Origin of the sequence: Streptomyces sp. BBFR25 (genome assembly GCF_044590125.1) — a bacterium.
Classification (GTDB): Bacteria; Actinomycetota; Actinomycetes; order Streptomycetales; family Streptomycetaceae; genus Streptomyces; species Streptomyces canus_D.
In genome coordinates this window covers 2,282,740-2,396,549 of record NZ_CP172447.1, presented here as the reverse complement: position 1 = coordinate 2,396,549, position 113,810 = coordinate 2,282,740, and the positions used below count along the sequence as shown (strand labels likewise).

100 protein-coding genes, 1 tRNA gene and 3 pseudogenes (2 of these 104 only partly in view) are annotated in these 113,810 nt (G+C 72.5%); 61 read left to right on the top strand and 43 right to left on the bottom strand.

The annotated features are described in order from the left end of the window. Positions 1–765 carry the 3' portion of an apical growth/hyphal branching protein DivIVA gene (gene divIVA, locus ACGH52_RS10885; protein ID WP_076973901.1) on the top strand. 426 nt of this gene lie to the left of the window's left edge, so only the last 765 of its 1,191 coding nucleotides appear in the window; its start codon lies beyond the left edge, outside the window; the stop codon is at positions 763–765. Between the two features lie 161 nt (positions 766–926). Here divIVA and ileS read toward each other — a convergent pair whose 3' ends face one another. Then, positions 927–4,073, bottom strand: a complete 3,147-nt coding sequence (ileS, locus tag ACGH52_RS10880) for an isoleucine--tRNA ligase (RefSeq protein WP_399938768.1) — start codon at positions 4,071–4,073, stop codon at positions 927–929. 549 nt (positions 4,074–4,622) lie between these two features. Here ileS and ACGH52_RS10875 point away from each other — a divergent pair. From ACGH52_RS10875 to ACGH52_RS10855, 5 genes are all read left to right on the top strand, one after another. Further along, a complete protein-coding gene (locus tag ACGH52_RS10875; RefSeq protein WP_210975532.1) occupies positions 4,623–5,333 on the top strand; it encodes a TraR/DksA family transcriptional regulator in 711 nt (236 codons plus the stop codon). 69 nt (positions 5,334–5,402) lie between these two features. After that, on the top strand, positions 5,403–6,029 hold the full coding sequence (gene lspA / locus ACGH52_RS10870) for a signal peptidase II (protein WP_399938766.1): 627 nt from the start codon (positions 5,403–5,405) through the stop codon (positions 6,027–6,029). A 76-nt stretch (positions 6,030–6,105) separates the two neighbouring features. Then, a complete protein-coding gene (locus ACGH52_RS10865) occupies positions 6,106–7,050 on the top strand; it encodes an RluA family pseudouridine synthase (RefSeq protein WP_059299082.1) in 945 nt (314 codons plus the stop codon). Next, positions 7,047–7,535 carry a GNAT family N-acetyltransferase gene (locus ACGH52_RS10860; RefSeq protein WP_121703439.1) on the top strand — a complete coding sequence of 163 codons (489 nt, stop codon included), beginning with the start codon at positions 7,047–7,049 and terminating at the stop codon, positions 7,533–7,535. Before ACGH52_RS10865 ends, ACGH52_RS10860 begins: the two co-directional genes overlap by 4 nt. Positions 7,536–7,638: 103 nt before the next feature. After that, positions 7,639–9,225: a Na+/H+ antiporter gene (locus ACGH52_RS10855; protein ID WP_076973967.1), complete on the top strand. Its 1,587-nt coding sequence runs from the start codon at positions 7,639–7,641 to the stop codon at positions 9,223–9,225. 67 nt (positions 9,226–9,292) lie between these two features. Here the strand turns inward: ACGH52_RS10855 and ACGH52_RS10850 are convergent, their stop codons facing one another. Next, complete coding sequence (locus tag ACGH52_RS10850) at positions 9,293–10,441, bottom strand: mechanosensitive ion channel family protein (RefSeq protein WP_076973896.1); 1,149 nt, start codon at positions 10,439–10,441, stop codon at positions 9,293–9,295. Positions 10,442–10,546: 105 nt separating this feature from the next. Here ACGH52_RS10850 and ACGH52_RS10845 point away from each other — a divergent pair, with 105 nt between their 5' ends. Further along, entirely contained in the window at positions 10,547–11,137 is a 591-nt protein-coding gene (locus tag ACGH52_RS10845) for a dienelactone hydrolase family protein (protein ID WP_076973895.1), read from the top strand. On the opposite strand, the gene ACGH52_RS10840 is transcribed toward ACGH52_RS10845, so the two are convergent. The 4 genes from ACGH52_RS10840 to ACGH52_RS10825 all read right to left on the bottom strand — a co-directional run bounded on the left by ACGH52_RS10840 (position 11,122) and on the right by ACGH52_RS10825 (position 15,925). After that, on the bottom strand, positions 11,122–12,804 hold the full coding sequence (locus ACGH52_RS10840; protein WP_399938763.1) for an alkaline phosphatase D family protein: 1,683 nt from the start codon (positions 12,802–12,804) through the stop codon (positions 11,122–11,124). The genes ACGH52_RS10845 and ACGH52_RS10840 overlap by 16 nt on opposite strands. An 83-nt stretch (positions 12,805–12,887) precedes the next feature. Further along, entirely contained in the window at positions 12,888–13,688 is an 801-nt protein-coding gene (locus ACGH52_RS10835) for a DsbA family protein (RefSeq protein WP_059299087.1), read from the bottom strand. 99 nt (positions 13,689–13,787) lie between these two features. Continuing rightward, positions 13,788–14,498, bottom strand: coding sequence for a hypothetical protein (locus ACGH52_RS10830; RefSeq protein WP_076973893.1), 711 nt, complete (start codon positions 14,496–14,498; stop codon positions 13,788–13,790). Between the two features lie 86 nt (positions 14,499–14,584). Further along, positions 14,585–15,925, bottom strand: a complete 1,341-nt coding sequence (locus tag ACGH52_RS10825; protein ID WP_076973892.1) for a DUF2252 domain-containing protein — start codon at positions 15,923–15,925, stop codon at positions 14,585–14,587. A 256-nt stretch (positions 15,926–16,181) separates the two neighbouring features. On the opposite strand from ACGH52_RS10825, the gene dnaE reads away from it, so the two are divergent. Continuing rightward, positions 16,182–19,721, top strand: coding sequence for a DNA polymerase III subunit alpha (dnaE, locus tag ACGH52_RS10820; protein ID WP_121703436.1), 3,540 nt, complete (start codon positions 16,182–16,184; stop codon positions 19,719–19,721). A gap of 89 nt (positions 19,722–19,810) precedes the next feature. Here dnaE and ACGH52_RS10815 read toward each other — a convergent pair whose 3' ends face one another. Continuing rightward, positions 19,811–19,978: a hypothetical protein gene (locus tag ACGH52_RS10815; protein WP_063124353.1), complete on the bottom strand. Its 168-nt coding sequence runs from the start codon at positions 19,976–19,978 to the stop codon at positions 19,811–19,813. Between the two features lie 224 nt (positions 19,979–20,202). Here ACGH52_RS10815 and ACGH52_RS10810 point away from each other — a divergent pair, with 224 nt between their 5' ends. The 4 genes from ACGH52_RS10810 (at position 20,203) to ACGH52_RS10795 (ending at position 24,218) form a co-directional block, all read left to right on the top strand. Then, a complete protein-coding gene (locus tag ACGH52_RS10810; protein WP_059299090.1) occupies positions 20,203–21,417 on the top strand; it encodes an NYN domain-containing protein in 1,215 nt (404 codons plus the stop codon). Positions 21,418–21,560: 143 nt separating this feature from the next. Next, on the top strand, positions 21,561–22,535 hold the full coding sequence (locus tag ACGH52_RS10805) for an ABC transporter ATP-binding protein (RefSeq protein ID WP_076973890.1): 975 nt from the start codon (positions 21,561–21,563) through the stop codon (positions 22,533–22,535). Between the two features lie 107 nt (positions 22,536–22,642). After that, the gene (locus tag ACGH52_RS10800) at positions 22,643–23,467 is read left to right on the top strand and encodes an ABC transporter permease (RefSeq protein WP_121702860.1); all 825 of its coding nucleotides are present in this window, start codon (positions 22,643–22,645) and stop codon (positions 23,465–23,467) included. 34 nt (positions 23,468–23,501) lie between these two features. Next, positions 23,502–24,218: a hypothetical protein gene (locus ACGH52_RS10795; protein ID WP_059299092.1), complete on the top strand. Its 717-nt coding sequence runs from the start codon at positions 23,502–23,504 to the stop codon at positions 24,216–24,218. Between the two features lie 69 nt (positions 24,219–24,287). Here ACGH52_RS10795 and ybaK read toward each other — a convergent pair whose 3' ends face one another. The 4 genes and pseudogenes from ybaK to ACGH52_RS10775 all read right to left on the bottom strand — a co-directional run bounded on the left by ybaK (position 24,288) and on the right by ACGH52_RS10775 (position 28,512). Continuing rightward, positions 24,288–24,806 carry a Cys-tRNA(Pro) deacylase gene (ybaK, locus tag ACGH52_RS10790; protein ID WP_121702857.1) on the bottom strand — a complete coding sequence of 173 codons (519 nt, stop codon included), beginning with the start codon at positions 24,804–24,806 and terminating at the stop codon, positions 24,288–24,290. Positions 24,807–24,819: 13 nt separating this feature from the next. Beyond that, positions 24,820–25,560 (bottom strand): LON peptidase substrate-binding domain-containing protein, encoded by a 741-nt coding sequence (locus ACGH52_RS10785; protein ID WP_121702856.1) that lies wholly within the window; start codon positions 25,558–25,560, stop codon positions 24,820–24,822. Positions 25,561–25,571: 11 nt separating this feature from the next. Then, positions 25,572–26,600 (bottom strand): annotated as a pseudogene (locus ACGH52_RS10780) (hypothetical protein). A gap of 334 nt (positions 26,601–26,934) precedes the next feature. Beyond that, positions 26,935–28,512: an oxidoreductase gene (locus ACGH52_RS10775; RefSeq protein ID WP_399938759.1), complete on the bottom strand. Its 1,578-nt coding sequence runs from the start codon at positions 28,510–28,512 to the stop codon at positions 26,935–26,937. Between the two features lie 199 nt (positions 28,513–28,711). Here ACGH52_RS10775 and hisD point away from each other — a divergent pair, with 199 nt between their 5' ends. The 10 genes from hisD to ACGH52_RS10725 all read left to right on the top strand — a co-directional run bounded on the left by hisD (position 28,712) and on the right by ACGH52_RS10725 (position 36,454). Beyond that, the gene (hisD, locus tag ACGH52_RS10770; protein WP_399938757.1) at positions 28,712–30,037 is read left to right on the top strand and encodes a histidinol dehydrogenase; all 1,326 of its coding nucleotides are present in this window, start codon (positions 28,712–28,714) and stop codon (positions 30,035–30,037) included. Next, entirely contained in the window at positions 30,034–31,143 is a 1,110-nt protein-coding gene (locus ACGH52_RS10765; protein ID WP_399938755.1) for a histidinol-phosphate transaminase, read from the top strand. The genes hisD and ACGH52_RS10765 overlap by 4 nt, the downstream gene beginning before the upstream one ends. Further along, the gene (gene hisB / locus ACGH52_RS10760) at positions 31,140–31,733 is read left to right on the top strand and encodes an imidazoleglycerol-phosphate dehydratase HisB (RefSeq protein WP_030186039.1); all 594 of its coding nucleotides are present in this window, start codon (positions 31,140–31,142) and stop codon (positions 31,731–31,733) included. Before ACGH52_RS10765 ends, hisB begins: the two co-directional genes overlap by 4 nt. Positions 31,734–31,736: 3 nt before the next feature. Next, entirely contained in the window at positions 31,737–31,901 is a 165-nt protein-coding gene (locus ACGH52_RS10755; protein WP_003976764.1) for a hypothetical protein, read from the top strand. Next, on the top strand, positions 31,892–32,542 hold the full coding sequence (gene hisH / locus ACGH52_RS10750) for an imidazole glycerol phosphate synthase subunit HisH (RefSeq protein WP_076973964.1): 651 nt from the start codon (positions 31,892–31,894) through the stop codon (positions 32,540–32,542). The genes ACGH52_RS10755 and hisH overlap by 10 nt, the downstream gene beginning before the upstream one ends. A 17-nt stretch (positions 32,543–32,559) precedes the next feature. Next, positions 32,560–33,285, top strand: coding sequence for a bifunctional 1-(5-phosphoribosyl)-5-((5-phosphoribosylamino)methylideneamino)imidazole-4-carboxamide isomerase/phosphoribosylanthranilate isomerase PriA (gene priA / locus ACGH52_RS10745; protein WP_399946715.1), 726 nt, complete (start codon positions 32,560–32,562; stop codon positions 33,283–33,285). Further along, positions 33,282–33,686, top strand: coding sequence for a RidA family protein (locus ACGH52_RS10740; RefSeq protein WP_052841504.1), 405 nt, complete (start codon positions 33,282–33,284; stop codon positions 33,684–33,686). The genes priA and ACGH52_RS10740 overlap by 4 nt, the downstream gene beginning before the upstream one ends. After that, entirely contained in the window at positions 33,683–34,438 is a 756-nt protein-coding gene (gene hisF / locus ACGH52_RS10735) for an imidazole glycerol phosphate synthase subunit HisF (protein WP_059299099.1), read from the top strand. Before ACGH52_RS10740 ends, hisF begins: the two co-directional genes overlap by 4 nt. Before the next feature lie 77 nt (positions 34,439–34,515). Next, a complete protein-coding gene (locus ACGH52_RS10730) occupies positions 34,516–35,103 on the top strand; it encodes a transcriptional regulator (RefSeq protein WP_076973886.1) in 588 nt (195 codons plus the stop codon). Positions 35,104–35,206: 103 nt separating this feature from the next. Next, entirely contained in the window at positions 35,207–36,454 is a 1,248-nt protein-coding gene (locus ACGH52_RS10725) for an MFS transporter (protein WP_399946712.1), read from the top strand. A 23-nt stretch (positions 36,455–36,477) separates the two neighbouring features. On the opposite strand, the gene ACGH52_RS10720 is transcribed toward ACGH52_RS10725, so the two are convergent. Beyond that, a complete protein-coding gene (locus ACGH52_RS10720) occupies positions 36,478–37,113 on the bottom strand; it encodes a TIGR03085 family metal-binding protein (protein ID WP_121702852.1) in 636 nt (211 codons plus the stop codon). An 81-nt stretch (positions 37,114–37,194) separates the two neighbouring features. On the opposite strand from ACGH52_RS10720, the gene hisI reads away from it, so the two are divergent. The 11 genes from hisI to lgt all read left to right on the top strand — a co-directional run bounded on the left by hisI (position 37,195) and on the right by lgt (position 46,351). Continuing rightward, on the top strand, positions 37,195–37,632 hold the full coding sequence (gene hisI, locus ACGH52_RS10715) for a phosphoribosyl-AMP cyclohydrolase (protein ID WP_121702851.1): 438 nt from the start codon (positions 37,195–37,197) through the stop codon (positions 37,630–37,632). A 20-nt stretch (positions 37,633–37,652) separates the two neighbouring features. Next, a complete protein-coding gene (locus ACGH52_RS10710) occupies positions 37,653–39,143 on the top strand; it encodes an anthranilate synthase component I (protein ID WP_193777722.1) in 1,491 nt (496 codons plus the stop codon). Positions 39,144–39,227: 84 nt separating this feature from the next. Continuing rightward, positions 39,228–39,869 carry a TIGR02234 family membrane protein gene (locus tag ACGH52_RS10705; RefSeq protein ID WP_059299103.1) on the top strand — a complete coding sequence of 214 codons (642 nt, stop codon included), beginning with the start codon at positions 39,228–39,230 and terminating at the stop codon, positions 39,867–39,869. Between the two features lie 119 nt (positions 39,870–39,988). Further along, positions 39,989–40,240: an HGxxPAAW family protein gene (locus ACGH52_RS10700; RefSeq protein WP_076973882.1), complete on the top strand. Its 252-nt coding sequence runs from the start codon at positions 39,989–39,991 to the stop codon at positions 40,238–40,240. 316 nt (positions 40,241–40,556) lie between these two features. Next, the gene (locus tag ACGH52_RS10695; RefSeq protein WP_399946709.1) at positions 40,557–40,979 is read left to right on the top strand and encodes a DUF2752 domain-containing protein; all 423 of its coding nucleotides are present in this window, start codon (positions 40,557–40,559) and stop codon (positions 40,977–40,979) included. Between the two features lie 117 nt (positions 40,980–41,096). Next, positions 41,097–41,906 carry an indole-3-glycerol phosphate synthase TrpC gene (trpC, locus tag ACGH52_RS10690; RefSeq protein ID WP_059299106.1) on the top strand — a complete coding sequence of 270 codons (810 nt, stop codon included), beginning with the start codon at positions 41,097–41,099 and terminating at the stop codon, positions 41,904–41,906. 20 nt (positions 41,907–41,926) lie between these two features. Then, positions 41,927–42,085, top strand: a complete 159-nt coding sequence (trpM, locus tag ACGH52_RS10685; RefSeq protein WP_063124354.1) for a tryptophan biosynthesis modulator TrpM — start codon at positions 41,927–41,929, stop codon at positions 42,083–42,085. Between the two features lie 151 nt (positions 42,086–42,236). Continuing rightward, complete coding sequence (gene trpB, locus ACGH52_RS10680) at positions 42,237–43,520, top strand: tryptophan synthase subunit beta (RefSeq protein ID WP_121702848.1); 1,284 nt, start codon at positions 42,237–42,239, stop codon at positions 43,518–43,520. Beyond that, positions 43,517–44,332, top strand: a complete 816-nt coding sequence (gene trpA, locus ACGH52_RS10675) for a tryptophan synthase subunit alpha (protein ID WP_399938750.1) — start codon at positions 43,517–43,519, stop codon at positions 44,330–44,332. The genes trpB and trpA overlap by 4 nt, the downstream gene beginning before the upstream one ends. 101 nt (positions 44,333–44,433) lie before the next feature. Then, a complete protein-coding gene (locus tag ACGH52_RS10670; protein ID WP_399938749.1) occupies positions 44,434–45,207 on the top strand; it encodes a DsbA family protein in 774 nt (257 codons plus the stop codon). A gap of 76 nt (positions 45,208–45,283) precedes the next feature. Next, entirely contained in the window at positions 45,284–46,351 is a 1,068-nt protein-coding gene (gene lgt / locus ACGH52_RS10665; RefSeq protein ID WP_399938747.1) for a prolipoprotein diacylglyceryl transferase, read from the top strand. Between the two features lie 72 nt (positions 46,352–46,423). Here lgt and ACGH52_RS10660 read toward each other — a convergent pair whose 3' ends face one another. Genes ACGH52_RS10660 through ACGH52_RS10635 form a run of 6 tightly spaced genes read right to left on the bottom strand, consistent with a single transcriptional unit; the run spans position 46,424 to position 53,378 of the window. Next, positions 46,424–47,248: an HpcH/HpaI aldolase/citrate lyase family protein gene (locus tag ACGH52_RS10660; protein WP_399938745.1), complete on the bottom strand. Its 825-nt coding sequence runs from the start codon at positions 47,246–47,248 to the stop codon at positions 46,424–46,426. Beyond that, a complete protein-coding gene (locus tag ACGH52_RS10655; protein ID WP_210975538.1) occupies positions 47,245–48,459 on the bottom strand; it encodes a CaiB/BaiF CoA-transferase family protein in 1,215 nt (404 codons plus the stop codon). Before ACGH52_RS10655 ends, ACGH52_RS10660 begins: the two co-directional genes overlap by 4 nt. Beyond that, positions 48,417–49,823 (bottom strand): ADP-ribosylglycohydrolase family protein, encoded by a 1,407-nt coding sequence (locus tag ACGH52_RS10650; RefSeq protein WP_399938743.1) that lies wholly within the window; start codon positions 49,821–49,823, stop codon positions 48,417–48,419. The genes ACGH52_RS10655 and ACGH52_RS10650 overlap by 43 nt, the downstream gene beginning before the upstream one ends. Beyond that, on the bottom strand, positions 49,811–50,989 hold the full coding sequence (locus tag ACGH52_RS10645; protein WP_121702335.1) for an ADP-ribosylglycohydrolase family protein: 1,179 nt from the start codon (positions 50,987–50,989) through the stop codon (positions 49,811–49,813). Before ACGH52_RS10645 ends, ACGH52_RS10650 begins: the two co-directional genes overlap by 13 nt. After that, positions 50,986–52,263, bottom strand: a complete 1,278-nt coding sequence (locus ACGH52_RS10640) for an ADP-ribosylglycohydrolase family protein (RefSeq protein ID WP_121702334.1) — start codon at positions 52,261–52,263, stop codon at positions 50,986–50,988. The genes ACGH52_RS10645 and ACGH52_RS10640 overlap by 4 nt, the downstream gene beginning before the upstream one ends. Further along, positions 52,260–53,378, bottom strand: coding sequence for an ADP-ribosylglycohydrolase family protein (locus ACGH52_RS10635; RefSeq protein ID WP_238696790.1), 1,119 nt, complete (start codon positions 53,376–53,378; stop codon positions 52,260–52,262). The genes ACGH52_RS10640 and ACGH52_RS10635 overlap by 4 nt, the downstream gene beginning before the upstream one ends. 232 nt (positions 53,379–53,610) lie before the next feature. Here ACGH52_RS10635 and ACGH52_RS10630 point away from each other — a divergent pair, with 232 nt between their 5' ends. The 3 genes from ACGH52_RS10630 to ACGH52_RS10620 all read left to right on the top strand — a co-directional run bounded on the left by ACGH52_RS10630 (position 53,611) and on the right by ACGH52_RS10620 (position 60,765). Then, positions 53,611–54,342 (top strand): VIT1/CCC1 transporter family protein, encoded by a 732-nt coding sequence (locus tag ACGH52_RS10630; protein WP_210975542.1) that lies wholly within the window; start codon positions 53,611–53,613, stop codon positions 54,340–54,342. A gap of 428 nt (positions 54,343–54,770) precedes the next feature. Continuing rightward, positions 54,771–59,309: a glutamate synthase large subunit gene (gene gltB / locus ACGH52_RS10625; protein WP_399946707.1), complete on the top strand. Its 4,539-nt coding sequence runs from the start codon at positions 54,771–54,773 to the stop codon at positions 59,307–59,309. After that, a complete protein-coding gene (locus tag ACGH52_RS10620) occupies positions 59,302–60,765 on the top strand; it encodes a glutamate synthase subunit beta (protein WP_121702333.1) in 1,464 nt (487 codons plus the stop codon). The genes gltB and ACGH52_RS10620 overlap by 8 nt, the downstream gene beginning before the upstream one ends. Before the next feature lie 100 nt (positions 60,766–60,865). Here ACGH52_RS10620 and ACGH52_RS10615 read toward each other — a convergent pair whose 3' ends face one another. Together ACGH52_RS10615 and ACGH52_RS10610 are read right to left on the bottom strand one after the other, a co-directional pair. Then, entirely contained in the window at positions 60,866–61,795 is a 930-nt protein-coding gene (locus ACGH52_RS10615) for a chitosanase (RefSeq protein WP_399938741.1), read from the bottom strand. Continuing rightward, complete coding sequence (locus tag ACGH52_RS10610; RefSeq protein WP_399938739.1) at positions 61,792–62,724, bottom strand: rhomboid family intramembrane serine protease; 933 nt, start codon at positions 62,722–62,724, stop codon at positions 61,792–61,794. The genes ACGH52_RS10615 and ACGH52_RS10610 overlap by 4 nt, the downstream gene beginning before the upstream one ends. 153 nt (positions 62,725–62,877) lie before the next feature. Here ACGH52_RS10610 and ACGH52_RS10605 point away from each other — a divergent pair, with 153 nt between their 5' ends. Further along, complete coding sequence (locus tag ACGH52_RS10605) at positions 62,878–63,603, top strand: VWA domain-containing protein (protein WP_210975546.1); 726 nt, start codon at positions 62,878–62,880, stop codon at positions 63,601–63,603. 9 nt (positions 63,604–63,612) lie between these two features. On the opposite strand, the gene ACGH52_RS10600 is transcribed toward ACGH52_RS10605, so the two are convergent. Together ACGH52_RS10600 and ACGH52_RS10595 are read right to left on the bottom strand one after the other, a co-directional pair. Beyond that, entirely contained in the window at positions 63,613–64,242 is a 630-nt protein-coding gene (locus ACGH52_RS10600) for an SIMPL domain-containing protein (protein ID WP_059299123.1), read from the bottom strand. Between the two features lie 40 nt (positions 64,243–64,282). Then, a complete protein-coding gene (locus ACGH52_RS10595; protein WP_210975548.1) occupies positions 64,283–65,182 on the bottom strand; it encodes a hypothetical protein in 900 nt (299 codons plus the stop codon). A 125-nt stretch (positions 65,183–65,307) separates the two neighbouring features. On the opposite strand from ACGH52_RS10595, the gene ACGH52_RS10590 reads away from it, so the two are divergent. The 4 genes and pseudogenes from ACGH52_RS10590 (at position 65,308) to ACGH52_RS10575 (ending at position 71,226) form a co-directional block, all read left to right on the top strand. Continuing rightward, positions 65,308–65,655: a chorismate mutase gene (locus ACGH52_RS10590; RefSeq protein WP_399938737.1), complete on the top strand. Its 348-nt coding sequence runs from the start codon at positions 65,308–65,310 to the stop codon at positions 65,653–65,655. A gap of 132 nt (positions 65,656–65,787) precedes the next feature. Then, positions 65,788–68,286 carry an aminopeptidase N gene (pepN, locus tag ACGH52_RS10585; protein WP_399938735.1) on the top strand — a complete coding sequence of 833 codons (2,499 nt, stop codon included), beginning with the start codon at positions 65,788–65,790 and terminating at the stop codon, positions 68,284–68,286. A 172-nt stretch (positions 68,287–68,458) separates the two neighbouring features. Beyond that, positions 68,459–69,817: pseudogene (locus tag ACGH52_RS10580) on the top strand (pyridoxal phosphate-dependent decarboxylase family protein). Beyond that, a complete protein-coding gene (locus ACGH52_RS10575; protein WP_210975551.1) occupies positions 69,814–71,226 on the top strand; it encodes a lysine N(6)-hydroxylase/L-ornithine N(5)-oxygenase family protein in 1,413 nt (470 codons plus the stop codon). The pseudogene ACGH52_RS10580 and the gene ACGH52_RS10575 overlap by 4 nt, the downstream one beginning before the upstream one ends. Before the next feature lie 26 nt (positions 71,227–71,252). Here the strand turns inward: ACGH52_RS10575 and ACGH52_RS10570 are convergent, their stop codons facing one another. Beyond that, the gene (locus tag ACGH52_RS10570) at positions 71,253–73,061 is read right to left on the bottom strand and encodes a bifunctional UDP-sugar hydrolase/5'-nucleotidase (RefSeq protein WP_121701513.1); all 1,809 of its coding nucleotides are present in this window, start codon (positions 73,059–73,061) and stop codon (positions 71,253–71,255) included. Positions 73,062–73,276: 215 nt separating this feature from the next. On the opposite strand from ACGH52_RS10570, the gene pyk reads away from it, so the two are divergent. After that, the gene (gene pyk, locus ACGH52_RS10565) at positions 73,277–74,707 is read left to right on the top strand and encodes a pyruvate kinase (RefSeq protein WP_059299130.1); all 1,431 of its coding nucleotides are present in this window, start codon (positions 73,277–73,279) and stop codon (positions 74,705–74,707) included. A gap of 49 nt (positions 74,708–74,756) precedes the next feature. Here the strand turns inward: pyk and ACGH52_RS10560 are convergent. Then, positions 74,757–74,830, bottom strand: a tRNA-Leu gene (locus ACGH52_RS10560). Between the two features lie 101 nt (positions 74,831–74,931). On the opposite strand from ACGH52_RS10560, the gene ACGH52_RS10555 reads away from it, so the two are divergent. Next, a complete protein-coding gene (locus ACGH52_RS10555) occupies positions 74,932–75,591 on the top strand; it encodes an ANTAR domain-containing response regulator (RefSeq protein ID WP_059299131.1) in 660 nt (219 codons plus the stop codon). Positions 75,592–75,662: 71 nt separating this feature from the next. Here the strand turns inward: ACGH52_RS10555 and ACGH52_RS10550 are convergent, their stop codons facing one another. The 9 genes from ACGH52_RS10550 to ACGH52_RS10510 form a co-directional block, all read right to left on the bottom strand. Then, complete coding sequence (locus ACGH52_RS10550; RefSeq protein WP_011028095.1) at positions 75,663–76,379, bottom strand: ABC transporter ATP-binding protein; 717 nt, start codon at positions 76,377–76,379, stop codon at positions 75,663–75,665. After that, the gene (locus tag ACGH52_RS10545) at positions 76,376–77,308 is read right to left on the bottom strand and encodes an ABC transporter ATP-binding protein (RefSeq protein WP_360840788.1); all 933 of its coding nucleotides are present in this window, start codon (positions 77,306–77,308) and stop codon (positions 76,376–76,378) included. Before ACGH52_RS10545 ends, ACGH52_RS10550 begins: the two co-directional genes overlap by 4 nt. 5 nt (positions 77,309–77,313) lie before the next feature. Next, positions 77,314–79,140 (bottom strand): branched-chain amino acid ABC transporter permease, encoded by a 1,827-nt coding sequence (locus ACGH52_RS10540; protein WP_121701510.1) that lies wholly within the window; start codon positions 79,138–79,140, stop codon positions 77,314–77,316. A gap of 5 nt (positions 79,141–79,145) precedes the next feature. Next, positions 79,146–80,078, bottom strand: a complete 933-nt coding sequence (locus ACGH52_RS10535) for a branched-chain amino acid ABC transporter permease (protein ID WP_059299134.1) — start codon at positions 80,076–80,078, stop codon at positions 79,146–79,148. 113 nt (positions 80,079–80,191) lie between these two features. Continuing rightward, complete coding sequence (locus ACGH52_RS10530; RefSeq protein WP_171987110.1) at positions 80,192–81,427, bottom strand: branched-chain amino acid ABC transporter substrate-binding protein; 1,236 nt, start codon at positions 81,425–81,427, stop codon at positions 80,192–80,194. A 287-nt stretch (positions 81,428–81,714) separates the two neighbouring features. After that, positions 81,715–82,311 (bottom strand): Tat pathway signal sequence domain protein, encoded by a 597-nt coding sequence (locus ACGH52_RS10525; RefSeq protein WP_399946704.1) that lies wholly within the window; start codon positions 82,309–82,311, stop codon positions 81,715–81,717. After that, on the bottom strand, positions 82,308–82,736 hold the full coding sequence (locus tag ACGH52_RS10520; RefSeq protein ID WP_076973859.1) for a hypothetical protein: 429 nt from the start codon (positions 82,734–82,736) through the stop codon (positions 82,308–82,310). The genes ACGH52_RS10525 and ACGH52_RS10520 overlap by 4 nt, the downstream gene beginning before the upstream one ends. 88 nt (positions 82,737–82,824) lie before the next feature. Further along, positions 82,825–83,304, bottom strand: coding sequence for a PaaI family thioesterase (locus tag ACGH52_RS10515; RefSeq protein ID WP_059299136.1), 480 nt, complete (start codon positions 83,302–83,304; stop codon positions 82,825–82,827). A 94-nt stretch (positions 83,305–83,398) separates the two neighbouring features. Next, positions 83,399–85,678, bottom strand: a complete 2,280-nt coding sequence (locus ACGH52_RS10510; protein WP_399938730.1) for an FdhF/YdeP family oxidoreductase — start codon at positions 85,676–85,678, stop codon at positions 83,399–83,401. Positions 85,679–85,910: 232 nt separating this feature from the next. Between ACGH52_RS10510 and polA the strand changes: the two genes are divergently transcribed. The 3 genes from polA to ACGH52_RS10495 all read left to right on the top strand — a co-directional run bounded on the left by polA (position 85,911) and on the right by ACGH52_RS10495 (position 91,200). Then, positions 85,911–88,634 carry a DNA polymerase I gene (polA, locus tag ACGH52_RS10505; protein WP_076973857.1) on the top strand — a complete coding sequence of 908 codons (2,724 nt, stop codon included), beginning with the start codon at positions 85,911–85,913 and terminating at the stop codon, positions 88,632–88,634. A 161-nt stretch (positions 88,635–88,795) separates the two neighbouring features. Then, positions 88,796–89,164, top strand: a complete 369-nt coding sequence (locus ACGH52_RS10500) for a hypothetical protein (protein WP_198538627.1) — start codon at positions 88,796–88,798, stop codon at positions 89,162–89,164. Positions 89,165–89,421: 257 nt separating this feature from the next. Beyond that, positions 89,422–91,200 (top strand): lytic transglycosylase domain-containing protein, encoded by a 1,779-nt coding sequence (locus ACGH52_RS10495; RefSeq protein ID WP_399938728.1) that lies wholly within the window; start codon positions 89,422–89,424, stop codon positions 91,198–91,200. A 56-nt stretch (positions 91,201–91,256) separates the two neighbouring features. Here the strand turns inward: ACGH52_RS10495 and ACGH52_RS10490 are convergent, their stop codons facing one another. Continuing rightward, positions 91,257–93,911, bottom strand: a complete 2,655-nt coding sequence (locus ACGH52_RS10490) for an ATP-dependent RNA helicase (RefSeq protein ID WP_399938726.1) — start codon at positions 93,909–93,911, stop codon at positions 91,257–91,259. Positions 93,912–93,963: 52 nt separating this feature from the next. Continuing rightward, positions 93,964–94,797 (bottom strand): class I SAM-dependent methyltransferase, encoded by an 834-nt coding sequence (locus tag ACGH52_RS10485; protein WP_059299142.1) that lies wholly within the window; start codon positions 94,795–94,797, stop codon positions 93,964–93,966. Positions 94,798–95,171: 374 nt separating this feature from the next. Here ACGH52_RS10485 and rpsA point away from each other — a divergent pair, with 374 nt between their 5' ends. From rpsA to ACGH52_RS10465, 4 genes are all read left to right on the top strand, one after another. Beyond that, complete coding sequence (gene rpsA, locus ACGH52_RS10480) at positions 95,172–96,680, top strand: 30S ribosomal protein S1 (protein ID WP_059299143.1); 1,509 nt, start codon at positions 95,172–95,174, stop codon at positions 96,678–96,680. Between the two features lie 157 nt (positions 96,681–96,837). Further along, positions 96,838–97,776, top strand: a complete 939-nt coding sequence (locus tag ACGH52_RS10475) for a PAC2 family protein (RefSeq protein ID WP_076973852.1) — start codon at positions 96,838–96,840, stop codon at positions 97,774–97,776. Positions 97,777–97,808: 32 nt separating this feature from the next. Continuing rightward, positions 97,809–98,411, top strand: a complete 603-nt coding sequence (gene coaE, locus ACGH52_RS10470) for a dephospho-CoA kinase (RefSeq protein ID WP_399938724.1) — start codon at positions 97,809–97,811, stop codon at positions 98,409–98,411. A gap of 49 nt (positions 98,412–98,460) precedes the next feature. Further along, entirely contained in the window at positions 98,461–98,841 is a 381-nt protein-coding gene (locus ACGH52_RS10465) for a M48 family metallopeptidase (protein WP_076973850.1), read from the top strand. A 3-nt stretch (positions 98,842–98,844) separates the two neighbouring features. Here ACGH52_RS10465 and ACGH52_RS10460 read toward each other — a convergent pair whose 3' ends face one another. Then, positions 98,845–99,102 carry a DUF6343 family protein gene (locus tag ACGH52_RS10460; protein WP_059299147.1) on the bottom strand — a complete coding sequence of 86 codons (258 nt, stop codon included), beginning with the start codon at positions 99,100–99,102 and terminating at the stop codon, positions 98,845–98,847. A gap of 183 nt (positions 99,103–99,285) precedes the next feature. Between ACGH52_RS10460 and ACGH52_RS10455 the strand changes: the two genes are divergently transcribed. After that, positions 99,286–99,975, top strand: a complete 690-nt coding sequence (locus tag ACGH52_RS10455; RefSeq protein ID WP_121702361.1) for a bifunctional 2-polyprenyl-6-hydroxyphenol methylase/3-demethylubiquinol 3-O-methyltransferase UbiG — start codon at positions 99,286–99,288, stop codon at positions 99,973–99,975. A 63-nt stretch (positions 99,976–100,038) separates the two neighbouring features. Next, positions 100,039–100,544 (top strand): annotated as a pseudogene (locus ACGH52_RS10450) (DoxX family protein). 25 nt (positions 100,545–100,569) lie between these two features. Here ACGH52_RS10450 and ACGH52_RS10445 read toward each other — a convergent pair. Further along, positions 100,570–101,109, bottom strand: coding sequence for an RNA-binding S4 domain-containing protein (locus ACGH52_RS10445; protein ID WP_121702362.1), 540 nt, complete (start codon positions 101,107–101,109; stop codon positions 100,570–100,572). Positions 101,110–101,236: 127 nt separating this feature from the next. On the opposite strand from ACGH52_RS10445, the gene ACGH52_RS10440 reads away from it, so the two are divergent. After that, complete coding sequence (locus ACGH52_RS10440) at positions 101,237–101,950, top strand: uracil-DNA glycosylase (protein ID WP_121702363.1); 714 nt, start codon at positions 101,237–101,239, stop codon at positions 101,948–101,950. A gap of 69 nt (positions 101,951–102,019) precedes the next feature. Further along, positions 102,020–102,991: a prolyl aminopeptidase gene (gene pip, locus ACGH52_RS10435; RefSeq protein ID WP_121702364.1), complete on the top strand. Its 972-nt coding sequence runs from the start codon at positions 102,020–102,022 to the stop codon at positions 102,989–102,991. Positions 102,992–103,000: 9 nt separating this feature from the next. Here pip and ACGH52_RS10430 read toward each other — a convergent pair whose 3' ends face one another. Together ACGH52_RS10430 and ACGH52_RS10425 are read right to left on the bottom strand one after the other, a co-directional pair. After that, entirely contained in the window at positions 103,001–103,492 is a 492-nt protein-coding gene (locus tag ACGH52_RS10430) for a GNAT family N-acetyltransferase (RefSeq protein ID WP_076973843.1), read from the bottom strand. Beyond that, complete coding sequence (locus ACGH52_RS10425) at positions 103,489–103,902, bottom strand: RidA family protein (protein ID WP_121702365.1); 414 nt, start codon at positions 103,900–103,902, stop codon at positions 103,489–103,491. Before ACGH52_RS10425 ends, ACGH52_RS10430 begins: the two co-directional genes overlap by 4 nt. Before the next feature lie 149 nt (positions 103,903–104,051). Between ACGH52_RS10425 and ACGH52_RS10420 the strand changes: the two genes are divergently transcribed. From ACGH52_RS10420 to ACGH52_RS10400, 5 genes are all read left to right on the top strand, one after another. Further along, a complete protein-coding gene (locus ACGH52_RS10420) occupies positions 104,052–104,834 on the top strand; it encodes a nucleotidyltransferase domain-containing protein (RefSeq protein ID WP_399938720.1) in 783 nt (260 codons plus the stop codon). 173 nt (positions 104,835–105,007) lie between these two features. Continuing rightward, on the top strand, positions 105,008–106,864 hold the full coding sequence (locus ACGH52_RS10415; RefSeq protein WP_399938718.1) for an FUSC family protein: 1,857 nt from the start codon (positions 105,008–105,010) through the stop codon (positions 106,862–106,864). Continuing rightward, entirely contained in the window at positions 106,864–108,261 is a 1,398-nt protein-coding gene (locus tag ACGH52_RS10410) for an amidohydrolase (RefSeq protein ID WP_399938717.1), read from the top strand. Before ACGH52_RS10415 ends, ACGH52_RS10410 begins: the two co-directional genes overlap by 1 nt. A 161-nt stretch (positions 108,262–108,422) precedes the next feature. After that, positions 108,423–109,112, top strand: a complete 690-nt coding sequence (locus ACGH52_RS10405; protein WP_399938715.1) for a DUF899 domain-containing protein — start codon at positions 108,423–108,425, stop codon at positions 109,110–109,112. A 154-nt stretch (positions 109,113–109,266) separates the two neighbouring features. Beyond that, entirely contained in the window at positions 109,267–109,452 is a 186-nt protein-coding gene (locus ACGH52_RS10400; RefSeq protein WP_121702369.1) for a hypothetical protein, read from the top strand. Positions 109,453–109,469: 17 nt separating this feature from the next. Here the strand turns inward: ACGH52_RS10400 and ACGH52_RS10395 are convergent, their stop codons facing one another. Further along, the gene (locus ACGH52_RS10395; RefSeq protein ID WP_171987108.1) at positions 109,470–109,910 is read right to left on the bottom strand and encodes a hypothetical protein; all 441 of its coding nucleotides are present in this window, start codon (positions 109,908–109,910) and stop codon (positions 109,470–109,472) included. Then, positions 109,901–110,560 carry an ATP-binding protein gene (locus tag ACGH52_RS10390; protein ID WP_399938713.1) on the bottom strand — a complete coding sequence of 220 codons (660 nt, stop codon included), beginning with the start codon at positions 110,558–110,560 and terminating at the stop codon, positions 109,901–109,903. Before ACGH52_RS10390 ends, ACGH52_RS10395 begins: the two co-directional genes overlap by 10 nt. A gap of 267 nt (positions 110,561–110,827) precedes the next feature. Here ACGH52_RS10390 and ACGH52_RS10385 point away from each other — a divergent pair, with 267 nt between their 5' ends. Next, complete coding sequence (locus tag ACGH52_RS10385; RefSeq protein WP_059300260.1) at positions 110,828–111,688, top strand: helix-turn-helix transcriptional regulator; 861 nt, start codon at positions 110,828–110,830, stop codon at positions 111,686–111,688. Next, entirely contained in the window at positions 111,689–111,964 is a 276-nt protein-coding gene (locus ACGH52_RS10380; protein ID WP_059300259.1) for a DUF397 domain-containing protein, read from the top strand. A gap of 129 nt (positions 111,965–112,093) precedes the next feature. On the opposite strand, the gene ACGH52_RS10375 is transcribed toward ACGH52_RS10380, so the two are convergent. Next, on the bottom strand, positions 112,094–113,584 hold the full coding sequence (locus ACGH52_RS10375; RefSeq protein WP_399938711.1) for a glutamate synthase subunit beta: 1,491 nt from the start codon (positions 113,582–113,584) through the stop codon (positions 112,094–112,096). 119 nt (positions 113,585–113,703) lie between these two features. Next, positions 113,704–113,810: the 3' end of a DUF1772 domain-containing protein gene (locus tag ACGH52_RS10370; protein WP_399938709.1), read on the bottom strand. It continues 373 nt past the right edge of the window; 107 of the gene's 480 nt are visible here — the last part of the coding sequence; the start codon falls outside the window, past its right edge — the gene reads right to left on this strand; the stop codon is at positions 113,704–113,706.

Genomic DNA, 113,810 nt, shown 5'->3' with positions numbered 1-113,810 from the left:
CCGCAGGGTCCCGGCCCGATGGGCCAGGGTCCGGGGCCGATGGGCCAGGGCCCGGGTCCGATGCAGGGCCAGATGGGTCCCGGTCCGATGGGCGGCCCCATGGGCGGCCCGCAGGGTCACGGCGGCCCCGGTGGCCCCGGCGGCATGCCCGGTCAGGGTGGCCCCGGCGGCGACAGCGCCGCCCGCGTGCTCTCGCTGGCCCAGCAGACCGCCGACCAGGCGATCGCCGAGGCCCGTTCCGAGGCCAACAAGATCGTCGGTGAGGCGCGTTCGCGTGCCGAGGGTCTGGAGCGGGACGCCCGTGCCAAGGCGGACGCCCTGGAGCGGGACGCGCAGGAGAAGCACCGCGTCGCGATGGGCTCCCTGGAGTCCGCCCGCGCCACGCTGGAGCGCAAGGTCGAGGACCTGCGCGGCTTCGAGCGCGAGTACCGCACGCGGCTGAAGTCCTACCTGGAGTCGCAGCTGCGCCAGCTGGAGACCCAGGCGGACGACTCGCTCGCCCCGCCGCGTACGCCCGCCACGGCCTCCCTGCCGCCGTCCCCGGCGCCCTCGATGGCACCGGCCGGCGCCAGCGCGCCGTCCTACGGTGGCAACCAGTCGATGGGCAGCGGTCCGAGCCAGTCCGGTCCGTCCTACGGCGGCCAGCAGCAGATGTCGCCGGCGATGACCCAGCCGATGGCACCGGTGCGGCCCCAGGGGCCGTCGCCGATGGGGCAGGCGCCTTCGCCGATGCGCGGGTTCCTGATCGACGAGGACGACAACTGATCTGTAGTACGGCGTAGCCTTCGGCAACGTTCAGGGCGGGCCCCGGGTTTCGAACCCGGGGCCCGCCCTTGTGTTGTGTGCACCGGGGGAGACACGACTGCCCGCGGCTACGGCAGAGGGCCCGCATCCCCCGGATGCGGGCCCTCGTTGACTTCCCTCGGCTACTGCTTGCGCAGGCGGAACGAGAGGGACAGGCCCTCGTCCGTGAACGGGGTGCCGTACGTGTCGTCCGCCTCGCCCTGGGCGAAGTCCGTCGCCAGGACCTCGTCGGAGATCAGGCCGGAGTGGTCGGTCAGGGCGGCGATCGTCGCCGGGTCCGTGGCCGTCCAGCGCAGGGCGATCCGGTCGGCGACGTCCAGGCCGCTGTTCTTGCGGGCCTCCTGGATCAGGCGGATGGCGTCCCGGGCGAGGCCCGCGCGGCGCAGCTCCTCCGTGATCTCCAGGTCGAGCGCCACCGTCGCGCCCGAGTCGGAGGCGACCGACCAGCCCTCGCGCGGCGTCTCGGTGATGATCACCTCGTCGGGAGCGAGGGTCACGGTCTCGCCGTCGACCTCCACCGACGCCGTGCCCTCACGCAGCGCGAGGGACAGCGCGGCGGCGTCCGCGGCGGCGACGGCCTTCGCCACGTCCTGGACGCGCTTGCCGAACCGCTTGCCCAGCGCCCGGAAGTTGGCCTTCGCGGTCGTGTCGACCAGGGAGCCGCCGACCTCGCTCAGCGACGCGAGGGACGCGACGTTCAGCTCCTCGGTGATCTGCGTGTGCAGCTCGGGGGTGAGCGTGTCGAAGCCCGCCACCGCGATCAGCGCGCGGCTGAGCGGCTGCCGGGTCTTGACGCCCGACTCCGCGCGCGTGGCACGGCCCAGCTCGACCAGGCGGCGGACCAGGACCATCTGCTTCGACAGCTCCGGGTCGATCACCGTGAGGTCGGCCTCCGGCCACGAGGACAGGTGCACCGACTCGGGCGCGCCCGGGGTGACCGGCACGACCAGGTCCTGCCAGACCCGCTCGGTGATGAACGGGGTCAGCGGCGCCATCAGCTTGGTGACCGTCTCGACGACCTCGTGCAGGGTGCGCAGCGCCGCCTTGTCGCCCTGCCAGAAGCGGCGGCGGGAGCGGCGCACGTACCAGTTGGAGAGGTCGTCGACGAAGGCGGACAGCAGCTTGCCCGCGCGCTGGGTGTCGTAGGCGTCCAGTGCCTGCGTCACCTGGTCGGTCAGCGCGTGCAGCTCGGAGAGCAGCCAGCGGTCGAGGACCGGGCGGTCGGCCGGGGCCGGGTCCGCCTCGCTCGGGGCCCAGCCCGTGGTGCGGGCGTACAGGGCCTGGAAGGCGACCGTGTTCCAGTAGGTGAGGAGCGTCTTGCGGACGACCTCCTGGATGGTGCCGTGGCCCACCCGGCGGGCCGCCCAGGGCGAACCGCCGGCCGCCATGAACCAGCGGACCGCGTCGGCGCCGTGCTGGTCCATCAGCGGGATCGGCTGCAGGATGTTGCCCAGGTGCTTGGACATCTTGCGGCCGTCCTCGGCGAGGATGTGGCCGAGGCAGACCACGTTCTCGTAGGACGACTTGTCGAAGACCAGGGTGCCGACCGCCATCAGCGTGTAGAACCAGCCGCGGGTCTGGTCGATGGCCTCGGAGATGAACTGCGCCGGGTAGCGGCTCTCGAACAGCTCCTTGTTCTTGTACGGGTAGCCCCACTGCGCGAACGGCATCGAACCCGAGTCGTACCAGGCGTCGATCACCTCCGGTACGCGCACCGCTTCGAGGGAGCAGCCCTCGTGGGTGCAGGTGAAGGTCACGTCGTCGATGAACGGGCGGTGCGGGTCGAGGGCCGACTGGTCGGTGCCGGACAGCTCGGTCAGCTCCGCGCGGGAGCCGACGACCGTGAGGTGGTCCTCCGCGCAGCGCCAGATGGGCAGCGGGGTGCCCCAGTAGCGGTTGCGGGAGAGCGCCCAGTCGATGTTGTTGTTCAGCCAGTCGCCGTACCGGCCGTGCTTGACCGCCTCCGGGAACCAGTTGGTCTTCTCGTTCTCCTGGAGGAGGCGGTCCTTGACGGCGGTGGTGCGGATGTACCAGGACGGCTGCGCGTAGTAGAGCAGCGCGGTGTGGCAGCGCCAGCAGTGCGGGTAGCTGTGCTCGTAGGGGATGTGCTTGAAGAGCAGGCCCCGGGTGTCCAGGTCCTCGGTGAGCTTCTCGTCGGCCTTCTTGAAGAAGACGCCGCCGACCAGCGGGACGTCCTCCTCGAAGGTGCCGTCCGGGCGGACCGGGTTGACCACCGGCAGCCCGTACGCCCGGCAGACCTTGAGGTCGTCCTCACCGAAGGCGGGGGACTGGTGGACGAGGCCGGTGCCGTCCTCGGTGGTGACGTAGTCCGCGTTCACCACGTAGTGCGCGGGCTCCGGGAACTCCACCAGCTCGAACGGGCGCTGGTACGTCCAGCGCTCCATCTCGGCGCCGGTGAAGGTCTGGCCGGTGGTCTCCCAGCCCTCGCCGAGGGCCTTCTCCACCAGCGGTTCCGCGACGACGAGCTTCTCCTCGCCGTCGGTCGCGACGACGTAGGTGACCTCGGGGTGCGCGGCGACCGCGGTGTTGGAGACCAGGGTCCACGGGGTCGTCGTCCAGACGACCAGCGCGGCCTCGCCGGCCAGCGGGCCCGAGGTGAGCGGGAAGCGGACGTAGACGGACGGGTCGACGACCGTCTCGTAGCCCTGGGCCAGCTCGTGGTCGGACAGGCCGGTGCCGCAGCGGGGGCACCAGGGGGCGACGCGGTGGTCCTGGACCAGCAGGCCCTTGTCGAAGATCGTCTTGAGCGACCACCAGACGGACTCGATGTACTCCGGGTCCATCGTGCGGTACGGGTCCTGGAGGTCGGCCCAGTAGCCCATGCGCGTGGTGAGCTCTTCGAAGGCGTCGGTGTGCCGGGTCACCGACTCGCGGCACTTCGCGTTGAACTCGGCGATGCCGTACGCCTCGATGTCCTGCTTGCCGGAGAAGCCCAGCTCCTTCTCCACCGCCAGCTCCACCGGCAGGCCGTGGCAGTCCCAGCCGGCCTTGCGGCCCACGTGGTAGCCGCGCATGGTGCGGAAGCGGGGGAAGACGTCCTTGAAGACCCGCGCCTCGATGTGGTGGGCGCCGGGCATGCCGTTGGCGGTGGGCGGGCCCTCGTAGAACACCCACTCGGGGCGGCCCTCGGACTGCTCCAGGCTCTTGGCGAAGATCTTCTGCTCGCGCCAGAAGTCGAGCACCGCGTGTTCGAGCGCGGGCAGGTCGACCTGGGCGGGCACCTGGCGGTACTGCGGCTGCGTATTCAACGAGCTTCCTCCGGCGGACGTGCTGCCTTCCGTCGGAGGGACGAGAGCCGTGCTCCCGCGGTACCACCCTCCTTGGCCCGCCGGTGCGTCGTGTGCTCCGGTGAGCCCCCTCATTGGGGTCGCGAGCCGGTTCTACTCGCCGTGACAGAGGCGTCACGGCTTTCTTCCGGCGGCTCCGGGGTGATCTTCACGTCGCGCTCGCCCCCGGGCTCACACCGTCCCCGGGTCGCTCTGGGCTGCTGACGCCGCTACTCGTCCCCATCCACGCTTTTCGCTGCGCCCAGTGTACGGCGCCGGGCGGACAGCGGCCGACCGGTTTTCGGGTGACCCGAATGCCGCGGTTCCGGGTCCGGGTCGCGAGCGGTCCGGCCGGGGGGCTTCCGGCGGATTACCGGGCGGGGAGCTGGGCACAACGCAGGCATGCTCGCCGCGTGGCGCACGGTGGGCGGGCGAATCGGGCGGCGTGCCCCGTTGCCGCGAGGGCGGAGTCGATTTATCGTCCCAGCACGATTCGCGCGCAAGATCACAATATGTGAAGGGGCCGCGGCCATGGTGGCGAAGAAGAAGACGACGGCCGCGAAGCAGAGCGCCGCCGAGGAGGGCGCCGGGGAGCAGGACCCCGCGAAGAAGGCGGCGGGCAAGAGCCCGGCAAAGAAGACCGGGGCCGAGAAGACCGCGGCGAAGACCGCCGCGAAGAAGAGCACGGCGAAGAAGAGCACGGCGAAGAGCACGGCCAAGAAAGCGGGCGCGGCCGAGGCCGCGGAGCAGACGGGAGCCACGACGGTGGTTGCGAAGAAGACTCCTGGCACGGCCACGGCGGCCAAGACCGCTGTTCCCAAGGCCCGCGGCACCGCCGCGGACCCCGGTGAGCTCGCGGTCCGCCCGGGCGAGGAACCCTGGACCCCGCAAGAGGTCGAGGAGGCGCGCGGCGAGCTGCAGTCCGAGGCCGACCGGCTGCGCACCGAGATCGACTCCTCCGAGCGGTCGCTGCAGGGCATGATGCGGGACTCCGGCGACGGCGCGGGCGACGACGAGGCGGACACCGGCAGCAAGAACATCACGCGCGAGCACGAACTGGCGCTGGCCGCCACCGCGCGCGAGGTGCTCAGCCAGACCGAGCGCGCCCTGGAACGCCTGGACGCGGGCACCTACGGCCTGTGCGAGAACTGCGGCAACCCGATCGGCAAGGCGCGGATGCAGGCCTTCCCGCGGGCCACCCTCTGCGTCGAGTGCAAGCAGAAGCAGGAGCGCCGGTACTGAGCCGCGGCCGCGGCGGGAAGTGTGCCGTACCCTCGTGCTCAGTCAAGGACCTAGGGCTGAGGGACTCACGTGGCAGAGGCGGAGCGCATCATCGGTACTCCGGACACCCCGGACGCGGCGGGGGACGGGCAGGAGCGGCCCGACGCCGAGCAGGAGCGGCCCGACGCCGAGCAGGAGCGGATGCCGGAGCAGGCTCCTGAGCGCCCCCGGGCCAAGCGGCGGGTCGCCGTGCTGTTCGCGGTCGCCGTGGTCGCGTACCTGCTCGACCTGGGCAGCAAGATGCTGGTGGTCGCCAAGCTGGAGCACCACGAGCCCATCGAGATCGTCGGGGACTGGCTGCGGCTCGCGGCGATCCGCAACGCGGGCGCGGCCTTCGGCTTCGGCGAGGCCTTCACGATCATCTTCACGGTGATCGCGGCGGCCGTGATCGTCGTGATCGCCCGCCTCGCGCGCAAGCTGCGCAGCCTGCCGTGGGCGATCGCGCTCGGCCTGCTGCTCGGGGGCGCGCTCGGCAACCTCACCGACCGGATCTTCCGCGCCCCCGGCGTCTTCGAGGGCGCGGTCGTGGACTTCATCGCGCCCAAGCACTTCGCCGTCTTCAACCTGGCCGACTCGGCGATCGTCTGCGGCGGCATCCTGATCGTGATCCTCTCCTTCCGGGGCCTGGACCCGGACGGGACCGTCCACAAGGACTGAGCGGGCACGGGGGTGAGCGGGCACCGGGGGTGAGCGCGCGTTCGGGAGTGTCCGGGCCGTCCGGCATACTCGACGGGTGAGCACGATTCCCGAGATCCGTACCCTGCCCGTGCCCGACGGCCTGGAGGGCGAGCGCGTCGACGCCGCCATCTCCCGCATGTTCGGCTTCTCCCGTACCAAGGCCGCGGAGCTCGCCGCGGCGGGCAAGGTGCAGGTCGACGGATCGGTGGTCGGCAAGTCCGAGCGGGTCCACGGCGGCGCCTGGCTGGAGGTCGAGATGCCGCAGGCGCCCGCGCCGGTGCAGCTGGTCGCCGAGCCCGTCGAGGGCATGGAGATCGTGCACGACGACGAGGACGTGGTCGTGATCGTCAAGCCCGTCGGCGTGGCCGCCCACCCGTCCCCGGGCTGGAGCGGGCCGACGGTCATCGGCGGACTGGCCGCCGCCGGGTACCGCATCTCCACCTCCGGCGCCGCCGAGCGCCAGGGCATCGTGCACCGCCTCGACGTCGGCACCTCCGGACTGATGGCGGTGGCCAAGTCGGAGCGCGCCTACACCTCGCTCAAGCGCCAGTTCAAGGAGCGCACGGTCGACAAGCGCTACCACACGCTCGTGCAGGGCCACCCCGACCCGACCAGCGGCACCATCGACGCCCCCATCGGCCGCCACCCGCAGCACGACTACAAGTGGGCCGTCACCGCCGAGGGCAAGCCGTCCGTCACGCACTACGACCTCATCGAGGCCTTCCGCGCCGCCTCCCTGCTCGACGTGAAGCTGGAGACCGGCCGCACCCACCAGATCCGCGTCCACATGGCCGCCCACCGCCACCCCTGCGTCGGCGACCTGACCTACGGTGCGGACCCCACCCTCGCCAAGCGGCTGGGCCTGACCCGCCAGTGGCTGCACGCCGTGCGGCTCGGCTTCGAGCACCCCGGCACCGGCGACTGGGTCGAGTACGCCAGCGACTACCCCGAGGACCTCCAGCAGGCCCTGGACCGGGTCCGCGAGGAGTCCTACGGATGAGCACCCCGAGCCCGGCCCCGGCCGCCTACGAGGTGCGCGTCGCCGAGGACCCCGCCGACCGCGAGGCCTGCTTCGCCGTGCGCAAGGACGTCTTCGTCGCCGAGCAGCAGGTCCCCGAGGACATCGAGTACGACGCCTACGACGCCGGCGCCGTGCACGTCCTCGCGGTCCGGGAGGACGGCGTGCCGCTCGGCACCGGCCGGCTGCTGCACGGCGCGGCCGCCACCGCGAAGAACGGCGACGGCGACCCTGCCGTCGGCTCCCTGGGCCGGCTCGCGGTGACCGCAGCGGCCCGCGGTCTGGGCGTTGGGGCCGCGCTGGTGCGGGCCGTCGAGGACGCCGCACGCGCGCGAGGACTCACCGCCGTGGACCTGCACGCGCAGACCCACGCCCTGGGATTTTACGAACGGTTGGGGTACCAGGCGTACGGACCCGAGTTCCCCGACGCCGGGATCCCGCACCGCGCGATGCGGCGCTCCCTGTAGCGGGGGCGCCGGACCGGCCGGTGCGACCGGTGGCGTGGCAGGCTTGGGGTTCGCCGGGTGAACGCCCAGACCACAGCCCCTAGACCCCACCGGAGCGGTGACCGTGGATCAGCTGGCCCTGTTGTTCATGCTGTTGCTCGGGGCCCTGCTGAGCGTCCCGATCGGTGCCCGGCTCGGGCTGCCGGCGCCGGTCCTGATGACGCTCCTCGGAATCGTCCTGGCCCTGCTCGACTTCGTGCCCAACGTCGACATCCCGCCCGAACTGATCCTGCCCGCGCTGCTGCCGCCGCTGCTGTACGCCGCGGTGCGGCGCACCTCCTGGCGGCAGTTCGCGGCCAACAAGCGCCCGATCTTCCTGCTGGCCGTCGCGCTGGTCTTCGTCACCATGGTCTGCGTGGCCTCCGTGGCCCACGCGATCGTGCCGGGGCTGCCGCTCGCCGCCGCCTTCGCGCTGGGCGCGCTGGTGGCGCCGCCCGACCCGGTCGCCGCGACCGCCGTCGCCGGGCAACTGGGGCTGCCGCGCCGCCTGGTGTCCATCCTGGAGGGCGAGGGGCTGTTCAACGACGTGACGGCCATCGTGCTGTACCACGTGGCCATCGCCGCGGCGGTCGGCGGCTCCTTCTCGCCGTGGCGGGCCGGGTTCGACCTGGTGCTGTCCGCCGTCGTCGCCGTCGCGGTCGGGCTCGCCCTGGGCTGGGGCTCCAACAAGCTCATGGACGTGCTGGGCGACCCGACGCTGCAGATCGGCCTGACCCTGCTGGTGCCGTTCGTGAGCTACGTCGCCGCCGACGAACTGCACGGGTCGGGCGTGCTCGCCGTGCTCACCACCGCCATGTTCCTCGCCGAGTACGCCTCGGACGCCGACGACGTGATGACCCGGCTCGGCGGACACACCGTCTGGGACGTGGTCGACACCCTGGTCACCGGCGTGGCCTTCGGACTGATCGGACTGGAACTGCACAACGCCGTCCGCACCGCCTCCGGCCGGTGGACGGAACTGCTCGGCTGGGCGGCGGCGATCCTCGGCGTCGTCGTCCTGGTCCGGCTGCTGTGGCTGCTGCCGGCCACCTGGCTGACCCAGCGGCTGCACGCCCGGCGCGACCAGGACGAGGACATCCCGACCAGCTGGCGGGAGACGGTGGTCATGTGGTGGGCCGGGATGCGGGGCGTGGCCTCGGTCGCGCTGGCCCTGGCGATCCCGCTGGAGACCGACGACGGAGCGGCCTTCCCGCACCGGGAGGAGATCGTCTTCATCGCCTTCGGGGTGATCATGGGCACGCTGCTGCTGCAGGGCCTGACGCTGCCCTGGCTGGTGGGCCGGCTCGGGGTGCGGGCGGACACCGAGCGGGAGCAGGAGTTCGAGCGGGACCTGGCCCTGCGGGCGGCCAGGGCGGCCAAGCAGCGGCTCAAGGAGATCGAGTCGGTGGAGGAACTGCCGGAGGAGCTGTCCGAGCAGATGCTGCGGCGCGCCTTCGACATCGGCGTACGCATCAGCCCGGACCTCGGCGACGAGGAGCGGCGGGAGGCGCAGGAGCAGCGGGCGCGGCGGATCAAACGGGTCCGCCGCATCCAGGGCGAGATGCTGAGCGCCGCCCGGCACGAGGTGCTGGCCGCCCGCAGCGAACCCGGCGCCGACCCGGAGATCGTCGACCGGGTGCTGCGCCACCTGGACGTGCGCAGCCTGCGCTGACCGCGGTGCGCGCCCCACCCGACACAGGTCCCCGTCACAGTCACAGGCCCCCGTTACAGGCCCTTCGTCACAGGCTCTTCGTCGGGCGGCCCGGGAAGCGGCGGGAGTCCCCGTCGGAGGAACGGCGGCCGTCCGCGTCCGGGGAGCGGCGGGCGTGCGGGAAGCCGGTCCGGGACGGGCGCAGGGCCGCGTCCGCCGTGTTGACCCGCGGCAGCGCGTAGGGGTGCTCGTCGGCCAGCCAGCGGATCATCCCCTCGCGGACCGCGACCCGCACCGTCCAGATGTCGTCCGCGTCCTTCGCCGTCACCAGGGCCCGCACCTCCATGCTGGTCGGGGTGGTGTCCGTGACGGTGAGGTTGTAGCTGCGCCCGTCCCAGGCCGGGCACTCGCGCAGCAGGTCGCGCAGCCGCTCCCGCATCGCGTCGAGCGGCGCCGAGTGGTCGAGGTGCCAGAACACGGTCCCGGTCATCTGCGGCGTGCCGCGCGACCAGTTCTCGAACGGCTTCGAGGTGAAGTACGACACCGGCATCGTGATCCGGCGCTCGTCCCAGGTGCGCACGGTCAGGTACGTCAGCGTGATCTCCTCGACGGTGCCCCACTCGCCGTCCACCACGACGGTGTCGCCCATGCGCACCATGTCGCCGAAGGCGATCTGGAACCCGGCGAACAGGTTGCCCAGCGTGGACTGGGCCGCCACACCGGCGACGATGCCGATGATGCCGGCCGAGGCCAGCAGTGAGGCGCCGGCGGCGCGCATCGCCGGGAACGTCAGCAGCATCGACGACACGGCGACCACGCCGACGATCGCCGCGACCACCCGCATGATCAACGACACCTGGGTCCGCACCCGGCGCACCCGGGCCGGGTCCCGCTCGGCGTGGGCGTGCGCGTAACGGGAGTAGGACGTCTCGACGACCGCCGCGGCGATCCGGACCACCAGCCAGGCCGCCGAGCCGATCAGCAGCAGCGTCAGCGTCCGGCCGACCCCGGTCCGGTGCTCGGGGAACACCCCGGCCTCGATGTAGGAGCCTCTCAGCAGGCCCGTGCACAGCGCGATCTGGTAGGGCACGCGGGCGCGCCGCAGCAGCCCCCACAGCGGTGTCTCGGGGTGGCGTCCGTCGGCCTTGCGCAGCAACAGGTCGGTGGCCCAGCCGATGACCAGGGTCAGCAGGACGGAGCCGCCGACCACGATCAGCGGGCGGAGTATCGTCTCCATCCCTCGAACGTAACCGGCCGCGCGGTGTCGTGAACCTGTGACCTACGTCCCGTCCGGGGTATGGCCGTGGCTGGGCCTGTCACACCCGGCTGGCACCATGGCCTCATGAACATCGTGCTCTTTCACTCGACCCTCGGCCCGAGGCCGGCGGTGCGGCAGGCCGCCGACCGGCTGCGCGACGCCGGGCACCAGGTGTGGACCCCGGACCTCTTCGAGGGCCGGACCTTCGACTCGGTCGAGGAGGGCATGGCCCATCAGGACGGGATCGGCCGCGAGGAGCTGCTGAAGCGGGCCGTGCTGGCCGCCGCGCCCTACTCGGAGCGGGGGCTGGTGTACGCCGGGTTCTCGCTCGGCGCCTCCATCGCCCAGACCCTCGCCCTCGGCGACCACCGGGCGCGCGGACTGCTGCTCCTGCACGGCACCTCGGACCTCGCGCCCAACGCCTCGGTCGACGAGCTGCCGGTCCAGCTGCACGTGGCCGAGCCCGACCCCTTCGAGACGGACGACTGGCTGAGCGCCTGGTACCTCCAGATGGGCCGCATCGGCGCCGACGTCGAGGTGCACCGGTACCCCGGGGCCGGTCACCTCTACACCGACCCGGAGCTGCCCGACTACGACGCCGAGGCGGCCGAGGCCACCTGGCGGGTGGCGCTCGGCTTCCTCGAGTCCCTGCGGGAGGCTCAGACCGGGTCGTAGACGCGCTCGACGCGCTGGGTGCCGCTGCGCGTGCGGTAGGAGCGGGCCCAGGCGGAGGTGGCCGCCGCGTCGGTGCGGTCGGAGACGACGTAGTAGTCCATCTGCGCCCGGTCCGCGGTGATGTCGAGCACGCCGTAGCCGTGCCGGTCGGTGTCGACCCAGTGGACGTGCCGGTTCGCGGCCCGGATCACCGGTGCGGCGATCGCCGAGACGGTGCCCTCGGGGACCTTCACGATGTCATCGAGGTTGTCGGAGGTCACCGACGTGACGACGAACTCGGTGGCAGCCGAGGCGGACAGCGGGTAGGTCCCGGCGTTGTACGGCACGTCGTTGGCCCACGCCATGTGGATGTCGCCGGTCAGGAACACGGTGTTGCGGATCGCGTGCGCGCGCAGGTGGGTCAGCAGCTCGCGGCGGTCGTCGGTGTAGCCGTCCCACTGGTCGGTGTTGAGGGCGATGCCCTCCTTCGGCAGCCCGAGCAGTTCGGCGAGCGGCCCGAGCAGCGAGGCGGGCAGCGAGCCGATCGCGAACGGCGAGACCATCACCGGGTTGCCGACCAGCCGCCAGGCGGCGTCGGAGGTGGCCAGCTGGGTCTTGAGCCAGTCGAGCTGGGCGCGGCCGGTGAGGGTGCGGTCCGGGTCGTCGACCTCGCCGTTGCCGAGCGCCACCTGCTGCGAGCGGAAGGTGCGCAGATCGAGCAGCGAGAGGTCGACCAGCTTGCCGAACCGCAGCCGCCGGTAGGTGGTGCCGGCGATCGCCGGGCGCACCGGCATCCACTCGAAGTAGGCCCGCTTGGCGGCGCTCTGCCGCTCCGCCCAGGTGCCCTCGGCGCCCTCGGTGTGGTTCTCGGCGCCGCCGGACCAGGTGTCGTTGGCGATCTCGTGGTCGTCCCAGATCGCCACCACCGGCGCCGTGGCGTGCAGGGCCTGGAGGTCGGGGTCGGTCTTGTAGCGGCCGTGCCGGATCCGGTAGTCGGCGAGGGTGAGGATCTCGTGGGCCGGGGCGTGCGGGCGCACGACGGTGTCGCGGGTGCCGTACTCGCCGGTGCCGTACTCGTAGATGTAGTCGCCCAGGTGCAGCCAGGCGTCCAGGTCGCCGCGGGCCGCGAGATGGCGGTACGAGGAGAAGTACCCGGCCTCCCAGTTGGCGCAGGAGACCACGCCGAAGCGCAGGCCGGCGACGGCCGCGTCGTGCGCGGGGGCGGTGCGGGTGCGGGCGACGGGGGAGTCGGTGGGGCCCGCGGAGAAGCGGAACCAGTAGTCCGTGGCGGGCGCGAGGCCGCGGACGTCCGCCTTGACGGTGTGGTCGGAGGCCGCCGTCGCGGTGACGGAGCCTTTGGCGACCACGTGGGTGAGGGCCTTGTCCGTGGCGACGACCCAGCTCACCTCGGTGTCCGGACCGGCACCGGAGCCGGGTATGGCCTCGGGCGTAGGGGTCACCCTGGTCCACAGCAGGACGCCGTCGGGCAGGGGGTCGCCGGAGGCTGTGCCGTGCAGGAAGGCGGGGGCCGCGTCGGCCGCGCCGACGGGCAGCGCCGCCGCGAGCGGGGCGGCCAGGACCGCGCCGGCCGCCGCGGCCTTGACGACCGTACGGCGGCTGGGCGTGCGGGAGTTCAGGGAACCCCGGTGGCTTTCGTTGTCTTCGGACGCTCTGTATCGACTGGTCACGGCCGATCAGGTTACTGATCGGTATGCACGTGGGTGGGCGAACTCGCAAAAGTTCGCCCACCCGTCAGACGCCGATCACCGGGTCACTTGGTGACGCCCGCGTCCTTCAGCGCCTTCTGCCACGCGTCGGGCGTGCTCGGCGTCTCGACCACCTTGTCGTTGATCTTGATGGTCGGGGTCGACTCGACGCCCTCGGCCTTGTCGAAGGACTTGCTCATCCGCATCGCCCAGGCGTCGTAGGTGCCCTTCTCCACGGCGTCCTGGAACTTCTTGTTGTTCTTCAGGGCGTCGACCGTGTCCGCCACCTTGATCAGGTAGTCGTCCTTGGCGAACTCGTCGGTCGACTCCTCCGGGTGGTACTCGCTGGAGTACAGCGCGGTCTTGTAGTCGACGAACGCCTCGGGGCTGACGTTCAGCGCGGCGCCGAGCGCGCTCAGCGCGTTCTTCGAGCCCTCGCCGCCCAGATTGCCGTCGAGGAAGGTGCCGATGGTGAAGGACAGCTTGTAGTCGCCGTCCTCCATGCCCTTGTTGACGGCCTCGCCGATGCTCTGCTCCATCGACGCGCAGCCCGGGCAGCGCGGGTCCTCGTAGAGGTGGATGACGTGGTCCGACTTGGACTCGCCGACGACGACGGTGGTGCCGTCCTTGCCGGAGGTGTTGGCCGGGGCCACCACCTTGGCCTCGGCGGCCTTGTCCCAGCCGCTCGGCTTGTTGCCCTGCACGACGGCGTAGCTGATGCCGCCGGCTATCGCCAGCACGCCGACGATGGAGGCGGCCACGATGACCTGCCGCCTGACCTTGTCGCGCTTGGCCTGGCGCTCGCGCTCCTGGCGCAGGCGCTCACGGGCCGCCGTCTTCGCCGCCTGGCTGTTCCGCTTGCTCATGATGGTGATCTCTCCGGGGACGCGCACACGGGCGTGTGCGGAAGTACGTATGGGGACTGCGATGCTCGGTGCCGCCCGTGCGACTCGGCCGGTGCCGGGTCAGCCGAGGGCGGTCACCGGGAACGGCGGTCCGCGTCGTCCCAGGGAGTGCGTGAGGATCCGCTCGCGGGCGCCGGTGGTACGGCGGACCGGAGGCGCCGGGCGGAGCACCGCCGGGGCCCGGTGTGCGCTCACGGCCGCGACGGCGAGCAGCAGCGGCCGGAAGGTGGTCGCGGCCACCGCGCCGAGCAGCTGGCCCAGCGCCCGCTCGCCGCGCCGCAGCCAGGCCGCCGCGAGCAGCCCGACCCCGACGTGCGCGGCGAGCAGCAGCCAGGCGGTGCCGGGGGCGGCCTGCGCCAGCACCGACGCCATCCGGTCGGTCTCGGCCCCGGTCACCCGGGTCAGCGGCGCGGTCACCCCGGCGTGGACGCCGGTCCCGTCGCCGCACAGCACGTCGAAGCCGACCGAGCGCAGCGGGCCCGCGACCGGGCCGCCCGCCCGGCCGTAGCAGACGTGCTGGCCGGTGGTGAAGACCGTGTCGGCGGCCAGCTCCAGCGGGATCAGCAGGGCGGCGATCCGCCCGAAGCCGCGCTCGCGCCGCCCGGCCAGGGCGTAGGCGATCAGGAACACGGCGGCGGCGACCGCGGCCACCGTGGGCAGCGGCAGCGGAACCCCGGACAGCAGGACGTGCGACGCGGTGCTGAGGGTCACGGCGAGTGCCGTGAACAGCGCCGCGCGTACGGCTCTGAGCGGGGTTCCGGATATGTCCATAGCAGTAGAAGAGTGTGTCACGGGGTCCGGTAAGGGACCCCTAAAGGGTTCCTGTGAGACGGCCGACGGTTATCGAACCGGAATGGTCACAGGCCCGGGATCCGGCCGTTGCGGAACAGGTCGACGAAGGTCTGGTGGTCGCCGCGCGCGCGTGCGCCGTAGCGGTGCGCGAAGTCGACCAGCAGGGGCGCGAAGCCCTCCTCGTCGGCCGCGATCGCCGCGTCGATGGCCCGCTCGGTGGAGAACGGCACCAGGGACTCCCCGGACTGGTCGTCGGCCGCCGCGTGCATGGTCGCGGTGGCCCGGCCCAGGTCGGCGACGACCTCGGCGATCTCCTCCGGGTCGTCGATGTCGCCCCAGTCCAGGTCGACGGCGTACGGCGAGACCTCGGCGACCAACTGGCCGGCGCCGTCCAGCTCGGTCCAGCCCAGCCACGGGTCGGCGTGCGCCTGGAGGGCGCGCTGGGAGATCACCGTGCGGTGGCCCTCGTGCTGGAAGTAGTCCCGGATGGCCTGGTCGGTGATGTGCCGGGAGACGGCCGGGGTCTGGGCCTGCTTGATGTAGATCACGACGTCGTTCTCCAGGGCGTCGCTGTTGCCCTCCAGCAGGATGTTGTACGAGGGCAGGCCGGCCGAGCCGATGCCGATGCCCCGGCGGCCGACGACGTCCTTCACGCGGTAGGAGTCCGGCCGGGTCAGGGAGGACTCGGGGAGCGTCTCCAGGTAGCCGTCGAAGGCCGCGAGCACCTTGTAGCGCGTGGCGGCGTCCAGCTCGATGGAACCGCCGCCGGGGGCGAAGCGGCGCTCGAAGTCACGGATCTCGGTCATCGAGTCCAGCAGCCCGAAGCGGGTCAGCGAGCGGGCCACCCGCAGTGCGCCCAGCAGCGGACCCTCCGCGGTGTCCAGCGTGAACGGCGGCACCTCGTCGCTCTTGGCGCCGGTGGCCAGGGCGTGGATCCGCTCGCGGTACGCGCCCGCGTACACCCGCACCAGCTCGGTGATCTGCTCGTCGCTGAGCGCCTTGGCGTACCCGATCAGCGCGACGGAGGCGGCGAAGCGCTTGAGGTCCCAGGTGAAGGGGCCGACGTAGGCCTCGTCGAAGTCGTTGACGTTGAAGATCAGCCGGCCGGTGGAGTCCATGTACGTGCCGAAGTTCTCCGCGTGGAGGTCGCCGTGGATCCACACCCGGGAGGTCCGCTCGTCCAGGTAGGCGCCGCCGGGCTGATCGCCGAACTCCGGATCCTCGGTCAAATCGCGGTAAAAGAGGCCGGCGGTGCCGCGGTAGAAGGCGAAGGCGGAGGCGGCCATCTTCCGGAACTTCACGCGGAACGCCGCCGGATCCGCGGCCAGCAGCTGGCCGAAGGCGGTGTCGAAGACGGCGAGGATCTCCTCGCCGCGGTGCTCCTCGTTGAGCTGCGGGACCGACATGCCTGGTGCCTCCTGGTGCGGGTGGTGCCTGACGACTGGAGCGGATCTCCACTCGGGCCAACGTTCGAAGGGGTGCGGTAGTGCCCGCCCCAGAAGGTACGCGTGGGGGCCCGCCCGTCACCCGACCGCCACCCCTCATGGAGGCGCTACGCGCCGCAGGATCTGCTCGGAGTGTCAGTGGCGAGGCATAGACTTCGACGCTGACCCCCCGGATCGACCGCCGTCAGTCGTCCCCAGTTTTCCCAGGAGGCCGCACGTGTCCAAGTCGCCGTTCACGCACCTGCACGTCCACACCCAGTACTCGCTGCTGGACGGTGCCGCGCGGCTCAAGGACATGTTCGAGGCCTGCAACGAGATGGGCATGACGCACATCGCCATGTCCGACCACGGCAACCTGCACGGGGCGTACGACTTCTTCCACTCCGCGAAGAAGGCCGGAGTCACCCCGATCATCGGGATCGAGGCCTATGTCGCCCCCGAGTCCCGGCGCAACAAGCGCAAGATCCAGTGGGGCCAGCCGCACCAGAAGCGGGACGACGTGTCCGGTTCGGGTGGCTACACCCACAAGACCATGTGGGCGACGAACAGCACCGGCCTGCACAACCTCTTCCGCCTCTCCTCCGACGCGTACGCCGAGGGCTGGCTGCAGAAGTGGCCCCGGATGGACAAGGAGACCATCAGCCAGTGGTCCGAGGGCATCGTCGCCTCCACCGGCTGCCCCTCCGGCGAGGTGCAGACCCGGCTGCGCCTCGGCCACTTCGACGAGGCCCTGAAGGCGGCCGCCGACTACCAGGACATCTTCGGCAAGGACCGGTACTTCCTGGAGCTGATGGACCACGGCATCGAGATCGAGCACCGGGTCCGCGACGGACTCCTGGAGATCGGCAGGAAGCTCGGCATCCCGCCGCTGGTCACCAACGACTCGCACTACACCTACGCGCACGAGGCGACCGCCCACGACGCCCTGCTGTGCATCCAGACCGGCAAGAACCTCTCCGACCCGGACCGCTTCCGCTTCGACGGCACCGGCTACTACCTGAAGTCGACGGACGAGATGTACGCCATCGACTCCTCCGACGCCTGGCAGGAGGGTTGCGCCAACACGCGCCTGATCGCCGAGATGATCGACACCACCGGCATGTTCGAGAAGCGCGACCTCATGCCGAAGTTCGACATCCCCGAGGGCTTCACGGAGATCACCTGGTTCCAGGAGGAGGTCCGCCGCGGCATGGCGCGCCGCTTCCCCGGCGGCGTCCCCGAGGACCGCCAGAAGCAGGCCGAGTACGAGATGGACGTCATCATCCAGATGGGGTTCCCGGGCTACTTCCTCGTGGTCGCCGACTTCATCATGTGGGCCAAGAACCAGGGCATCGCGGTCGGCCCCGGCCGAGGCTCCGCGGCCGGTTCGATCGTGGCGTACGCGATGGGCATCACCGACCTCGACCCCATCCCGCACGGCCTGATCTTCGAGCGGTTCCTCAACCCCGAGCGCGTCTCCATGCCCGACGTCGACATCGACTTCGACGAGCGCAGGCGCGTCGAGGTGATCAGGTACGTGACCGAGAAGTACGGCGCCGACAAGGTCGCCATGATCGGCACGTACGGCAAGATCAAGGCGAAGAACGCCATCAAGGACTCCGCGCGCGTGCTGGGCTACCCGTACGCCATGGGCGACCGGCTCACCAAGGCCATGCCCGCCGACGTCCTCGGCAAGGGCATCGACCTCAACGGCATCACGGACCCCACGCACCCGCGCTACAGCGAGGCCGGCGAGATCCGCTCGATGTACGAGAACGAGCCGGACGTGAAGAAGGTCATCGACACCGCCAAGGGCGTCGAGGGCCTGGTGCGGCAGATGGGCGTGCACGCGGCCGGCGTGATCATGTCCAGCGAGCCCATCGTCGACCACGCCCCGATCTGGGTGCGGCACACCGACGGCGTGACCATCACGCAGTGGGACTACCCGCAGTGCGAGTCGCTCGGCCTGCTGAAGATGGACTTCCTCGGCCTGCGCAACCTCACGATCATGGACGACGCCGTCAAGATGGTGAAGTCCAACAAGGGCATCGACCTCGACCTGCTGTCGCTGCCGCTGGACGACCCCACGACCTTCGAACTGCTCCAGCGCGGCGACACGCTCGGCGTCTTCCAGTTCGACGGCGGCCCGATGCGCTCCCTGCTGCGGCTGATGAAGCCCGACAACTTCGAGGACATCTCCGCCGTCTCCGCGCTCTACCGTCCCGGCCCCATGGGCATGGACTCGCACACCAACTACGCGCTGCGCAAGAACGGCCTCCAGGAGATCACGCCGATCCACAAGGAGCTGGAGGAGCCCCTCCAGGAGGTCCTCGCGGTCACCTACGGCCTGATCGTCTACCAGGAGCAGGTGCAGAAGGCCGCCCAGATCATCGCGGGCTACTCGCTCGGCGAGGCCGACATCCTGCGCCGCGTGATGGGCAAGAAGAAGCCCGACGAGCTGGCGAAGAACTTCGTCCTCTTCCAGGCCGGAGCCCGGAAGAACGGCTACAGCGACGAGGCCATCCAGGCCCTGTGGGACGTGCTGGTCCCCTTCGCCGGCTACGCCTTCAACAAGGCGCACTCGGCCGCCTACGGCCTGGTGTCGTACTGGACCGGCTACCTCAAGGCGAACTACCCGGCCGAGTACATGGCCGCCCTGCTCACCTCGGTCAAGGACGACAAGGACAAGTCGGCCGTCTATCTGAACGAGTGCCGGCGCATGGGCATCAAGGTGCTGCCGCCCAACGTCAACGAGTCCATGTCGAACTTCGCCGCGCAGGGCGACGACGTGATCCTCTTCGGCCTCTCCGCCGTGCGCAACGTCGGCACCAACGTGGTCGAGTCGATCATCAAGTGCCGCAAGGCCAAGGGGAAGTACGCCTCCTTCCCCGACTACCTGGACAAGGTGGAGGCGGTCGTCTGCAACAAGCGGACGACGGAGTCGCTGATCAAGGCCGGCGCCTTCGACGAGATGGGGCACACCCGCAAGGGCCTCACCGCGCAGTACGAACCGATGATCGACAACGTGGTCGCGGTCAAGCGCAAGGAGGCCGAGGGCCAGTTCGACCTCTTCGGCGGCATGGGCGACGAGCAGAACGACGAGCCCGGCTTCGGACTCGACGTCGTCTTCGGCGAGGACGAGTGGGACAAGACCTACCTCCTCGCCCAGGAGCGGGAGATGCTCGGCCTCTACGTCTCCGACCACCCGCTCTTCGGCCTGGAGCACGTGCTGTCCGACAAGGCCGACGCGGGCATCTCCCAGCTCACCGGCGGCGACTTCGGCGACGGCGCGGTCGTCACCATCGGCGGCATCATCTCCGGCCTCCAGCGCAAGATGACCAAGCAGGGCAACGCCTGGGCCATCGCCACCGTCGAGGACCTCGCCGGTTCGCTGGAGTGCATGTTCTTCCCGGCGACGTACCAGCTGGTGTCCACGCAACTGGTCGAGGACGCCGTGGTGTTCGTCAAGGGGCGCCTCGACAAGCGGGAGGACGTGCCCCGGCTGGTCGCGATGGAGCTGATGGTTCCGGACCTGTCCAACGCGGGCACCAACGCGCCCGTCGTCCTCACCATCCCGGCGACCCGCGTCACCCCGCCGATGGTCAGCAGGCTCGGGGAGATCCTCACCCACCACCGGGGCGACAGCGAGGTGCGGATCAAGCTCCAGGGGCCGACGAAGACCACGGTGCTGCGCCTGGACCGGCACCGGGTGAAGCCCGATCCAGCGTTGTTCGGCGACCTGAAGGTGCTGCTCGGACCGTCCTGCCTGGCGGGCTGAGCGGACTCGGGCGGAACGAGCGAGGGGCGCTCCCGGTCGCCGGGTGCGCCCCTCGTCGTGCGGGGCCGCGACGGCCCGTACCGCGGATGTCAGTTGTGGCCGAAGCGCTTCTGCCGCTTGCGGGAGGCCGCGTCGCCGGGCGTCGTCAGCTGCGGGGAGTGCTGCTCCTCGCGGTCCAGTACGGCCGACTCGGCGGCCTGCGGGGAGCGCTCGGGCTGGGGCTGCTTACGATCACGGTTGTTCTTGTTCTTGGCCATGGTGATCTACCTCCTGAGGGGGATCTAGGGGCCAGGGCCGGAACCAGATTCACACAGCCCAACAAAGAACGCATATCGGGCAATTACCGTCCGTGACGCGGCTCGACGGGGTGCGAGGTGCCGAAACGCCACGCCGAAGATCGAGTTCCGGCCGTTAACCTCCGCGTGGTCGGGCAGACTCGAAGGAAGCCCGAAGCAAACCTCCCGGAAAGAGGGTGGATCGCGTGGACCGCTGCATCGTCCTGGTGGACGCCGGGTATCTGCTGGGGGCCGCCGCGAGTCTCCTGGCGGGAGAGCCCTCGCGCTCGCGCATCACCGTCGACCACGCCGCCCTCATCCAGGGGTTGCGCGACCGCGCCGAGTCCGACACCCAGCAGCCCCTGCTGCGCATCTACTGGTTCGACGGTGCCCCCGACCGCGTCCCGCAGCCCGAACACCGGCGGCTGCGCGTGATGCCCCGGGTCACCGTCCGGCTGGGCGCCCTCACGCGCAGTGACGGACGCTGGGCGCAGAAGGGCGTGGACGCCGCCATGCACGCCGAACTGACCGAGCTGGCCCGCAACCGCGCCTGCTCCGACGTCGTCCTGGTGACCGGCGACGGCGACCTGCTGCCCGGCATGATGGCCGCCAAGGAACACGGCGTCGCCGTCCACCTGTGGGCCGTACAGGCCGCCGACGGCGACTACAACCAGTCCGAGGACCTGGTCGCCGAGGCCGACGAACGCCGCGTCCTGGACCGTGTGTGGATCACCAAGGCCGTACGCGCCAAGGAACTCGGCGGCATCTGCGCGCCGCCGCCCGTGCCCCGCCCCGAGATCGCCGCAATCCTCTCCGCGCCGCTGCCCGAGTCCGCCCTCTCCGCCGCCCAGCGGCCCGCCGAGACGCCGGAGCACCCCACCACGTCCGCCGCGGCGCAGGGCGGCACCGACGAGCGCGTACCGCCCGCCAAGGGCGTCCCCACCCCCAAGGATCTCGCCGCCCTGCGCGCCCCCGGCGCCGCCCACCCCGCCCCGCAGCCGGCCAACGCCACCCTGCGCTGGTCCTCCGACAAGGGCTGGGTGGACCGGCCCGCCGCCGAGCCCTCCGAGGCCGCCTCGCTGCCGACGCTGGCCCAGCTCACCACGGCCGAGCAGCGCTGGGCCGACCGCGAGGAGGACATCACCACGGTCGGCGGCGACCCGTACGAGGTGGGGCAGGTCTTCGCCCGGCGCTGGCTCGAACGCCTCGGCGACCACGGCCACCTGCAGAAACTGTCCGGGATGTACCCGCGCATCCCGCACCGCGTCGACGGCGAGCTGCTGCGCTACGCGGCCCGCTTCGGGCTGCTCGCGCACAAGGACGACCAGATCGACGAACACGACCGGTACGCCATCCGGGCCGGGTTCTGGCGGGAGATCGACGTGCGGACGGCGACCGAGCGCACCCCGGCGGCGGAGTGAGACGCTCCGGCCGCCCCCTGGCTTTCCGCGGCTGAATCGACACTTATGGGCGGACCCGAGGGCGGGGCGCGGGGGCGGACCCCGTAGTCTCCTCCCTTGTGAGTAAGCGCGCGGCACAGGCACCTGGACCCGGTGGCGATGCCGTGTGCGTGATGCGCGGACTGACCAAGACCTATCCGGCCCAGCGCGGCAGGCGCGGCGTTCCCGCCACTCCCGAGGTGCGGGCCACCGACGACGTGACCCTGGAGATCCGCCGCGGTGAGATCTTCGGACTGCTCGGACCCAACGGCGCCGGCAAGTCCACCCTCGTGCGCCAGCTCACCGGCCTGATGCGGCCCGACCGCGGCAGCGTGGAGATCCTCGGCCACGACATCGTGCGCCACCCGGAGCGGGCCGCGCGGATCCTCGCCTACCTGGGCCAGGAGTCCAGCGCCCTGGACGAGCTGACGGTGTCGCTCGCCGCCGAGACCACCGGGCGGCTGCGCGGCCTGGAGGTGCGCCGGGCGCGCGCCGAGCGGGACGCCGTGCTGGAGGAGCTGGGCCTGACCGGGCTCGCCGCCCGCCCGATCAAGAAGCTCTCCGGCGGCCAGCGCCGCCTGGCCTGCTTCGCCGCCGCACTGGTCGGTCGGCGGCCGTTGCTCGTCCTCGACGAGCCGACCACCGGCATGGACCCGGTGGCCCGGCGGGCGGTGTGGTCGGCGGTCGACCGGCGGCGCGCCGAACACGGCGCCACCGTGCTGCTCGTCACCCACAACGTCATCGAGGCCGAGACCGTGCTCGACCGGGTCGCCGTCCTCGACCGGGGACGCGTGATCGCCTGCGACACGCCCTCCGGGCTCAAGGAGAAGGTCGCCGGAGAGGTCCGCGTCGACCTGGTGTGGCGCGAGAGCGCGCCGCTGCACGTCCCGGAGGTCGCCGCCCTGCGCGACCGCGTCGTCGAGTCGGGGCGCCGCTGGACCCTGCGGCTCGCCCCCGAGGAGGCCCGCGCGGTCGTCGCCACCGTCACCGGCGGCGCCGCCTTCGCCGCCCTGGACGACTTCACCCTGGCCACGCCCAGCCTGGAGGACGTGTACCTGGCGCTGGGCGGCGCCGCGCGACAAGGGCTGGTGAGGGCGTGAGCACGCGAGCGGTGAGCACACCGGACGCCGTATCCGTACCCGTCGGGGCGACCGTCCCCACCGAGGCGACCGCTTCGAACGACCCGAGCGAAGGGGAGCTGCGCGACGTGAGTGTCGTACCCGCCGATGCCCTGCGGGGTGCCGCCCCGGCAGCCGAGGGGCGGCGCGTGGCCGGTCCGGCCGAGCTGGGGCCCCGGGCACGGCTGTGGCCCTCCCTGGTGGCCGTGTACCGGGCGCAGCTGTCCCGGGCGCGGGTCGCGCGCATCCCGCTGCTGTTCGTGGCGACCTTCCAGTCGGTCGGCATCATGATCCTGATGCGCGGCGTCGTGGACGGCGGCGGCGAGGCACGGGCCGTGGTCGCCGGGTCCGCGGTGCTCGTCGTGGCCTTCGTCGCGCTGAATCTCCTCGCCCAGTACTTCGGCCAGCTGCGCGCCAGCGGCGGCCTCGACCACTACGCGACGCTGCCGGTGCCGCCCGCCGCGGTGGTGCTGGGCGCGGCGGGCGCCTACGCGTCCTTCACCGTGCCCGGGACCGTGGTGACGGCGGTGTTCGGATGCCTGCTGTTCGGGCTGCCGATGACCCATCTGTGGGTGCTGGTGGCCGTGATCCCGCTGGCGGGCGCCGCCCTCGCCGGACTGGGCGCGGCACTGGGTCTGCTCGCCCCCCGGCCCGAGTTCGCCACACTCCTCGGCCAGCTCGGCATGTCCGCGGCCCTGCTCCTCGGCGTGCTGCCCCCCGAACGGCTGCCCCAGGTGGTCCGCCTGGCCCGGGACCTGCTGCCCTCCACGTACGGGGTGGAGGCCTTCGCGCGCACGTTCGGCGAGCGGCCCGACTGGGGCTTCGTCCTCGGCGACCTCGCGGTGTGCGCCGCGGTCGGGGTGATCTCGCTGGCCGTGGCGACCTGGGCGTACCGCCGGGCCGCCGTCCGGTGACGCGCCGCACAGGCGGGTTTGGCACGATGGCACGGTGACCGCACCCTTGACTCCGCCACCGCCGCCGAACGAACGCCCGTCGTACCAGGGCGGGCCGGTGCCGCAGCCCGTCGGCGCGCACGCGGTGGGAGCCGCGCCCGGCGGTTCCCACGACCCTTACGGCCCGCACGGCGAAGAGGACGGCCCCGGGATGTTGACCGAAGTGCGACAGGCCGCCGTGACCGCGGTGGCGGTCGCGGTCTTCGGTGCGCTGCTGGGCGTGCTGTGGTGGAAGCTGGCACCGACCGTGCCGCTGGTGGGTGAAGTGGTCGACGACAGCTGGGTCGTCTACCTCAAGGACTCCGAGGGCGAGCAGGCGATCGGCGTCGACGGAACGTTCACGCTGCTCGCGCTGGCGTTCGGGGCGCTCAGCGCGGTCGTGGTCTTCCTGCTGCGGCGGCGCGGGGGCGTGCCGCTGGTCGTGGCCCTCGGCGCGGGCGGGCTGCTCGGGTCGCTGCTGGCCTGGCGGCTCGGGGTGTGGCTCGGACCGGCGCAGGACGTGATCGCGCACGCCAAGGACGTGGGCAAAGGGGTGACGTTCTCCGCCCCGCTCAAGCTGGGCGCGAAGGGGGCGCTGCTGGCCTGGTCGCTCGCGGCGCTGGTGGTCCACCTGGGACTGACCGGCCTGTTCGGCCCCCGGGACCCGGAGCCCGACCCCTGGCCGGCGCCGGGGCAGTATCCGTCGGGGCCGTACGGGGACAAGTCGGCTTAGGCCCGGCGGCGGCCGTGGTCCGCCCTGTCCTTCGCCCTGTCCTTCCGGGTGCGTCGGCCGGCCGGGCGGTCAGGCCCGTCCGACCGGCGCCAGGACCGCGTCCGTGAGCTTGGCCAGATCGTCCGGGGACAGCTCGATCTCCAGGCCGCGGCGGCCCGCCGAGACGCAGATCGTGGCGTGTTCCGAGGCCGACGCGTCCAGCACCGTCGCCAGCCGCTTGCGCTGGCCCAGCGGGGAGATGCCGCCGCGCACATAGCCCGTGGTGCGCTCGGCCAGGGCCGGGTCGGCCATCGCCGCGCGCTTGCCGCCCACCGCGGCCGCCAGCGCCTTGAGGTCCAGACGGCCCGCCACCGGTACCACCGCGACCGTCAGGGCGCCGTCGACGTCCGCCACCAGCGTCTTGAACACCCGCTCCGGCGAGACGCCCATCGCCTCGGCCGCCTCCTCGCCGTAGGACGGGTGGGCCGGGTCGTGCTCGTAGGCGTGGACCGTGTAGGTCACCCCGGCCGCCGTGAGCGCCACCGTCGCGGGCGTGCCGCCCGACTGCTGCTTCTTCGCCGTGCTCGACTTGTTCGGCTTCTTCGCCATGCGGGCCAGTACCTCAGTTGAGACTCGTCGGGCCGCGCGTCAGTTCCGACGCCGGCAGGGACGGCAGCGTACGGATGATGGAGGTCTCCGAGCGAAGGAGTTTCAGCTCGTCCCGCAGCCGCGAGGCGGTGTCCGGGGCCTGGAGCAGACGCTGCTTCGTCGGCGTGTCCAGCATCATCGCGGCGGCGACCAGGTAGGAGACCACACCCGGTTCGTCCGGCAGGTCGGCGCCGGTCGCCAGCGACCGTTCGCGTGCCCCGGCCAGCCGCTTCTGGTACTGCCGGAAGGAGCGCAGCACGCCCTCCGCCAGGGCGCCCGCCTCGTCGCCGGGCTCCTCGGGCAGCGGATCCAGCTCGGCCGTCAGGAACGGCCCCGAGGCCTCCACCGACAGCAGCCGCATCCGGGTCGTGCCGGTCGCCAGCACCTCGAAGGTGCCGTCGGCCCGCTCGCGGATCGTCGCCGCGTCCGCGACACAGCCCACCTTGTGGAAGGCCTTGAGCGGGTCGGTCCCGAAGCCGGCCGTCGGCCCGCGTTCGAGGGTGGCGGTCGGGTCGGGCAGGCCGGGGGCGGTCTGGGCCACCTCGAAGCCGTCGCGGATCGCCACGACGGCGAACCGGCGCGGTTCGTCCTCGGGAGTCTTCAGCAACTCGCGCATCATGGCGCGATAGCGCTCCTCGAAGATGTTGAGCGGGAGCACCAGCCCCGGGAACAGGACCGAGTTCAGGGGGAAGAGGGGGAGCCGGACGGTGGTCACGACGCAGAAGCCTAATGGTCGCCGGGGCGGACGCGTCCTCCGTGCCCACTTCGTGGCCCTCCCGGACCCGGCGCGACGGTCGTGCGGGCGGCTCACGCCACGCGCGTACGGACGTCCGCGCGCACCCGGAGGAAACCGCCGAGCGGGTCGTCCGTGTCCCGGTCCCACGGGAAGGACGTGACGTACGGGCCGGTCAGCCGCAGCTGCTCCGCCGCGTCCCGGTGGCGTTCCAGGCGTACGAGGACGTGGACGAGCAGGTTCCGCAGCTCCGCCGCCCAGGGGTCGGCCGCCGGGTGGGCCGCGGACAGGACGATCGCGCGGTCCGCGGCGGCGTCCAGGCGGGAGCGGTGGGCGCGTACGGCGGTGGGCGTCGGGCAGGTGAGCGCCGCGTGCAGCGGCAGTGCCCGCACGAGCGCGTCCTCGGGTGCGTCCTGAGCGGCCGTCTCCGCGAAGTCCAGGCACTCGCCGTGGGTGTCGGGCGAGGCGGCGGCCAGGTACTCCAGGGCGGCGACATGGCTGCCGTAGTGGTGCGGGCAGCGCCGGACCGCCTGCTCCCACAGGCGCTCGAACTCGGCGTGTCCGGCACGCGCGCCCCGCGCGGCGTCCAGCGCGGTCCGCCACGGCACCGGGTCGTCGGGACCGGCGGCCTCGGCGGCGGCGACGACGGCGGGGATCACCTGGCGCAGCAGTTCGGCGCGGGCCGGCGAGCACCAGTGGCGGTGGACCGTCAGGCGGTCGGCGACCAGCAGGGCGTCGGCGTCGTCCGGGGCGGCGGCGCGCCAGGTGTCGAGCCACTCGGAACGGGAGCGGGCGAAGGTGGCGAGCCGGGTCGCGTAACGGTCGCGGTGGTCCCACTCGGCGTTCTCGCGGGTACCGGCGAGGAGGCCGGCCGCGGGGCCGTGCTCGCCCCGGGCCGCGGCGACGAGGGCGGGGGCGAGGCGGTCGTCGGGGGCGTCGAGGAGCACGTCGTCGTCTTGGGCGGGTCGCGGCGACCGGGAGCGGGCCCGGGCAGCAGCGGTCCGCAGGAACGCGCGCAGCATGGCCAGTACGACGGTCGAGGGTTCGGGATGGTTGTGCGGCCCCGGCTCCGCCTTCGGCCGATCGTGTACACCCACCCGCACCGACCACCCGCCCCGACCGCCCGCACCGTCCGTGCGGCATGCGTCGCCGGGTGCGGGTGACCCCGCGGGACCTCCTGCCCTTGAGGGCTCCCGGTGGTGGGAGGGACAACTGAGGACATGCGCCGGGCACCCGCGGCACTGCGGCCCCGACGCCGCACCCACCTGCGGCCCCGACGCCCCACCCACCTGCGGCGCGGCCCGGGGCGGGACCGAGCCGTGGGCGCCGTTCCGGGCGGGCGCCCCCCGGGCGGGGTCAGTTCCGGCGGAGCAGGCGGGTGGCGCCCGCTGCCACCGTGGTCGCCAGGACCCAGCCCAGCAGGACCAGGGCCGTCGACAGCCACTGCCAGCCGTCGCGGAGCTGCCAGAAGCCCGCCTGGCCCAGGTCGATCACCGGGAGGAGGAGGTCGAGGGCGAAGAGAGCCGGGTTCCAGTCCGGGTGCTCGCCGCTCTTCAGCGGAGGCGGATCCGCGCGGGCGAAGGCGAGGGACCCGGCCGCCCACAGGACCGCCATCCACACCGCCGCCCGGCCCGGCCGGTATCCGTAGGCGACCGTCCAGTCCTGCGCGTAGCCCACCAGCTTCGCGGCGACCGGCAGGCTCTCGCGGCGCCTGCGGTGCTTGGCGAGCAGCACCTCGCGGGCGTCCTCGTCCTCGCCGCCCGACCGCAGCACGGCGGCGAGGCGCTCGTACGGCTCCGGGTGGTACTCGGCGGTCGCGGCGCCCACCCAGCGCAGCCGCTTCTCCAGCGGGAACGGCCCGCGCGGCACCAGGTTCTCGTAGGCGAAGCCGCCCATGTGCAGCCGGCCGGGGCCCGGCCAGCTGTCCGCCCGGTCCATCAGGTTGACCACCCGCGCCCCCGACAGCACCACCCGCCCGCGCGCCGGACGCTCGCCCAGGAAGCGCAGCTCGGGCGTCTGCACCCGGCGCAGCGACAGCTCCTGGTCGTCGGTGAAGGTGAACCGGGCGTGCTCCAGGTCCAGGGCGTCGCCGAACCGCCCGTCGTCCAGGCGCACCCCGCCCTCGCACTCGAAGCGCTGGATGCGGGTGCCCTGCGCGGGGGTGGTGCCGCGCAGCAGCGGGCTGCCCAGGCCCGCCGGGGTCAGGTACAGCGTGCGCTCCACCGTCAGCTGCGGGGCGTTCAGCGCGTGCCGCGTGTACGGGTTCAGCAGGCGGGCGCCGCGCAGGCTCAGCGACACGCCGACCTGGGCGCTGCGCAGGCTCACCTCGCCGTGCGACTCCAGCATCTCGGCCTGGAGGTCCTGCCCGACCGTCATGCCGTCCGCCGCGATGGAACGCCCGCTGCGGTCCCGGTGCACGATCGCCTGGTTGAGCAGCAGGTCGGTGCCTATCCGTGCGTCCGTCAGCCGGATGCCGCCCGGGAAGCGGGAGCGCGGCAGGTGCAGGTCGCCCTCGGTGTGCAGCCGGGCCGCCTCCAGGCGCGGCACCGCGCAGTCCACCAGCCGCACCGTCGTGAACCGGGTCTCCGGCAGCAGCACCTCGCGCTCGAAGCGGCAGCGGCGCAGCTCCACGTAGGGCACCACCGTGCCGCCCGCCAGGTCCATCGTGTCGCTGATCCGCACGCCCACCAGCTGCAGCGAGGACACCCGGCCCGCGAGCGCCGGCGGACCGTCGAGGAGCAGCCAGCACACGACGCGGGCCCGCACGGTCCGCTCCGGTCCCCACGGGCGCCCGCCGTGCGGGTCGTCGACGAGCGGGTCGCCGCTGCTCAGGTCGTACACGCTGCCGTTGCGGAACGCCTGCCACATCCCGGCCTCGGCGATGGTCAGGTCGTCCGGCAGCTCTCCGTCACGATGGCCTGCCCCCTCGGTCACGGTGCTTCACCCCCTCCCCATCTACTCGTCGGTCGCTCACCCTTCGTACAACCGTTCATGCCCACTGCGTGACCTTCCGAACACTCAAAGTGAGCATGGATCGCGTGAGTTCACCGTGGGCCGTGAGGTCCGTCGCGTTCTGTATCAGCCATTGATACGCGCGAACGGTGCCGGACGCGGGTCTGAGAGAATTGGTTCCGTGATCTCCCGAATCGATCTGCGCGGCGACGCCCTCCCCGAGGGCCCCGCCCTGCGCGACCTGCTGCCCCGAGCCGACTTCGACGTCTCGGTCGCCCTGGAGAAGGTGCGTCCGATCTGCGAGGCCGTGCATCATCGCGGGGACGCGGCGCTGATCGACTTCACCGAGCAGTTCGACGGCGTCCGGCTGGAGCAGGTGCGCGTCCCGGCGGCCGCGCTGACGCGCGCGCTGGAGGAGCTGGACCCGGCCGTCCGCGCGGCCCTGGAGGAGTCCATCCGCCGCGCCCGCCTCGTCCACCGCGAGCAGCGCCGCAGCACGCACACCACCCAGGTCGTGCCCGGCGGGTCGGTCACCGAGAAGTGGGTTCCCGTCGAGCGGGTCGGGCTCTACGTGCCCGGCGGCCGGTCGGTCTACCCCTCGTCCGTCGTCATGAACGTGGTGCCCGCGCAGGAGGCCGGCGTCGGGTCCATCGCGCTCGCCTCGCCCGCGCAGGCCGAGTTCGGCGGGATCCCGCACCCCACCATCCTGGCCGCCTGCGCCCTGCTCGGCGTGGACGAGGTGTACGCGGCCGGGGGCGCCACCGCCGTCGCGATGTTCGCCTACGGCACCGAGTCCTGCCCGCCCGCCAACATGGTCACCGGCCCCGGCAACATCTGGGTCGCCGCCGCCAAGCGCTTCTTCACCGGGAAGATCGGCATCGACGCCGAGGCGGGGCCGACCGAGATCGCCGTCCTGGCGGACTCGACCGCCGACCCGGTGCACGTCGCCTCCGACCTGATCAGCCAGGCCGAGCACGACCCGCTGGCCGCCGCCGTCCTGGTCACCGACTCCGTGGAGCTGGCCGACGCGGTGGAGAAGGAGCTGGAACCGCAGGTCGAGGGCACCAAGCACATCGACGACCGGATCCGCCCGGCGCTGGCCGGCCGCCAGTCCGCGATCGTCCTCGTCGACGGTCTGGACGAGGGGCTGCGCGTGGTCGACGCCTACGGCGCGGAGCACCTGGAGATCCAGACCGCCGACGCCGCCGCCGTCGCCGACCGGGTCAAGAACGCCGGCGCGATCTTCGTCGGCCCCTGGGCGCCCGTCTCCCTCGGCGACTACGCGGCCGGGTCCAACCACGTCCTGCCCACCGGCGGCTGCGCCTGCCACTCCTCCGGCCTGTCCGTGCAGTCCTTCCTGCGCGGCATCCACATCGTCGACTACACGCGCGACGCGCTCGCCGAGGTCGCCCGGCACGTGGTGACGCTGGCGGAGGCGGAGGACCTGCCCGCGCACGGCGCGGCGATCAAGGCGAGGTTCGAGTGGAAGGTCCCGGAGAGCAAGTGACGTTCGGCATCGACGATCTCCCCGTACGGGACGAGCTGCGCGGCCAGTCCCCCTACGGCGCGCCCCAGCTGGACGTGCCGGTACGGCTGAACACCAACGAGAACCCCTACCCGCTGCCCGACGCGCTGGTCGAGCGGATCGCGGAGCGGGTCCGCGAGGCCGCCCGCGACCTCAACCGCTACCCCGACCGGGACGCGGTCGAGCTGCGCACCAAGCTCGCCGAGTACCTGACGAAGACCTCCGGGCATCCGCTGGACGTGCGCAACGTCTGGGCGGCCAACGGCTCCAACGAGGTCATCCAGCAGCTGCTGCAGACCTTCGGCGGCCCGGGCCGCACCGCGATCGGCTTCGAGCCCTCGTACTCGATGCACGGCCTCATCGCGCGCGGCACCGGCACCGGCTGGATCTCCGGGCCGCGCCACGAGGACTTCACCATCGACGTGCCCGCCGCCGAGAAGGCGATCGCCGAGCACCGCCCGGACGTCGTCTTCGTCACCACCCCCAACAACCCCACGGGCAACGCGGTCCCGGCCGAGACGGTCCTCGCCCTCCACGACGCCGCCCAGGCCGCCAAGCCCTCCATGGTCGTGGTCGACGAGGCGTACATCGAGTTCAGCCACGGCGCCTCGCTGCTGCCGCTGCTGGACGGCCGCCCGAACCTGGTCGTCTCCCGCACCATGTCGAAGGCGTTCGGCGCGGCGGGCCTGCGCCTGGGCTACCTCGCCGCGCACCCGGCCGTCGTCGACGCCGTCCAGCTCGTACGGCTGCCGTACCACCTCTCGGCCGTCACCCAGGCGACCGCGCTGGCCGCCCTGGAGCACACGGACACGCTGCTGAAGTACGTCGAGCAGCTGAAGACCGAGCGGGACCGGCTGGTCGCCGAACTGCGGGCCATCGGCTACGAGGTGACCGAGTCCGACGCCAACTTCGTCCAGTTCGGGCGGTTCGCGGACTCCCACGCCACCTGGCGGAAGATCCTCGACCGGGGCGTTCTGGTCCGGGACAACGGCGTGCCGGGCTGGCTGCGGGTCACCGCGGGCACCCCGCAGGAGAACGACGCGTTCCTCGACGCGGTACGCGAAGTCAAGAAGGAGCAGAACACATGAGCCGCGTAGGGCGCGTGGAGCGCACCACCAAGGAGACCTCGGTCCTCGTCGAGATCGACCTCGACGGCACCGGCAAGACCGACATCGCCACCGGCGTCGGCTTCTACGACCACATGCTCGACCAGCTCGGCCGGCACGGTCTGTTCGACCTGACCGTCAAGACCGACGGCGACCTGCACATCGACTCCCACCACACCATCGAGGACACCGCCCTCGCGCTGGGCGCCGCCTTCAAGCAGGCCCTCGGCGACAAGGTGGGCATCTACCGCTTCGGCAACTGCACGGTCCCGCTGGACGAGTCCCTCGCCCAGGTCACCGTCGACCTCTCCGGCCGCCCCTACCTCGTGCACACCGAGCCCGAGAACATGGCGCCGATGATCGGCGAGTACGACGTGACGATGACCCGGCACATCCTGGAGTCCTTCGTCGCCCAGGCCCAGGTCGCCCTGCACGTGCACGTGCCCTACGGGCGCAACGCGCACCACATCGTGGAGTGCCAGTTCAAGGCGCTGGCCCGCGCCCTGCGTTACGCCTCCGAGCGCGACCCCCGCGCGGCCGGCATCCTGCCTTCCACGAAGGGCGCGCTGTAACCCATGAACGGTACGTCCACCGCACTGATCGTCGTCGGCCTCTTCTTCCTCGGCGGCATCTACTCCTTCGCCAAGCAGCAGATGCCCAAGGGCCTGATCGTGCTGCTCTCCATCGGTGCCGGCATGTGTCTGCTCGCGGGCGTCCTGAGGCTGGAGGTCTGGAGTTGACCGCCGCCGCCAAGAAGGTCGTCGTCTTCGACTACGGCTTCGGCAACGTCCGTTCCGCCGAGCGCGCCCTCGCGCGCGCGGGCGCCGACGTCGAGATCACCCGCGACTACGACCGGGCCATGAACGCCGACGGGCTGCTGGTTCCCGGCGTCGGCGCGTTCGCCGCCTGCATGGACGGCCTCAAGGCCGCCCGCGGTGACTGGATCGTCGACCGCAGGCTGTCCGGCGGGCGCCCGGTCATGGGCATCTGCGTCGGCATGCAGATCCTCTTCACGCGCGGCATCGAGCACGGCGTGCAGGCCGAGGGCCTGGACGAGTGGCCCGGCACGGTCGGACCGCTCCAGGCCGACGTCGTGCCCCACATGGGCTGGAACACGGTGGAGGCACCGGCCGACTCGCAGCTCTTCGCCGGCCTGGACGCGGACGCCCGCTTCTACTTCGTGCACTCCTACGCCGTCCACGACTGGACCCAGGAGTCGCACAACCCGCTGATTGCCGCTCCCAAGGTCACCTGGTCCACGCACGGCGAGCCCTTCGTGGCCGCCGTGGAGAACGGCGCGCTGTGGGCCACCCAGTTCCACCCCGAGAAGTCCGGTGACGCCGGAGCCCAGCTCCTCACCAACTGGATCGAGACCCTCTAGAGATGAGCCCGGTAGAGATGAGCAAGCTCGAACTCCTCCCCGCCGTCGACGTCCGCGACGGCCAGGCCGTCCGCCTCGTCCACGGCGAGTCCGGCACCGAGACCTCCTACGGCTCCCCGCTGGAGGCCGCCCTCGCCTGGCAGCGCTCCGGCGCCGAGTGGCTGCACCTGGTGGACCTGGACGCGGCGTTCGGCACCGGGGACAACCGCGCGCTGATCGCCGAGGTCGCGAAGGCGATGGACATCAAGGTGGAGCTGTCCGGCGGCATCCGCGACGACGACACCCTCGCCGCCGCCCTCGCCACCGGCTGCACCCGGGTGAACCTGGGAACCGCCGCCCTGGAGACCCCCGAGTGGGTCGCCAAGGTCATCGCCGAGCACGGCGACAAGATCGCGGTCGGCCTGGACGTACGGGGCACCACCCTCCGGGGCCGGGGCTGGACCCGCGACGGCGGCGACCTCTACGAGACGCTGGACCGCCTGAACAAGGAGGGCTGCGCCCGGTACGTCGTCACCGACATCGCCAAGGACGGCACCCTCCAGGGCCCCAACCTGGAGCTCCTGAGGAACGTCTGCGCGGCCACCGACCGCCCGGTCGTGGCGTCGGGCGGCGTGTCCTCCCTGGACGACCTGCGGGCGATCGCCGGGCTCGTCCCGGACGGTGTCGAGGGGGCCATCGTCGGGAAAGCCCTCTACGCGAAGGCGTTCACCCTGGAAGAGGCCCTGGAGGCTGTGTCCACATGACATCCGAAGCCGTACGGCGCGTGCAGAGCGGAAGTCCCTGGGAAGAGTCCTTCGGTTTCGCACGGGCCGTGGCGGCGGGTGACCGTGTCATCGTGGCGGGCACCACCGCCTTCAAGGGCGACATGCTCTACGGCGAGGGCGACCCGTACGAACAGACGAAGGTGGCCTTCGGCACCGCCGTCGAGGCCCTCGCCGAGTTCGGGCTCGGCATCGAGTCCGTGATCCGGACCCGTGTGTGCCTGGCACACTCCCGCGACGTCGATGCGGTGGGCCGCGCCCACAAGGAGCTGTTCGACTCCGTGCGCCCGGTCACGACCCTGCTGGTCGTGCAGGGCTTCATCGACTCGCGGGTGCTGGTGTCGGTCGAAGTGGAAGCGTATAGAGGAGCCGTGGATTCATGACCCTGGCGGTCCGAGTCATCCCCTGCCTGGACGTGGACAACGGCCGGGTCGTCAAGGGCGTCAACTTCCAGAACCTGCGCGACGCGGGCGACCCCGTCGAGATGGCCAAGGTGTACGACGCCGAGGGCGCCGACGAGCTGACGTTCCTGGACATCACCGCCTCGTCGGGCGACCGCGAGACGACCTACGACGTGGTGCGCCGCACCGCCGAGCAGGTGTTCATCCCGCTGACCGTCGGCGGCGGGGTGCGCACCGCCGATGACGTGAACAAGCTGCTGCGGGCCGGCGCGGACAAGGTGGGCGTGAACACGGCCGCCATCGCCCGTCCCGACCTGATCCGCGAGATCGCCGAGCGGTTCGGGCGGCAGGTCCTCGTGCTGTCGGTCGACGCCCGCCGCACCGAGGCCGGCACCTTCGAGGTGACCACCCACGGCGGCCGGCGCGGCACCGGCATCGACGCGGTCGACTGGGCGCACCGGGCCGCCGAGCTGGGGGCGGGGGAGATCCTGCTCAACTCGATGGACGCGGACGGCACGAAGGACGGCTACGACCTGGAGATGCTGGCGGCCGTCCGCAAGCACGTGACCGTCCCGGTCATCGCCTCGGGCGGCGCGGGCAGCCTCGCCCACTTCGCCCCGGCGGTCGAGGCGGGCGCGGACGCGGTCCTGGCGGCGTCGGTCTTCCACTTCGGCGACCTGCGGATCGGCGAGGTGAAGACCGCCCTGCGCGAGGCGGGTCACCCCGTCCGGTAGAAGGAACAGCAAGATGCGAAAGGAAAATTGCGCAACATCTATTGCGCAATTTTCCTTTCGCAATCTAGCCTGGGCGCATGCCGCGTCAGGAGAACCGCCCCATCACCGACCTGGGCACTCTCAAAGCCCTGGCCCATCCACTGCGCATGCAGCTCTACCGCGGACTGTGCGTGGCACGCACGGCGACCGCCTCGCAGCTCGCCGAGCAGGTGGACGAGGCCGTCTCGCTGGTCAGCTACCACCTGCGCAAACTGGCCGAGCACGGGCTGGTCGAGCAGGCCGAGCCGCAGAGCGCGGACGGCCGGGAGCGGTGGTGGCGGCCCGCCTCGGACGGGGTGAGCATCCGCGACCAGGACTTCCGCGACGCCCCCGAGCGGGCCGCCGCGCACCTGGCCGCCACGCGGCTCTTCCACGAGCAGTGGGCCGACATGTACCGCCGCTACCTCGACGAACGCCCCACCTGGGGCCCCGAGTGGAACTCCGCCGCCCCCCACAGCGAGTCCCTGCTCCGGCTCACCCCCGCCGAGCTGGCCGAGCTGGCGGCGGAACTGCTCGCCCTGGCGAAGAAGTACGACGAGAAGGGCCGGGCCGCCGAGGCCGCCGGCGACACCGAGGGGCGCGAGAACGTCGCGCTGCATGTCAACGGATTCCCGTTCCGTGTCTGAGACGACCGGGTCTGAGACGACCGGGTCTGAGACGACCGGGTCTGAGACGACCGGGTCCGAGACGACCGGGTCCGAGACGACCGCGTCCGGGACGGCCGCACCGATACCCGCCGCACCCGCACCCGCACCCGCACCCACTCCGGCCCACCGCGACGGCAACGTCCTGCGCTGGGTCGCGGCCTACACCGCGTCCATGCTCGGCGACAGCGTCTTCTTCCTCGCGCTGTCCTGGGCCGCCGTGCGCCAGGGCAGTCCCGCCGAGGCCGGGATCGTCACGGCCGTGAGCGCGGTGCCGCGTGCGCTGCTCATGCTCGGCGGGGGAGTGGTCGTCGACCGGCTGGGGCCGCGCCGGGTCGTCATCGGCAGCGACACCGTACGGTGCGCGGCGGTCCTCGCGGTGGCCGCACTGCTCTTCGCGACCGACCCCGGGCTCTGGCTCCTCGCCCTGCTCGCCCTCGTCTTCGGTGCGGTGGACGCCCTCTTCCTGCCCGCCGTCGGGGCGCTCCCCGCGCGGATCACCGCGAAGGACCAGCTCGCCCGCGTGCAGGGCATGCGCGGCCTCGCCGTCCGGCTGTCCTCCGTCGTGGGCGCCCCGCTCGGCGGTCTCGGTGTGGCGCTCGGCGGCGCGGCGGCGGCCTTCGCCCTCGCCGGGGTGCTGATCGCCGTGTCCGTACCGCTGCTGGTCTCCGTGCGGATGCGCGAGCTGCCCCCGGACGACGCGCCCGCGACCGCGAACGGCGGCACCGCGTGGCGGGACCTGTGCGGCGGGCTCCGGTACATCCGCGGGCACCGCGTCCTCGGTCCGCTGATGCTGGTCATCGCCCTCGGCGACCTCGGCTTCGTCGGCCCGCTCAACATCGGCCTGACCCTGCTCGCCGACGAGCGCGGCTGGGGAGCCGCCGGGATGGGCTGGGTCCTCGCCGGCTTCGGGGTGGGCGCCGGGACGGCGGCCCTGCTGCTGACCGTCCGGGGGCGCGTGCCGCAGGCCGGGTACGTCGTCGCCGGCGCCCTCGTGCCCGGCGCCGCCGCGATCGGCGTGCTGGCACAGGCACCCGCCCTGCCCGTGGCCGTCGGGACCGCGCTGCTCATCGGGCTGCTCGCGGGCCTCAGCGGCGCCCTCTGCGGGGCCCTGCTCCAGACCCAGTCCGCCCCCGCCCTCCTCGGGCGCGTCACGGCGGTCGCCGGGATCGTCAGCCTGGGGATCGCGCCGCTGAGCATGCCCCTGTCGGCCGCCGCCATCGGCGTCTGGGGCACCGGCCCCGTCTTCGCCGTCAGCGCCGCGGTCTGCGGGCTCGGCGGGGTCGTCGCCCTGTGCGCGCCGGGCGTACGGCGGGCCGAACTGCCGAAGTGACAGCCGGCCCGGAGACCGGGTGATCAGATCCCGAGCTGCTTGGTCTCCCGCAGCTTGGCGATGGCGTCCTGCTCACCCTCCAGCTCCACCTTCGCGGCGCCCTGCCGGCCGTACGCGAACAGCAGCAGCTCGGACGGCTCGCCCGTCACCGTCACCACCGGCGTACCCCGGTGGGCGACGGTCGTCTGGCCGTTCGGACGGCGCAGCACCAGACCCGTCGGGATGCCCCGGCCCATCAGACGGGCGGCCCGCTCCAGGCGGGACCACAGGGCGTCCTGGAAGACCGGGTCCAGCTCGCGCGGCGACCAGTCGGGCTGGGCGCGGCGGACGTCCTCGGCGTGGACGTAGAACTCCACCGTGTTCGCCGCCTCGTCGACCTGCTTGAGCTGGAAGGGGGAGAAGCGGGGTGGGCCGGTGCGGATCAGCTGGAGCAGCTCCTCGTACGGCTTCGCGCCGTACTCCTCCATCACCCGGTCCAGGCGGGACGCCAGCGGCTTGATCAGGGTGCCCCCGGCCGCGTCCGGACGCCGCTCGCGCACCACCACGTGCGCGGCCAGGTCCCGGGTCCGCCAGCCCTCGCACAGCGTCGGGGCGTCCGGACCCGCCGTCTCCAACAGGTCCGCGAGCAGAAGTCGTTCACGCTTGGCGAAAGTCGACATGGAGTCAGCCTACGGCGGCCGGCCGGGTCCGCCCAATGGACATCCCCGGGGCGTGTCCGTCCCACGCGGCACAATGGGCGCATGACCAGCAGCTCCCCCACCAGCGGCGGCTCCGGGCGGCCCAGTCCGCTCGCCCCCGAGATCGCCGACCGGCTCAAGCGCAGCGCCGACGGCCTCCTGCCCGCCATCGCCCAGCAGTACGACACCGGCGAGGTGCTGATGCTCGGCTGGATGGACGACGAGGCACTGCACCGCACGCTGACGACCGGCCGCTGCACGTACTGGTCCCGCAGCCGCCGCGAGTACTGGGTCAAGGGCGACACCTCCGGCCACGTCCAGTGGGTGAAGTCCGTGGCGCTGGACTGCGACGCCGACACCGTGCTCGTCAAGGTCGACCAGGTGGGCGCCGCCTGCCACACCGGCACGCGCACCTGCTTCGACACCGACGTACTCCTCGCCGAAACCGCCGAAGACGCCGCGGGCACCCACGCGCCCGACGCGCCCGGCGCGGGTCAGTAAGGTCTGCCGCCATGGACGACATGGACCTCGAGACCTTCCGCAAGCTCGCCGCCGACCGCCGGGTGATCCCGGTCGGACGCAAGCTCCTCGCCGACGGTGACACCCCCGTGGCCCTGTACCGCAAGCTCGCCGCCGAGCGCCCCGGCACCTTCCTGCTGGAGTCCGCGGAGAACGGCCGGTCCTGGTCCAGGTACTCCTTCGTAGGCGTCCGCAGCGCCGCCACCCTCACCGAGAAGGACGGGCAGGCGCATTGGCAGGGCACCCCGCCCGTCGGCGTGCCCACCGACGGCGACCCGCTCGCCGCCCTGCGCGCCACCGTCGAGGCCCTGCACACCCCGCGCGACCTCGCCCACGACCTGGGCCTGCCGCCCTTCACCGGCGGCCTCGTCGGCTACCTCGGCTACGACATCGTGCGCCGCCTGGAGAAGGTCGGCCCCGGCGAGCGGGACGACCTGAAACTCCCCGAGCTGACCATGCTGCTCACCAGCGACCTCGCCGTCATGGACCACTGGGAGGGCTCGGTCCTGCTGATCGCCAACGCGATCAACCACAACGACCTGGAGACCGGCGTCGACGAGGCCTACGCCGACGCGATCGCCCGCCTGGACGTCATGGAGGCCGACCTCACCCGCGCCGTCGCCCAGCCCCCGGCCGCGCTGCCGCCCTCCGAGCTGCCCGAGTACACCGCGCTGTGGGGCGGCCCCGACTTCCAGGACGCCGTCGAGGACATCAAGGAGCGCATCCGCGCGGGCGAGGCCTTCCAGGTCGTCCCCTCCCAGCGCTTCGAGACGCCCTGCACGGCGAGCGCGCTCGACGTGTACCGGGTCCTGCGGGCCACCAACCCCTCCCCGTACATGTACCTGCTCCGCCTCGACGGCTTCGACGTCGTCGGCTCGTCCCCCGAGGCCCTGGTCAAGGTCGAGGACGGGCGCGCCATGGTGCACCCCATCGCCGGCACCCGCCCGCGCGGCGCCTCCCCGCAGGAGGACCAGGCCCTCGCCGACGAACTGCTCGCCGACCCCAAGGAGCGCGCCGAGCACCTGATGCTCGTCGACCTCGGCCGCAACGACCTCGGGCGGGTCTGCGAGCCCGGCTCCGTCGAGGTCGTCGACTTCATGTCCGTCGAGCGGTACTCGCACGTCATGCACATCGTCTCGACGGTCACCGGACGGGTCGCCCCGGGCCGCACCGCCTTCGACGTCCTCACCGCCTGCTTCCCGGCCGGCACCCTCTCCGGCGCCCCCAAGCCGCGCGCCCTGCAGATCATCGACGAACTCGAGCCCTCCCGGCGCGGCCTGTACGGCGGCTGCGTCGGCTACCTCGACTTCGCGGGCGACTCCGACACCGCCATCGCCATCCGCACGGCGCTGCTGCGCGACGGCACCGCCTACGTCCAGGCGGGCGCCGGCATCGTCGCCGACTCCGACCCGGTCGCCGAGGACACCGAGTGCCGCAACAAGGCGGCGGCCGTGCTGCGCGCCGTACACACGGCCAACCGGCTGGCGCAATAGGGCCAACCGGCCGGAGTGGTGGGGCGATTCTCACGCCCCCCAATTCGAACCCCGGGTGACGGTTCGCCCGGGGTTCGGGTGATAGTGGAGTACGTGACAGCCGTTCCTCACCCCCGTACCCCAGCCGCAGGACCCGCCCGGGCCGGCCGCCGGAGCCTCGCCGTCGCCCTGATGTGCGGCGCGCTCGGCGCCGCCGTCGCCCTGCTCGCCACCCGGCAGGAGTGGGCGGAGGGCACCGCGACGGTGGCCGGCGGCGCGTTCACCCTGACCGCCAAGGGCAGTGACGTCACGGGCGTACCCGCGGCGCTCGCCATAGTCGGCCTCGCCGCGCTCGTCGCCGTCTTCGCCGTCCGCCGCGCCGGCCGCTTCGCCGTGGCCGCCCTGCTGGCGCTCAGCGGCGCGGGCACCGTCGCCGCCGCACTGGTGGGCGCCTCCGACAGTTCGGCCCTGGACGACCAGGCCGCCAAGGCGGCCGGTGACACCTCGGCCACCGTGGACGCGCTCTCCCACACCGCGTGGCCGTACGTCGCGGCCGTGGGCGGCGCGCTGCTCCTGCTGGCCGGACTGCTCGCGCTGCGCTACGGCCGCCAGTGGCCCGCGATGTCCGGCCGCTACGAGCGCGACGGCACCCCGCGCCGGAGCCGCAGGCCGCAGACCGTCGACCCGGACCGCCCCGAGGACCTGTGGAAGGCCATCGACCGCGGCGAGGACCCCACCAGCGCCTGACCGCCGAAGGACCCTCGTTCACCCGCCGGAGCACCCCCGCTCACGGCGCGTGCCCCCGTGCGGGACAATGGGTGCGAGCGTCCTGCTCAGACATGGCACACAGCAACGAGGAGCAAGCAATGGCGGGCAGCAGCCACGGTCACACCCCGGCCGCCTGGACCGGTGTCATCATCTCCTTCATCGGTTTCTGCATCGCGGGCATGTTCATGGTGGCCGCCCAGCCGTGGGGCTTCTGGGCCGGCCTGGCGGTCGTGCTCCTCGGTGGTGTCGTCGGCTACATCATGAAGATGATGGGCCTCGGCCAGCCGAAGCAGAACCACCCCGTGCACCAGGTCAGCGGCGAGCGCGCCGAGGCCGGCGCCAAGGGCTGACCTCGGGGCACGACGGTCACGGACCTCCTGAGGGGCGGACCGGCACTAGGGGGTGTCGTTTGGATCAGGCCGGCTCCGGTCGACGGCGCCTTGTGGCCGACCCGAGCGGGGTCTGGTGCGTGCAGCTGCAAGGCGGAGGAGGGCGACAACGCGGAGCGTTGGCAACCGACGACAACGCCGCAGATGGGCGTGCCAGACCCCGCGACCCCGGCAAGATCCAAACGACGCCCCCTAGGGTGCCGGGGACCGCCCCTCACGTGCGCGCGGGGGCCGCCGGGGGCAGAATGCGGGCGTGGACGTCGAGAGCGGGAAACCCATGCGGTCCGGCACCCTCCAGCCCCGCGGCGCGGTCCTCCGCCTGGCCGTCCCGGCCGGAGTGCTCGCGGCCGTCGCCGGGGCCTTCGCCTACGTGGGGAGCGTGGACCCCTACGAGCCCGGCCACTATCCCGTCTGCCCCCTGCTGCGTTTCACCGGCGTCTACTGCCCCGGCTGCGGCGGCCTGCGCAGCGCCCACGCCTTCGTCCACGGCGACCTGACCGCCGCGCTGCAGGCCAACGCGCCCGCCGTCCTCGCCTATCTGGGCTTCGCCGTCCTGTGGACCGTCTGGGTGATCCGCGCGACCCGGGGGCGTCCCCTGCGCATCGATCTCGGGCCGGTCCACCTGTGGACGCTGGGGACGTTGCTGCTGGTCTTCACCGTTGTCCGGAACCTGCCGTTCGGTGGCTGGTTGATTCCTTGATCATCTATGGAGCGTCCGGGTAATGGGACCGGCGTCGGCCGGATGCGGGACCGGTGCCCGGCTCCGGATACCATCACAGTGACCACACGTTTTGCCGTCTGAAAGGGGGCCGCTCGCGTGAGTGTGCTCGACGAGATCATCGACGGAGTCCGTGCCGACCTCGCGGAGCGGCAGGCGCGCGTCAGCCTCGACGAGCTCAAGGAGCGCGCGGCCAAGGCTCGCCCCGCCAAGGACGGCGTGTCCGCGCTGCGCGGCGACGGCGTCAAGGTCATCTGCGAGGTCAAGCGCTCCAGCCCCTCCAAGGGCGCGCTCGCGGCCATCGCCGACCCGGCCGGGCTCGCCGCCGACTACGAGGCGGGCGGCGCCGCCGTCATCTCCGTCCTCACCGAGGAGCGCCGCTTCGGCGGCTCGCTGGCCGACCTGGACTCGGTCCGCGCGCGCGTGGACATCCCCGTGCTGCGCAAGGACTTCGTCGTCACCTCGTACCAGCTGTGGGAGGCCCGCGCGCACGGCGCCGACCTCGTGCTGCTGATCGTCGCGGCCCTCGAACAGCCGGCGCTGGAGTCGCTGATCGAGCGCGCCGAGTCCATCGGACTCACCCCGCTGGTCGAGGTGCACGACGAGGACGAGGTCGAGCGCGCCGTGGACGCGGGCGCCAGGATCATCGGCGTCAACGCGCGCAACCTGAAGACGCTGGAGGTCGACCGCGGCACCTTCGAACGGGTTGCCCCGGAGATCCCCGCGCACATCGTCAAGGTCGCCGAGTCCGGCGTCCGCGGCCCGCACGACCTCATCGCCTACGCCAACGAGGGCGCCGACGCCGTCCTGGTCGGCGAGTCCCTGGTCACCGGCCGCGACCCCAAGACGGCGGTCTCCGACCTGGTGGCGGCCGGCGAACACCCCGCACTCCGCCACGGCCGGGGCTGACCCCCGGTAGGCTGACTCCCATGACGTTCCCGCTCACCCCGGCACCCCGGGACCCCTACGCGCGCCTGGCGCGCGGCTGCCGCCCCCGCGGCTGCCGCGCCCCCGCCCGCCGGGTCCACGGCCGCCGGGTGCGGTACGTCATCGGCGACGAACCGGGCCAGGTCAACGGCATGCGATGACCCAAGCGCCCCACAAGGGGCGCGGGGCTGTATTGAATTCGCGACTCCGTCGCGCGGGCGCGAGCAACCACACACGGGCCCGCGGCCGACGGACAGGACCCCGCCCCCACGGCGATTAGTCCCCACCAGACACTCACCGTGAGGTACACGCATGCCCAGTAACTTCTTCATCCCCGACCCGGAGGGCCAAGTCCCCTCCGCCGAGGGCTACTTCGGCGCCTTCGGAGGCAAGTTCATCCCCGAGGCCCTCGTCGCGGCGGTCGACGAGGTCGCCGTCGAGTACGACAAGGCCAAGTCCGACCCGGAGTTCGCCCGCGAACTGGACGACCTCCTCGTCCACTACACGGGCCGCCCGTCCTCCCTCACCGAGGTCCCCCGTTTCGCCGAGCACGCCGGCGGAGCCAGGATCTTCCTCAAGCGCGAGGACCTGAACCACACCGGCTCGCACAAGATCAACAACGTGCTCGGCCAGGCCCTGCTCACCAAGCGCATGGGCAAGACCCGCGTCATCGCGGAGACCGGCGCCGGTCAGCACGGCGTGGCGACGGCGACGGCCTGCGCCCTCTTCGGCCTCGACTGCACCATCTACATGGGCGAGATCGACACCCGGCGCCAGGCCCTGAACGTGGCCCGCATGCGCATGCTCGGCGCCGAGGTCATCGCCGTGAAGTCCGGCAGCCGCACCCTGAAGGACGCGATCAACGAGGCGTTCCGCGACTGGGTCGCCAACGTCGACCGCACCCACTACCTGTTCGGCACCGTCGCAGGCCCCCACCCCTTCCCGGCGATGGTCCGCGACTTCCACCGCGTCATCGGCGTGGAGGCCCGCCGCCAGCTCCTGGAGCAGGCCGGACGCCTGCCCGACGCCGCGATCGCCTGCGTCGGCGGCGGCTCCAACGCCATCGGCCTCTTCCACGCCTTCATCCCCGACACGGACGTCCGCCTCATCGGCTGCGAGCCCGCCGGACACGGCGTCGAGACCGGCGAGCACGCGGCCACCCTCACCGCGGGCGAGCCCGGCATCCTGCACGGCTCCCGGTCCTACGTCCTCCAGGACGACGAGGGCCAGATCACCGAGCCGTACTCGATCTCGGCCGGACTGGACTACCCGGGCATCGGACCGGAGCACGCCTATCTCAAGGACTCCGGCCGCGGCGAGTACCGCGCGGTCACCGACGACGCCGCCATGCAGGCGCTGCGCCTGCTGTCGCGCACCGAGGGCATCATCCCGGCCATCGAGAGCGCGCACGCGCTGGCCGGTGCCCTGGAGGTCGGCAGGGAGCTGGGCAAGGACGGGCTGATCGTGGTCAACCTGTCCGGCCGCGGCGACAAGGACATGGACACCGCCGCCCGCTACTTTGGGCTGTACGACACCGACGCCGAGGTCGCCGCCGACGAGACCGGCGCCGCGGAGATCGAGGGGGACGCCAAGTGAGCGGGAACGTACAGCTGCTGAACGACACCCTCGCGGCCGCGAAGTCCGAGGGCCGCGCCGCCCTGATCGCCTACCTCCCGGCCGGGTTCCCGACCGTCACGGGCGGCATCGAGGCCGTCAAGGCCGCGCTCGACGGCGGCGCCGACGTCGTCGAGGTGGGCCTGCCGCACAGCGACCCGGTGCTCGACGGCCCGGTGATCCAGACCGCCGACGACATCGCCCTGCGCGGCGGCGTGAGGATCGCCGACGTGATGCGCACGGTCCGCGAGGCGCACGAGGCCACCGGCAAGCCGATCCTCGTGATGACGTACTGGAACCCGATCGACCGCTACGGCGTGGAGCGCTTCACCGCCGAGCTGGCCGAGGCGGGCGGCGCCGGGTGCATCCTGCCCGACCTGCCCGTCCAGGAGTCGGCGCTGTGGCGGGAGCACGCCGACAAGCACGGGCTCGCCACGGTCTTCGTGGTCGCGCCCAGCAGCAGGGACGCGCGCCTCGCCGAGATCACCGCGGTCGGCAGCGGCTTCGTCTACGCCGCCTCCCTCATGGGCGTCACCGGCACCCGCGAGTCGGTCGGGGCGCAGGCCGAGGACCTGGTGCGGCGCACCCGCACCACCACCGACACCCCGGTCTGCGTCGGCCTCGGCGTCTCCAACGCCGCCCAGGCCGCCGAGGTCGCCCGGTTCGCCGACGGCGTGATCGTCGGCTCGGCGTTCGTCAAGCGGATGCTGGACGCGCCCGACGACGCGGCCGGCCTGGAGGGCGTCCGCGCGCTCGCCGCCGACCTGGCGAAGGGCGTGCGCGGACAGGCGTGACGCCGAGCCCGTGACGGACGGGCACAGGACAGAGGTCCCTCGTACGAGTGGACCTGGGACCGGGGAGGCGCGCTGCGCCTCCCCAGTTCGTTCTGCGGGGTGTGAGCGAGAAGAACCGACAGGGAAAGCGCGGCGCCCGCGAGAAGCTGGCCGCCGAGCGCGAGAAGCAGAGGTCCAGGGACAAGCGCCGCCGTGCGCTGATCGTCGGCGCGAGCGTGGTCTGCGTGCTGGGCCTCGCGGCGGTGATCGGCGTGGTCGCGGCGAACGCGGGCAAGGACGACGGCAGCGAGTCGGCCGGTCCGGTCGTGGCACCCTCGGGGGCGCAGGGCAAGGACGGCCTCGCGATCCCCGTCGGCAAGGAGAGCGCCAAGTCGACGCTCACCATCTGGGAGGACTTCCGCTGCCCGGCCTGCAAGGCCTTCGAGCTGGCGTACCGCGACACCGTTCACGAGCTGACCGCCGCCGGGCAGCTCAAGGTCGAGTACCACCTCGCGACCATCATCGACGGCAACATGGGCGGCACCGGCTCGCGCAAGGCCGCCAACGCCGCGGCCTGTGCCCAGGACGACGGGAAGTTCCCCGCCTACCACGACGTGCTGTTCGACAACCAGCCGCCGGAGACCGACGACGCCTTCGCCGACGAGGACAAGCTCCTCGACCTGGCGGGCAAGGTCGACGGCCTCGACACCACCCTGTTCCAGGAGTGCGTGAAGAACGGCAAGCACAACAGCTGGGTGGAGAAGTCCAACAAGGCCTTCCAGAACGGCGGCTTCAGCGGCACCCCGACGGTCCTCCTGGACGGCAAGAACATCTACCAGGACCGCTCCATGACCCCGGCCAAGCTCAAGCAGATGGTGGAGGACGCCAACAAGTAGCGCGCCCGCTCGTTACGGACCCGTAGCCGGGCTGCCCACCGCGCCCCCCGTCCGACACGGTAGCGTCGACCCTGCCATGGAACTTGCCTTCATTCCCAGCCCGTCGCGCGGGGTGCTGCACCTCGGTCCCGTCCCGCTGCGCGGCTACGCGTTCTGCATCATCATCGGCGTCTTCGTAGCCGTCTGGCTCGGCAACCGGCGCTGGATCGCCCGGGGCGGGCGGCCGGGCACGGTGGCCGACATCGCGGTCTGGGCCGTTCCCTTCGGCCTGATCGGCGGGCGCCTGTACCACGTGATCACGGACTACCAGCTGTACTTCAGCGAGGGCCGTGACTGGGTCGACGCCTTCAAGATCTGGGAGGGCGGACTCGGCATCTGGGGCGCGATCGCGTTCGGCGCGGTGGGCGCCTGGATCGGTGCCCGGCGCCGGGGCGTCCCGATGCCCGCGTACGCGGACGCCGTCGCCCCGGGCATCGCCCTCGCGCAGGCCATCGGCCGCTGGGGCAACTGGTTCAACCAGGAGCTGTACGGCAAGGCGACCGACCTGCCGTGGGCCGTGGAGATCACCTCGACGGCGGACGGACGGCTGCCGGGCACCTACCACCCGACCTTCCTCTACGAGTCGCTGTGGTGCATCGGTGTCGCGCTGCTGGTCATCTGGGCCGACCGCCGCTTCAAGCTGGGCCACGGACGGGCCTTCGCCCTGTACGTGGCCGCGTACTGCGCGGGCCGGTTCTGGATCGAGTACATGCGGGTCGACGACGCCCACCACATCCTCGGGCTGCGCCTGAACAACTGGACCGCGCTCCTCGTGTTCCTGCTCGCCGTGCTGTACATCGTGCTGTCGGCGCGGAAGCGGCCGGGCCGGGAGGCCGTGGTGGAGCCGGGCGCGGAGACCGCCGCCGGTGACGCCGGGGCCGCCGGGGAGAAGGACGCGAAGGAGGACGCGGGGGCCGCCTCCGCGGACGCCGGAACCGACGAGGCGGACGACGCCGACGACGCGGGCACCGCGGGGAAGACCGCGTCCCCCGACCTCACCAAGGCCACCGGGACCACCGAGGACACGCACGACCCGGCGGACCCGGAGCGCGCGGAGGACGCCGAGGCCGTGAAGGACGGCGCCGACTCCGCGAAGAAGGGCTGACCCGCCCACCACGTACGCCGCCGAGGGCGCCCGGGACTTACCGGGCGCCCTCGGCGTGTGCCGGGCCGGGGCTCAGGACAGGGTCGGCCGCCGGGCCAGCGACAGGGTGCGCCGGGCCGTCGCCACCACCGCCGCGTCGATGAACCGGCCGTCCGGCAGCGCCTGCGCGCCCGGCTGGACCGTGGCCGCCTTGACGATCGTCTCCGCCTCCTCCAGCTCCCGCTCGGTCGGCAGGTACGCCCGCTCGATGATCGGCAGCTGACGGGGGTGGATCGCGGCCCGCCCCAGGAAGCCCAGGGCGCGGCCGTGGGCGCAGGACGCCGCCAGTCCCTCCAGGTCCCGGGTGTCCGGGTGCACCGTCTGGGACGGCGGCGCGAGTCCCGCCGCCCGCGCGGCCACGACCACGCGCGAGCGCGACCAGTCCAGGCCGGTGTCCCCGGACACCCCCAGGTCGGCCCGCAGGTCCGCCTCCCCGAGGGCGATACCGCGCAGCGCCGGGTGGGCGGCGGCGATCCGGTACGCCCGCTCGACCCCCAGGGCCGTCTCCAGCAGGGCGTACAGCGGCGGCCCGCCGGTGGTCTCGGCGACCTCGCTGACCTGCTGGGGCGCCGTCACCTTGGGCAGCCGAAGCCCGGACAGCCCCGGCAGCGCGGACAGCGCCGCCAGGTCGCCGGCGGCGAGCGGACCGTCCAGGGCGTTGATCCGGACGTGCACCGGTACCGGCTGCGGCTCGCCGAGCAGCTCGGCGGTGGCGTCACGGGCGTACTCCTTGCGGTCGGCGGCGACCGCGTCCTCCAGGTCGACCACCACCACGTCGGCCCCGGCGGCCAGCGCCTTGGCCACCACCCGGGGCCGGTCGCCAGGGGCGTACAGCCAGGTCAGCGGGGGTGCGGTCATACGACGCCCTCCTCACGCAGCTCCTTCACGTCCGCCGGGGTGAGTCCCAGCCCGGTCAGCACCTCCTCGGTGTCGGCGCCGTGCGGGCGGCCCGCCCAGCGGATCCCGCCCGGGGTGGCGGAGAGCCGGAACAGGACGTTCTGCATGCGCAGCGGGCCCAGTTCGGGATCGTCGACGGTCGTGACCGTGTCGAGCGCCCGGTACTGCGGGTCGGTCATCACGTCCCGCACGTCCTGGACCGGGGCGACGGCCGCCTCGGCCTTCTCGAACGCGGCGAGCACGTCGGCGCGGCTGTGCCGGGCGATCCAGTCGCCGACCGCCGCGTCCAGCACGTCGGCGTGCCGGGCCCGGTCGGCGCCCGTCGCGAACCAGGGCTCGTCGATCAGCTCCGGGCGGCCCACCAGGCGCATCACCCGCTCGGCGACCGACTGCGCCGAGGTGGAGACGGCGACCCAGGTGCCGTCGGCGGTGCGGTAGGTGTTGCGCGGGGCGTTGTTCTGCGAGCGGTTGCCGGTGCGCGGCTGGACGTGGCCGAGCTGGTCGTACCAGAGGGGCTGCGGGCCGAGGACGGTCAGGATCGGCTCGATGATCGCCATGTCGACGACCTGGCCCTCGCCGGTGCGCTCCCGGGCGGCCAGCGCCGTCATCACGGCGTACGCCGTCGCCAGCGCCGCGATCGAGTCCGCGAGGCCGAACGGTGGCAGCGTCGGCGGCGCGTCGGGCTCGCCGGTCATCGCGGCGAAGCCGCTCATGGCCTCGGCGAGGGTGCCGAAGCCGGGGCGGCGCGCGTAGGGGCCGAACTGGCCGAAGCCGGTGACCCGGGTCAGCACCAGGCGCGGGTTGACGGCGGACAGCTCGTCCCAGCCCAGGTCCCACTTCTCCAGGGTGCCGGGCCGGAAGTTCTCGACGACGACGTCGGCGGTGGCGGCGAGGCGGAGCAGGGTGGTGCGCCCGGCGGGTTTCGACAGGTCCAGGGTGATCGTCTGTTTGTTGCGGCCCAGCAGTTTCCACCACAGGCCCACGCCGTCCTTCGACGGGCCGTGTCCCCGGGAGGGGTCGGGCCGGGTGGGGTGCTCGACCTTGATCACTTCGGCGCCGAAGTCACCGAGCATGGTGGCGGCGAGCGGTCCCGCGAAGAGGGTGGCGAGGTCGAGGACGCGCAGGCCGGTCAGGGGAGGGGCGACGGGGCGAGGGGCGGCGGGCTCGGGCATGGGCGGGTGGCCTCCCGGTGGGTGAGATGGGCGAGGGTGTCGAAGCCGGTGCCGTCGAAGTCGCCGACGGAGGTGGCCAGTCGGTTCTTCAGCGGGGCCGTCCAGTGCGCGGGCAGCGCGGCGGGGGAACCGGCGAGCAGTCCGGCGACGCTCCCGACGGTGGCGCCGTTGGAGTCGGTGTCCCAGCCGCCCGACACGACCCGCGCGACCGAGCCGGTGAAGTCGCCGTCCGCGTGGGTGAGCGCGGCGGCGATCAGGGCGGTGTTGGGGACGGCGTGCACCCAGTGGTGGGCGGGGGAGTGGACGGCGTGCAGCTCGTCCACGACCGTGTCGAAGTCGGCGTGCGCGTCCGCGAGCCGTACGGCGTGGCACACGGCCCCGGCGAGGCGGGAGCCGGGCGGTACGACCGCGAGGCCGGAGCGCAGACAGGCGTGGACGTCATGGGTGCCGGTGGCGGCGGTGGCGATGACGGCCGCCGCGAACATCGCCGCGTGGACGCCGACCGCGGTGTGCGTGAGGGTCGCGTCCCGGTGTGCCTGCCCGGCGGCGGCGGCCGGGTCGCCGGGGTTGGTCCAGCCGTGCACGTCGGCGCGGATCAGGGCACCGATCCACTCGCGGAACGGGTTGCGGTGACGGGCGGTGTCCGGGGGTTCAAGGCCGGTGAGGAGGTTGCGCAGGGCGAGGCGCTCGGCGGTGAAGGTACGGCCGGCCGGGAGTTCGTCGAGCCAGACCCGGGCCACGTCGGCCGTCTCGAAGTCCCGGCCGTGGCGCTGGAGGAGCTTGAGGCCCAGGAGCGGGTAGTTGAGGTCGTCGTCCTCCGGCATGCCGTCGATGTTCTCGGCGAGGGAGGTGGGCGCGGAACGGCGGTTCCAGGGGTACGCGGCGAGCAGGTCGCGGGGGACGCCCCGGGCCGTGAAGTACCTGGTCGGGGGCCAGTTGCCGGCGGCCCGGCCGAGGAGGCGGATGCCGGTCAGGGGCAGCTTCTCGACGGGTTTGCCCAGGAGGCACCCGACGGCGCGGCCGAGCCAGGCGGCCTCCAGACGGGAGGGGGACACGGACACGGAGAGGCCGGGGCGAGGGGGCGGCCAGTCGGGGCACAGCGCCCTGATCCGGTCGAGGTCCGTCGGCTCGGCGTCCGCCAAGGGGCCGGGCAGGCGGGCCAGTTCGTCCAACAGCTCTTCGGCCAGGACGCGGAGGCCGGGGGAGGCGGGCCGGTCGGAGGCGCCCGCCCGGGGCGGGGCCTCGCCGCCGCCCGCCGCGCGCCAGCGGGCCGCCACCGCCGACGCGTCGCGGCCGTCCAGCCGTGCCTGGCGCAGCTCGTGGCCGACCAGGTCCTCGGGCTGGACCCAGGTCAGCCGGAGCATCCCGCGCCCCCGATCGCGGCGAACGCCTCCTCGTGGGCGCGGCGGCGCCGTACGTCACGGTCGAAGACCTCCCGCGCGACCCCGGTGAGCGTCGCCGCCGGTTCCCACAGGTCGAGGCGGCTCGCCTCCGCGACGGTCTTCGCCCACTCCTCCGGCACCGGCGATCCCAGCGCCCCGGCCAGGGCGCCCGCCATCGTGGCGATGGAGTCGCAGTCGCGGCCGTAGTTGACCGCGCCGAGCACCGCGTGCCGGAAGTCGCCGCCGGAGACCAGCAGCAGGCCGAGGGCGACCGGCAGTTCCTCGATGGCGTGCAGGCGGGAGGGGCGGCGGGCGCCGAGCGAGGGCGCGCGGTAGTCGGGGCCCACCGTGTCGTACGGCTCCACCGCCGCGCGCAGCGGTGCGAGCGCCGACTCGAAGTCCGAGTGGCGTACGGCCACGTCGCACACGGCCTCGATCGCGGCTCGGGTGCCGTCCTTGGCCAGGGACAGCGCGACCGCCACCACCGACTGAGGGGTCGCGCCCGGCACGCAGGCCGCGGCCACCGCCGCCGCGAAGACACCGGCCGCCTCCCGGCCGTACGACGACTGGTGTGCGCCCGCGACGTCCAGGGCCTCGGCGTAGGCGGCCGCCGGGTTGGCCGCGTTGACCAGGCCGACGGGGGCCATGTACATCGCGGCCCCGCAGTTGACGATGTTGCCGGTGCCGGCCTCGCGGGGGTCCACGTGGCCGTAGTGGATCCGCGCGACCAGCCATTTCTCGGCGAGGAAGATCCGCTGGAGCGGGAGCGCCTCGGCCTCCAGCTCCGGGATCCAGCGCGGGTTGGTGATCAGGTCCGGGACCAGGTGCTCGGCGACCGCGTACGCGTCCAGGTGGTCGCGGACCGTGCCGTAGACCCGGACCAGCGCATGGGTCATCAGGGTGTCGTCGGTGACGTGGCCGTCGCCCTTGTGGTACGGGGCGAGGGGGCGGGCGGTGCGCCAGGCGTCGCCGTTCCAGGGGCCGACGACGCCGTGGACGCGGCCGCCGTGGCGTTCGAGGATCTGCTCGGGGGAGTAGCCCTCGACCGGGCCGCCGAGCGCGTCGCCGACGGCCGCGCCCACGAGGGCGCCGGTGACGCGCTCGTCGAGGGGTGCGGTGGTGCTGTGGTCCGGGGTCAGGGAGGTCATGGGGTGGTGCCTCGTCCTTCCGGTGGGGACGGTCGCGTGGCGTACAGGAGACCGGCGAGTTCGACCAGGTCGGTGCCGGTGAGCCGGGGCAGTACACAGCCGGGCAGGGTGCGGCAGGCGTCCCGCCAGGACTTGGGGAGCGACGTGCCGCCGCCGAGCGCGCCGGTGAGGGCGCCGGCCAGCGCGGGGGCGGAGTCCGCAACCCTGGACAGACAGGCCGCCGCCGGTACCGCCTCCGCGATGCGGCCCCGGGCGGCGGTGGCCAGGGCGAGGGCGACCGGGACGGTCTCGGCGGCGGCGATGCCGTAGCTGTAGACGTGGTCGACGATGCGGTGCTCCAGGAGCGGGACGAGGGCGAAGGCGCTCCCGGCGTCCGCCGCGAGGGCCAGGGCGTGGCGGGCGTTGCGGCCGATCTCCGTCGCCTCGGGGAGTTCGGCGAGCGCGGCCGCCACGCAGGCGTCCACGTCGGCGCCGTCGAGGGCGCAGGCCAGCGCCGCCGCCATGGCCCGCGCGCCGTGCACACCGTCGCCGTCCTGGGTGTAGCGGGCGTCGAACTCGGCGAGGTCGGCGGCGGGGCGCGGGGCGCCGGGGTGGGCGACGGCGAGGACGCAGGCCCGTACGCAGGCGGCGTCGTCGAAGTAGTGCGGGTTGTCGTGGCCGGTGGCGGGGGGACGCAGGCCGGTGGCGAGGTTGCCGAGCCCGGCCCGCACCGAGATGCGGGCGCGCAGCGGCAGTACGGCGGACTCCACCTCGGGGGCGCGGTCGGCCGCCGCGGCGACCTCGCTGGCGACGGCGTTCCAGGTCAGGTCGATCGCGGCGCGCATCCGGCGGTCCCGGCTCAGGTCGCCGAGCACGCTGTCGTCCCCCGCCCGCAGTACGGCCTCCGCCGCGAACGCCGCCCACTCGGCGTCGTCCGAGGGGCCGAGGCGCAGCGGTTCCGGGGGCTGGTTCAGGGCGATGGGGACGGGGAGGGTGGTGGTCGCGTTCTGCTCGGCGAAGGTGTCCAGCTCGCGGGTGAGCCGACGCGTCCACTCCGGCATCCGGGCGGCCCGGTGCCGGGCGGCCGGCCAGCCGGCGGCGTCTCCCGCGGCGAGCCCGAGCAGCAGCCCCTCGATGCGGTCGGAGAGCGGCACCGCGCGGGACGCCACGGCGGCTCCCGGCTCGGCTCCCGGACGGTGCCCGCTCCCACTGGACACGCCCGCCGCCGGCACCCCGGGCCCCTCGACGTACGCCGTGACGCCCGTCGCGCCCACACCGGCACGCGCCCTGCTCACGGCCCCACCTCCGCCGCCGCACCGGCATCCCGTACGGGAGGACACGCGGCGGGCGGGGGCCAGGGGCCGGCGAAAGCCGTGCCGTCGCTCTGCGGCCCACCGTCCGGCGGTGCTTCCCGGGCGGCCCGGGTCAGCAGGTCCGCCACCTCCAGTACGTGGTGGCCGGCCATCGTGGGGAGGCAGGTGCCGCGGGCCGGGGCGATGGCGGTGGCCCAGTCGGCCGGGATGGCGTCGACGCCGCGGGTCGCGCCGGCCAGGGCGCCGGCCACCGCGGCCGTGGTGTCGGCGTCGCGGCCCATGTTGACGGCCGTCAGCACGGAGTCCGTGAAGTCGCCGTCGGCCGCCGCGTACGCGCCGAAGGCGAGGGCGACTGCCTCGGGGGCCAGGTCGGTCCACGGGTAGCCGCCGATGACCACCGCGGAGCGCACCGCGCGTTCGCCCCGGTGGGCCGCCGTCAGCGCGCGGCGCAGACAGCGCGCCGTCCAGGAGTCGTCCGGGACCACGGCCAGGGCGGAGGCCGCCACCGCGACGGTCGACGCACCGGCCATCGCCGCCGCGACGCCCGCCGCCACCGCCTGGCCGCCGTAGATGCCCTCGCCCTCGTGGCTGACCGAGCCGTCGATCGCCGCCAGCCGGGCCGCCTCGGCGGGGCGCCCGGCCGCGAACACGCCGTGCGGCGCGGCCCGCATGGCCAGTCCGTCGCTCCAGGCGTGCCGGTGCTGGGCCGAGATCGGGGCGGCGAGCCCCCGGCGCAGGTTCTCCAGGGTGCCGCGTTCGCTGAAGCCCGCGCCCCGGAACGGCCCCTCCTCCCGGTCCGCGATCCATTCGTGCCAGGCCGTCTCCACATGGGCCTGGGTGAGCCCGGCGCCGTGGCGGGCCAGCAGCAGGCCCGAGAAGATCGCGTACTCCGTGTCGTCCGTACCGGCGGGCCGGTCGGCCACGTATCCCGTGATGCGGCCCCAGCGGGCGCGGATCTCCGAGGGCTTCATGTTCTCGGCCGGGGCCCCGAGGGCGTCCCCGACGGCCAGTCCGAGCAGCGCGCCCCGGGCCCGGTCGCGGAGCCCGACCGCGTCTCCCGGCGCGGGGACCGGGGGAATGCAGGCGGTGGATGCCATGCGGCCTCTCCTCTCCCTCCGCGTATCTGTCCCCGGTGCGGTGCGCACCGCAGCCGAACCGGGGCCGGTGTCACCCGGTCGACATATGAGCGGGCAAGATCACGAATGAGTGCGAAGAGGCAAAACCGCAGGTAAGCCCAGCCTTTCCTTGCTGGCGGGGCGGAAATGATCGGCGTAGATTGGGTGTTGTTAAAAAGTAGAACGTGTCCAAACTAGTCCCCGGGGGACCTTCATGGCCATCATCGAGACCGAGGCGTCGCTGCACGAGGCGCACCGCGACAACCACACCCACCGCGACGTGAACGGCGGCTGGCTGCGCCCCGCCGTCTTCGGCGCGATGGACGGACTGGTCTCCAACCTCGCCCTGATGACCGGTGTCGCCGGTGGTACGGCGAGCCAGCAGACCGTGGTGATCAGCGGACTCGCCGGTCTGGCCGCCGGCGCCTTCTCCATGGCCGCCGGCGAGTACACCTCCGTCGCCTCCCAGCGCGAGCTGGTCGAGGCCGAGCTGGACGTGGAGCGCCGCGAGCTGCGCAAGCACCCGGCCGACGAGGAGGCCGAGCTGGCCGCGCTCTACGAGTCGCGCGGCGTCGAGCCGGAGCTGGCGCGCGAGGTGGCCCGCCAGCTGTCCAGCGACCCCGAGCAGGCGCTGGAGATACACGCCCGCGAGGAGCTGGGCATCGACCCCTCCGACCTGCCCTCGCCGACGGTCGCGGCGGTGTCCTCGTTCGGGTCCTTCGCGCTGGGCGCCCTGCTCCCCGTCCTGCCGTTCCTGCTCGGCGCCAGTGCGCTGTGGCCCGCCGTGCTGCTCGCGCTGGCCGGACTGTTCCTGTGCGGCGCGGTGGTCGCCAAGGTCACGGCCCGCAGCTGGTGGTACAGCGGCCTGCGGCAGCTCGCCCTCGGCGGTGCGGCGGCCGGTGTGACGTACCTCCTGGGCAGCCTGTTCGGAACGGCCGTAGGATAGCCCGGCTCGAACTTATGCGGTGGTCCGTATAAGTAGCCGTTACTCGCTGGTTTCGAGTGCGTAATCTCCGGGCATGAGCCGTAAGCGCTGTGGGCAATGAAGCCTGCCGTGCACTCGCGGGGTGGGCGACGACGCCCCCTCCGCCCCCTCGGACCGACGGACATCGATCTGTCCGCCCCGGTCTCCATAGCCTCCACCGCGGGCGCGGAACCCCCACCGCAACCCTCCGGTGTCCGCATGCTGGAACGGATTGTCCCGTTTACCGAGAACCATTCCATCATGTAACCTGCACCAAATTTTGCACCCACCGCAGAGGGCCAACGTCGTCCCTCGGCACCTGCACATGCCAGATGACGACGACGGGAGAGCCGATGCGTACGCCGCGCCAGCCGTCCCAGCACTCCGCGAATGGCCAGAACTGGTCCTTCATGGATGCTCGCCCTGCTGCCCAGGGTATGTACGACCCCCGCAACGAACACGACGCGTGCGGCGTCGGTTTCGTCGCCACCCTCACCGGCGAGGCGTCCCACACCCTGGTCGACCAGGCGCTCACCGTGCTGCGCAACCTGGAACACCGCGGCGCCACCGGCTCCGAGCCCGACTCCGGCGACGGCGCGGGCATCCTCTCCCAGGTGCCCGACGCGTTCTTCCGCGAGGTGGCCGGATTCGAACTGCCCGAGGCCGGGGGGTACGCCGTCGGCATCGCCTTCCTGCCGGTCGACGGCACTCAGGACGCCGTCTCGCGCATCGAGACGATCGCCGAAGAGGAGGGCCTCACCGTCCTCGGCTGGCGCGAGGTCCCGGTCGCCCCGCAGATGCTGGGTGCCACCGCCCGCTCCACCATGCCGGTCTTCCGCCAGATCTTCGTGAGCGACGGCACCTCGCGGGGCATCGCCCTGGACCGCCACGCCTTCGCGCTGCGCAAGCGCGCCGAGCGCGAGGCCGGTGTCTACTTCCCGTCGCTGTCCGCGCGCACCATCGTCTACAAGGGCATGCTGACCACCGGCCAGCTGGAGCCGTTCTTCCCGGACCTGTCCGACCGCCGCTTCGCCTCCGCGATCGCGCTCGTGCACTCCCGCTTCTCCACCAACACCTTCCCGAGCTGGCCGCTCGCCCACCCGTACCGCTTCGTCGCGCACAACGGCGAGATCAACACGGTCAAGGGCAACCGCAACTGGATGCGCGCCCGCGAGTCCCAGCTGGCCTCGGACCTGTTCGGCTCCTCCGCGGACCTGGAGCGGATCTTCCCGATCTGTACGCCGGACGCCTCGGACTCCGCCTCCTTCGACGAGGTCCTGGAACTGCTCCACCTGGGCGGGCGCTCGCTGCCGCACTCCGTGCTGATGATGATCCCGGAGGCGTGGGAGAACCACGCCTCCATGCAGCCGGACCGGCGCGCCTTCTACCAGTTCCACTCCACGATGATGGAGCCCTGGGACGGCCCCGCCTGCGTCACCTTCACCGACGGCACCCAGGTCGGCGCCGTGCTCGACCGCAACGGTCTGCGTCCCGGCCGCTACTGGGTCACCGACGACGGCCTGGTCGTCCTCGGCTCCGAGGTCGGCGTCCTCGACATCGACCCCGCCAAGGTCGTCCGCAAGGGCCGCCTGCAGCCCGGCCGCATGTTCCTCGTGGACACCGCCGAGCACCGGATCATCGAGGACGACGAGATCAAGGCCCAGCTCGCCGCCGAACAGCCGTACGGCGAGTGGATGGAAGCCGGCGAGATCGAGCTGTCCGACCTGCCCGAGCGCGAGCACATCGTGCACACCCACGCCTCGGTCACCCGCCGCCAGCAGACCTTCGGGTACACCGAGGAGGAGCTGCGCGTCATCCTCGCGCCGATGGCCAAGGCCGGCGCCGAGCCGATCGGCTCCATGGGCACCGACTCGCCGATCGCCGCGCTCTCCGAGCGCCCCCGGCTGCTCTTCGACTACTTCACCCAGCTCTTCGCCCAGGTCACCAACCCGCCGCTGGACGCCATCCGCGAGGAACTGGTCACCTCGCTGCGCTCCTCGCTCGGCCCCCAGGGCAACCTGCTCGACCCGACGGCCGCCTCGTGCCGCAGCGTCCTGCTGCCCTTCCCGGTCATCGACAACGACGAGCTGGCCAAGCTCATCCACATCAACGCCGACGGCGACATGCCCGGCTTCAAGGCCGCGACCCTCTCCGGTCTCTACCGGGTGCACGGCGGCGGCGACGCCCTGGCCGCGCGCATAGAGGAGATCTGCGCCGAGGCCGACGCCGCCATCGAGAACGGCGCCCGGCTCATCGTCCTGTCCGACCGCCACTCGGACGCCGAGCACGCGCCGATCCCCTCGCTGCTGCTCACCGCCGCCGTCCACCACCACCTCATCCGCACCAAGCAGCGCACCGAGGTGGGCCTGCTGGTCGAGGCCGGGGACGTCCGCGAGGTCCACCACGTCGCCCTGCTCATCGGCTTCGGCGCCGCCGCGGTCAACCCGTACCTCGCGATGGAGTCCGTCGAGGACCTGGTCCGCGCGGGCACCTTCCTGCCCGGCATGGAGTCCGAGCAGGCCATCCGCAACCTGATCTACGCCCTCGGCAAGGGCGTCCTCAAGGTCATGTCCAAGATGGGCATCTCCACCGTCGCCTCCTACCGCGGCGCCCAGGTCTTCGAGGCCGTCGGCCTGGACGAGGCGTTCGTCGCCAAGTACTTCAACGGCACCACCACCAAGATCGGCGGCGTCGGCATCGACGTCATCGCCAAGGAGGTCGCCGCCCGCCACGCCAAGGCGTACCCGGCCAGCGGCATCGCGCCGGCCCACCGCGCGCTGGACATCGGCGGCGAGTACCAGTGGCGCCGCGAGGGCGAGCCGCACCTGTTCGACCCGGAGACGGTCTTCCGCCTCCAGCACTCCACGCGCTCCGGCGCGTACGACATCTTCAAGAAGTACACCGAGCGCGTGAACGAGCAGTCCGAGCGGCTGATGACGCTGCGCGGCCTGTTCGGTTTCAGGTCGGACCGGCAGCCGATCTCCATCGACGAGGTCGAGCCCGTCTCCGAGATCGTCAAGCGCTTCTCCACCGGCGCCATGTCGTACGGCTCCATCTCCCAGGAGGCGCACGAGACCCTCGCCATCGCCATGAACCAGCTGGGCGGCAAGTCCAACACCGGTGAGGGCGGCGAGGACCCGGAGCGCCTGTACGACCCGGCGCGCCGGTCCAGCATCAAGCAGGTCGCCTCCGGCCGCTTCGGCGTCACCTCCGAGTACCTGGTCAACGCGGACGACATCCAGATCAAGATGGCCCAGGGCGCCAAGCCCGGCGAGGGCGGCCAGCTGCCCGGCCACAAGGTCTACCCCTGGGTCGCCAAGACCCGGCACTCCACCCCGGGTGTCGGCCTGATCTCCCCGCCGCCGCACCACGACATCTACTCCATCGAGGACCTGGCCCAGCTGATCCACGACCTGAAGAACGCGAACCCGCAGGCGCGGATTCACGTCAAGCTGGTCTCCGAGGTCGGCGTCGGCACGGTCGCGGCGGGTGTGTCCAAGGCCCACGCGGACGTGGTGCTCATCTCCGGCCACGACGGCGGCACCGGCGCCTCCCCGCTGACCTCGCTCAAGCACGCGGGCGGCCCCTGGGAGCTGGGCCTGGCCGAGACCCAGCAGACCCTGCTGCTCAACGGCCTGCGCGACCGGATCGTCGTCCAGACCGACGGCCAGCTCAAGACCGGCCGGGACGTCGTCATCGCCGCGCTGCTCGGCGCCGAGGAGTTCGGTTTCGCGACCGCGCCGCTCGTCGTCTCCGGCTGCGTCATGATGCGCGTCTGCCACCTGGACACCTGCCCGGTCGGCATCGCCACCCAGAACCCGGTCCTCAGGGAGCGCTTCTCCGGCAAGGCCGAGTACATCGTGAACTTCTTCCGGTTCATCGCCGAGGAGGTCCGCGAGATCCTCGCCGAGCTGGGCTTCCGCTCCATCGAGGAGGCCGTCGGCCACGCCGAGACCCTCGACGTCACCCGCGCGGTGGACCACTGGAAGGCACAGGGCCTGAACCTGGAGCCGCTGTTCCACGTGCCCGCGCTGGCCGAGGGCGCGGTGCGCCACCGGGCCATCGGCCAGGACCACGGCCTGGAGAAGGCGCTCGACAACCAGCTGATCAAGCTCGCCGCCGACGCGCTGGCCGCCCCGGACGCCACCCAGGCCGCCCCGGTGCGCGCCCAGGTCGCCATCCGCAACATCAACCGCACCGTCGGCACCATGCTCGGCCACGAGGTCACCAAGAAGTTCGGCGGCGGCGGGCTGCCCGACGACACCGTCGACATCACCTTCACCGGCTCCGCCGGCCAGTCCTTCGGCGCCTTCGTCCCGCGCGGCATCACGCTGCGCCTGGAGGGCGACGCCAACGACTACGTCGGCAAGGGCCTGTCCGGCGGCCGGATCGTCGTCCGCCCCGACCGGGGCGCCGACCACCTCGCCGAGTACTCCACCATCGCCGGCAACACCATCGGCTACGGCGCCACCGGCGGCGAGATGTTCCTGCGCGGCAAGGTCGGCGAGCGCTTCTGCGTCCGCAACTCCGGCGCGCTGGTCGTCTCCGAAGGCGTCGGCGACCACGGCTGCGAGTACATGACCGGCGGCCACGCGGTCGTCCTCGGCGAGACCGGGCGCAACTTCGCGGCCGGCATGTCCGGCGGCATCGCCTACGTCGTCGACCTCGACCGCGACAACGTCAACGTCGGCAACGTCGACGCGGTCCAGGCCCTGGACGACGCCGACAAGGACTGGCTGCACGACGTGGTGCGCCGCCACGCCGAGGAGACCGGGTCCACGGTCGCCCAGAAGCTGCTCGCCGACTGGCCCGCAGCCGTGGAGCGCTTCAGCAAGATCATTCCCAGCACCTACCAGGCAGTGCTCGCCGCCAAGGACGCCGCCGAGCGAGCCGGTCTCTCCGAGACCGAGACCACCGAGAAGATGATGGAGGCGGCGACCAATGGCTGATCCCAAGGGCTTCCTGAACCACGGACGCGAGGTCGCCAGGACCCGCCCCGTCGAGGAGCGGGTCAAGGACTGGAACGAGGTCTACGTCCCCGGCTCCCTGCTGCCGATCATCAGCAAGCAGGCCAGCCGCTGCATGGACTGCGGCATCCCGTTCTGCCACAACGGCTGCCCGCTCGGGAACCTGATCCCCGAGTGGAACGACTACGCCTACCGCGAGGACTGGTCGGCCGCGCAGGAGCGCCTGCACGCCACCAACAACTTCCCGGAGTTCACCGGCCGCCTGTGCCCGGCCCCGTGCGAGTCGGCCTGTGTGCTCGGCATCAACCAGCCGCCGGTCACCATCAAGAACGTCGAGGTCTCGATCATCGACAAGGCGTGGGAGACCGGGGACGTGGCCCCGCAGATCCCGGAGCGCCTGTCCGGCAAGACCGTCGCCGTCATCGGCTCGGGCCCGGCGGGCCTCGCCGCTGCCCAGCAGCTCACCCGGGCCGGTCACACCGTCGCCGTCTACGAGCGCGCGGACCGCATCGGAGGCCTTCTCCGCTACGGCATCCCCGAGTTCAAGATGGAGAAGCGGCACATCAACCGCCGCATAGAGCAGATGCGCGCGGAGGGCACCCGCTTCCGCACCGGCGTCGAGATCGGCCGCGACCTCAAGGCGACCGACCTGAGGAAGCGCTACGACGCCGTCGTCATCGCCGCCGGTTCCACCACCGCCCGCGACCTGCCGGTCCCCGGCCGCGAGCTGAACGGCATCCACCAGGCGATGGAGTACCTGCCGCTGGCCAACAAGGTCCAGGAGGGCGACTACGTGGCGCCCCCGATCACGGCCGAGGGCAAGCACGTCGTCGTCATCGGCGGCGGCGACACCGGCGCCGACTGCGTGGGCACCGCCCACCGCCAGGGCGCGGCCTCCGTCACCCAGCTGGAGATCATGCCCCGGCCGGGCGAGGAGCGGGACGCGGTGCGCCAGCCGTGGCCCACCTTCCCCATGCTCTACAAGGTCACCAGTGCCCACGAGGAGGGCGGCGAGCGGGTCTACGCCGTCTCCACCACCCACTTCGAGGGCGACGAGGACGGCAACGTCCAGTGGCTGCACATGAGCGAGGTCGAGTTCATCGAGGGCAAGCTGACCCCGAAGCCGGGCACCGAGCGCAAGATCCCGGCCCAGCTGGTCACCCTCGCCATGGGCTTCACCGGCACCGACAAGGAGAACGGCCTCGTCGACCAGTTCGGCCTGGAGCTCGACGAACGGGGTAACATCGCCCGGGACGCCGACTTCCAGACCAACGTGCCGGGTGTGTTCGTCGCCGGTGACGCCGGCCGCGGCCAGTCGCTCATCGTCTGGGCGATCGCCGAGGGCCGCTCCGCCGCCCGCGGCGCCGACCGCTTCCTGACCGGGGCCAGCGAACTGCCGGCCCCGATCCGCCCGACCGACCGCGCCCTCGCGGTCTGACGGACGGAACAACCGAAGAGCGTCCCGCACAAAGGCGTGCGGAACACTGATGGCGCCTGCCCCGTCCCCGACCGGACCAAGGGCAGGCGCTGTCGCATGCTCAGGGCACCCGGTAGGTGTCCCCGTACATCTCCCACACCAGCGGCGTCGCCAGCTCCATGTTCCCGGCGGCGAGGAACCGGCGCTGGGCCGTGTCGACGCGGGAGGTGTCGATGCCCGGGCGCTTGGCCCGCATGGCCCGCACACGGACATCCAGGAAGGCGTCCAGGTAGGCCTTCTCGGAGCCGCCCTGCCCCGGCGTCCTCGCCTTCGCCATGGCCCGCTCGCGCAGCCCGTAGAAGCCCTCGGGGTCGGTGTCGGGGCCGTGGAAGACCATCGCGTCGTAGTAGACGAACTGGCCGAGCGTGCCCAGACCGTCCAGCTTGGCCAGGCGCACCGCCGGGTCGAAGTAGACCCGGTCGCGCTCCTCCTCCTGGGCCGCGCGGAACGCCGGGACCCGAGCCTCCGCCTTCCAGGCCGCGGTGAAGCCCGGGTCCAGGCCCTCGTGGGAGTCGCTGCCGTCGACCTCGCGCAGGGCGGGCAGATACGCGGCCAGGCCGTTGCCGGGGTGGGCCTCGGTGTAGCGCTCGACCAGGGTGAGCAGGTCGTGGGTGCCGGTGCAGAAACCGATGACGCCCGCGGTGTAGCCGTCGCCGTCCCCGAGGTCCTCGATGGTGCCGTAGGCGGTGCGCCACTCGGTGGTCGAGTTCTCTGCGCTGGACACGAGCTGCTGGGCCAGCTCCTTCTTCGCCGGTGCGGCGAGGCCCGGCGGCAGGTCGGCGATGAGCGCGTCGTCCGCCTCCCGCTCCTCCTCGGCCCGGTCCTTGGCGTCGTCGCGGGCCGACCCGGCGGTGGCCGGGGACGACGCGGACGCGGTGGCCGCGGTGTCCGCCGACCCCGCCGTCCCCGCAGAGCCGTCCGGCACGGCGAGGTACACGCCCGCGGCGATCACGGGGAAGGCTCCGAGGAGCAGTACTCCGGCACGTTTCACAGGGGGCTCCCGCCCGTCAGCTCGGACACCTTGACCGCCGCCGTCACCGCCAGCAGCACCACCAGCGCGGCAGCCGCACCGGCCTGCACCGCCACCCGGCGCCCGCCCCGGGGCGCGTACGCGAACGCCAGGGCCAGCGCGCCGCCCACCAGCAGGCCGCCCAGGTGCCCCTGCCACGAGGTGAACCAGGCGGAGACCACCAGCCACAGCAGCAGCCCGGCCATGAAGCGGTTGACCCGGACCATGTCGGCCCCCAGCCGCCGGTGCAGCACGTAGTACGCGGCCCCCACGCCGAAGACCGCACCGGACGCGCCGACCGAGGTCTGCCCGGGGTCGGTGAGGACCAGTTCCAGGACGGAACCGCCGAGCGCCGACAGCAGGTACAGGGCGGCGAACCGGACCCGGCCGAGCATCAGCTCCACCACCCGACCCAACTGCCACAGCGCGACCATGTTCAGCGTGACGTGCAGGATCCCGAAGGTGCCCTCGAAGGGCGACTCGTGGAGGAAGGCGCTGGTGAGCATCCGCTCCCACTCGCCCCCGGCGACACCCTCCACCCGCGGCACCCCGAGGACGAAGAACGGCTGGTCCGCGGGGTAGTGGACGCCGTCCGCCGTGACCAGCCGCGCGGCGACCATGCCGAACCGGTCCACGATGTCCGGCCGCACCACCTCCGCCAGGTACGCCAGCACGGTGAGCGCGAACAGCACGTACGTCACCACCGGCGTCGTAGACATCCGGCCGCCGGCGAGGGTCCGGGCCTGCCGGACCGACCGCGCCCCCTCCTTCGCGCAGGCGGGGCACTGGTGGCCGACGGGCGCCGCACGCATGCAGTCCGGGCAGATGTACCGCTCGCAGCGGGTGCAGCGGACCTGGCACTCCACCGCGGGATGGCGGTGGCAGGTGGTGGCGGTGGACTCGGAATCCACGGGGCCGGCTCCTCGGGACGGGCGGACGGTGAGCCGGTGGGGACGGCGGCGAACAAAATAGCGAACGCCGGGGGACCGGCGGAGCGGCGGGGTGCGCCGTGCCGTAACCTCGGCACCCGGATGCCACAGGGCAGGGGTGACGGGGGAGTTCGCATGGCCGCGATCAGTCTCACCAAGGTGCGGGAGAGGGCGCCCGCGCTGGTCGATCTGTACAAGACCGCCGGGGTGTCGCTCACCAAGCACGGCATGGCGGAGACCCGGGCCGCGGTCTATCTCGTCGTCGACTACTCCGGCTCCATGAAGCCGTACTACAAGGACGGCAGCGTGCAGGCGCTCGCCGACCGGGTGCTGAGCCTGTCCGCCCACCTCGACGACGACGGCACCGTGCCCGTGGTGTTCTTCTCCACCGACGTCGACGCCGTCACCGAGATCGCGCTCGCCGACCACGAGGGCCGCGTCGAGCGGATCGTGGCCGGACTCGGGCACATGGGCAAGACCAGCTACCACCTGGCCATGGACGCCGTCATCGACCACTACCTGGACAGCGGCGCCCGCCACCCCGCCCTGGTCGTCTTCCAGACCGACGGCGGCCCGATCAACCGGCTCGCCGCCGAGCGCTACCTGTGCAAGGCGGCGCCGCTGCCGCTGTTCTGGCAGTTCGTCGGCTTCGGCGATCCCGACAGCCGCCAGTTCGAGTACCTGCGCAAGCTGGACGAACTCGCGGTGCCCGGCAAGCGCGTGATCGACAACGCCGGGTTCTTCCACGCGGGCCGCGACCCGCGGAAGGTGACCGACGCCGAGCTGTACGACCGGCTCGTGGGCGAGTTCCCCCAGTGGCTGGCGGCCGCACGCGCCCAGGGCATCGTGCGGCCCGCCTGAGCCCGGCGGTCAGTGCCTGAGCGAGAAGCCCAGCGCGACCCGGGCGGACACCTCCACCACTCCCGGGGCCAGCGCGCCGGGCGGGCCGCCGCCCGCCGAGGCGCGGAAGGCGGCGACGGGCTCGGACTCCACGTCCTGGATGTGCAGGACCGGCCCCAGCCGCGCGTCCGCCGCCTCCGCGTACACCTCGGCCTTGCGGCGGGCCGCGGCCACGGCCCTGCGCCGTGCCTCGTCGAGCAGTGCGGGCCTGTCGCGCACGTCGAACTCGACGCCGTCGATCCGGTGCGCGCCCGCCTCCACCACGTCCGCGACCAGCCGCTCCAGCCCGTCCAGCGCCTCGGTCTCCACCGCGTACGAGGCCTGGCACCGGTAGCCGAGCAGCGTGCGGCCACCGCCGTGCCCGCCGTACTCCGAGCTGAGGCCCAGCCGGGAGCCGGAGACCGAGGCGTCCGGCACACCGTGTCGCCGCAGTACCTCCCGCAGCCGGGCCACGGCCTGACCGGCCCGCTGGAAGGCCTGCTCCGGCGACGGCTCCAGGACGTCCACCGCCGGCCGCACCCGCGCGAACGACGGCTCCGCCCGCACCGAGCCCGAGCCGAACACGCTGATGCCCCAGGGTTCTTCGATGGCCTGTGTCATACGGGCATTGAAGCAGCGACCCGGCACCGCGCGCCCCCGATTACGTGTCGCACTCCAGCACCGTCCGGCACAGCCCGCACCGCGCCCGGACCCGCCCCCGCACCGGCACCCTGATCCGCTGGTGGCAGGTCGGGCAGGGAAACGACACCCGCAGCTGCCCCGGGGTCTGGGCGGTGAAGGCGTAGGGGCCGCCGTCCGCGGCGGGACCGGCGGGACGCGGCTCCTGCGCGTGCCGCCGGTCCCGGGCGTAGCGGCGGCGGCCCGCCCAGCCGGCCGCGGTCAGCGGCGGCTGCTGCCCGTCCCGCCGCGCCCGGGCCATGCCCTTGCCGTACGCCGTGTAGGCCTGCGGACTCGTGAACCACACCGACGGGTCCTCGCCGAACACCAGCGCCCGCTTGGCCAGCACGTAACCGAACTCCTCCGGCGTCAGGTACCCCAGCTTCTGCGAGGTCGCCGCGTCCTCCCGGTAGGCGTCGAGCAGCAGCCAGCCGGCGCCCAGGTACGTCGTCGCCGTGTCGGTGAGGATCTCGTTGTCCCGGGTGGAGGGGAAGGACAGGTCGAGGCGGTGCAGGTACACGTGCATCACCTCGTGCGCGAGGGCCGCGCCGATGTCCCGGCGATGGGTGCGGAAGCGGTCGTTCAGCTCGATGAAGTACTCGGGACCGGCCGTCAGCTCGACGTTCGCCGCGTGGGTCATCTCGCGGAACGAGACGATCATGCGGGCGTCGGGCAGCCGGTAGTGCCGCACCAGCTCGTGCGCCACCCGCTGCGTGCCCAGGTACAGGTCGTCCGTGTCGCAGAACGCCACGTCCACCGGGGCCACACTGGCCGAGAACGTCCGGACGGTGTCGTACGACAGCCGCCGGTACAGCGCCGTGACCGCCTCCCGCACCGTCTCCAGGTGCGGGAACCCGTGCTCGACCGGTCCGCCGTTCGCCACGCCCGACCCCCAAGACGCCTGGACCCTGCCTCCTGAACCCTGCCCCCACTGTACGAGGACCCCGCGGCGTTCAGCGCCTGAGACGGTCTGCGGCAGCCGGGCCGGCGCCCGTAGGGTGTGCGCCCATGACCACCAGCAACACCGGTACCGATGCCGTCGAACCCGCCGTCCGCGAGGAGCTGGCCCGGCTGCGGGACAGCATCGACAACATCGACGCGGCCGTCGTCCACATGCTCGCCGAACGCTTCAAGTGCACCCAGCAGGTCGGCCATCTCAAGGCCCGCCACCGGCTGCCGCCCGCCGACCCCGCCCGGGAGGCCCAGCAGATCGCCCGGCTGCGCACCCTCGCCGAAAGCGCCAAGCTGGACCCGGCGTTCGCCGAGAAGTTCCTGAACTTCATCGTCGCCGAGGTGATCCACCACCACGAGCGCATCGCGGAGAGCAACGGCGGCGGCGCGCGGGCCTGGGACTGAGACGGGCGCCGCGCCCCCGTCCTCGGGGGCGCACGCCCCAGGGGGCGCGACGGCCGCCGCGGAGGAACGGACATACGGCGCGTACCGAACCGCCTCTGTGCCCTGCCCACCGCATCAGGCAGCATGTCGTGCATGTCCGTACTGACGCGCGACGAAGCGCAGACCCGTGCCCGGCTCCTCGACGTCCACCACTACGCGATCGACCTCGATCTGACCCGTGGGGACGACACCTTCGACTCCCGGACCGCCATCCGGTTCACCGTCCGCGGCGACACGGACAGCACGGACACGTTCGTCGAGGTCAAGCCCGCCCAGCTGCGCGCCGTCACCCTGGACGGACAGCCCCTGGATCCGGCCGCCCTGGACGAGAACCGGCTGGCGCTGAAGAACCTCGCGCCCGGCGAGCACGAGCTGCGCGTCGACGCCGCCATGCGCTACTCCCGCACCGGCGAGGGCATGCACCGCTTCACCGACCCCGCCGACGGCGAGACCTACGTCTACACCCAGCTCTTCCTGGACGACGTCCAGCGGGTGTACGCCGCCTTCGACCAGCCCGACCTCAAGGCCGTCTTCGACCTCACCGTGACCGCCCCCGAGGGCTGGACCGTCCTCGCCAACGGCGTCACCGAGGACACCGGAGAGGGCCGCTGGAAGGCCGCCACCACCCCGCTGATCTCCACCTACCTGGTCGCCGTCGCCGCCGGCCCCTGGCACTCCGTGCGCACCGAGCACCGCGGCCTGCCCTTCGGCATCCACTGCCGCCGTTCGCTCGCCCCGTACCTGGACGCCGACACCGACGAACTCTTCGAGGTCACCCGGGCCTGCTTCGACCGCTACCACGAGAAGTTCGACGAGCCCTACCCCTTCGACTCCTACGACCAGGCGTTCGTCCCCGAGTTCAACGCCGGTGCCATGGAGAACCCCGGCCTCGTCACCTTCCGCGACGACTTCGTCTTCCGCTCCGCCGTCACCGACACCCAGCGGCAGACCCGCGCCATGGTCATCGCCCACGAGATGGCGCACATGTGGTTCGGCGACCTCGTCACCCTGCGCTGGTGGGACGACATCTGGCTGAACGAGTCCTTCGCCGAGTACATGGGCTACCAGACCACCGCCGAGGCCACCCGCTTCACCGACACCTGGACCGAGTTCGGCGTCACCCGCAAGGCCTGGGGCTACGACGCCGACCAGCGCCCCTCGACCCACCCCGTCGCTCCCGAGAACGTCCTGGACACCGCCTCCGCGCTGCTCAACTTCGACGGCATCTCCTACGCCAAGGGCGCCTCCGCCCTGCGCCAGCTCGTCGCCTGGCTCGGCGAGAAGGACTTCCTGGCCGGCATCAACACCCACTTCGAGCGGCACAAGTTCGCCAACGCCTCCCTCGCCGACTTCATCGACTCCCTGGCCGCCGCCACCGACCGCGACGTCCACGCCTGGGCCGAGACCTGGCTGCGCACCACCGGCGTCGACACCCTCGTCCCGAGCGTCACCGGCGACAACGGCAGCCGCGCCCTCACCGTCCGGCGCACCGGCGAGCGCCCCCACCGCATCGCCGTCGGCCTCTACGACCAGAGCCCCGGGGACGAGGGCCGCCTCACCCCGCGCGAACGCCTCGACCTCGACGTCCCCCAGGCCGAGCCCCGGCCCATCGGCAAGCTCCCCGCCCTGGTCGTGCTCAACGACGGCGACCTGAGCTACGCCAAGATCCGCTTCGACGCCGACTCCTTCCGGGCCGTCCGCGAGGGCCTGTCCGGCCTGCCCGACCCGCTCACCCGGGCCGTCGTCTGGAACGCCCTCAGGGACGCCGTCCGCGACGGCGAACTCCCCGCCGCCACCTACCTCGACATCGCCCGCGCCCACCTCCCGCACGAGACGGACCTCGCGCTCGTCGACGGCGTCCTCGCCTTCGCCGCCGGACAGATCGCCGACCGCTACGTCACCCCCGAGCGGCGGCCCGCCGCCCTGAGCACCCTCGCCGAGCTGTGCCGCGACCTCATCCGCCGCACCGAGGACGGCGACCACCCCGGCCTGCGCCTGATCGCCGTGCGCCACCGCATCGCGACGGCCGCCCACCCCGACACCATCGCCGCCTGGCTCGCCGACGGCATCGTCCCCGGCGGCCCCGAACTCGACCCCGAGCTGCGCTGGAGCATCCTCACCCGGCTCGCCGTCCTCGGCGCCGTCGACGAGGACGCCATCGCCGCCGAGCTGGCCATCGATCCGAGCGCCACCGGCCAGGAGGGCGCCGCCCGCTGCCGTGCCGCGCTGCCGGACGCCGAGGCCAAGGCCCGCGCCTGGGAGGCCATGTTCGCCTCCGACGACCTCTCCAACTACCTGTTCACCGCCACCGCCCAGGGCTTCTGGCAGCCCGAACAGACCGACCTCGTACGGGAGTACGTACCGCGCTACTACCCCGAGGCCGTCGCGCTCGCCGCCCGCCGCGGCCCCGCCATCGCCGAGGCCGCAGGACGCTGGGCCTTCCCCGCCCACGCCGTCGACGCCGACACCCTCCGCCTCGGCCAGGAGTGCCTCGCCGACGCCGACCCGATCCCCGCCCTGCGCCGCAAGCTCGCCGACCAGCTCGACGACCTGGCGCGGGCCCTGCGGGTACGGGAGGCGAACACGGACTGACGCACCGGACGCGGCCGGTCCGCCTCCTGCCGTGGCGCAGGGGGACCGGCCGCGTCGCCGGTCGAGAGCCGCCGGGATACCCCTTTCGGGTTGCGATCACTGAGCTGTCCGGGCGAACGCGCCCTTCCACGTGGAAGCTGGAACCCCAGCCCCCGTGCCCGGAGGACAGCTCATGGGCATGCCGCCCCTCGCCTCGGGCCCGCACGGCACCGACGCCCTGCGGCCCCTGCTCGACACCGTGCTCGACGCCCTGCGCGCCGGCACGGCCGCACGCGGCGGCCCGCTGCCCGCGGGCGGCCCCGGCGCCGTCGCCGCCCGGCTGGCGGACGCGGCCGGCGACATCCTGCCCGACCGGGGCGACCCCGACGCGCTCCGCGTCCTGGTCACCGCGCTCGCCGAGGGCGCGGCCGACCCCGCCCACCCCCTGTGCGCCGCCCACCTGCACACCCCGCCGCTCGCCGTCGCGGCCGCCGCCGACCTCGCCGCGAGCGTCCTCAACCCCTCCCTCGACTCCTGGGACCAGGCACCCGCCGCCTCCGCCCTGGAAGCCCTCGTCACCCGTGCGCTGGCCCGGGAGACCGGCGCTGCCGACGCCGTCGTCACCACCGGCGGCACCGAGTCCAACCAGCTCGCCGTCCTGCTCGCCCGCGAGAAGCACGGCGCGGGCCTCAGGCTGGTCCACGGGGCGGGCGCCCACCACTCGCTGCCCCGCGCCGCCTGGCTCCTCGGGCTGCCCGACCCAGTCGCCGTCCCCGCCCCCGCCGGCACCCTCGACCCCGCCGCCCTCGACGAGGCCCTCACCCAGGTCCCCGGTCCGCACCTCGTCGCCGCCACCGCGGGCACCACCGACGCCGGGCTCATCGACCCGCTGCCCGAGATCGCCGCCCGCTGCGCCGCCCACGGCGCCCGCTTCCACGTCGACGCCGCCTACGGCGCGGGCCTCCTGTTCAGCGCACGGCACCGCGCACGGCTCGCGGGACTGGAGGCCGCCGACACCGTCGCCCTGGACCTGCACAAGCTCGGCTGGCAGCCGATCCCCGCGGGGCTCCTCACCGTCACGGACGCCGACGACCTCACCGCCCTCCACCACCGCGCCGACTACCTCAACGCCGACGACGACACCGAGGCGGGCCTCCCCGATCTCCTCGGACGCTCCCCGCGCACCAGCCGCCGCCCCGACGTTCTGAAGACCGCCGTCACCCTCTAGACCCTGGGCCGCGCCGGACTGGGCGCCCTCGTCGACGCGGTCTGCTCCCTCGCCCAGGAACTCGCGGCACTGGTCGAGACCCACCCCGGGTTCGAACTGCACGCCCCGCCCACCATCAGCACGGTCCTGTTCCGGCCCGCGGGAGCGAGTGACGACGCCGTCGCCGCCGTACGCCGAGCGCTGCTCACCACCGGCCGCGCCGTCCTCGGCCGGGCCCGCGCCGACGGCCGGCTCTGGCTCAAGGCGACCCTGCTGAACCCCCACACCCGCCCAGACGACCTCGCAGCACTCCTGACACTCGTGGAAGGACACGTCCCGCGATGAACACCTCCGCGCCCCAGACCCCCGACGCCCCCCGCGACCTCGTCGGCATCGGCATCGGCCCCTTCAACCTCTCCCTCGCGGCCCTCGCCGACCCCCTCACCGGCCTCGACACCGTCTTCTACGACCAGCGCCCCGGCTTCCGCTGGCACCCCGGCCTGCTCCTCGACGGCGCACGCGTCCAGGTGCCCTTCCTCGCCGACCTGGTCACCCTCGTCGACCCGGCGAGCCCCTGGACCTTCCTCAACCACCTCAGGGCCAGAGAACGCCTCTTCCCCTTCTACTTCGCCGAACGCTTCCACATCGAGCGCGCCGAGTACGACGCCTACTGCCGCTGGGTCGCCGAGAACCTGCCCGCGCTCCGCTTCCACCACCAGGTGGACGCGGTGCGCTGGAACCCCGACCGCGACCTCTTCGAGGTCGACTACACCCAGCTCGACGCCGGCGGGGAGGCCGTGGCCCTCGGCCGCACCCACACCAGGAACGTCGTCCTCGGCGTCGGCACCGAACCCCACGTCCCCGACGCGCTCCGGCCCCTGGTCGAGGACCCCACCGTCCCCGTCGTGCACGCCGCCGACTACCTCCGCCACCGCGACACGCTCCTGGCCGCCGGGCACGTCACCGTCATCGGCACCGGCCAGTCCGGCGCTGAGGTCTTCCTGGACCTGCTCCGCCACCGCCCCGCGGGCCGCGAGCGGCTGCACTGGCTGGGCCGCACCGAGGCCCTGGCGCCCATGGAGTACTCCAAGCTCGGCCTCGAACACTTCACCCCCGACTACACCCGCTACTTCCACGGCCTGGCCGAACCGGTCCGCGACCGCCTCGTCGCCGCCCAGTGGCAGCTGCACAAGGGCATCGACGCCGACACCACCGCCGCCATCCACGACGAGCTGTACCGGCGCACCCTCGACGGCGGCTGGCCCGACACCACCCTCACCCCCGGCGTCCACGTCCGCACCGCCGGACGCATCGCCGCCACCCAGGTCGAACTCCACCTGGAACACGAGCAGCAGAAGACCCGCTCCCGCCTCACCACCGACGCCGTCGTCCTCGCCACCGGCCACCGCGAACGCCCCCTCGGCCGCCTCCTCGCCGGTCTCGACCCCTACATGCGGCGCGACAACTCCGAACGCCCCCGCGTCGACGACCGCCACCGCCTCGTCCTGGACCCCTGTGTCGGCGGCTCCGTCTACGTCCAGAACGCCGAGACGCACACCCACGGGGTCGGCACGCCCGACCTGGGGCTCGCCGCCTGGCGCAGCGCGACCATCCTCAACGACCTCACCGGCCGGGAGCCGTACCCGCTGCCCGCCCGCACCGCCTTCACCACCTTCGGCCTTCAGGGCGGCCGGCCCCAGATCCCGTCCGCACGCCGGCACCGGACGCTCACGCCCCTGGTGGACGGAGTCTGAGGAGGCGGCCGCCTCAGGGGAGACCGTCAGAACACCGGCGTGCCGTCGCGCGTCAGCGACCAGTCCACGGACGCGAAGTCCTTCGGGTCCAGGACGCCCTTCGCGGTCGCCCACTCCGCGATCCGGGTGCGGATCTCCGTCGACTCCGACCACAGCTCCTTGGCCGACGCCACGTGCGGGAAGGCGCCGCCGCCGTTGGCCCGGTAGTTGTTCACGGCCAGCACGAACTGCTGGGCGTCGTCCAGCGGGGCGCCGGCGTAGGTGAGGTTCTTGATCCTTGAACCGGCCGCCTGCGCGATGTCGATCTCGTACTTCAGGCCCGAGACGTAGTCGTAGTTGTAGTCCGGGCGGCCGCCCGCGTTGGTCAGCTTGTCCACGTCCACCGGAGCACCGGCGGCCGTGCGCACGTAGTACTCCGCCGAGTACTCCAGGTACGCCCGCAGCTGCGCACCCGTCAGCAGCTTCGCGACCAGCGTGTTGTCGTACACGTACAGGCTCGACAGGTCCCGGATCGTCACCTCGCCGGCCGGGATCTCGGAGGTCCGCGAGAAGGGCGACGCCTGCGCGAGGACCGGCAGCGAGGCGTACTCCGTGCCCGCCAGCGCCTCCTTGACCACGTCCTCCTGCACCTTGGTGATCAGGTCGATGATCGGGGCGTCCTTGTACCGCGCCTCGACCGTCGTCAGCGTCTCGGTGGCGGTGCCGACGACCTGGTTGACGTACGCCACCACCTTCGCGTGCTCGTCCGCCAGCAGCCTCGTGATCCGTGGGTCGTCCTCCACCGCGTTGGAGTTGCGCAGCGACGCCGTCACCGACTCGACGTGCCAGCGGCCCCGCTCGAAGACCAGCTCGAAGTCGAACAGGGTGAGCCGCTCGGCGTAGCACAGCGGCTCCGACAGCACGACCGTCTTCCCGGTCTTCTCGTTGACGACCCTCAGCTCGGCGATCTCCTCGTGCGCGTGGCCGACCAGGATCGCGTCGATGCCCGGCACCTGCCGGGCCACGTTGGCCGCCGCGTTCTCGACGTAGGGGACCTGGTCGCCGTAGGAGGACGTGCCCGAGGAACCCGAGTGCGCCGAGACGACCACCACGTCCGCGCCCATCGAACGCAGCTTCGGCACCCACTTGGCCGCCTGCTCCTCCAGGCCCGGGAAGGCCAGCTTCCCCTGCACGTACGCCTTGTCCCAGATCGCGATGCCCGGGTTGGTCAGCCCCAGCACCGCCACCTTCACCGGCGGCGCGCCCTTCACCCGGAACGTCTTCATGAAGTACGGCGGGAAGGCGGGCTTCAGGGTCTTGGCGTCGACCGCGTTCGCGCCGAGCAGCGGGAAGTCGCACTGCTCCTCGAACCGGCGCAGCGTCTCGATGCCGTAGTTGAACTCGTGGTTGCCGAGGGCCACCGCGTCGTAGCCGATGGCGTTCATCGCCTGCGCCATCGGGTGCACCGGACCGCCCTCGGCGGTGATCGGGTCCACCTTGGCGTAGTAGTACGTCAGCGGGGTGCCCTGGATGGTGTCGCCCGCGTCCAGCAGCAGGGTGTTGTGGCGGCCCTTCTCCTCGCGGACCCGGTTCACCAGGGTGGAGATCCGGCCGAGGCCCTGGGCGTTGCCCGCGGTGTCCGTGTACTCGGCGTCCTTGAAGTAGTCCCAGTTGAAGACGTGGCCGTGCAGGTCGGTGGTGCCGAGCACGGTCAGCGCGTACCGCTTGGGCCTGCGGCGGCCCCGGTGCGCGGGGGCCGCGGCCTCGGCCGCCGGAGCAGCCGCCGCGCCGGCCAGGGCGACCCCCGCCCCCGTCACGGCGGACCTGCTCAGGAACGTACGGCGGTTCAACGGCATGACTGACTCTCCTCGGTGGACCCGTGCAGACAGTGGCAACGCGCGTAGATTCTGTCCTGAACATGTCTGCTGTCAAGAGGCGCAGTCCCACTCGAATGCTCATCAGAGCGGTCCGCCGCGCAATTCAACACTTGTCAAAATCCCTTTACTCAAAGGTTGTTGAGTGGTCATGCGTGGCCAATTCGCTACCCGGCAGTAAGTCATAGGCTCGACTCATGCGCCGAGCAAAGATCGTCTGTACTCTTGGGCCCGCCACCGACTCGTACGACCAGATCAAGGACCTGGTCGACGCCGGTATGGACATCGCCCGCTTCAATTTCAGCCACGGCACCCACGCCGAACACGAGGAGCGTTACCGCCGGGTCCGCAAGGCGTCCGACGAGACGGGCCGCAGCGTGGGCACCCTCGCCGACCTTCAGGGTCCGAAGATCCGCCTCGGCCACTTCGGTGAAGGGCCCGTACTCCTTGAACGCGGCGACAGCTTCACCATCACCGTCGAGGAGGGCGTCGAGGGCGACCGCCACACCTGCGGTACGACGTACGCGGGCCTCGCCGAGGACGTCACCCCCGGTGAGCGCGTCCTCGTCGACGACGGCAAGGTCTGCCTGGAGGTGACCGGCGTCGACGGGCCCCGCGTGCGCACCCGGGTGATCGAGGGCGGCATGGTCTCCGACCACAAGGGCCTCAACCTGCCCGGCGTCGCCGTGTCCGTGCCCGCCCTGTCGAAGAAGGACGAGGACGACCTGCGCTGGGCGCTGCGCAGCGGCTTCGACGTCGTCGCGCTGTCCTTCGTGCGCAGCGGGCGGGACGTCCTGGACGTGCACCGCATCATGGACGAGGAGGGCCGCCGCCTGCCCGTCATCGCCAAGGTCGAGAAGCCGCAGGCCGTGGAGAACATCGAGGACATCGTCGCGGCCTTCGACGGGATCATGGTCGCCCGGGGCGACCTCGGCGTCGAGATGCCCCTGGAGCAGGTGCCGATCGTCCAGAAGCGCGCCATCAAGCTGGCCAAGCGCAACGCCAAGCCGGTCATCGTCGCCACCCAGATGCTCGACTCGATGATCGACAACGCCCGCCCGACCCGCGCGGAGGCCTCCGACGTCGCCAACGCGGTCATCGACGGCACGGACGCGGTGATGCTCTCCGGCGAGACCAGCGTGGGCAAGCACGCGACCGACACGGTGCGCACCATGGCCCGGATCGTCGAAGCCGCGGAGGAGGACATCCTGGCGAAGGGACTGCCCCCGCTGACCGAGCGCAACAAGCCCCGCACCCAGGGCGGCGCGGTGGCCCGCGCGGCGGCCGAGATGGGCGACTTCCTCGGCGCGAAGTTCCTGGTCGCCTTCACCCAGTCCGGCGACACCGTCCGCCGCCTGTCGCGCTACCGCTCGCCCATTCCGCTGCTCGCCTTCACCCCGGAACCGGCGACCCGCTCGCAACTGAGCCTGACCTGGGGCGTGGAGACCTTCCTCGGCCCGCACGTGGACTCCACGGACGCGATGGTCGACCAGGTGGACGAGCTGCTCACCCGGTACGGGCGGTGCGAGAAGGGGGACACCGTGGTCATCACGGCCGGCTCCCCGCCGGGGGTGTCCGGTACGACGAACCTGGTGCGGGTGCACCACATCGGGGAGGACGACCGCTGAACGGGTGTTCCCGCGGCGGCTTCGGGATGCCTTCGAAACGAAGGTAAAGTGCCCCGGGTGGGACTCGAACCCACACTGAATGCCTTTTGAGGGCATCGTCTCTGCCGATTGGACTACCGGAGCCTCTTCGAACCGAAGGTCAGTGTAGCCCCTCGGTGACTCAAACATACAGGAGCTAGGTAGGCTCTTGTCAGCAGTACCCCTGCCCCGAACGAGGAGCCCACGTGACCGCCCCCGAGTCGCCCCAGCCCGTAGACGACGTGCCCGACGACGACCAGTCGCACGTGCCTCCGCTGACGACCCGTGTCGTCATCGCCGAGGACGAGGCGCTCATCCGGCTGGACCTCAAAGAGATGCTGGAGGAGGAGGGGTACTCCGTCGTCGGCGAGGCCGGTGACGGTGAGCAGGCCGTGGAGCTGGCCCGCGAGCACCGGCCCGACCTGGTGATCCTCGACGTCAAGATGCCCAAGCTCGACGGCATCTCCGCGGCCGAGAAGATCGCCGAGGAGTCCATCGCGCCGGTGCTGATGCTGACCGCCTTCTCGCAGCGCGACCTGGTCGAGCGGGCCCGGGACGCCGGAGCCATGGCGTACCTGGTGAAGCCGTTCAGCAAGAGCGACGTCGTGCCGGCGATCGAGATGGCCGTCTCGCGGTTCACCGAGCTGAAGGCGCTGGAGAAGGAGGTCGCCGACCTCAGCCTCCGCCTGGAGACCCGCAAGCTGGTGGACCGCGCCAAGTCGGTGCTCCAGACGGAGTACGGGCTGACCGAGCCGGCCGCCTTCCGCTGGATCCAGAAGACCTCCATGGACCGGCGGATGTCGATGCAGCAGGTGGCCGAGGCGGTCATTCAGGACGCCGAGGAGAAGAAGGCGTCCAAGGGCTGAGCCCTTCGACGTACGAGTGAGGCCCGCGCCCCCCCGTACCGGGGGCGCGGGCCTCACTCGTACGGTGCGCGTCAGTCCTCGCCGAGGTAGGCCTTGCGGACCGACTCGTCGTGGAGCAGGTCCTGGCCGCTGCCGGACAGGACGATGTTGCCGACCTCCATGACGTGGCCGTGGTCGGCCAGGGACAGGGCGGCCTGGGCGTTCTGCTCGACCAGCAGGATGGTGGTGCCCTGGGACTTCAGCTCCGCGATCGTCGCCATGATCTTCTGCATCATGATCGGCGAGAGGCCCATGGAGGGCTCGTCGAGCATGAGCAGTTTCGGCTGCGACATCAGGGCGCGGCCCATGGCGAGCATCTGCTGCTCACCGCCGGACAGGGTGCCCGCGGCCTGCTTGCGGCGTTCACCGAGGATCGGGAAGAGGTCGTAGGCGCGCTGGATGTCCTTCTCGATGCCCGGCCGGTCGCTGCGCAGGAAGGCGCCGAGGCGCAGGTTGTCCTCGATCGTCATGCGCGGGAAGATGTGCCGCCCCTCGGGCGAGTGGGCGAGCCCCAGCGAGACGATCTGGTGCGCGGGGACCTTCTTGAGCGACTTGCCGCCGAACCTGATCTGGCCGCCGACCGGCTTCAGCAGCCCCGACAGGGTGCGCAGCGTCGTGGTCTTGCCGGCGCCGTTGGTGCCGATGAGGGTGACCACCTCGCCGGCGTCCACCTTGAAGGAGATGCCCTTGACGGCCTCGATCTTGCCGTAGGCGACGCGGAGGTCCTCGACCTCGAGCAGTGCGGTCATCGGTCGTTCTCCTTGCCGGCCGCGGTGTCCGTGGTGGTGTCGGCCTGGGCGGCCTGCGCGGCCTGCGCGGCTTCGGCGGCTTCCACTTCGGCCGCCTCCGCGGCGCCGGGGTCGTCGGCGAGCGGCTCGCCCAGGTAGGCGGCGACCACGCGTTCGTCGCCCTGCACCGTGGCGCTGTCGCCCTCGACGAGCTTCTCGCCCTGCACGAGCACGGCGACGCGGTCGCAGAGGTTGAAGATGAACCGCATGTCGTGCTCGATGACGAGGACGGCGATGCCCTGGTCGCGGATGGCGAAGACCAGTTCCTCGGTGGCCCGCGTCTCCTGCGGGTTCATGCCGGCCGTCGGCTCGTCCAGGAGCAGCAGCCCCGGCTCGCTGGCCAGCGCGCGGGCGATCTCCAGCTTGCGCTGCTCGCCGTAGGGCAGGTTGCGCGCGAGGTGGTCGGCCTTGGCCGCGAGGCCCACGAACTCCAGCAGCTCCGTGGCGCGTTCGCGGGAGGCGGCCTCCGCGCGGTGGAAGCCGGGACCGCGCAGCACGGCCGACCAGAAGCCCTCCTTGGTCCGCGTGTGCCGGCCGACGAGGACGTTCTCCAGCACCGTCATGTTGCCGAACAGCCGGATGTTCTGGAAGGTACGGGCGATGCCGGCGGCGGTCACCTTGAAGGACTTGGCCGGCAGGACCTGGCCCTTGTAGCGGACCTCGCCCTCGGTCGGGATGTAGAGGCCGGTCAGGCAGTTGAAGAAGGTCGTCTTGCCGGCGCCGTTGGGGCCGATCAGGCCGACGATCTCGCCGCTGGCGACGGTGAGGTCGACGCCGTTCACGGCGGTCAGTCCGCCGAAGCGCATCGTGACACCGCGTGCGTCGAGGATGGTGGTGCCGGGGGCCGGGGCGCCCGGTGCGGTGTCCTTGGTGGTGGTGTCGGTGGTCATGGTGGTCAGGCCCCTGTCTTGCTCAGGACTGCGGGCGCTTCGGCCTCTTCGTGGAACTCCAGCTTGCGGCGCCGGTTGGCGATGAGGCCCTCCGGGCGGAAGCGCATCAGCAGGACGAGCGCGAGCCCGAAGGCGAGGAGCTGGTAGTCGTCGAGGAACTGGAGCTTGTTGGGGATCAGGAACAGCAGCGCCGCACCGATCAGCGGACCGGCGATGGTGCCCATGCCGCCGAGCACGACCGCGGCGAGCAGGAAGGCCGAGTTGGGCGGGGTGGTGCCGGCGAAGAGGTACTGCTCGGGGGTGACGGTGTAGGTGACGTGCGCCTGGACGGTGCCGGCCAGACCGGCCAGCGAGGCGCCGACGGCGAACGCGATGAGCTTGACGCGGAAGCCGTTGATGCCCATGGCCAGCGCGGCGGTCTCGTCCTCGCGGATGGCGACCCAGGCGCGGCCGATGCGGGAGTCGCCGCTGCGCCGGAAGACGAGCACGACGACCGCCGTGATGATCAGCATCAGCAGGAAGTAGTTGGCGAACCGGCCGAGGGTGAAGCCGCCGATGTCGTGCGAGACGCCGAGGTCGAAGCCGAGGACGTTGAGGTCGGGGATGGACGAGATGCCGTTGGAGCCGTTGGTGACGTCCGGGCCCGAGGTGCCGTCCAGGTTGTTGGCGGTGATCCGGAAGATCTCACCGAAGCCGAGGGTCACGATGGCCAGGTAGTCGCCGCGCAGCCGCAGCGTGGGCGCGCCGATCAGGACGCCGAAGACCAGGGAGGCGGCCGCGCCGACCAGGACCGCGGCCCAGAAGGGCAGGTGCAGGTCGAAGGGCGAGCTGGGGGAGCCGGAGACCATGGAGGCGGCGTAGGCGCCGACGCCGAGGAAGGCCACGTAACCGAGGTCGAGCAGGCCGGCGAGGCCGACGACGATGTTCAGTCCCAGCGCGACGGTGGCGAAGATCAGGATGTAGACGCCGAGGGTGGCGTACTGGTCGTCGGACTGGGTGAAGGGGAAGCAGGCCGCCGCGATGAAGGCGCCGCAGACGGTGATGTTCTGGTGCCGTGCGGTGATCTCGGTGGCGCGGCTGATCAGCCCGGACCGGTGCAGCGCGGCGAAGCCGAAGCCGGCGACGATCAGGAAGCCGATGAACAGCTCGTCGTACTCGGTGCCGATGCCGTACGTGAAGACCAGCAGGGCCAGCGCGAGGACGGCGACGATGACGAGGATCTCGACGTAGGAGGGCAGTGCGCGCAGGGGCCGGGGCTCCTTGGAGGCGAAGGCCGCGCGGACGGTCTGCCAGTTCTGGGAGCTGGTGTGCTTGAACTGGTCCCAGCCGGAGTCGTCGGGGTCGAACGGGTCGGGCTCGGGACGCTCGAAGGGCAGGGCCAGGGCGCCCAGGAACGCGACCAGGGTGACGGCCGCGGCGATGTAACCGCCGGGTTCGAGGTTGACGACGCCGCCGAGCTTGGTGCTGATCGCGACGATCGTGTACCAGGTGGTGGCGAAGGCGGCGAGCGCGGCGAACTTGAGCGCCGCGTCGGCACCGGCGGGTACGAGCCAGCGCAGCCCCTTGACGCCGTAGGACGCGAGGCCGAAGAGGGCGGTCAGCGCGCCGGCGATCAGCACCAGGACCTGCAGGCCGCCCGGGTAGCCGTAGACGGTGAGGTCGCCGGGGAACTCCGCGGTCCAGGTCCAGGCGAGGAACGTGGAGACGACGGTGAGGACGCCGCCGCCGGTGGCGAGGGCACGGCCGAGGTTCACGGGTATGCCGATGAGGCCCGAGGCGTCGTTCCCGGCGGGGGCGCCGGTGCTCTTCGGCGCGGTGGTCTGTGTGGTCATCGGTGTCACGCCCTGTCCGCAACGCGTTCGCCGAGCAGGCCCTGCGGCCTGAACAACAGCACGAGGATGAGGAGGATGAAGGCCCAGACGTCCGCCCAGGACTGGCTGCCGAACTTGTCCAGGCCGGGGATGTCGGCGATGTAGGCGGTGGCCAGGGTCTCGGCGACGCCGAGGACGACACCGCCGATCATGGCGCCGTAGATGTTGCCGATGCCGCCGAGGACCGCCGCCGTGAACGCCTTGAGACCGAGGATGAAGCCCATCTTGAACTCGATCTGGCCGTACTTGAGGCCGTAGGCGACACCGCCGACGGCGGCGAAGACGGCGCCGAGCGCGAAGGCGACCACGATGATGCGGTCCGTGTTGACGCCCATCAGTTTGGCGGTGTCCGGGTCCTGGGCGGTGGCCTGCATGCCGCGACCGGTGCGGGTGCGCATCACGAAGTAGCCGAGCAGCGCCATGCTGACCGGGGCCGCGATCAGCAGGAAGATGTCGCCGGTCTGGATGGTGACGTCGCCGATGTGGAAAGGCCCGCCGTCGATCTGCGGGAAGGGCCGCGCGGACTTCGCGTCCGGGTACCAGGCCCACACCGCCTGCTGCAGGGCGAGGGAGAGGCCGATCGCGGTGATCAGGGGCGCGAGCCGGGGTGCGCCGCGCAGGGGGCGGTAGGCGAACCGTTCCGCCCCGACGGCGACGGTGGTGGAGACGATCACCGCGCCGAGCAGCATCAGGGGCAGGGCGATCAGCATGGAGGTGCCGTCGGGCAGGATGTACATGTAGACCGTGAGCGCGCCGAAGGCGCCGGTCATGAAGATCTCGCCGTGGGCGAAGTTGATGAGCTGGACGATGCCGTAGACCATTGTGTAGCCGATGGCGACGAGCCCGTACATGGATCCCAGTAGCAGGCCGTTGACCAGCTGCTGCGGCAGTTCGTTCACCGCATGTCCTCCGAGACTTTCGGACGTTCGACGGATATGGCCGGATGCGAGTCCGCGCGGGGCGCCTGTGGAACAGCGCCCCGCGCGGCTCGTGGGCTGTGGTGCGGGGTCGGTCAGCCGGTGTAGGTACCGGACTTGACGTCGTTGAAGGCTCCGTTCTCGACGGAGTAGACGGTGAGCTGCTTGTTGGTCGCGTCACCGAACTCGTCGAAGGAGACCTTGCCGGTCACACCGTCGAAGGAGACGTTCTGCATGGCCTCGGTGACCTTGGCGCGGGCGTCGTCGGGAAGCTTCCCGCCGTTGTCGCCGACGACCTTCTTGACGGCCTCGATGATCGCCCAGGCGGAGTCGTAGGAGTAGCCGCCGTAGGCCGCGTAGTCCTCCTTGTAACCGGCCGCCTTGTAGTCGGCCACGAACTTCTTGGCGGAGGGCAGGGACTCGACGGGTGCGCCGACGGAGGTGGCGAGGTCGCCGTTGGAGGCGGCACCGGCCAGCTTGATGAAGGTGTCGTCCTTGATGCCGTCGCCGCCGACCAGCGGGATCTTGGCGCCGGCCTCCTTGATCTGCTTGCTGAGCGGGCCGGCCTGCGGGTACTCACCGCCGTAGTAGACGACGTCGGCGCCGGAGTTCTTCACCTTGGTGGCGACCGAGGAGAAGTCCTTGGTGTCGGGGTTGATGTGCTCGGTGCCGACGACCTTGCCGCCGAGCTTCTTGAACTCCTCGGTGAAGGTGGCGGCGAGGCCCGCGCCGTAGGTCTTCTTGTCGTCGATGACGAAGACCTTCTTCTTCTTGGCGTCGTTGTAGACGTACTGCGCGGCGAACGGGCCCTGGATGGCGTCCGTGGTCGCGGTGCGGAAGTACGACTTGTACGGGCGGACCTTCTTGTTGCGCCAGTCCGGGCCCTGGGTGAGGGAGGGGCCGGTGTTGGCCGGGGAGACCTCGACCAGCTTGGCGCTGTCGAAGACCTTCTGCATGGACTCGCCGACCGACGAGTTCAGCGGGCCGACGACGCCGAGGACGTCCTTGTTGGCGACGAAGCTGCTGGCGTTCTGCTGGCCGACGGAGGGCTGGCCCTGGTCGTCGAGTGCCTCGACCTTGAAGGTGATGCCCTCGACGGTCTTGTCCTTGTTGGCCGTCTTGGCCGCGAGGTCCGCCGAGTTCTTGATGCCGAGGCCGAGCGCGGACAGGTCGCCGGTCAGCGGGGCGTCGACACCGATGACGACAGTGGTGCCTCCGCCGCCGTTGCCGGAGTCGGAGCCGCCGTCGTCGTCGCGCGAGCCGCAGGCGGTGAGGGTGAGCGCTCCCGCCGCCAGAGCGGCGGTGATGGCGATGAGCGAACGTTGACGCACGATCAGTCCTTTCCCTGGCACGGCCGCTTCCCCGTGGAGGCGGTCGAGTCGAGCGCGAGGCCGAAATGACAATCCGACGGCGCGGTGACTGGCCGTGACTCTAAGCGTGTGTGGGGAAGGTGGAGGAGGGTCTGACTGAGGCTGTGACTCTCTTGTTATGACACCGGGTATTGCAGAGCGGTACTCGATGGGAAGAAGGGCTGAATTCAGGCTGATTCGCCCTGTCCGCATGCTGAGAACCCGCAGGACGAGCGGCCCGGGTTCAGGTGTCTGGGGCGTTTTGCTGATTACCTTGAATCGTTGCTGCAGGCGACCTCAAGAGCCTGGGAGAGGTCCCGCGCATAGCGCGCCCCCAGGATGAAACTGTGGGCTTCTATTGCGCGCGCATTACGCAGTGTTACATCCAGGAAAGGGAGTCCGGGATTCCGGGGCGCTTTTTCACATTCCGTCACCCGTAGCGTGACAATGATCTTGCGGGTGGAATGCGATTTTGTCTGGAAAGGTACCGCCGGGGAGGACGTCACCGACAGGCCGTCGTAGGGCTGGGCCAGCCGCGTCACGGTGACGGGCGGTCCCGACCGCACGCTCAGCAGGACGGTGAAGCGGTAGCCGCCCGCGGTGGCCCCCGGCGAGCCGGCCGCCGGGGCCAGGTAGACGAGGTCGACCGCCTGCGAAGGGTAGGGCGCGGGAGGAGCGGGGCGCGGCTGGGCACGGCTCGCGTACAGGTAGCCGCCGCCCGCCAGGACGACGAGGACGGCGCCGGAGGCGAGGACCGTCCGGCGGTGGCGCTCGTAGCGCAGGGCGAGCCGTCCGCGCGGCCGGGGTGGCGGGCTCTCCCGGACGCGGGTGTCCTCGCCCGGCTCGACCGGTCCTATGCCGCTCATCGCTGCCACGGGCCGACGCTCGGACCGCCGTCGCGGTACCGCTCGGCACACGCCCGGCGCACCTGGCGGTCGATCGACTCATCCGCGGCCGGGGCGCCTTGGTCCCGCTCCCTGGCCCGTGCCGCGTCCACGACCTCCCGCAGGATGTCGTACTGCCGGTTGGACAGTCCCATCGACTGATAGTCGCCGTAGGGCTCGCCGCCGTCCAGCATCTCGCGCGCCCAGTACCCGACGGCGCTCACGCACAACTCCGCGCCGGACAGGGGTCGCGGGGAGGGGGAGGGCGGGGAGGACACGGACGCGCCGCGCGCGGCACCGGGGGAACCGCCCGGCCCGTCACCCGAGTTGCCGCAGCCGACGACCACGACGGCCGCCAGCAGCGTCAGCGCCGCCCGTCCCCGCCGGAGTGCCCCTCCCCGTCCCATGGCCCGACGCTAGGACGCGGGACGACCGGGGGCAATGCCGCGGGCGGCACCGGCACGCGCCGCGCCCCCGAGTCTCCGGTGAGGGTGTTCAGCCCGCCGTGGCACCGTCGCCGGGGTTCACGTCCCGCAGCAGGCAGGTCAGGCGGGCGGTGCACACCCGGCGGTCCTGCTCGTCGCTGATCACGACCTCGTACGTCGCCGTCGACCGGCCCCGGTGCACCGGCGTGGCCACCCCGGTGACCAGACCGGAACGGGCCCCGCGGTGGTGGGTGCAGTTCAGGTCGACGCCGACGGCGATCTTGGAGGCGCCGCCGTGCAGCATCGAGCCGACCGACCCGAGCGTCTCGGCGAGCACGGCCGAGGCACCGCCGTGCAGCAGACCGTACGGCTGGGTGTTGCCCTCCACCGGCATCGTGCCGACGACCCGGTCCGCCGACGCCTCGACGATCTGGACACCCATGCGGGTCCCCAGGTGCCCGGCGGAGAACAGCGCGGGCAGGTCGACGCCGAGCGCAGCGTACTCGTCGATGACCTCCTGCGGGAACTGCACCTGCTGCTGCTCGCCCATGGGCCGGCTCCGTTTCGTCGATCCGTCTGGGCCGTCCGGCCGTCCGCTCGGGGACCGGCCGGCCGTCCGGCCGTCCGCTTCGCTGAGCAAACGCTCAGTCGGTCGCCGATTGTTCCAGACGGACGACCACGGACTTGCTGGCCGGGGTGTTGCTGGTGTCCGCGGTGGCGTCCAGCGGCACCAGGACGTTGGTCTCCGGGTAGTACGCCGCCGCGCAGCCCCGGGCCGTCGGGTAGTGCACGACGCGGAAACCGGGCGCCCGCCGCTCCACCCCGTCCCGCCACTCGCTCACCAGGTCGACGTACGAGCCGTCCGCGACGTCCAGCTTCCGGGCGTCCTCCGGGTTGACCAGGACCACGCGGCGGCCGTTCCTGATCCCCCGGTAGCGGTCGTCCAGGCCGTAGATCGTGGTGTTGTACTGGTCGTGCGAGCGCAGCGTCTGGAGCAGCAGCCGCCCCTCGGGCAGCTCGGGGAACTCGACCGGCGCGGCGGTGAAGTTGGCCTTGCCGGTGGCCGTCGGGAAGCGGCGCTCGTCGCGCGGGGCGTGCGGCAGGGCGAAGCCCCCGGGGTGCGCCACGCGCGCGTTGAAGTCCTCGAAGCCCGGCACCACCCGCCCGATGCGGTCGCGGATCCTCGCGTAGTCCTTCTCGAACTCCTCCCACGGCGTGCGGCTGCCCTCGCCCAGCACCCGGCGCGCCAGCCGGCACACGATCGCGGGCTCGGACAGCAACTGCCGGCTCGCGGGCTCGAGCCGTCCGCGGGAGGCGTGCACCATGCCCATGGAGTCCTCCACGGTCACGAACTGCTCGCCGCCGCCCTGGAGGTCGCGCTCCGTGCGGCCCAGCGTCGGCAGGATGAGCGCCCGTGCGCCCGTGACCGCGTGCGAGCGGTTCAGCTTCGTCGACACGTGCACGGTGAGCCGGGCGCGGCGCATCGCCGCCTCGGTCACCTCGGTGTCGGGGGAGGCGGAGACGAAGTTGCCGCCCATGGCGAAGAAGACCTTGGCGTCGCCGTCGCGCAGCGCGCGGATGGCCCGGACGACGTCGTAGCCGTGCTCGCGCGGCGGGGCGAAGCCGAACTCCTTCTCCAGGGCGTCCAGGAAGGCTGGTGCGGGCCGCTCGAAGATGCCCATCGTCCGGTCGCCCTGCACGTTGGAGTGGCCGCGCACCGGGCAGACGCCCGCGCCGGGACGGCCGATGTTGCCGCGCAGCAGCAGGAAGTTCACGACCTCGCGGATCGTGGGCACCGAGTGCTTGTGCTGGGTCAGGCCCATCGCCCAGCACACGATGGTGCGCTCGGAGGCGAGCACCATGCGCAGCGCCGCCTCGATCTCCGCGCGCGTGAGACCGGTCGCCGCGAGCGTCTCGTCCCAGTCGGCGGCGCGGGCGGCCGCCGCGAACTCCTCGTAGCCGTGCGTGTGTTCCCCGACGAAGGTCTCGTCGACCGCGCCCTCGGTCTCGAGGATCAGCTTGTTCAGGAGCCGGAACAGCGCCTGGTCGCCGCCGAGACGGATCTGCAGGAACAGGTCGGTGAGGGAGGCGCCCGCGGTGAGCCCCTTGGGGGTCTGCGGGTTCTTGAAGCGCTCCAGACCCGCCTCGGGCAGCGGATTGACGCTGATGATCCGCGCGCCGTTCGCCTTGGCCCTCTCCAGCGCCGAGAGCATCCGCGGGTGGTTGGTGCCCGGGTTCTGGCCCGCCACGATGATCAGGTCGGACTTGTACAGGTCCTCCAGCAGGACACTGCCCTTGCCGACGCCGATGGTCTCGGACAGGGCCGAGCCGGACGACTCGTGGCACATGTTGGAGCAGTCCGGCAGGTTGTTGGTGCCCAGCTCGCGCGCGAAGAGCTGGTAGAGGAACGCCGCCTCGTTGCTGGTGCGCCCGGAGGTGTAGAAGACCGCCTCGTCGGGCGAGTCCAGCGCGGCGATCTCCTCCGCGACGATGTCGAAGGCGCGCTCCCAGGTCACCGGCTCGTAGTGCTCGCCGCCCTCCGGCAGGTACACCGGGTGCGTCAGCCGGCCCTGCTGGCCCAGCCAGTAGCCGCTGCGGGTCGCGAGGTCGGCCACGGGGTGCGCGGCGAAGAACTCCGGGGTGACGCGGCGCAGGGTGGCCTCCTCGGCCACGGCCTTCGCGCCGTTCTCGCAGAACTCCGCCTTGTGCCGGTGGTCGCCCTCCGGCCAGGCGCAGCCCGGGCAGTCGAAGCCGTCCTTCTGATTGACGCGCAGGAGCGTCAGCGCCGTCCGCTTCACACCCATCTGCCGCTGCGCGACCCGCAGGGTGTGGCCGATCGCCGGGATGCCCGCCGCCGCGTGCTGGGGCTCCGAGACCTGCGGCGCGTCCTGAACCGGATCACCCTTGGGCGGCTTGCTCGCCATCGCGCGCTCCTTCGCGTACACGTGTGAAGTACGTCTCCGATCCTCGCACGCGCCGGCGACGGCTTGAGGTGCCGGGCGGTAGGGGCGCCCCAAAGGGGCGCGGGGCTCCGTTCGATGTGCGGCTCCGCCGCGTGGGCGCGACCAGCCACAACGCACCCGCAGCATGAAACCGTGCCAGTGCCACCGGCGCTCGCGGCACCGACTGTCAGTGGCCCATGGCAGGATCGGAGTCGTGGCGAAGACAGCATCGAAGAAGACCGACAGCACCTCCGGCGACCGACCGCGGCTGATGCTCATGGACGGACACTCGCTGGCGTACCGCGCGTTCTTCGCGCTGCCCGCGGAGAACTTCACGACCGCGACTGGCCAGCCGACCAACGCGATCTACGGCTTCGCGTCGATGCTGGCCAACACCCTGCGTGACGAGGCGCCCACGCACTTCGCGGTGGCGTTCGACGTCTCCCGCAAGACCTGGCGCTCCGAGGAGTTCACCGAGTACAAGGCGAACCGCTCCAAGACCCCGGACGAGTTCAAGGGGCAGGTGGAGCTGATCGGCGAGCTGCTCGACTCCATGCACGTGCCCCGCTTCGCCGTCGAGGGCTTCGAGGCCGACGACGTCATCGCCACCCTCGCCACCCAGGCCGAGGCCGAGGGCTTCGACGTGCTGATCGTCACCGGCGACCGGGACTCCTTCCAGCTGGTCAGCGAGCACACCACGGTCCTGTACCCGACCAAGGGCGTCTCCGAGCTGACCCGCTTCACCCCGGAGAAGGTCTTCGAGAAGTACGGGCTGACCCCCGCCCAGTACCCCGACTTCGCGGCGCTGCGCGGCGACCCGTCCGACAACCTGCCCGGCATCCCGGGCGTCGGCGAGAAGACCGCCGCCAAGTGGATCAACCAGTTCGGGTCGTTCGCGGAGCTGGTCGAGCGCGTCGACGAGGTCAAGGGCAAGGCCGGGCAGAACCTGCGCGACCACCTGGAGTCCGTGAAGCTCAACCGCCGGCTCACCGAGCTGGAGCGTCGGGTCGAGCTGCCGAGGACCGTCACCGACCTGGAGCGGACGGCCTACGACCGCAAGGGCGTCGCGGTGATCCTGGACACCCTGGAGATCCGCAATCCGTCCCTGCGCGAGCGGCTCTACGCCGTGGACCCGGGCGCCGAGGAGGCCGAGGCCACCCCGGTGGTCGCGGACGGCGTGGAACTGGACGGCACCGTGCTGGGCACGGGCGAGCTGGCCGGCTGGCTCGCCGAGCACGGCACACGGCCGCTCGGCGTGGCCACGGTCGACACCTGGGCCCTGGGCACCGGCTCGGTCGCCGAGGTCGCGCTCGCCGCGTCCGACGGGAAGGCCGCCTGGTTCGACCCGACGGAGATCGACGAGGCCGACGAGACGGCGTTCCGCTCCTGGCTCTCCGACCCGGACCGGCCGAAGGTCTTCCACAACGCCAAGGGCGCCATGCGCGTCTTCGCCGAGCACGGCTGGAGCGTCGCCGGCGTGGGCATGGACACCGCGCTGGCCGCCTACCTGGTCAAGCCGGGGCGCCGCTCCTTCGACCTGGACGCGCTGTCCCTGGAGTACCTGCACCGCGAGCTGGCCCCCGCCGCCGCGGCCGACGGACAGCTCGCCTTCGGCGCGGACGAGGGCGCCGAGGCCGAGGTGCTGATGGTGCAGGCCCGCGCCATCCTCGACCTGGGCGAGACCTTCGAGAGCCGCCTGGCGGACGTCGGCGCCGCCGACCTGCTGCGCGACATGGAGCTGCCCACCTCCGCGCTGCTCGCCCGCATGGAGCGGCACGGCATCGCGGCCGACCGGGAGCACCTCCAGGCCATGGAGCAGATGTTCGCGGGCGCCGTCCAGCAGGCCGTGAAGGAGGCGCACGCGGCGGCCGGCCGCGAGTTCAACCTGGGCTCGCCCAAGCAGCTCCAGGAGGTCCTCTTCGGCGAGCTGAACCTGCCCAAGACCAAGAAGACCAAGACCGGCTACACCACCGACGCCGACGCCCTGGCCTGGCTCGCCGCCCAGACGGACAACGAACTGCCGGTGATCATGCTCCGCCACCGCGAGCAGGCCAAGCTGCGCGTCACGGTGGAGGGCCTGATCAAGACGATCGCCGCGGACGGGCGCATCCACACCACGTTCAACCAGACGGTCGCCGCGACCGGCCGCCTCTCCTCCACCGACCCGAACCTGCAGAACATCCCGGTCCGCACCGACGAGGGCCGGGCGATCCGCCGCGGCTTCGTGGTCGGCGAGGGCTTCGAGTCCCTGATGACGGCCGACTACAGCCAGATCGAGCTGCGGGTGATGGCCCACCTCTCCGAGGACGCGGGCCTTACCGAGGCGTTCACGTCCGGCGAGGACCTGCACACCACCGCGGCCGCCCAGGTCTTCTCCGTCGAGCAGTCCGCCGTGGACGCCGAGATGCGCCGCAAGATCAAGGCCATGTCCTACGGCCTGGCGTACGGACTGTCCGCCTTCGGCCTCTCCCAGCAGCTGAACATCGAGGCGGCCGAGGCCCGCGGCCTGATGGACGCCTACTTCGAGCGCTTCGGCGGCGTACGGGACTATCTGCGCCGGGTCGTCGACGAGGCACGGGCCACGGGATACACGGCGACCCTCTTCGGCCGCCGCCGCTACCTCCCCGACCTCAACAGCGACAACCGCCAGCGCCGCGAGGCGGCCGAGCGGATGGCCCTGAACGCGCCGATCCAGGGCACGGCGGCCGACATCGTCAAGATCGCCATGCTCAACGTGGACAGGGCGCTGCGCGAGGCCGGTCTCAAGTCCCGCATGCTCCTCCAGGTCCACGACGAAATCGTCCTGGAGATCGCCCCGGGGGAGCGCGCGGCGGCGGAGGAGCTGGTCCGCCGCGAAATGGCGAACGCGGTACAGCTCAGGGTCCCCCTGGGCGTCTCGGTGGGCGCGGGCCCGGACTGGGAATCGGCCGCGCACTAGCCGTCCGCCTGCCGCTGGGGCGGCACGGGTGGGTGGGCGCAGCGGCACTCCGCAACGCCGGGCTGCGCCTCCCGCCCGCGCCCACCCCGTCGGCGCCGGCCCGTCACTCCGGTGGCCCCCGAGGAAACGCCCCGGCCCCGGTCTCCCGTGAGGATGCGGGCATGGGTATACGCATGCTCCACCACCGGACGACACCGGCACGGGCACGCACCGACGGACCCGCCCGCGTGCCACTCCTCCCGGTCCCGGTCTTCGCCCCGGGCGCAAGTACCGGCCGCACCCCCGCCACCCTCCCGACGGTCCTGCGCCGCACCGCGACCGACCTACGCCGCGGACTCGCCCGCCGGGCCCCCGCGACCGCCGCCCCGCAGGAGCCACCCGCCTGGCGGCTGTGGGCCGACCTGGCCCGCGGCTACCTCGCGCTGGCCCTCACCCTGCTGCCGCGCCCCCGGCCCGCCCACACCTTCACCGTGTTCGTCGCGACCGCCGACACCCTCGGCGCGCGCCCCCGCGGTCCGGCGCCGTACTGAGTGCGGTCCGGCGCTCATATGGCCAAGTGGTGAATATCGGGCAGGAACGGGTGCCCGCGCAAAGCAAGTTGTCGTAGGGTCGCCTGCGACACCGTACTGGTCGAACAGACGACCACGGTGTGCGGAGGATCGCCGTGCAACCGTCTGCGCCGGTCGATCGTCACAACAGGGCGGGAACAGCCGGTACAACGGGCGAGTACGACAGCAGAAGACGGACGGAGACGGACGCGCGGGCGTCCGGGGGAGGGGTGCACTCTATGGTGGCGCATTTCGACAGGAGGCTCCGCAAGGCGGCGGTCACCACCACCGTGGCCGCGGTCGTGGTCGCGGCCCTGTCCGCGTCCCAGGCCCCCGACGTGACGGCCGACGGCAACGGCAGACAGACCACCGCCGACAACGCGCCGACGTCCGACACGTCGTCCGAGGAGAGCGCCACCGGCAACTCGCCCTACTACACCGACCTGCCGCCCCTCAAGAGCCCTCTTCCCTCCCCGACCACGGGCACCCCTTCCTCCCGGGGTGCGTCCGAGGCCGGCATCCCCGCCACCGTCCTGGACGCCTACAAGCAGGCCGAGTCGGAGCTGCGCCGGACCAAGCCCGGCTGCAACCTGCCGTGGCAACTGCTCGCCGCCATCGGCAAGGTGGAGTCCGGTCAGGCCCGCGGCGGCCGCGTCGACGCGGGCGGCACGACGATCGGCCGGATCATCGGCCCGCAGCTCGACGGCAACGGCTTCGCGCTCATCAAGGACACCGACAACGGCGTCTACGACGGCAACAGCAGGTACGACAACGCCGTCGGGCCCATGCAGTTCATCCCCTCCACCTGGGCGTGGGCGGGCCGTGACGGCAACGGCGACGGCAAGGAAGACCCCAACAACGTCTACGACGCCGCGCTCGCCGCCGGCCACTACCTGTGCCGCAACGGCTGGGACCTGTCCGACCAGGCCGACCTCAACCGCGCGATCCTCAGCTACAACAACTCGCAGGACTACCTGAACACGGTCCTGTCGTGGCTGGAGCACTACCGCAGGGGCACCCACGAGATCCCGGACGGCACCGGCACCCTCCCGGTCGGCCGCAGCGACGACACCAACGCGGGCACCAGTCCGTCACCGGGCCGGACGGGTGCGAGCACCCCGCCCAAGGCTCCCGGTACGACTCCCGGTCCCGGCCAGAGCCCGAGCAAGCCGCCGTCGTCGGGCAAGCCCACCGATCCCGGCGGCCCGAGCACCGGCCCCTCCACACCGCCCAAGGACCCGACGCCGCCGACGGAGACCCCCACCCCACCCCCCACGCCCACCGACACGGTTCACCACCTGGAGCACGCCGGTACCACGGGGCTCACCGCGATCGCGGGCGACACGTTCGCCAAGAAGATCAGCGCCCGCGCCGAGACGAAGGCCGGAAAGGCCGTCGGCAAGGTCCGCATCCGCTTCACCGTCCTGGGCGACACGGACGCCACCTTCACCGGCGGCGACAAGTTCGCCGCGGTCACCACCAACGCCTCCGGCGTCGCCGTCGCGCCCGCGCTGGTGGCGGGCGAGCAGACCGGTGCGTTCACCGTCCGCGCCACCGTGATCGGCCGTACCGTGCCGGGCGTCGACTACAAGGCCACCGTCACCGAGCGCGTCGCCGATGCCCTCACCGCCACTACCGCGACCGAGCTGACGTGCACGCCGGGCGGCGAGTTCGCCGACCCGGTCGAGGTGAAGGCCACGCTCAAGGGCGCCGTCGCGGACAAGGTCGCCGTCACCGCCACGCTCATCAAGTCCGTCGCCGACCCGGCCGAGAACGACAAGGGTCCCTACTTCAAGGACGCCGACGGCAAAACCGTCCGTACGCTGACCGGCCTGAAGACCGACGCCAAGGGCCTGCTCAAGCTGCCGAAGCTGTACGCGGACGACACCGAGGGCACGTACCGTCTCCGCCTCACCACGGCGGGCGGCGCCCAGCTCGACGTCACCCTGAAGGTGGCCAAGGCGGCCGAACCGACGCCGGACCCGTCGACCGAGCCGTCGACCGAACCGCAGGCGTAGGCACCGTCCAGTCCGGCGCGTCCAGCCCGGCGGGGTGGTTCCCCGCCGGGACCCGGTCACTTGCCGAGCCGGGCCTTCGTGTACCGCGTCGGCTCCGCCGTGGCCGGATCCTCGGGCCACGGGTGCTTCGGGTACCGGCCGCGCAGCTCCGCCCGTACGCCCTTGTAGCCGTCCTTCCAGAACGAGGCCAGGTCGGCGGTGACCGCGGCGGGGCGGCCGGCGGGGGAGAGCAGATGCACCAGGAGCGGCACCCCGGCGATCTCGGGTGACCGCTGGAGCCCGAACATCTCCTGCAACTTCACGGCGAGGACGGGCTGTCCGGGGTCGCCGTAGTCGATCCGGATCCTGGACCCACTGGGGACGAGGATCCGCTCGGGGGCCAGCTCGTCGAGCCGCGCCGCTTCCCCGGACGCCCAGGGCAGCAACCGCGTCAGCGCCTGCCCGGCGTCGATCCGGCCCAGGTCGGCCCGCCGCCGGGCCCGGCTCAGCTCGGGCTCCAGCCACTCGTCCGCGCGCGCGAGCAGCGCCTCGTCGGTGACGTCCGGCCAGGGCTCACCGAGGTGCCGCCGCAGGAACGCGAGCCGCTTGCGCAGCAGTTCGGCGTCGGCCGAGCCGCGCAGCAGCCCGAGCCCCTCCCGCCGCAGCCCCTCCAGCAGCGCGCCCCGCACGAGCGCGGGGTCGGCGCCGGTGAGGGGCCGCACCGCCAGTTCCACCGCCCCGAGCCTCTCGACCCGCCGGGCCACCACGTCACCGTCGGCCCAGTGCACCTCGTCCCGCTCGGTCAGCAGCGCTCCCGCCGCCAGCCGGGCGATCTCCTCGTCGACGGCCGCGCCGAGCTGCACGCGCGCGTGCCCCCTGCCCACCGGCCGGTCGGCCACGGCGACGGCGATCCACGGCGCCCCGCGCAGCGCCGACGCCTCAGGCAGCTCCGCCCGGGTGCCGGAGACCATCAGGTACGAACCGCCGTCCTTCCTGGCCACCCGCTCCGGAAACGCCAGAGCGGCCACCAGCCCGGCGAGGACGTCGTCGCCGACCGGCAGCCCCCGCCCGCCCTCCACGGCGGCCCGCAGCCGCCGCACCTCGGCCCGCCACCGCGCCCCGTACGCGTCACCGCCCCGCCGAGCAGCCCGCAGTACGGACACGAGATCGTCCCCGTACTCCCGCGGTGCCTCCTCACTCAACAGCCCCACCACCTCGGCCACCGCCTCGACCCCACGGTCCTCTGTCCGGGAACCCCCGGTCCGGCTCTCGGAGGCATTCGTCTCGGAGCCGCCGGTCTCGGCGGTGGCCGGTCGGGTGGTGGCGCGGTCGGCGGGTCGCGGGTCCGTGGTGCTCGCCCGCGAGGTGGCCCGGGGTGGCATGTTCGCGCTCAGTTCCGCCGCGTCCAGGAGGGCGCGGCCCAGCCGGGGGTGCAGGCCGAGGCGGGCCAGGCGTGCGCCCCGGTCCGTCGCCCGCCCGGCCGAGTCCACCGCGCCGACCGCCTCCAGTACCGACCGGGCGGCCGCCATCGCCCCGCCCGGAGGCGGATCGAGCAGCGCCAGACCGGACGCGTCCGGATCGCCCCAGCAGGCCGCCTGCAACGCGAACGCCGTCAGGTCGGCCACCTTGATCTCCGGCGCCGGGAACCGCGGCAGCCGGGCGTCCTCCGCCTCCGCCCAGCAGCGGTACACCACCCCCGGCGCCTCACGCCCGGCCCGGCCCGCCCGCTGCCGCGCCGCCGCCCGCGAGGCCCGTACCGTCGTCAGCGCGCTGAGCCCGCGCGCGTGGTCCACCCGCGGCTCCCGCGCCAGCCCCGCGTCCACCACCACCCGCACGCCCGGGACCGTCAGCGACGACTCGGCCACCGAGGTCGCCAGCACCACCCTGCGCCGCGCCCCGGGCGCCAGCACCGCGTCCTGCACCGCGGCGGGCGCCCGCCCGTGCACCTGGAGCACGTCCACGTCCCCGAGGCCCGCCAGCCGGCCCGCCACGCGGGAGATCTCTCCGACTCCCGGCAGGAAGCACAGGACGTCCCCGTCCCGTTCGGCCAGCGCCCGCCGCACCACCCCGGCCACGTGCTCGAGCAGCGCCGGGTCCACCCGCATCCCGTGCGGCGGCCGCACCGGCCGCACCGGCGGCGCCCACACGACCTCCACGGGGTACGACACGCCCCGCGCCTCGACGACCGGCGCGTCCCCCAGCAGCCGCGACCAGCCCTCCGCGTCGGTCGTGGCCGACGCGGCCACCAGCCGCAGCTCGGGCCGCAGGGCCTGCCGCACGTCCCACAGGAACGCCGCCGACGTGTCCGCGTCCAGATGCCGCTCGTGGCACTCGTCCAGCACCACCGCGTCGACGCCCGTCAGCTCCTGGTCCCGTTGCAGCCGCTGCAGCAGCACGCCGGTCGTGACGACCTCCACGCGCGCGCGTGGCCCGACGACCCGCTCCCCGCGCACGGTGTACCCGACACTCGCCCCCGGCTTCTCACCCAGCAGCCACGCCATCCGCCGGGCCGCCGCCCGCGCCGCGATCCGCCGCGGCTCGGCCACGACCACACGCCGCGCGGGAGCCTCACCCCCGCCCAGCAGCCCCGCCAGGGCCAGCGGCACCAGCGTGGTCTTGCCGGTCCCTGGCGGCGCGACCAGCACCGCCGTGCCGTGCCCCTCCAGGGCGTCGTGCAGCGCGGGCAGGGCGCCGCGCACGGGCAGCGCGTCCAGGGCGTCGTAACGGATCACGCCCCCAGTGTCGTACGTCCGCGAAACCCTCCTCCGCGCGCGGAGGACGGTTTCAGTCGCGCTCGCAGACGAAGATCGCCGTCCCGGGGATCAGGTGCCCGCGCAGCGGCGACCAGCCGCCCCACTCCGAGGTGTTCCAGTCCGGCCACTCCGGCTCCACGAGGTCCACCAGCCGGAACCCCGACGTCACCACGTCCCGCACACGGTCACCGAGCGTCCTGTGGTGCTCGACGTACACCGCGAGGCCCTCGTCGTCCTGCTCCACGTACGGCGTCCGGTCGAAGTACGAGGCCGACACCGACAGCCCCTCGGGCCCCGGCTCGTCCGGGAACGCCCAGCGCAACGGGTGCGTGACCGAGAAGACGAAGCGGCCGCCGGGCCGCAGCACCCGGCGCACCTCCCGCAGCACCAGCCGCGGGTCGGCGACGAACGGCAGCGCCCCGTACGCCGAACACGCCAGGTCGAACGAACCGTCCGCGAAGGGCAGCACCGACGCGTCGGCACACACCAGGGGGAACGAACCGCCGATGCGCAGGGCGTGCTGGAGCTGGCGGTGGGAGAGGTCCAGGGCCACCGCGCGGGCCCCCTGGGCGGTCAGCCAGCGCGAGCACTGGGCGGCGCCGGCGCCGATCTCCAGGACGTCCTTGCCCTTCAGCTCCTCCGGCGGGCCGAGCAGCTCGGCCTCCACCTCGTCCAGGCCCTCGGGACACCACACGAAGCGGTCGTCGCCGAGGAAGGTGCCGTGCTCGGTCTGGTACTCGTCCGCGTTCCGGTCCCACCAGCCGCGGTTGGCGCGGGAACTCTCGGTGACACCGGCGGCGCGCCGGGTGGCCTCGGGCTCTGGTCCGTCGGTTCCCTCGGCCTCGGACGTTACGGGCTCTTGGATGACCGGCTCCCTCGTACTAGTCTGCGGGCTCTTCCGTGCCGCCCGCCCCGCGTGTCACGCAAGGGGCATCCAGGGGTCCGTGTGGCCTCGGGAGACGGCTTTTGTGCCGGGTATGCGACGATCCGCCCCGGGTGTGCGGCTTCGCGCATTGACCCTGCCCGGCTGCCCCCGTATGCTACAAGTTGCGCTGCGGGCCTGCGCACCTCAGACGTAGCAGGTCGCGCTCGCATCTGTTGTATGTCCCCTCGGTTCTCGAGGTGTCACCCCTGGTTTCGGTGACGCTTCCTTGGCTGTCCGGCTTCTGCAGAGCGAAACGGGCTCCCGGCGTAAGCAGTACCTACGACTTCAATGTCCGTACCGGAGCCCTTTCCCACATGACGAGCAGCACCGAGACCACCGCCACCACCCCGCAGGTTGCGGTCAACGACATCGGTAACGAGGAAGCCTTCCTCGCCGCGATCGACGAGACGATCAAGTACTTCAACGACGGCGACATCGTCGACGGCGTCATCGTGAAGGTCGACCGGGACGAGGTCCTGCTCGACATCGGTTACAAGACCGAAGGTGTCATCCCGAGCCGAGAGCTCTCGATCAAGCACGACGTCGACCCCAACGAGGTCGTCGCCGTCGGTGACGAGATCGAGGCCCTGGTCCTCCAGAAGGAGGACAAGGAAGGCCGCCTGATCCTCTCGAAGAAGCGCGCCCAGTACGAGCGGGCCTGGGGCACCATCGAGAAGATCAAGGAAGAGGACGGCATCGTCACCGGTACCGTCATCGAGGTCGTCAAGGGTGGTCTCATCCTCGACATCGGCCTCCGCGGCTTCCTCCCGGCCTCCCTGGTCGAGATGCGCCGCGTCCGCGACCTCCAGCCCTACGTGGGCAAGGAGCTCGAGGCGAAGATCATCGAGCTGGACAAGAACCGCAACAACGTGGTCCTGTCCCGCCGTGCCTGGCTGGAGCAGACCCAGTCCGAGGTCCGCCAGACGTTCCTCACCACCCTCCAGAAGGGTCAGGTCCGTTCCGGCGTCGTCTCCTCGATCGTCAACTTCGGTGCCTTCGTGGACCTGGGTGGCGTCGACGGTCTGGTCCACGTCTCCGAGCTTTCCTGGAAGCACATCGACCACCCCTCCGAGGTTGTCGAGGTCGGCCAGGAGGTCACCGTCGAGGTTCTCGACGTGGACATGGACCGCGAGCGCGTCTCCCTGTCGCTGAAGGCGACTCAGGAAGACCCGTGGCAGCAGTTCGCCCGCACCCACCAGATCGGCCAGGTCGTGCCCGGCAAGGTCACGAAGCTGGTGCCGTTCGGTGCGTTCGTCCGCGTGGACGAGGGCATCGAGGGTCTGGTCCACATCTCCGAGCTGGCCGAGCGCCACGTGGAGATCCCGGAGCAGGTCGTCCAGGTCAACGACGAGATCTTCGTCAAGGTCATCGACATCGACCTCGAGCGTCGCCGCATCAGCCTCTCGCTGAAGCAGGCCAACGAGGCCTTCGGTGCCGACCCGTCCACGGTCGAGTTCGACCCGACCCTGTACGGCATGGCCGCGTCCTACGACGACCAGGGCAACTACATCTACCCCGAGGGCTTCGACCCCGAGACCAACGACTGGCTCGAGGGCTACGAGACCCAGCGCGAGGCGTGGGAGACGCAGTACGCCGAGGCGCAGCAGCGCTTCGAGCAGCACCAGGCGCAGGTCATCAAGTCCCGCGAGGCGGACGAGAAGGCCGCTGCCGAGGGCGTCGACACCGCGGGTGCGGCTCCGGCCGCGTCCGGTGGTGGCGGCGGCGGCTCGTACTCCTCCGAGGGCGGCGACAACTCCGGCGCCCTGGCGTCGGACGAGGCGCTGGCCGCGCTGCGCGAGAAGCTGGCCGGCGGCCAGAGCTGAAGCTCTGCACACCGGCCGCTGACACCAGCGGTTGAAGCACGGCGGTAACCGAGGGGCCGCACCTTCCGAGGTGCGGCCCCTTCGGTGTGCCCTCCCGGGAATGCCCCACCCCACAAGGGCGTTGTCACAGACGAACAGATGGAGGGGAGCGGTCACTGTGCTTGATCCGCAGGATTTGTACGCCTGGGAGCCGAAGGGCCTTGCCGTCGTCGACATGGCACTCGCCCAGGAGTCTGCCGGACTGGTCATGCTGTACCACTTCGACGGATACATCGACGCCGGGGAGACCGGCGACCAGATCGTCGACCAGGTGCTCGACTCGCTGCCCCACCAGGTCGTCGCCCGCTTCGACCACGACCGGCTCGTGGACTACCGGGCGCGTCGCCCGCTGCTGACCTTCAAGCGGGACACCTGGACGGACTACGAGGAACCCACCATCGAGGTGCGGCTCGTCCAGGACGCCACCGGGGCGCCCTTCCTGCTCCTGTCGGGCCCCGAGCCGGACGTCGAGTGGGAGCGCTTCGCCGCCGCCGTGGGGCAGATCGTGGAGCGGCTCGGCGTCCGCCTGTCGGTCAGTTTCCACGGCATCCCGATGGGCGTCCCGCACACCCGCCCGGTCGGCATCACCCCGCACGGCAGCCGCACCGACCTCGTACCGGGCCATCGCAGCCCCTTCGAGGAGGCGCAGGTCCCCGGCAGCGCTGAGGCACTCGTCGAGTACCGGCTCGCGCAGGCCGGCCACGACGTGCTCGGCGTCGCCGCGCACGTCCCGCACTACATCGCCCGCTCCGCGTACCCGGACGCGGCGCTGACCGTCCTGGAGGCGATCACCGCGGCGACCGGTCTGGTCCTGCCGGGCATCGCGCACTCCCTGCGCACCGACGCCCACCGCACCCAGACGGAGATCGACCGGCAGATCCAGGAGGGCGACGAGGAGCTGACCGCCCTCGTCCAGGGCCTGGAGCACCAGTACGACGCCGCGGCGGGCGCCGAGACCAGGGGCAACATGCTCGCCGAGCCCGTCGAGATCCCCTCCGCCGACGAGATCGGCCGCGAGTTCGAGCGGTTCCTGGCGGAGCGGGAGGGCGACAACTGACGCCGTGACCGGCACCCTCTAGGCTTCCGACCATGCTGAAAGTGGGCCTGACCGGCGGGATCGGCGCCGGCAAGAGCGAGGTGTCCCGGCTCCTCGTCGAGCACGGCGCCGTACTGATCGACGCCGACCGGATCGCGCGCGAGGTCGTCGCCCCCGGGACGCCGGGGCTCGGCGCGGTCGTGGAGGCGTTCGGCGAGGACGTCCTCGCCGCGGACGGCAGCCTGGACCGGCCGAAACTGGGCTCGATCGTGTTCGCCGACCCGGAGAAGCTGGCCGTCCTCAACGGCATCGTGCACCCCCTGGTCGGTGAGCGCTCCCGTGCTCTGGAGGAGGCCGCCGCCGAGGACGCCGTCGTCGTCCACGACGTCCCCCTGCTCACGGAGAACGGCCTGGCGCCGCTGTACGACCTCGTGGTCGTCGTGGACGCCGACCCGGCCACCCAGCTCGACCGGCTGGTCCGGCTGCGCGGCATGACCGAGCAGGACGCACGGGCCCGCATGGCCGCCCAGGCGACGCGCGAGCAGCGCCGGGAGATCGCGGACGTGGTCGTCGACAACGACGTACCGCTGGAGGAGCTGCGGCGCCGCGTCGCGGAGGTCTGGGACGAACTGGTGCGCAGGGCGCGCACGGAATAGCGGTCCCCGCGCGTGCGTTGATCCCTTCCAGCGAGGGAAGGACTCAGCCGTGCCCGAGACAAGCAGCCCGACCGGACGTACTCCGGAGACGGATGTCATCGACTTCCGTGCCGCCGAGCAGTTGCTCGCGGCGCGGGACCCGCGCGGCGCGGTGAAACTGCTCGACGGAGTCATCGGCGCCCACCCCGAGAACACGGCCGCGCGACTGCTGCGCGCGCGGGCCTTCTTCGCGGCGGCGCAACTGCGACCGGCCGAGCTGGAGTTCACCATCGTCCTGGAGCGCGAGCCGGACAACGCGTTCGCGCACTTCGCCCTCGCCCGCACCTATGAACGCCGGGGCTGTCCCGACCAGGCCCGCCGTCACTTCCGGCTGGCGGCGGCGCTGGACCCGAACCCGGAGTACCTGCAGCAGGCGCGCTTCGACTCCTGACGGTCAGCGTCTCGGCGGCGGGTACGGCGGGATGTCCCGGCCCGGCTGGTAGTGCGGGCCCTGGCGGATGTGGCGGAGGATCACGGTCAGGTCGACCGTGACGACGAGCCACAGCACTCCGCAGGCTAGTGCCCAGCCGAACCGCCCCGTGAGCGCGAAGGCGGCCGTGCCGAAGACGGCCCAGACCAGCCCCCACAGGCTCAGCCAGAACCGCGCCCGCAGGGCACTGCGCGCGGTCGCCGGTTCACTGCCCGTACGCATCGGTTCACTACTCCCGTACTCCTGCTCTCGAACCTACTGCGGCAGGTCAGGAGGGGGAAGCGACCTGTGCCGCCAGACCGGCGGCCCTCCTCGGGACCGGGCGCGTTCACTCGGTCGGGTGAACCGTCGTCGAGGGGGAACGGGTGTGCGGACGCGGGCCGTTGGACGGACATGGAACTGAGAATGCGAGAGGGACACCAGGGGACGGGACCCGGGGCCATCACCCCGGACGGCTGCGCGGTCGAGCTCTATTCGCGGCTGCCCGCCGGGGCCGAGCCGGACATCGTCGCCGCCGCCGTGCCCGAGGGCGCGCGGATACTGGAGCTGGGCAGCGGGGTGGGGCGCATGACCCACCCCCTGCTGGAGCGCGGGTTCACCGTCACCGCGGTGGACGAGTCCGCCGAGATGCTGGAGCACGTGCGTGGGGCGCGCACCATACGCAGCCCGATCGAGGACCTCGACCTCGGCGAGCGCTTCGACGCGGTGATGCTGGCGTCGTTCCTCGTGCACGCCGGGGACGTCGAGGTGCGGCGTGGGCTGCTGCGCACCTGTGCCAGGCATGTCGAGGACGACGGCTGTGTGCTGATCCAGCGGGAGGGCGCGGACTACCACACGAACCTGCCGCGGGAGCGGGTGGACCCCAGCGGCTTCACGGTCCGGATCCTGTCGGCGGACCCGGTGGGCGACGGCGTCAACTCGGTCCGGGCGGAGTACGAGTTCCCGGATGCCGTCTGGACCCAGACCTTCCGGGCCCGCCCGCTGACCACGGAGCAGTTCGAGGAGGCGCTGGGAGAGGCGGGACTTGCGGTGGACCGGTATCTCACCGAGGACGGGACGTGGGTGAGGGCCGTGCCCGTGCGACGGCAGGGGTAACGGCAAGCGGCTGCGGCACGGCCATCGGAGAGGGCGTCTTCCCGGGCAGGGGGCGATTCGGCGATGAGTTCCGCGGCGGCGAGCGGTCTGTATCGCGACAGCAGCACGGACCGCCCAGCCCAGGAGACCGCCATGTCCGAGACCACCGCTTCCTCCCCCCCGCCGTGCCGGCCCGCGGGCGCGGCCTCCGGGTCGCCCTGCGTGGGGTGCAGGTGTTCCTCGCGCTGTTCTTCGCCCTCGCGAGTGCCCTGCCCAAGCTGATCGGGCACTCCTCGGCGGCCGACACCTTCGTGGAGCTGGGCTGGGGCGACGCGGGCATGTACGCGATCGGCGTCCTCGAACTGGCGGGAGCGATCGCCCTGGTCGTGCCGGTGCTCCAGTCGGTGGCCGCGGCCGCGCTGAGCGCGCTGATGGTGGGCGCGTTCGTCGTCCAGCTCACCTACTTCGACGGTGCGAACGCTGCGACGCCACTGGTCCTGCTGGTGCCGCTCCTGATCATCGTCCGGGCCCGTCGCGGGCACAACGAGGAGCTGCGCCGGCTGGTGCGGGCCCGGGTCCGGCGCGGCTGATCGGGGCCAAGCCGTCCACGGACGCTCAGGGGCGGTTCGCGGCGTCCCGCCGGGAGCTGCTCAGGCCCTCCAGCCCGCGCAGCCGGTCCATCTCGCGGCGGTCCCGCTTGGTCGGGCGTCCGGCGCCGCGGTCGCGGACGCCGGCCGGGGCGACGGCCTCGCGGGGCGGGGGCGGCGGGGAGTTGTCGACGTAGCACTGGACGGCGACCGGGGCACCGACGCGCTTGCGGATCAGCCGCTTCACGACGACGATCCGCTCCCGGCCCTCCTGGCGCAGGCGCACCTCGTCGCCGACGCGGAGCGCGTGGGCGGGCTTCACCCGCTCGCCGTTGACCCGGACGTGGCCGCCGCGGCAGGCGGTCGCGCCCAGGGAGCGGGTCTTGATCAGGCGGACGGCCCAGATCCAGCTGTCCACGCGGACGCTCTCACCGCTCTGCGGCCCGGCCGCCTCGGCGGCGGCGATCGCCGCCGCCGTCTTCGGGTCGGGTGCCCCGGCCGTGGCAGCGGCGCCGTCCTGCGGGGCGGCCACCGGGCCGCTCCCGCCTTCGTCATGCTCGGAAGCCATGGTCCGACCCTAACCGTCCGGTGCGGTGGAACGGGACGCAATTCCGGCGGCCGACCGGCGGGCCGCACCGTTGCCCACGGGGCCTCGCGCGTCCCGCAGGCACCGGCCGAGGTCTTACGGTGGACGCATGGACACCGGCGGCCTCTCCCTACTCGACCAGCGCATCGCGGGATGCCGGGCCTGCCCGAGACTGGTCGAGTGGCGCGAGGAGGTCGCCCGGACGAAGCGGGCCGCCTTCGCCGACTGGACGTACTGGGGACGGCCGGTGCCCGGTTTCGGCCCGCCGGACGCCCGGCTGCTGATCGTCGGGCTGGCCCCCGCCGCCCACGGCGGCAACCGCACCGGCCGGATGTTCACCGGAGACCGCTCCGGAGACGTCCTGTACCGGGCGCTGTACGACGTGGGCCTCGCCTCGCGGCCCACGGCGGACCGTGTCGACGACGGTCTGGAGCTGTACGGCGTGCGCGTCACCTCGCCGGTGCACTGCGCCCCGCCCGCGAACAAACCCACCCCCGGCGAACGGGACACCTGCCGCCCCTGGCTCGTCCAGGAGCTGGAGTTGCTGCGGCCGACGCTGCGGGCGGTGGTCGTCCTCGGCGCCTTCGGCTGGCAGGCCGCGCTGCCCGCGTTCACCGGGGCGGGCTGGACCGTGCCCCGCCCCCGTCCGCGCTTCGCACACGGCGGGCATGTGCGGCTGGACGCCGCCGACGGGCCGGGTCTGCACCTCTTCGGCTGCTTCCACGTCAGCCAGCGCAACACCTTCACCGGCCGGCTCACCCCCGAGATGCTGCGCGACGTGCTGCGCACGGCGGCGGACACGGCGGGGCTGCCCGCCGGGTGAGGCCCGCCGGGTGAGGCCCGCGCCCCAAAGGGGATGAGCGCGCGGGACCGCCGCGGCTACGGTGCTCCGATGGGCCTGTATCCGGAGATCGAACCGTACGACCACGGCATGCTGGACGTCGGCGACGGCAACCACGTGTACTGGGAAACCTGCGGCAACCCGCACGGCAAGCCCGCGCTCGTCCTGCACGGCGGACCGGGCAGCCGCGCAAGCCCGGGTCTCCGGCGCTACTTCGACCCCGCCGCCTACCGGATCGTCCTCCTCGACCAGCGGGGCGCCGGACGGTCGCGGCCCCGCGCGAGCGCCTACGACACCGACATGAGCGTCAACACGACCGCCCACCTGATGGCGGACCTGGAGCGGCTGCGCGCCCACCTGGACATCGAACGGTGGCTGGTGTGGGGCGTGTCCTGGGGCTCGGTCCTGGGCCTGCGGTACGCGCAGACGCACCCCGGCGTGGTGACCGAGCTGGTGCTGACGGGCGTCGCCACCGGCTCCGACGCCGAAGTGGCCCTCCTGACGCGGGGACTGGGAAACATCTTCCCGGAGGCGCACGAGCGGTTCCTCGCCGAGCTGCCCCCGGGCGAACGCGACGGAAACCTGGCCGCCGCGTACAACCGGCTGCTGGAATCGCCGGACGCGGCGGTGCGCGAGCGGGCCGCGCGGGCCTGGACCGACTGGGAGACGGCGACGATCCCGGCACCGCCCGGCTCGGTCGCCCGGTTCCAGGACCCGGACTTCCGCATGGGCTTCGCCCGTACCGTCACGCACTACTGGGGCAACGACCACTTCCTCGGCGACGGCAACGACGAGGGCGTGGTCCTCAGGGACGCGCACCTGCTGAAGGGCATCCCCGGCACCCTGGTCCAGGGCAGCCTCGACTTCGGCAACCTCCTCGGCATCGTCTGGCGGCTCCACCACGCCTGGCCGGACAGCGAGCTGGTGATCGTGGACGAGGCCGGGCACGACGCCGGGGCGACCGGCGACGAGGCCCTGCTGGCGGCGACGGACACGTACGCGCGCGGGGACACCGGCGGATGAACGACAGGTCTAGGGCCGCCGGGGCCGCCACACATAGCGCACGTCCGGCTCCCGCTCCTCGTTCCGGGCGCCGTCCGTCCACTGCACGGGCGTGAAACCGTGCCGTTCGTAGAAGCGCCGCGCGGGCGCGTTGACCTGGAAGGTCCACAGCGACAGCCCGTCCGCCCGGCGCTCCTTGGCCAGGGCGACGAACCGGTCCCCGATCCCGCACCCGCGCCGCTCGGGGGCGAGGTACAGCTGGGACAGCTCCTCGCCCTCCAGCACCATCACACCGGCGACCGCGCCACCGGCCCCCTCCGCCAGCCAGGTCTCGTACCGCTCCACGACCACGTGCCGGAAGTACGCGCGGACCTCGGTGTCGGAGCGGGGCCGGACCACGGTCGGCAGCGCGGCCGCGAAGGAACGCAGCCAGACGTCGGCCGCGGCCCGCGCGTCGGCGGCACGGGCGCGCCGCAGGACGACCGCCCCGGCACCGGACTCGGCCCCCGCCTCGCGGTTCACGGGCGGCCGGTCTCCGGCACGACCGCGGTCGCGGTGATCTCCACCAGCTGTCCCGGGTAGCCGAGGCAGCTCACCCCGAGCAGTGTCGAGGAGTGCGGACCGGCGCTGAGCCCGGACGCCTCGACGACGTCCCAGACGGCGGACAGCGGGGCGGTCTCGGTGCTCACGACGTACACATCGGTGGACAGCACGTGCTCCAGTCCGCTCCCGACGGCGCGCAGCTGCTCGGTGAGGTTCGCGATCACCTGCTCGGCCTGGCGGACCGGATCGCCCTCGCCGACCAGCTTCCCCTCCGCGTCGAGCGGGACGGAACCGGCGAGGAACGCGAGCCTGGTCCCGGCCTCGACGACGGAGGCGTGGGAGTAGAGGGGCGGCGGGAAGAGACCGGGCACGGTGACGCGCTGGATCACGTGGACTCCTGGAAGACGGGCGGGCAATCTCCTGATCGTCCGTGCCGCGCCCGCTGCGCGCACCCGAATTTCGCTCGCGGCCCGCACCCCGGCCGCCTAGGCTCCCCAGCGTCGCCACCCGCCGCCCGCACCGTCAGGAGCCCGCACCAGTGCCCTCGCCCGCCCTCACGGACCAGGTCTTCCTCGACACCACGGCCGACCGGCTCGCCGCCCTGCCCGCCGTGCGCGCGGTGACCCTCGGCGGCTCCCGGGCCCAGGGCACGCACGGACCGGACAGCGACTGGGACCTTGCGGTCTACTACCGGGGCGCCTTCGACCCGGCGGACCTGCGCGCCGTCGGCTGGCCGGGCGAGGTCTCGGAGATCGGCGCCTGGGGCGGCGGCGTCTTCAACGGCGGCGGCTGGCTGACGATCGACGAGCGCCGCGTCGACGTGCACTACCGCGACCTCGACTCGGTCGAGCACGTGCTGACGGAAGCGGAGGCGGGCCGCTTCGGCGTCGAGCCGCTGATGTTCCACCTGGCGGGCATCCCGACCTACCTCGTGGTCGCCGAGCTGGCGATCAACAAGGTGCTGCGCGGCGACCTGCCCCGCCCCGACGGCTACCCGGAGGCCCTGCGCACCGCCGCACCCGAACACTGGTACGGCATGGCCACCGCCACCCTCGCCTACGCCAAGGCGGGCCACGCCCCCAAGGGCGCCCTCACCCAGGTCGCCGGCGCCCTCGCCCTCGCCACGACCCAGACGGCCCACGCGGTGCTGGCGGCGCGGGGCGAGTGGGTCACCAACGAGAAGGGGATGGTCGAGCGGGCCGGACTGGGCGGCATGGACGCGCTGCTCGCCGGTCTGACGCCGGAGCCGCGAACCCTGGCCGACGCGGTGACGCGGGCCGAGGCAGTGCTGCGCGAGACCCTGGAGGCCGCCCGCTCCTGAGCGCACGGCACCGCGGTACGCCATGGCGCCCGACGGCCGTCATCCTCCCGAAACAGGACCGTTTCCGCGCCTTCGAAGACCCGTCGTACGCTTGACAGCGCACCACCCAGCCCGGCCACCGTCGCCCGAAGGCTCACCACCGCCTCGACCGGACGACAGGAGCCCCGCACCCCGTGTTCCGCACCGCAGTTGAAGCACTCCCGCCCTGGCTCGGCCACGCCCTGAACACCCAGCGCGGCCCCGTGCCCTGGAACGCTGTGGCCCGGGGAGCGCTGGCGGGCGGGCCGCTGCTGACCGCGGCCCTGGTCGCCGGGCGGGCCTCCCTCGGAGTCGTCGCCGCGATCGCCGCCATGCTGGCCGGCATCAACGACCGGCCGGGCAGCCGCCGCGCCTCCGTGCGCCGGATCGGCGTCCCCGCGCTCGCCGGGGCCACCGGGCTGCTCGTCGGGACGTACGCCGGGCAGCACCTCGGGGCGGTGGCGCTGACGCTGGTGCTGACCGGGCTCGGACTGGTCGCCGGGTGCGTCAGCGCCGTCGGACCGGTGGCGTCCGGGACGGGGACGCAGCTGCTGGTCACCGCGGCCGTGGGCGCCGGGATGCCGCTGCCCGACCCCGGATGGCAGAGCGTGCTCGCCTTCCTCGCCGGGGCCGGATGGCTGCTCCTGCTGCGACTGGCGCTGCCCACGCCCACCACTCTCACCGGCGACCTCCGTCTCGGCTTCCGCTTCGACGGGGAACGGGCGGCCGTCGCCGACGTCTACGAAGCCGTCGCCGCGCTGCTCGACGCCGTGGGCACGGAGTACGCCGTGGTGCGCCGGGCCGCGCTCACCGCCGCCCTCGACCACGCGCAGGACGCGCTCGCCGGACCCCGGCTGCGGCGCCGTGCCTCCACCGCGGCCGAACGCCGGCTGCACGCCCAGTACGCCGCCGCGCTGCCCCTCGGTGAGGCCGCGACCGCGCTCGCGTGGGCGGAGCGGGCCGTGCCCGCGCGGGCCGCCGAAGGGCCCCGGCGGCTCGCGGCGGCCGTCCGCGGCAACACCCCCGCCGGGCCGCTGCCCGCGCCCAGCCGGACCGACCCCGCCCTGCGCGCCCTGGACGACGCCCTGCTGCACGCGGCGCAGGCCTTCGACCGGGGCAGGGGCCCCGACCTGCACGTCCGCAGGCGGTCGCCCCGCTCCGTGGCGCGTGCCGTGCTCGGCCCGGGCGGTCGGGAGTACGGGCTGCGGGCCGGGCTGTGCTTCGGCGCCAGTGCCGCCGTCGCCCAGGCGCTGCACCACGGTCACTGGTACGGCTCCCACCAGCACTGGTACTGGCTGCCCGCCACCGCCGTCTTCCTCGTCAAGCCCGACCTCGGCCCGCTCGTGTCCCGGGTGCTGTGCCGGGCGGCCGGGACGGTGCTCGGGGCGCTGCTGTTCGCCGGGTTCGCGGCCGTACTGCCCCGGCCGGAGGGGCTCGTCGTCCTCGTCGCCGTCTGCGGTGCCCTGGTGCCGGTCGCCGCGCGGCACTTCGCCGCCCAGACCACCGTGGTCACCGTCCTCGTCCTGGCCCTGGTCATGGTGGGCGGCGAACCGCAGGCCTCCGCGGGCCGTATCGGGGAGACGCTGCTGGCCTGCGCGATCGTGCTGGTGGTCGGGCACCTGCCGATGCCGGGGCAGCGCGGCGCCGGCACCCGGGCGGGCATCGACGCCGCCGACGCCGCCGCACAGGCCTACCTCGCGCACGTACTGGGCGAGTCCGACGACCGCGCCACCCGGTGGACGCTGCGCCGGGAGGCCTACCGCACCCTCGCCGAGGCCCGCGCCGCCAGTGCCCGCGCCGCCGCCGAACTGCCCGCCCTCGCCCGGCACTCCGAGGGCACCGACGAGGTCGCCGCGGTCCTCGAACGGCTCGTCGACACCACCACCGCGTGCGCCGTCCACCTCGACGACACCGGAGGGCTCAGCCCCCGCCACACCGAACGGCTCGCCGCGCTGCGGGACGAACTCGCCGAGCGGCGCGGGCGCGTGGGGCGGCACCGTACGTTGGCTTGATGACGCCTCCCTCCGCCTCTTCCCCCTTTTCCGGCGATCCCGCCGAGTCCGCCGAGTCCGCCGATCTCGTCATCACCGGCTGCACCGTCCTGGTGCACGACGACCGTGAACGGATCGGCTTCGAGCAGGACGCGGCCGTCGTCGTACGCGACGGGGTCGTCGCCTCCGTGACCACCGCCGCCGCCGGGGCCGCGATGCCCGCCGCCGAGCGCATCGACGCACGCGGTCAGGTCGCCCTCCCCGGGCTGATCAACTGCCACACGCACGCGCCCATGGTCGCCCTGCGCGGCCTCGCCGAGGACCTGCCCACCGAGGAGTGGTTCAACGACGTCGTCTGGCCCGTCGAGTCCAACCTCACCGTGCGGGACGTGATCCTGGGCGCCCGGCTGGCCTGCGCCGAGATGATCCGCGCGGGGGTCACGACGTTCGCGGACAGCTACTTCCACATGGACGCCGTGGCCGCGGTCGTCACCCAGTGCGGGATGCGGGCGCAGCTGGGACAGGCGTACTTCTCCTCGCAGGGGCCCGCGGGCCGGGAGGCCTCGCTGGAGTTCGCGCTGCGGTGCCGCGACGTTGCCGGAGGCCGGATCACCACCGCCCTCGCCCCGCACGCCCCTTACACGGTGACCGACGCCGACCTGGCCGCGACCGCGGAACTCGCCCGTGACCACGGCCTGCCCGTGCACCTGCACGCCGCCGAGTACCGCGACCAGACCGACTCCAGCCTCGCCCGGCACGGGGTCACCCCCATCGAGGTCCTCGAACGCACCGGCGTCCTCGACACCGACGTGCTCATCGCCCACGGCACCGGCATCACCGAGGGCGACCTGCCGCTCCTCGCGCGCGCGGGCGGCCGTACGGCGGTGGCGACCGCTCCCCGGGGCTACCTCAAGTTCGCCTGGCCCGGCACCACACCCGTGCGCGCGCTGCGTGACATCGGCGTCGCCGTGGGGCTCGCCACGGACGGTGCCGCGTCCAACAACTCCCTGGACGTGTGGGAGTCGATGGCGCTCACGTCCCTGATCCAGAAGTCCACCGAGGGCGACCCGCGCTGGCTGACCTCCCGTCAGGCCCTCCACCACGCCACCGTGCAGAGCGCCCACGCGGTCGGCCTGGGGGACGCCGTGGGCCGTATCGCACCGGGGCGGCGGGCGGACCTGATCCTCGTCGACCTGACCGGGCCGCACACCCAGCCCGTGCACGACCTCGCCGCCACCCTGGTGCACAGCGCGCGCTCCGCCGACGTGCGCACCACGATCGTGGACGGGCGCGTGCTCATGCGGGACCGCCAACTGCTCACCGTGGACGTGCCCGCGGTGGTGCGGGAGCTGGGGGAGCGGCTGCCCGCCCTGACCGACCGCGGACACGGCCGGCGCATCCAGGAGTACGACACCTGAAAGGCCCCTTCAGGCAGTGTTCGTCGGCCTGTCGAAAAGAATCTTGCCGGGCAGCGATGAGTTCCGCTCCGCCCTTCGGTCACCACCCGGACGGCCCGACCGCGTCGGACCGTCGCCCGTCGGACCGAAGCAGGACGCACGTCGCACAGGAGGCTGGAGCCATGTCGCTGCCCGAGATCGTCACCCGCGCCGACTGGCGCGAGGCGCGCGAGGCGTTACTGGCGAAGGAGAAGGCGGCCACCCGCGCGCGTGACGCCCTGAACGCCGAGCGGCGCGGACTGCCCATGGTGGAGATCGACAAGGAGTACGTGTTCGAGGGCGGCGACGGCAAGGCCACCCTGCTCGACCTGTTCGAGGGCCGCGAGCAGCTCGTCGTCTACCACTTCATGTTCGCGCCCGAGTGGGACGCCGGCTGCCGCAGCTGCTCGGCGTTCCTGGACCAGATCGGGCACCTCGCGCACCTCAGGGCCCGCGGCACGTCGTTCGCGGCCGTCTCCCGGGCGCCGTACCCCAGGATCCTGCCGTTCAAGGCGCGGATGGGCTGGACGCTGCCCTGGTACTCGTCGTACGTCAGCGACTTCAACACTGACTTCGAGGTGACCCTGGAACACGAGGGCGAGCTGATCGAGCGGCCGGGGCTCAGCTGCTTCCTGCGGGACCGCGAACGGGTCTTCCACACCTACTCGACGTACGAGCGCGGCCTGGACGGGCTCGGCTCGACCACCAGCCTGCTCGACCTGACCGCGCTCGGCCGGCGGGAGCCGTGGGAGAAACCCGAGGGGCGTGCGTCGGCTCTCGGTGCGCCCGCGGGCAGTGAGAGAGTGCGCTATCACGACGAGTACGAGGACTGAGACGCTCGGTAGCGAAAACGGCCGAAAGGCCGAGGCTCCACTCACCCTTTGCGGTGAACGGGTGTCAACTGTGTCTCAGTACCATCACCGGGCGAGGCGTTCACTCCATGGTGGCGTTTGACTCTACGAGTACAGCGCAACATGGAGGTGCGGAGTGAACGGGCGAACGGTGCTCGAACGCTTTCCCGCCGGTGGACCACGAGGATCCTGGCCCGCGGAAGAGTTTGCCCAGGCGCGGCGCCTGGAGGGGCTGCCGGCCGAGGTCGTGATGGACCTGGCCACGGACACGTTCCTGGTCGTCGTGCGCGGCGGTGACGCCGCGGGTGACGCGGCGGCCTGACCCGCCGCCGCCCGCGCCTACGCGCTGACCGTCCGCGACCAGGTCGGCGTCGTGTTCGTCAGCCGGCACAGGGCCAGATACAGCGGAATGGGCGGCGTGTAGGGAACCGTGCCGTCCGAGCGGTGCAGCAGGGCCGGCAGCTCCGAGGCGCCGGGTACGACCGCACCGGTGGCGTAGCGCGCGGGCGCGGGCCACTCCAGGGCGTAGTCGGAGTCGGACGGAACGATCCACCACCAGTGCGTCTCGTCGGAGTAGACGCACCCCACCCGCGGCAGCCGGGGCAGCACCTGCTGGCCGAGGAAGGCGGGCACCGCCACCGCGTCGCAGCCCAGCGGTGCCGTCATGCCGTCCGGCACGGGCAGTCTCAGAGGTGTCCCGGCGGTGTGTCGTCCGCGCTGGAGGCGGACCATCGTGTCCAGACCGAGCGGTCGGACGCCGGACGCGGCCCTCATAGCCATTCGGTCCCCGTTCCGCGGAGTGTCTCCCGGGCTTCCCGGCCTGCCCTGCGGCGGGACTCGACCTCGTCCTCGTCCCCGGTGTCGTCCGCCGGGGTGGGCTTCGGCCGGGCGCCCCAGCCCAGGTCGTTGTGGGGCTCCGAGGGGTCGCGCGGTCCTTCGGCCTTGCGTGGCAGCTCGGCCCAGACCAGCAGTCCGGGACCGTGCTCGTGGGCGCCCCAGGCGTCGCACAGGGCGTCGACGAGAAGCAGGCCCCTGCCGTGCTCGTCCTCAGGCTGCTGATCGGTCGAGGGGTGGGGCTGGCCCGGGGCGCAGCCCTCGTCGCGCACGGCTATGCGGACCAGGTCGTCGGCGTCGTGCAGCTCGCACACTATGTGTCTGCTCGCCGTGTGCACGATCGCGTTGGTCACCAGCTCCGAGACCACCAGGGCCGCGGTGTCACAGGTGTCCTCGCACACCGCCCAGCCGCTCAGCCGGGCCCGTGTCAGGCGTCTGGCCTGCGAGGGAGAGCCCGGATGAGCGGCTAGCTCGAAACGGAACCGGCGCTCGACGGCGGCGGTTCCCGAGGAGCCGGCTCCCATGGCGGCACCGAGGCCCAGGGAGCCCGCGGTGGCGTCTGTTCCTAAGGGCGCGGACGGAATCACGCTTGCCACTATCGCCCCGCCGTGAACACTTGGCAAGTGTCACTCTGAAAAATGCAGAGTGCTGTGTGACGTTCTGGACGGCCGTGGCACACTGCTCGCAACAGCACGTCGAGCGGCGCCACTTCAGGTCGTCGAAGGCATCTTCAGGCTTTCGAACAGATCTTCGAATGGCGCCGCCGGGCTGTCCGCACCAGGACAGGCCGGGGCTCGCCGAGGCTGTCCGTACAAGGGAACAGGGACGCAAGGACTCTTTCGGGACTCTTCAGGAGGTGGGCGGTGAGCGAGCCGCGGTCCGCGCCGACGGTCGGCCAGGTCGTACTCGGCCGGCGCCTGCTGGACCTGCGGGAACGTGCCGGTCTCAAGCGCGAGGAAGCCGCCCGCATCCTGCGCGTCGCCCCCGCCACGGTCCGCCGCATGGAGATGGCCGAGGTCGCCCTCAAGATCCCGTACCTCCAGCTCCTGCTGAAGGCCTACGGCGTCGGCGACGAGGAGGCCGACGCGTTCGTCCGGCTGGCCGAGGACGCCAACAAACCGGGGTGGTGGCAGCGCTTCCACGACATCCTCCCCGGCTGGTTCTCGCTGTACGTCAGCCTGGAGGGCGCGGCCTCCCTGATCCGCGCCTACGAGCCGCACTTCGTCCCCGGAGTGCTGCAGACCGAGGACTACGCACGCGGCGTGCTGCGCTCGGGCGCCATCGGACAGACCCGCCCCGACGACATCGAGCGCCACGTCGACCTGCGCATGCAACGCCAGGAACTGCTCACCCGCAAGGACGCACCCCGGCTGTGGGTCGTGATGGACGAAACCGCGCTGCGCCGCCCCGTCGGGGGCCCGGAGGTGATGCGTGCCCAGATCGACCGGCTGCTCGAGGCCACGAAGCTGCCCAACGTGACGCTGCAGATCGCGCCGTTCTCCAGCGGGCCGCACCCCGGCACGTACGGGCCCTTCGTGCTGTTCCGATTCGCCATGCCGGAACTCCCGGACATGGTCTACAGCGAGTACCTGACCGGCGCCGTCTACCTCGACGCGCGTGCCGAGGTGGCGACCCACCTCGAGGTCATGGACCGCATGGCGGCGCAGGCCGCCACGGCACATCGCACGAAGGAGATCCTCCGGGATCTCCGCAAGGAGCTGTGAATGAACCGCATCAAACCCCAGCGCCCGCCACGGACCCGCGGTGCGCGGATCTACAACGGCATGCCCGCCCGTGAACTGGGCAGCGAGGGCTGGCACAAGCCGTGGAGCGGCGGCAACGGAGGCAACTGCCTGGAGGCCATGAAGCTCGCCGACGGCCGGATCGCGGTGCGGCAGTCCACCGACCCGGACGGGCCGGCGCTCATCTACACCTCGGCCGAGATGACGGCGTTCATCGAGGGAGCGAAGGCGGGAGAGGCGGACTTTCTTCTGTCCTGAAACAGTCCCTGTTGCATGTCTTTTTAAGCTGTTTGGCACCACGGCACCACTGGCACCACTGGCACCACTGGTATCTCTGGCATCTCGGAGGAAAGGACAACCACCCGGTCACGGCGGTCGCCGGGCGGATCAGGCCGTCATCGGCCGGTCGTACGGGCCGACCGGCGCCGGCAGCCGGGTGGTGCCGCCGGACAGGTGGCGGTCGACGGCCGCCGCCACCGCCCGCCCCTCCGCGATGGCCCAGACGACCAGGGACTGTCCGCGTGCCGCGTCCCCAGCGGCGAACACCCCCTCGACGTTGGTCGCGAAGTCCCGGTCCCGGGCGATCGTGCCCCGGGGCGCCATCTCCAGCCCGAGACCGTCGACCAGCCCGTCCTGCCGGTCGGGACCCGAGAAACCCAGCGCGAGGAGGACCAGGTCCGCGGGGAGCGACCGCTCGGTGCCGGGCCGCGGCCGGCGGCCGGCGTCCACCCCGACCAGGTGCAGCGCGCGCACGTGCCCCCGCTCGTCGCCGGTGAGGCGGAGCGTGGACGCCGCGAACAGCCGGGCGTCCGCGTCCGCCGCCGGCGCTGACCGCAGCTCGTGCGCCTCCTCGTGCGCCGCCGACAAGCGGTACAGGCGCGGATACGTCGGCCAGGGCTCCGACTCCTCGTCGCGCTCCGCACCCGGCTGCGCGTAGATGTCCAGCTGCGTCACGGACGCCGCCCGTTCCCGCACTGCCGTACCGAGACAGTCCGCGCCCGTGTCGCCACCGCCGACGATCACGACGTGCCGTCCGGCGGCGGACAGCGGGGAGCACTCGAGGTCGCCCTCGCACACCCGGTTGGCCAGCGGCAGGTACTCCATCGCCTGATGGACCCCCGCAAGCTCCCGGCCGGGCACGGCCAGCTCGCGCCACGCGGTCGCCCCGGTCGCGATCACCACCGCGTCGTAGCGGGCCCGCAGCCCCGCGGCGTCCACGTCCCGTCCGACCGCCGTCGACGTACGGAACCGCGTCCCCTCCGCCCGCATCTGGCCGACGCGCCGTTCCAGATGCCGCTTCTCCATCTTGAACTCGGGGATCCCGTACCGCAGCAGCCCGCCGATCCGGTCGTCCCGCTCGTACACGGCGACCGTGTGCCCCGCCCGGGTCAGCTGCTGCGCCGCCGCGAGGCCCGTGGGCCCCGAGCCGATCACCGCCACCGTCCGCCCGGACAGCCGCTCCGGTGGCCGCGCCGGGGTGAAGCCCTTCTCCCAGGCCATGTCGGCGATCGCGCACTCGACGTTCTTGATGGTGACGGCGGGCTGGTTGATGGCGAGCACACAGCCCGCCTCACACGGTGCCGGGCACAACCGGCCGGTGAACTCCGGAAAGTTGTTCGTGGCGTGCAGCCGCTCGCTCGCCGCCCGCCAGTCCGACCGGGAGACCAGGTCGTTCCACTCCGGGATCAGGTTGCCCAGCGGACAGGCCTCGTGGCAGAAGGGGACGCCGCAGTCCATGCACCGGTCGGCCTGCCGGTCGACGATCGGCAGCAGCGCCCCCGGGACGTACACCTCGTCCCAGTCCCGGATCCGCTCCCCGGCCGGTCTGCGGGGCCACTCCTCGCGGGGCGTCGTCAAAAAACCCTTGGGATCGGCCATGGCCGTCTTCCTTGCGTGCGGGGTGGCTGGCCGGGCGCGCCGTGGGGCGGCGCTCTCGCGGTCCACGATACGACCGGCCCGCCCGACGCGCAGAACGCCGGACGGGCCCCTCGCCCGACTCAGGCGAGGGCCAGCACGTACGCCGTCGCCGCGGCGGCCGCGGCGACCGTACGCACGTGGTTCCAGGCCGTCCACTCGCGCACGTACGCCGTCCAGCGGTCGGCCG

Excerpts from the sequence above, each read along its gene's own strand:
- ACGH52_RS10875 (WP_210975532.1), top strand. The coding sequence starts at position 4,623 with ATGGTGGCGAAGAAGAAGACGACGGCCGCGAAGCAGAGCGCCGCCGAG.
- ACGH52_RS10860 (WP_121703439.1), top strand. The coding sequence starts at position 7,047 with ATGAGCACCCCGAGCCCGGCCCCGGCCGCCTACGAGGTGCGCGTCGCC.
- ACGH52_RS10850 (WP_076973896.1), bottom strand. The coding sequence starts at position 10,441 with ATGGAGACGATACTCCGCCCGCTGATCGTGGTCGGCGGCTCCGTCCTG.
- ACGH52_RS10845 (WP_076973895.1), top strand. The coding sequence starts at position 10,547 with ATGAACATCGTGCTCTTTCACTCGACCCTCGGCCCGAGGCCGGCGGTG.
- ACGH52_RS10835 (WP_059299087.1), bottom strand. The coding sequence starts at position 13,688 with ATGAGCAAGCGGAACAGCCAGGCGGCGAAGACGGCGGCCCGTGAGCGC.
- ACGH52_RS10830 (WP_076973893.1), bottom strand. The coding sequence starts at position 14,498 with ATGGACATATCCGGAACCCCGCTCAGAGCCGTACGCGCGGCGCTGTTC.
- ACGH52_RS10825 (WP_076973892.1), bottom strand. The coding sequence starts at position 15,925 with ATGTCGGTCCCGCAGCTCAACGAGGAGCACCGCGGCGAGGAGATCCTC.
- ACGH52_RS10815 (WP_063124353.1), bottom strand. The coding sequence starts at position 19,978 with ATGGCCAAGAACAAGAACAACCGTGATCGTAAGCAGCCCCAGCCCGAG.
- ybaK (WP_121702857.1), bottom strand. The coding sequence starts at position 24,806 with ATGGCGAAGAAGCCGAACAAGTCGAGCACGGCGAAGAAGCAGCAGTCG.
- hisB (WP_030186039.1), top strand. The coding sequence starts at position 31,140 with ATGAGCCGCGTAGGGCGCGTGGAGCGCACCACCAAGGAGACCTCGGTC.
- ACGH52_RS10755 (WP_003976764.1), top strand. The coding sequence starts at position 31,737 with ATGAACGGTACGTCCACCGCACTGATCGTCGTCGGCCTCTTCTTCCTC.
- priA (WP_399946715.1), top strand. The coding sequence starts at position 32,560 with ATGAGCAAGCTCGAACTCCTCCCCGCCGTCGACGTCCGCGACGGCCAG.
- ACGH52_RS10740 (WP_052841504.1), top strand. The coding sequence starts at position 33,282 with ATGACATCCGAAGCCGTACGGCGCGTGCAGAGCGGAAGTCCCTGGGAA.
- hisF (WP_059299099.1), top strand. The coding sequence starts at position 33,683 with ATGACCCTGGCGGTCCGAGTCATCCCCTGCCTGGACGTGGACAACGGC.
- ACGH52_RS10730 (WP_076973886.1), top strand. The coding sequence starts at position 34,516 with ATGCCGCGTCAGGAGAACCGCCCCATCACCGACCTGGGCACTCTCAAA.
- ACGH52_RS10720 (WP_121702852.1), bottom strand. The coding sequence starts at position 37,113 with ATGTCGACTTTCGCCAAGCGTGAACGACTTCTGCTCGCGGACCTGTTG.
- hisI (WP_121702851.1), top strand. The coding sequence starts at position 37,195 with ATGACCAGCAGCTCCCCCACCAGCGGCGGCTCCGGGCGGCCCAGTCCG.
- ACGH52_RS10710 (WP_193777722.1), top strand. The coding sequence starts at position 37,653 with ATGGACCTCGAGACCTTCCGCAAGCTCGCCGCCGACCGCCGGGTGATC.
- ACGH52_RS10700 (WP_076973882.1), top strand. The coding sequence starts at position 39,989 with ATGGCGGGCAGCAGCCACGGTCACACCCCGGCCGCCTGGACCGGTGTC.
- ACGH52_RS10695 (WP_399946709.1), top strand. The coding sequence starts at position 40,557 with ATGCGGTCCGGCACCCTCCAGCCCCGCGGCGCGGTCCTCCGCCTGGCC.
- trpM (WP_063124354.1), top strand. The coding sequence starts at position 41,927 with ATGACGTTCCCGCTCACCCCGGCACCCCGGGACCCCTACGCGCGCCTG.
- trpB (WP_121702848.1), top strand. The coding sequence starts at position 42,237 with ATGCCCAGTAACTTCTTCATCCCCGACCCGGAGGGCCAAGTCCCCTCC.
- lgt (WP_399938747.1), top strand. The coding sequence starts at position 45,284 with ATGGAACTTGCCTTCATTCCCAGCCCGTCGCGCGGGGTGCTGCACCTC.
- ACGH52_RS10660 (WP_399938745.1), bottom strand. The coding sequence starts at position 47,248 with ATGACCGCACCCCCGCTGACCTGGCTGTACGCCCCTGGCGACCGGCCC.
- ACGH52_RS10655 (WP_210975538.1), bottom strand. The coding sequence starts at position 48,459 with ATGCCCGAGCCCGCCGCCCCTCGCCCCGTCGCCCCTCCCCTGACCGGC.
- ACGH52_RS10650 (WP_399938743.1), bottom strand. The coding sequence starts at position 49,823 with ATGCTCCGGCTGACCTGGGTCCAGCCCGAGGACCTGGTCGGCCACGAG.
- ACGH52_RS10645 (WP_121702335.1), bottom strand. The coding sequence starts at position 50,989 with ATGACCTCCCTGACCCCGGACCACAGCACCACCGCACCCCTCGACGAG.
- ACGH52_RS10635 (WP_238696790.1), bottom strand. The coding sequence starts at position 53,378 with ATGGCATCCACCGCCTGCATTCCCCCGGTCCCCGCGCCGGGAGACGCG.
- ACGH52_RS10630 (WP_210975542.1), top strand. The coding sequence starts at position 53,611 with ATGGCCATCATCGAGACCGAGGCGTCGCTGCACGAGGCGCACCGCGAC.
- gltB (WP_399946707.1), top strand. The coding sequence starts at position 54,771 with ATGGATGCTCGCCCTGCTGCCCAGGGTATGTACGACCCCCGCAACGAA.
- ACGH52_RS10620 (WP_121702333.1), top strand. The coding sequence starts at position 59,302 with ATGGCTGATCCCAAGGGCTTCCTGAACCACGGACGCGAGGTCGCCAGG.
- ACGH52_RS10605 (WP_210975546.1), top strand. The coding sequence starts at position 62,878 with ATGGCCGCGATCAGTCTCACCAAGGTGCGGGAGAGGGCGCCCGCGCTG.
- ACGH52_RS10600 (WP_059299123.1), bottom strand. The coding sequence starts at position 64,242 with ATGACACAGGCCATCGAAGAACCCTGGGGCATCAGCGTGTTCGGCTCG.
- ACGH52_RS10590 (WP_399938737.1), top strand. The coding sequence starts at position 65,308 with ATGACCACCAGCAACACCGGTACCGATGCCGTCGAACCCGCCGTCCGC.
- pepN (WP_399938735.1), top strand. The coding sequence starts at position 65,788 with ATGTCCGTACTGACGCGCGACGAAGCGCAGACCCGTGCCCGGCTCCTC.
- ACGH52_RS10575 (WP_210975551.1), top strand. The coding sequence starts at position 69,814 with ATGAACACCTCCGCGCCCCAGACCCCCGACGCCCCCCGCGACCTCGTC.
- ACGH52_RS10570 (WP_121701513.1), bottom strand. The coding sequence starts at position 73,061 with ATGCCGTTGAACCGCCGTACGTTCCTGAGCAGGTCCGCCGTGACGGGG.
- pyk (WP_059299130.1), top strand. The coding sequence starts at position 73,277 with ATGCGCCGAGCAAAGATCGTCTGTACTCTTGGGCCCGCCACCGACTCG.
- ACGH52_RS10550 (WP_011028095.1), bottom strand. The coding sequence starts at position 76,379 with ATGACCGCACTGCTCGAGGTCGAGGACCTCCGCGTCGCCTACGGCAAG.
- ACGH52_RS10545 (WP_360840788.1), bottom strand. The coding sequence starts at position 77,308 with ATGACCACCGACACCACCACCAAGGACACCGCACCGGGCGCCCCGGCC.
- ACGH52_RS10540 (WP_121701510.1), bottom strand. The coding sequence starts at position 79,140 with ATGACCACACAGACCACCGCGCCGAAGAGCACCGGCGCCCCCGCCGGG.
- ACGH52_RS10525 (WP_399946704.1), bottom strand. The coding sequence starts at position 82,311 with ATGAGCGGCATAGGACCGGTCGAGCCGGGCGAGGACACCCGCGTCCGG.
- ACGH52_RS10520 (WP_076973859.1), bottom strand. The coding sequence starts at position 82,736 with ATGGGACGGGGAGGGGCACTCCGGCGGGGACGGGCGGCGCTGACGCTG.
- ACGH52_RS10515 (WP_059299136.1), bottom strand. The coding sequence starts at position 83,304 with ATGGGCGAGCAGCAGCAGGTGCAGTTCCCGCAGGAGGTCATCGACGAG.
- ACGH52_RS10510 (WP_399938730.1), bottom strand. The coding sequence starts at position 85,678 with ATGGCGAGCAAGCCGCCCAAGGGTGATCCGGTTCAGGACGCGCCGCAG.
- ACGH52_RS10500 (WP_198538627.1), top strand. The coding sequence starts at position 88,796 with ATGGGTATACGCATGCTCCACCACCGGACGACACCGGCACGGGCACGC.
- ACGH52_RS10495 (WP_399938728.1), top strand. The coding sequence starts at position 89,422 with ATGGTGGCGCATTTCGACAGGAGGCTCCGCAAGGCGGCGGTCACCACC.
- rpsA (WP_059299143.1), top strand. The coding sequence starts at position 95,172 with ATGACGAGCAGCACCGAGACCACCGCCACCACCCCGCAGGTTGCGGTC.
- coaE (WP_399938724.1), top strand. The coding sequence starts at position 97,809 with ATGCTGAAAGTGGGCCTGACCGGCGGGATCGGCGCCGGCAAGAGCGAG.
- ACGH52_RS10460 (WP_059299147.1), bottom strand. The coding sequence starts at position 99,102 with ATGCGTACGGGCAGTGAACCGGCGACCGCGCGCAGTGCCCTGCGGGCG.
- ACGH52_RS10455 (WP_121702361.1), top strand. The coding sequence starts at position 99,286 with ATGCGAGAGGGACACCAGGGGACGGGACCCGGGGCCATCACCCCGGAC.
- ACGH52_RS10445 (WP_121702362.1), bottom strand. The coding sequence starts at position 101,109 with ATGGCTTCCGAGCATGACGAAGGCGGGAGCGGCCCGGTGGCCGCCCCG.
- ACGH52_RS10440 (WP_121702363.1), top strand. The coding sequence starts at position 101,237 with ATGGACACCGGCGGCCTCTCCCTACTCGACCAGCGCATCGCGGGATGC.
- pip (WP_121702364.1), top strand. The coding sequence starts at position 102,020 with ATGGGCCTGTATCCGGAGATCGAACCGTACGACCACGGCATGCTGGAC.
- ACGH52_RS10410 (WP_399938717.1), top strand. The coding sequence starts at position 106,864 with ATGACGCCTCCCTCCGCCTCTTCCCCCTTTTCCGGCGATCCCGCCGAG.
- ACGH52_RS10405 (WP_399938715.1), top strand. The coding sequence starts at position 108,423 with ATGTCGCTGCCCGAGATCGTCACCCGCGCCGACTGGCGCGAGGCGCGC.
- ACGH52_RS10395 (WP_171987108.1), bottom strand. The coding sequence starts at position 109,910 with ATGGCTATGAGGGCCGCGTCCGGCGTCCGACCGCTCGGTCTGGACACG.
- ACGH52_RS10380 (WP_059300259.1), top strand. The coding sequence starts at position 111,689 with ATGAACCGCATCAAACCCCAGCGCCCGCCACGGACCCGCGGTGCGCGG.
- ACGH52_RS10375 (WP_399938711.1), bottom strand. The coding sequence starts at position 113,584 with ATGGCCGATCCCAAGGGTTTTTTGACGACGCCCCGCGAGGAGTGGCCC.